Source organism: Lysinibacillus sp. FSL W8-0992 (genome assembly GCF_038008685.1).
Lineage (GTDB): Bacteria > Bacillota > Bacilli > Bacillales_A > Planococcaceae > Lysinibacillus.
The window spans coordinates 4,380,487-4,495,829 of record NZ_JBBOZQ010000001.1 but is presented as its reverse complement, the minus strand read 5'-3'; the positions used below and the strand labels follow the sequence as shown (position 1 = coordinate 4,495,829).

Annotated in this window: 104 protein-coding genes and 1 riboswitch (1 of these 105 running past the window's edge); of the genes, 83 read left to right on the top strand and 21 right to left on the bottom strand. The window is 36.3% G+C overall.

The features are described from left to right. Positions 1-265: 265 nt before the first annotated feature. The 21 genes from NSQ74_RS22365 to NSQ74_RS22265 all read left to right on the top strand — a co-directional run bounded on the left by NSQ74_RS22365 (position 266) and on the right by NSQ74_RS22265 (position 20,556). Positions 266-943 carry a response regulator transcription factor gene (locus tag NSQ74_RS22365; RefSeq protein ID WP_340826225.1) on the top strand — a complete coding sequence of 226 codons (678 nt, stop codon included), beginning with the start codon at positions 266-268 and terminating at the stop codon, positions 941-943. A 351-nt stretch (positions 944-1,294) separates the two neighbouring features. Beyond that, a complete protein-coding gene (locus tag NSQ74_RS22360; RefSeq protein ID WP_340826224.1) occupies positions 1,295-2,335 on the top strand; it encodes a siderophore ABC transporter substrate-binding protein in 1,041 nt (346 codons plus the stop codon). 19 nt (positions 2,336-2,354) lie between these two features. Beyond that, a complete protein-coding gene (locus NSQ74_RS22355) occupies positions 2,355-3,371 on the top strand; it encodes an ABC transporter permease (RefSeq protein WP_340826535.1) in 1,017 nt (338 codons plus the stop codon). Next, positions 3,368-4,432, top strand: a complete 1,065-nt coding sequence (locus NSQ74_RS22350; protein WP_340826223.1) for an iron chelate uptake ABC transporter family permease subunit — start codon at positions 3,368-3,370, stop codon at positions 4,430-4,432. Before NSQ74_RS22355 ends, NSQ74_RS22350 begins: the two co-directional genes overlap by 4 nt. Further along, positions 4,429-5,181: an iron ABC transporter ATP-binding protein gene (locus NSQ74_RS22345; protein WP_340826222.1), complete on the top strand. Its 753-nt coding sequence runs from the start codon at positions 4,429-4,431 to the stop codon at positions 5,179-5,181. Before NSQ74_RS22350 ends, NSQ74_RS22345 begins: the two co-directional genes overlap by 4 nt. A 598-nt stretch (positions 5,182-5,779) precedes the next feature. After that, a complete protein-coding gene (locus NSQ74_RS22340; RefSeq protein WP_340826221.1) occupies positions 5,780-6,352 on the top strand; it encodes a manganese efflux pump in 573 nt (190 codons plus the stop codon). A 273-nt stretch (positions 6,353-6,625) separates the two neighbouring features. Next, complete coding sequence (gene isdC / locus NSQ74_RS22335; RefSeq protein ID WP_340826220.1) at positions 6,626-7,225, top strand: heme uptake protein IsdC; 600 nt, start codon at positions 6,626-6,628, stop codon at positions 7,223-7,225. Further along, entirely contained in the window at positions 7,225-8,748 is a 1,524-nt protein-coding gene (locus NSQ74_RS22330) for an NEAT domain-containing protein (protein ID WP_340826219.1), read from the top strand. Before isdC ends, NSQ74_RS22330 begins: the two co-directional genes overlap by 1 nt. A gap of 84 nt (positions 8,749-8,832) precedes the next feature. Further along, entirely contained in the window at positions 8,833-10,083 is a 1,251-nt protein-coding gene (locus NSQ74_RS22325) for an NEAT domain-containing protein (protein ID WP_340826217.1), read from the top strand. Between the two features lie 11 nt (positions 10,084-10,094). Next, on the top strand, positions 10,095-11,012 hold the full coding sequence (gene isdE, locus NSQ74_RS22320) for a heme ABC transporter substrate-binding protein IsdE (protein WP_340826216.1): 918 nt from the start codon (positions 10,095-10,097) through the stop codon (positions 11,010-11,012). Between the two features lie 224 nt (positions 11,013-11,236). Beyond that, the gene (locus tag NSQ74_RS22315) at positions 11,237-12,202 is read left to right on the top strand and encodes a FecCD family ABC transporter permease (RefSeq protein WP_340826534.1); all 966 of its coding nucleotides are present in this window, start codon (positions 11,237-11,239) and stop codon (positions 12,200-12,202) included. 5 nt (positions 12,203-12,207) lie between these two features. Then, the gene (locus NSQ74_RS22310; RefSeq protein ID WP_340826215.1) at positions 12,208-12,978 is read left to right on the top strand and encodes an ABC transporter ATP-binding protein; all 771 of its coding nucleotides are present in this window, start codon (positions 12,208-12,210) and stop codon (positions 12,976-12,978) included. 12 nt (positions 12,979-12,990) lie between these two features. After that, the gene (gene srtB / locus NSQ74_RS22305) at positions 12,991-13,767 is read left to right on the top strand and encodes a class B sortase (protein ID WP_340826213.1); all 777 of its coding nucleotides are present in this window, start codon (positions 12,991-12,993) and stop codon (positions 13,765-13,767) included. 457 nt (positions 13,768-14,224) lie between these two features. Continuing rightward, positions 14,225-14,752 (top strand): YceI family protein, encoded by a 528-nt coding sequence (locus tag NSQ74_RS22300; RefSeq protein WP_340826211.1) that lies wholly within the window; start codon positions 14,225-14,227, stop codon positions 14,750-14,752. A 283-nt stretch (positions 14,753-15,035) separates the two neighbouring features. After that, entirely contained in the window at positions 15,036-15,962 is a 927-nt protein-coding gene (locus tag NSQ74_RS22295) for an NAD-dependent epimerase/dehydratase family protein (RefSeq protein ID WP_340826210.1), read from the top strand. A 235-nt stretch (positions 15,963-16,197) separates the two neighbouring features. Further along, positions 16,198-16,626 (top strand): MarR family winged helix-turn-helix transcriptional regulator, encoded by a 429-nt coding sequence (locus NSQ74_RS22290; protein ID WP_340826208.1) that lies wholly within the window; start codon positions 16,198-16,200, stop codon positions 16,624-16,626. 77 nt (positions 16,627-16,703) lie between these two features. Continuing rightward, positions 16,704-17,000, top strand: a complete 297-nt coding sequence (locus tag NSQ74_RS22285) for a putative quinol monooxygenase (RefSeq protein WP_340826206.1) — start codon at positions 16,704-16,706, stop codon at positions 16,998-17,000. 226 nt (positions 17,001-17,226) lie between these two features. Further along, positions 17,227-17,802, top strand: coding sequence for an RloB family protein (locus NSQ74_RS22280; RefSeq protein ID WP_173478046.1), 576 nt, complete (start codon positions 17,227-17,229; stop codon positions 17,800-17,802). 244 nt (positions 17,803-18,046) lie between these two features. Next, the gene (locus NSQ74_RS22275) at positions 18,047-18,817 is read left to right on the top strand and encodes an ABC transporter ATP-binding protein (protein WP_340826533.1); all 771 of its coding nucleotides are present in this window, start codon (positions 18,047-18,049) and stop codon (positions 18,815-18,817) included. Between the two features lie 15 nt (positions 18,818-18,832). Beyond that, a complete protein-coding gene (locus tag NSQ74_RS22270; protein WP_340826204.1) occupies positions 18,833-19,786 on the top strand; it encodes an ABC transporter substrate-binding protein in 954 nt (317 codons plus the stop codon). A 14-nt stretch (positions 19,787-19,800) separates the two neighbouring features. Beyond that, the gene (locus tag NSQ74_RS22265) at positions 19,801-20,556 is read left to right on the top strand and encodes an ABC transporter permease (RefSeq protein ID WP_340826202.1); all 756 of its coding nucleotides are present in this window, start codon (positions 19,801-19,803) and stop codon (positions 20,554-20,556) included. Positions 20,557-20,585: 29 nt separating this feature from the next. On the opposite strand, the gene NSQ74_RS22260 is transcribed toward NSQ74_RS22265, so the two are convergent. Continuing rightward, the gene (locus NSQ74_RS22260) at positions 20,586-21,026 is read right to left on the bottom strand and encodes a winged helix-turn-helix transcriptional regulator (RefSeq protein WP_173478043.1); all 441 of its coding nucleotides are present in this window, start codon (positions 21,024-21,026) and stop codon (positions 20,586-20,588) included. 125 nt (positions 21,027-21,151) lie between these two features. Here NSQ74_RS22260 and NSQ74_RS22255 point away from each other — a divergent pair, with 125 nt between their 5' ends. From NSQ74_RS22255 to ssuE, 6 genes are all read left to right on the top strand, one after another. Continuing rightward, positions 21,152-21,670, top strand: coding sequence for a DUF4242 domain-containing protein (locus NSQ74_RS22255; RefSeq protein WP_340826199.1), 519 nt, complete (start codon positions 21,152-21,154; stop codon positions 21,668-21,670). An 18-nt stretch (positions 21,671-21,688) separates the two neighbouring features. Beyond that, the gene (locus NSQ74_RS22250) at positions 21,689-22,744 is read left to right on the top strand and encodes an acyl-CoA dehydrogenase family protein (protein WP_340826197.1); all 1,056 of its coding nucleotides are present in this window, start codon (positions 21,689-21,691) and stop codon (positions 22,742-22,744) included. Positions 22,745-22,877: 133 nt separating this feature from the next. Then, positions 22,878-24,944 (top strand): catalase, encoded by a 2,067-nt coding sequence (locus NSQ74_RS22245; protein ID WP_340826195.1) that lies wholly within the window; start codon positions 22,878-22,880, stop codon positions 24,942-24,944. Positions 24,945-25,169: 225 nt separating this feature from the next. Further along, positions 25,170-26,366 carry a polysaccharide deacetylase family protein gene (locus NSQ74_RS22240; protein WP_340826193.1) on the top strand — a complete coding sequence of 399 codons (1,197 nt, stop codon included), beginning with the start codon at positions 25,170-25,172 and terminating at the stop codon, positions 26,364-26,366. 491 nt (positions 26,367-26,857) lie between these two features. Further along, entirely contained in the window at positions 26,858-28,195 is a 1,338-nt protein-coding gene (gene lpdA / locus NSQ74_RS22235; RefSeq protein ID WP_340826192.1) for a dihydrolipoyl dehydrogenase, read from the top strand. Between the two features lie 358 nt (positions 28,196-28,553). After that, positions 28,554-29,087, top strand: coding sequence for an NADPH-dependent FMN reductase (ssuE, locus tag NSQ74_RS22230; RefSeq protein ID WP_340826190.1), 534 nt, complete (start codon positions 28,554-28,556; stop codon positions 29,085-29,087). A gap of 46 nt (positions 29,088-29,133) precedes the next feature. Here the strand turns inward: ssuE and NSQ74_RS22225 are convergent, their stop codons facing one another. Continuing rightward, positions 29,134-29,298: a hypothetical protein gene (locus tag NSQ74_RS22225; protein WP_340826189.1), complete on the bottom strand. Its 165-nt coding sequence runs from the start codon at positions 29,296-29,298 to the stop codon at positions 29,134-29,136. A gap of 219 nt (positions 29,299-29,517) precedes the next feature. On the opposite strand from NSQ74_RS22225, the gene NSQ74_RS22220 reads away from it, so the two are divergent. Further along, entirely contained in the window at positions 29,518-30,906 is a 1,389-nt protein-coding gene (locus NSQ74_RS22220; RefSeq protein ID WP_340826188.1) for an aldehyde dehydrogenase, read from the top strand. Between the two features lie 24 nt (positions 30,907-30,930). On the opposite strand, the gene NSQ74_RS22215 is transcribed toward NSQ74_RS22220, so the two are convergent. Then, positions 30,931-32,535, bottom strand: coding sequence for a two-component system sensor histidine kinase NtrB (locus NSQ74_RS22215; protein ID WP_340826187.1), 1,605 nt, complete (start codon positions 32,533-32,535; stop codon positions 30,931-30,933). Positions 32,536-32,806: 271 nt separating this feature from the next. On the opposite strand from NSQ74_RS22215, the gene NSQ74_RS22210 reads away from it, so the two are divergent. From NSQ74_RS22210 to NSQ74_RS22180, 7 genes are all read left to right on the top strand, one after another. Next, on the top strand, positions 32,807-34,273 hold the full coding sequence (locus tag NSQ74_RS22210) for a UDP-N-acetylmuramoyl-L-alanyl-D-glutamate--2,6-diaminopimelate ligase (protein ID WP_340826186.1): 1,467 nt from the start codon (positions 32,807-32,809) through the stop codon (positions 34,271-34,273). Positions 34,274-34,562: 289 nt separating this feature from the next. Beyond that, positions 34,563-36,140 (top strand): peptide chain release factor 3, encoded by a 1,578-nt coding sequence (locus tag NSQ74_RS22205; RefSeq protein ID WP_340826184.1) that lies wholly within the window; start codon positions 34,563-34,565, stop codon positions 36,138-36,140. Between the two features lie 369 nt (positions 36,141-36,509). Next, a complete protein-coding gene (locus NSQ74_RS22200) occupies positions 36,510-39,563 on the top strand; it encodes an efflux RND transporter permease subunit (protein ID WP_340826183.1) in 3,054 nt (1,017 codons plus the stop codon). Between the two features lie 20 nt (positions 39,564-39,583). Continuing rightward, the gene (locus tag NSQ74_RS22195) at positions 39,584-40,669 is read left to right on the top strand and encodes an SDR family oxidoreductase (RefSeq protein ID WP_340826182.1); all 1,086 of its coding nucleotides are present in this window, start codon (positions 39,584-39,586) and stop codon (positions 40,667-40,669) included. 333 nt (positions 40,670-41,002) lie between these two features. Beyond that, positions 41,003-41,767, top strand: coding sequence for a TerC family protein (locus NSQ74_RS22190; RefSeq protein ID WP_340826181.1), 765 nt, complete (start codon positions 41,003-41,005; stop codon positions 41,765-41,767). Positions 41,768-42,037: 270 nt separating this feature from the next. After that, entirely contained in the window at positions 42,038-43,393 is a 1,356-nt protein-coding gene (locus NSQ74_RS22185; protein WP_340826180.1) for a TrkH family potassium uptake protein, read from the top strand. A 448-nt stretch (positions 43,394-43,841) separates the two neighbouring features. Next, positions 43,842-44,000 carry a hypothetical protein gene (locus tag NSQ74_RS22180; protein ID WP_340826179.1) on the top strand — a complete coding sequence of 53 codons (159 nt, stop codon included), beginning with the start codon at positions 43,842-43,844 and terminating at the stop codon, positions 43,998-44,000. A 690-nt stretch (positions 44,001-44,690) separates the two neighbouring features. Here NSQ74_RS22180 and NSQ74_RS22175 read toward each other — a convergent pair. Continuing rightward, positions 44,691-46,430 carry a B12-binding domain-containing radical SAM protein gene (locus tag NSQ74_RS22175; RefSeq protein ID WP_340826178.1) on the bottom strand — a complete coding sequence of 580 codons (1,740 nt, stop codon included), beginning with the start codon at positions 46,428-46,430 and terminating at the stop codon, positions 44,691-44,693. Positions 46,431-46,740: 310 nt separating this feature from the next. On the opposite strand from NSQ74_RS22175, the gene NSQ74_RS22170 reads away from it, so the two are divergent. Both NSQ74_RS22170 and NSQ74_RS22165 read left to right on the top strand, forming a co-directional pair. Continuing rightward, a complete protein-coding gene (locus NSQ74_RS22170; RefSeq protein WP_340826177.1) occupies positions 46,741-48,108 on the top strand; it encodes a PAS domain-containing sensor histidine kinase in 1,368 nt (455 codons plus the stop codon). 109 nt (positions 48,109-48,217) lie between these two features. Next, positions 48,218-48,667 carry a MarR family winged helix-turn-helix transcriptional regulator gene (locus NSQ74_RS22165; protein WP_340826176.1) on the top strand — a complete coding sequence of 150 codons (450 nt, stop codon included), beginning with the start codon at positions 48,218-48,220 and terminating at the stop codon, positions 48,665-48,667. A 224-nt stretch (positions 48,668-48,891) separates the two neighbouring features. On the opposite strand, the gene NSQ74_RS22160 is transcribed toward NSQ74_RS22165, so the two are convergent. The 3 genes from NSQ74_RS22160 to NSQ74_RS22150 form a co-directional block, all read right to left on the bottom strand. After that, positions 48,892-49,563 carry a hypothetical protein gene (locus tag NSQ74_RS22160; RefSeq protein ID WP_340826175.1) on the bottom strand — a complete coding sequence of 224 codons (672 nt, stop codon included), beginning with the start codon at positions 49,561-49,563 and terminating at the stop codon, positions 48,892-48,894. Between the two features lie 62 nt (positions 49,564-49,625). Further along, complete coding sequence (locus tag NSQ74_RS22155) at positions 49,626-50,243, bottom strand: CPBP family intramembrane glutamic endopeptidase (protein ID WP_340826173.1); 618 nt, start codon at positions 50,241-50,243, stop codon at positions 49,626-49,628. A gap of 80 nt (positions 50,244-50,323) precedes the next feature. Beyond that, positions 50,324-50,512, bottom strand: coding sequence for a YkvS family protein (locus NSQ74_RS22150; RefSeq protein ID WP_024362262.1), 189 nt, complete (start codon positions 50,510-50,512; stop codon positions 50,324-50,326). 126 nt (positions 50,513-50,638) lie between these two features. Here NSQ74_RS22150 and NSQ74_RS22145 point away from each other — a divergent pair, with 126 nt between their 5' ends. The 3 genes from NSQ74_RS22145 (at position 50,639) to NSQ74_RS22135 (ending at position 52,426) form a co-directional block, all read left to right on the top strand. Further along, a complete protein-coding gene (locus NSQ74_RS22145) occupies positions 50,639-50,827 on the top strand; it encodes a hypothetical protein (protein WP_340826169.1) in 189 nt (62 codons plus the stop codon). A gap of 94 nt (positions 50,828-50,921) precedes the next feature. After that, positions 50,922-51,116: an aspartyl-phosphate phosphatase Spo0E family protein gene (locus tag NSQ74_RS22140; protein WP_340826168.1), complete on the top strand. Its 195-nt coding sequence runs from the start codon at positions 50,922-50,924 to the stop codon at positions 51,114-51,116. Positions 51,117-51,559: 443 nt separating this feature from the next. Then, positions 51,560-52,426 (top strand): NAD(P)-dependent oxidoreductase, encoded by an 867-nt coding sequence (locus NSQ74_RS22135; RefSeq protein ID WP_340826167.1) that lies wholly within the window; start codon positions 51,560-51,562, stop codon positions 52,424-52,426. A 56-nt stretch (positions 52,427-52,482) separates the two neighbouring features. Here NSQ74_RS22135 and NSQ74_RS22130 read toward each other — a convergent pair whose 3' ends face one another. Together NSQ74_RS22130 and NSQ74_RS22125 are read right to left on the bottom strand one after the other, a co-directional pair. Continuing rightward, positions 52,483-52,770 carry a hypothetical protein gene (locus NSQ74_RS22130; protein ID WP_340826165.1) on the bottom strand — a complete coding sequence of 96 codons (288 nt, stop codon included), beginning with the start codon at positions 52,768-52,770 and terminating at the stop codon, positions 52,483-52,485. A gap of 20 nt (positions 52,771-52,790) precedes the next feature. Next, complete coding sequence (locus tag NSQ74_RS22125; protein ID WP_340826164.1) at positions 52,791-53,183, bottom strand: DoxX family protein; 393 nt, start codon at positions 53,181-53,183, stop codon at positions 52,791-52,793. 154 nt (positions 53,184-53,337) lie between these two features. On the opposite strand from NSQ74_RS22125, the gene NSQ74_RS22120 reads away from it, so the two are divergent. The 6 genes from NSQ74_RS22120 (at position 53,338) to NSQ74_RS22095 (ending at position 62,084) form a co-directional block, all read left to right on the top strand. Further along, positions 53,338-53,658 carry a winged helix-turn-helix transcriptional regulator gene (locus NSQ74_RS22120; protein ID WP_340826163.1) on the top strand — a complete coding sequence of 107 codons (321 nt, stop codon included), beginning with the start codon at positions 53,338-53,340 and terminating at the stop codon, positions 53,656-53,658. A 200-nt stretch (positions 53,659-53,858) separates the two neighbouring features. After that, the gene (locus NSQ74_RS22115; protein WP_340826161.1) at positions 53,859-55,181 is read left to right on the top strand and encodes an MFS transporter; all 1,323 of its coding nucleotides are present in this window, start codon (positions 53,859-53,861) and stop codon (positions 55,179-55,181) included. 69 nt (positions 55,182-55,250) lie between these two features. Then, the gene (locus tag NSQ74_RS22110) at positions 55,251-56,153 is read left to right on the top strand and encodes a chemotaxis protein (RefSeq protein WP_340826160.1); all 903 of its coding nucleotides are present in this window, start codon (positions 55,251-55,253) and stop codon (positions 56,151-56,153) included. Between the two features lie 164 nt (positions 56,154-56,317). Beyond that, the gene (locus tag NSQ74_RS22105; RefSeq protein WP_340826159.1) at positions 56,318-57,895 is read left to right on the top strand and encodes a Ppx/GppA family phosphatase; all 1,578 of its coding nucleotides are present in this window, start codon (positions 56,318-56,320) and stop codon (positions 57,893-57,895) included. Continuing rightward, the gene (locus NSQ74_RS22100; protein ID WP_340826158.1) at positions 57,861-60,017 is read left to right on the top strand and encodes an RNA degradosome polyphosphate kinase; all 2,157 of its coding nucleotides are present in this window, start codon (positions 57,861-57,863) and stop codon (positions 60,015-60,017) included. Before NSQ74_RS22105 ends, NSQ74_RS22100 begins: the two co-directional genes overlap by 35 nt. Positions 60,018-60,071: 54 nt before the next feature. Then, complete coding sequence (locus NSQ74_RS22095; protein ID WP_340826157.1) at positions 60,072-62,084, top strand: EAL domain-containing protein; 2,013 nt, start codon at positions 60,072-60,074, stop codon at positions 62,082-62,084. A 241-nt stretch (positions 62,085-62,325) separates the two neighbouring features. Here the strand turns inward: NSQ74_RS22095 and NSQ74_RS22090 are convergent, their stop codons facing one another. Then, positions 62,326-62,943 (bottom strand): TetR/AcrR family transcriptional regulator, encoded by a 618-nt coding sequence (locus NSQ74_RS22090; protein ID WP_340826155.1) that lies wholly within the window; start codon positions 62,941-62,943, stop codon positions 62,326-62,328. A gap of 233 nt (positions 62,944-63,176) precedes the next feature. Here NSQ74_RS22090 and NSQ74_RS22085 point away from each other — a divergent pair, with 233 nt between their 5' ends. The 11 genes from NSQ74_RS22085 (at position 63,177) to NSQ74_RS22035 (ending at position 73,226) form a co-directional block, all read left to right on the top strand. Beyond that, positions 63,177-64,070, top strand: a complete 894-nt coding sequence (locus NSQ74_RS22085; RefSeq protein ID WP_340826154.1) for an NAD(P)-dependent oxidoreductase — start codon at positions 63,177-63,179, stop codon at positions 64,068-64,070. A gap of 15 nt (positions 64,071-64,085) precedes the next feature. Continuing rightward, positions 64,086-65,606, top strand: a complete 1,521-nt coding sequence (locus NSQ74_RS22080) for a CoA-acylating methylmalonate-semialdehyde dehydrogenase (protein ID WP_340826153.1) — start codon at positions 64,086-64,088, stop codon at positions 65,604-65,606. A gap of 243 nt (positions 65,607-65,849) precedes the next feature. Continuing rightward, the gene (locus NSQ74_RS22075) at positions 65,850-67,166 is read left to right on the top strand and encodes a GntP family permease (RefSeq protein ID WP_340826152.1); all 1,317 of its coding nucleotides are present in this window, start codon (positions 65,850-65,852) and stop codon (positions 67,164-67,166) included. A gap of 15 nt (positions 67,167-67,181) precedes the next feature. After that, positions 67,182-67,943 carry a 3-hydroxybutyrate dehydrogenase gene (locus tag NSQ74_RS22070; RefSeq protein ID WP_340826532.1) on the top strand — a complete coding sequence of 254 codons (762 nt, stop codon included), beginning with the start codon at positions 67,182-67,184 and terminating at the stop codon, positions 67,941-67,943. Positions 67,944-67,960: 17 nt separating this feature from the next. Then, the gene (locus NSQ74_RS22065) at positions 67,961-69,145 is read left to right on the top strand and encodes an iron-containing alcohol dehydrogenase (protein WP_340826151.1); all 1,185 of its coding nucleotides are present in this window, start codon (positions 67,961-67,963) and stop codon (positions 69,143-69,145) included. 217 nt (positions 69,146-69,362) lie between these two features. Further along, on the top strand, positions 69,363-69,692 hold the full coding sequence (locus tag NSQ74_RS22060; protein WP_340826150.1) for a PadR family transcriptional regulator: 330 nt from the start codon (positions 69,363-69,365) through the stop codon (positions 69,690-69,692). A 2-nt stretch (positions 69,693-69,694) separates the two neighbouring features. Then, positions 69,695-70,099, top strand: coding sequence for a DUF1700 domain-containing protein (locus tag NSQ74_RS22055; RefSeq protein ID WP_340826148.1), 405 nt, complete (start codon positions 69,695-69,697; stop codon positions 70,097-70,099). A 334-nt stretch (positions 70,100-70,433) separates the two neighbouring features. After that, the gene (gene fadH, locus NSQ74_RS22050) at positions 70,434-71,201 is read left to right on the top strand and encodes a 2,4-dienoyl-CoA reductase (RefSeq protein WP_340826147.1); all 768 of its coding nucleotides are present in this window, start codon (positions 70,434-70,436) and stop codon (positions 71,199-71,201) included. A 158-nt stretch (positions 71,202-71,359) separates the two neighbouring features. Further along, the gene (locus NSQ74_RS22045) at positions 71,360-71,599 is read left to right on the top strand and encodes a short-chain dehydrogenase (RefSeq protein WP_340826146.1); all 240 of its coding nucleotides are present in this window, start codon (positions 71,360-71,362) and stop codon (positions 71,597-71,599) included. 461 nt (positions 71,600-72,060) lie between these two features. Beyond that, on the top strand, positions 72,061-72,939 hold the full coding sequence (locus tag NSQ74_RS22040) for a helix-turn-helix domain-containing protein (protein ID WP_340826144.1): 879 nt from the start codon (positions 72,061-72,063) through the stop codon (positions 72,937-72,939). 122 nt (positions 72,940-73,061) lie between these two features. Beyond that, positions 73,062-73,226 (top strand): hypothetical protein, encoded by a 165-nt coding sequence (locus NSQ74_RS22035; protein ID WP_340826143.1) that lies wholly within the window; start codon positions 73,062-73,064, stop codon positions 73,224-73,226. Between the two features lie 54 nt (positions 73,227-73,280). Here NSQ74_RS22035 and NSQ74_RS22030 read toward each other — a convergent pair whose 3' ends face one another. Then, complete coding sequence (locus NSQ74_RS22030; protein ID WP_340826141.1) at positions 73,281-74,114, bottom strand: alpha/beta fold hydrolase; 834 nt, start codon at positions 74,112-74,114, stop codon at positions 73,281-73,283. A 154-nt stretch (positions 74,115-74,268) separates the two neighbouring features. Between NSQ74_RS22030 and NSQ74_RS22025 the strand changes: the two genes are divergently transcribed. The 17 genes from NSQ74_RS22025 (at position 74,269) to NSQ74_RS21945 (ending at position 94,014) form a co-directional block, all read left to right on the top strand. Next, entirely contained in the window at positions 74,269-74,397 is a 129-nt protein-coding gene (locus NSQ74_RS22025; protein WP_340826140.1) for a hypothetical protein, read from the top strand. A gap of 93 nt (positions 74,398-74,490) precedes the next feature. Then, the gene (locus tag NSQ74_RS22020; protein WP_340826139.1) at positions 74,491-75,261 is read left to right on the top strand and encodes a hypothetical protein; all 771 of its coding nucleotides are present in this window, start codon (positions 74,491-74,493) and stop codon (positions 75,259-75,261) included. Next, entirely contained in the window at positions 75,258-76,475 is a 1,218-nt protein-coding gene (locus NSQ74_RS22015; protein WP_340826138.1) for a YcaO-like family protein, read from the top strand. Before NSQ74_RS22020 ends, NSQ74_RS22015 begins: the two co-directional genes overlap by 4 nt. A gap of 12 nt (positions 76,476-76,487) precedes the next feature. Further along, positions 76,488-77,192, top strand: coding sequence for a SagB/ThcOx family dehydrogenase (locus tag NSQ74_RS22010; protein ID WP_340826136.1), 705 nt, complete (start codon positions 76,488-76,490; stop codon positions 77,190-77,192). Then, the gene (locus tag NSQ74_RS22005) at positions 77,189-77,989 is read left to right on the top strand and encodes an arylamine N-acetyltransferase (protein WP_340826135.1); all 801 of its coding nucleotides are present in this window, start codon (positions 77,189-77,191) and stop codon (positions 77,987-77,989) included. The genes NSQ74_RS22010 and NSQ74_RS22005 overlap by 4 nt, the downstream gene beginning before the upstream one ends. A 120-nt stretch (positions 77,990-78,109) precedes the next feature. Further along, positions 78,110-78,754: a DUF2268 domain-containing putative Zn-dependent protease gene (locus tag NSQ74_RS22000; RefSeq protein ID WP_340826133.1), complete on the top strand. Its 645-nt coding sequence runs from the start codon at positions 78,110-78,112 to the stop codon at positions 78,752-78,754. An 11-nt stretch (positions 78,755-78,765) separates the two neighbouring features. Next, entirely contained in the window at positions 78,766-79,989 is a 1,224-nt protein-coding gene (locus NSQ74_RS21995) for an MFS transporter (protein ID WP_340826132.1), read from the top strand. Between the two features lie 349 nt (positions 79,990-80,338). After that, positions 80,339-80,782, top strand: coding sequence for a cyclic-di-AMP-binding protein CbpB (gene cbpB / locus NSQ74_RS21990; protein ID WP_340826130.1), 444 nt, complete (start codon positions 80,339-80,341; stop codon positions 80,780-80,782). Between the two features lie 67 nt (positions 80,783-80,849). Further along, positions 80,850-81,737: a LysR family transcriptional regulator gene (locus tag NSQ74_RS21985; RefSeq protein ID WP_340826530.1), complete on the top strand. Its 888-nt coding sequence runs from the start codon at positions 80,850-80,852 to the stop codon at positions 81,735-81,737. Between the two features lie 422 nt (positions 81,738-82,159). Further along, positions 82,160-84,550, top strand: coding sequence for a hypothetical protein (locus NSQ74_RS21980; protein ID WP_340826128.1), 2,391 nt, complete (start codon positions 82,160-82,162; stop codon positions 84,548-84,550). Continuing rightward, on the top strand, positions 84,550-85,485 hold the full coding sequence (locus NSQ74_RS21975; RefSeq protein ID WP_340826126.1) for an ABC transporter ATP-binding protein: 936 nt from the start codon (positions 84,550-84,552) through the stop codon (positions 85,483-85,485). Before NSQ74_RS21980 ends, NSQ74_RS21975 begins: the two co-directional genes overlap by 1 nt. After that, the gene (locus tag NSQ74_RS21970; RefSeq protein ID WP_340826125.1) at positions 85,482-86,327 is read left to right on the top strand and encodes an ABC transporter permease; all 846 of its coding nucleotides are present in this window, start codon (positions 85,482-85,484) and stop codon (positions 86,325-86,327) included. Before NSQ74_RS21975 ends, NSQ74_RS21970 begins: the two co-directional genes overlap by 4 nt. Positions 86,328-86,339: 12 nt before the next feature. Further along, complete coding sequence (locus tag NSQ74_RS21965) at positions 86,340-87,800, top strand: hypothetical protein (RefSeq protein WP_340826123.1); 1,461 nt, start codon at positions 86,340-86,342, stop codon at positions 87,798-87,800. An 11-nt stretch (positions 87,801-87,811) separates the two neighbouring features. Further along, positions 87,812-88,807: an AAA family ATPase gene (locus tag NSQ74_RS21960; RefSeq protein WP_340826121.1), complete on the top strand. Its 996-nt coding sequence runs from the start codon at positions 87,812-87,814 to the stop codon at positions 88,805-88,807. Further along, positions 88,804-89,676 carry a DUF58 domain-containing protein gene (locus tag NSQ74_RS21955; protein WP_340826120.1) on the top strand — a complete coding sequence of 291 codons (873 nt, stop codon included), beginning with the start codon at positions 88,804-88,806 and terminating at the stop codon, positions 89,674-89,676. Before NSQ74_RS21960 ends, NSQ74_RS21955 begins: the two co-directional genes overlap by 4 nt. Before the next feature lie 11 nt (positions 89,677-89,687). Next, entirely contained in the window at positions 89,688-91,433 is a 1,746-nt protein-coding gene (locus tag NSQ74_RS21950; protein ID WP_340826118.1) for a vWA domain-containing protein, read from the top strand. Continuing rightward, positions 91,417-94,014, top strand: a complete 2,598-nt coding sequence (locus tag NSQ74_RS21945) for a VWA domain-containing protein (protein WP_340826116.1) — start codon at positions 91,417-91,419, stop codon at positions 94,012-94,014. The genes NSQ74_RS21950 and NSQ74_RS21945 overlap by 17 nt, the downstream gene beginning before the upstream one ends. Before the next feature lie 59 nt (positions 94,015-94,073). Here NSQ74_RS21945 and thiW read toward each other — a convergent pair whose 3' ends face one another. The 7 genes from thiW to NSQ74_RS21910 all read right to left on the bottom strand — a co-directional run bounded on the left by thiW (position 94,074) and on the right by NSQ74_RS21910 (position 100,876). Further along, positions 94,074-94,565 (bottom strand): energy coupling factor transporter S component ThiW, encoded by a 492-nt coding sequence (gene thiW / locus NSQ74_RS21940; RefSeq protein ID WP_340826115.1) that lies wholly within the window; start codon positions 94,563-94,565, stop codon positions 94,074-94,076. A 220-nt stretch (positions 94,566-94,785) separates the two neighbouring features. After that, positions 94,786-94,893: riboswitch (TPP riboswitch) on the bottom strand. A gap of 55 nt (positions 94,894-94,948) precedes the next feature. Further along, positions 94,949-96,145 carry an MFS transporter gene (locus NSQ74_RS21935; RefSeq protein WP_340826113.1) on the bottom strand — a complete coding sequence of 399 codons (1,197 nt, stop codon included), beginning with the start codon at positions 96,143-96,145 and terminating at the stop codon, positions 94,949-94,951. A gap of 401 nt (positions 96,146-96,546) precedes the next feature. Continuing rightward, positions 96,547-97,620: an ABC transporter substrate-binding protein gene (locus NSQ74_RS21930; RefSeq protein WP_340826112.1), complete on the bottom strand. Its 1,074-nt coding sequence runs from the start codon at positions 97,618-97,620 to the stop codon at positions 96,547-96,549. After that, positions 97,617-98,414, bottom strand: a complete 798-nt coding sequence (locus NSQ74_RS21925) for an ABC transporter permease (RefSeq protein ID WP_340826109.1) — start codon at positions 98,412-98,414, stop codon at positions 97,617-97,619. The genes NSQ74_RS21930 and NSQ74_RS21925 overlap by 4 nt, the downstream gene beginning before the upstream one ends. Continuing rightward, positions 98,411-99,220, bottom strand: coding sequence for an ABC transporter permease (locus tag NSQ74_RS21920; protein ID WP_340826106.1), 810 nt, complete (start codon positions 99,218-99,220; stop codon positions 98,411-98,413). Before NSQ74_RS21920 ends, NSQ74_RS21925 begins: the two co-directional genes overlap by 4 nt. Next, entirely contained in the window at positions 99,210-100,316 is a 1,107-nt protein-coding gene (locus NSQ74_RS21915; protein ID WP_340826105.1) for an ABC transporter ATP-binding protein, read from the bottom strand. The genes NSQ74_RS21920 and NSQ74_RS21915 overlap by 11 nt, the downstream gene beginning before the upstream one ends. 17 nt (positions 100,317-100,333) lie before the next feature. After that, positions 100,334-100,876, bottom strand: a complete 543-nt coding sequence (locus NSQ74_RS21910) for a helix-turn-helix domain-containing protein (RefSeq protein ID WP_340826103.1) — start codon at positions 100,874-100,876, stop codon at positions 100,334-100,336. Between the two features lie 404 nt (positions 100,877-101,280). On the opposite strand from NSQ74_RS21910, the gene NSQ74_RS21905 reads away from it, so the two are divergent. From NSQ74_RS21905 to NSQ74_RS21875, 7 genes are all read left to right on the top strand, one after another. Then, complete coding sequence (locus NSQ74_RS21905; RefSeq protein ID WP_340826101.1) at positions 101,281-101,823, top strand: peroxiredoxin; 543 nt, start codon at positions 101,281-101,283, stop codon at positions 101,821-101,823. A gap of 234 nt (positions 101,824-102,057) precedes the next feature. Next, positions 102,058-102,510, top strand: coding sequence for a TlpA family protein disulfide reductase (locus NSQ74_RS21900; RefSeq protein ID WP_340826099.1), 453 nt, complete (start codon positions 102,058-102,060; stop codon positions 102,508-102,510). Between the two features lie 280 nt (positions 102,511-102,790). Continuing rightward, a complete protein-coding gene (locus NSQ74_RS21895; protein ID WP_024362220.1) occupies positions 102,791-103,453 on the top strand; it encodes a potassium channel family protein in 663 nt (220 codons plus the stop codon). Positions 103,454-103,619: 166 nt separating this feature from the next. Beyond that, positions 103,620-106,142 (top strand): bifunctional lysylphosphatidylglycerol flippase/synthetase MprF, encoded by a 2,523-nt coding sequence (gene mprF / locus NSQ74_RS21890; RefSeq protein WP_340826097.1) that lies wholly within the window; start codon positions 103,620-103,622, stop codon positions 106,140-106,142. A 182-nt stretch (positions 106,143-106,324) separates the two neighbouring features. After that, positions 106,325-106,891 carry a GNAT family N-acetyltransferase gene (locus NSQ74_RS21885; RefSeq protein WP_340826095.1) on the top strand — a complete coding sequence of 189 codons (567 nt, stop codon included), beginning with the start codon at positions 106,325-106,327 and terminating at the stop codon, positions 106,889-106,891. A 58-nt stretch (positions 106,892-106,949) separates the two neighbouring features. After that, complete coding sequence (locus tag NSQ74_RS21880; RefSeq protein ID WP_340826093.1) at positions 106,950-107,579, top strand: GNAT family N-acetyltransferase; 630 nt, start codon at positions 106,950-106,952, stop codon at positions 107,577-107,579. A gap of 9 nt (positions 107,580-107,588) precedes the next feature. Continuing rightward, positions 107,589-108,410, top strand: a complete 822-nt coding sequence (locus NSQ74_RS21875; RefSeq protein WP_340826092.1) for an alpha/beta fold hydrolase — start codon at positions 107,589-107,591, stop codon at positions 108,408-108,410. A 94-nt stretch (positions 108,411-108,504) separates the two neighbouring features. Here NSQ74_RS21875 and NSQ74_RS21870 read toward each other — a convergent pair whose 3' ends face one another. After that, entirely contained in the window at positions 108,505-111,594 is a 3,090-nt protein-coding gene (locus tag NSQ74_RS21870; RefSeq protein WP_340826090.1) for an efflux RND transporter permease subunit, read from the bottom strand. A 99-nt stretch (positions 111,595-111,693) separates the two neighbouring features. Between NSQ74_RS21870 and NSQ74_RS21865 the strand changes: the two genes are divergently transcribed. Further along, positions 111,694-112,527: a TetR/AcrR family transcriptional regulator gene (locus NSQ74_RS21865; RefSeq protein WP_340826087.1), complete on the top strand. Its 834-nt coding sequence runs from the start codon at positions 111,694-111,696 to the stop codon at positions 112,525-112,527. Positions 112,528-112,902: 375 nt separating this feature from the next. Here NSQ74_RS21865 and rnjA read toward each other — a convergent pair whose 3' ends face one another. Continuing rightward, positions 112,903-114,570, bottom strand: coding sequence for a ribonuclease J1 (gene rnjA, locus NSQ74_RS21860; RefSeq protein ID WP_340826085.1), 1,668 nt, complete (start codon positions 114,568-114,570; stop codon positions 112,903-112,905). Between the two features lie 5 nt (positions 114,571-114,575). Next, entirely contained in the window at positions 114,576-114,785 is a 210-nt protein-coding gene (locus tag NSQ74_RS21855) for a DNA-dependent RNA polymerase subunit epsilon (RefSeq protein WP_340826084.1), read from the bottom strand. Positions 114,786-115,219: 434 nt separating this feature from the next. Here NSQ74_RS21855 and NSQ74_RS21850 point away from each other — a divergent pair, with 434 nt between their 5' ends. Further along, positions 115,220-115,343, top strand: partial view of a Cof-type HAD-IIB family hydrolase gene (locus NSQ74_RS21850; RefSeq protein WP_340826082.1) — the beginning only. The gene runs 647 nt beyond the window's last position; only the first 124 of its 771 coding nucleotides appear in the window; it begins with the start codon at positions 115,220-115,222; its stop codon lies beyond the right edge, outside the window.

Genomic DNA, 115,343 nt, shown 5'->3' with positions numbered 1-115,343 from the left:
AATTATCACAAAATTGTATAACGTTTTTTATTTTGAATAAGGACTAATCACAAACATGGTGGAGCCTATTCAATGCTTAAATAGAAAAAAGCAATTTGTTGAAAATATCATTTATCTTTACTTTTTTATACACATTTATTGTAAATTTGCATAAACCTATCCTAATAAGTTGTTATAATAGTTTTTTAGAAATTTAAGATTTAATCATTCGATATGACTTTTTGTGATAAATTTATTTATGAAATGAAGTAGAGGTGAACGGTAGATGAAACAGGTGTTGGTACTAAAGAATGAACGCTCATTAGCAAAGAAAATCGTAAGCGGACTAAAACAAGAAGGCTATTTCATTTTAACACTTCATAATGAAAACAAAGGTTTAAATATAGTATATGAGCAAGATTGGGATATTATCGTATTGGATTGGGATTCGTTAAGTATATCTGGACCGGAAATTTGCAGACAAATACGGGCTGTAAAAACGACACCAATCATTATTGTGACCGACAATGTATCCGACAAGGATTGCATAGAAGGATTACAAGCAGGGGCAGATGATTATATAAGAAAACCATTTGTGAAAGAAGAATTAGTAGCAAGGATAAAAGTTATTTTAAGGAGAGGGGACGTTATCCAACCAAATGAGACTAATTTCTTCCGGTTTAAAGATCTCTTCGTTGATGCATCCCACAATATTGTGACAAAAAGTGGCGAAATACTCCCTCTTACTCAGCGCGAGTATGACCTCCTTATATTTTTAATCAAGAATAAAAATAAAATTTTGAGCCGTGAAATGCTTTTGAATCAGGTATGGGGATATGACGCAGCAGTCAGTCCAAATGTAGTGGATTTATATATTGGGTATTTAAGAAAAAAGCTAAAGTGTGAGAAGAAAGATAGATATATTCAAACATTACATGGTAGAGGCTATTCAATGATTGAATAATAAAGTGAAGATAATAGGTCAATCGAGAAAAAAAGAGTAAAAACAGTTTCAACCAGTTTTTACTCTTTTTTTGTTCTGTAAAATATATTGAAAATTCTGTTTATTAATTAAAAAGATATGAAAATTACATATTTTATTTTGCATCCAAGCTATGCTTGATGATCAAAAAGTAACTTAATATATCAACCTACAGCCTTCACAAGATTTTCACATAATTAATGACTATACTATACCACAGAACGTTCAAATGAAAATGATTATCAATGGCAATTGAGGTGGATAGTAATTACGATTCAATTCAATCTATAGATTTCATCATTTTCAAAAAAAATCATTATAAGGAGTATATGTATGAAAAAATCTATGTTTTTAAAATTAGTTGGTATTTTAGCAGTTTTGACTTTAATGTTAGTAGCTTGCTCAGATTCAAGTAATAAAACTGAAGAAACTAGTCAAGAGTCAAAGGCTAATGAAGATAATGGAAGTGAAGAGGTTACTAAACCTACGACGGTTGAAATCACTGATGCCCATGGAACTGTTACTGTTCCAGTAAACCCAAAGAATGTAGTTGCTTTGGATAATAGAACTTTTGAAACGTTAGCGGATTGGGATATTGAATTAGTAGCTGTTCCAAAGGATGTTATGCCTGCAGATTCACCATATGTAAAGGACGATTCAGTTCAAAATGTTGGAAATCACCGCGAACCAAATCTTGAAATTATAGCAGCTGCAAACCCTGAACTTGTAATTATCGGTCAAAGATTTGCTGGCTATTACGAAGATATTAAAAAATTAGTGCCAAATGCAGCAGTTATCGATCTTAATGTTGATGTTTCTGAGGAAGCTGCAACGCCTGGGGAAAATTTAGAAAATGGACTTAAAAATTCAACAATTGCTTTAGGACAAATTTTTGATAAAAATGAAGAAGCTAAACAATTGGTAGCTGATTTTGATAAAGTGATCGAAAATGCTAAATCTGCTTATAACGGAACAGATAAAGTTATGAGTGTTATCGTTGCTGGTGGGGATATTGGTTTTTCAGCTCCTCATTCTGGACGTGTTTGGGGACCAATGTATGAAATTTTCGGTTGGGCTCCAGCATTAGAAGTAACTGATTCTACTTCAGATCATAAAGGTGATGAAGTTTCTGTTGAAGCTATTGCACAAAGCAATCCTGATTGGCTTTTCGTATTAGATCGTGATGCTGCAACATCTGATGCGGGTGATTCAGTTCCTGCTAAGGATGTTCTTGCTAACTCACCTGCTCTTCAAAATACAACTGCTGTTTCTAAAGACCGAATTATTTATGCACCAGCAGATACTTATACAAATGAATCAATTCAGACTTATATAGAGTTATTTGAAAATCTTGCAAATACTTTAGCTAAGTAGTGCAAAGGAGTTTGGAATGGTGCCAAAAAATATAATTTCTAGGGTTGAGAATTTTTCTCAACCCCAGTTTTATAACTACAATAAGATATGGACAAAACCTTTTATATTAGCGATTATCGTTGTTATTATTTTAGGCATTATATCACTGTTTACTGGAGTTTATGATATACGTGGACAAGAGGATGGAATGGAGATGTTTTTCATAACTCGTGTTCCAAGAACTGCTGCATTAATGCTGACTGGAGCTGCAATGTCAATGGCAGGGCTCGTAATGCAACTGATTACACAGAATCGTTTTGTTGAACCTACTACAACAGGGACAATTGAATGGTCAGGTTTAGGGCTGCTTCTTGTTTATTTATTATTTCCTGCCCCGACTTTAGTTCTAAGAATGACTGGGGCAATCATTTTTTCTTTTATAGGAACAATGATTTTCTTTTTATTTTTAAGAAGAGTTAAACTTCGCTCGTCTTTAATTGTTCCGATTATTGGATTGATGCTTGGAGCGGTCATTTCTGCAGTATCCACTTTTATGGGACTCCTTTTTCAAATGACGCAAAGTATTGAAACTTGGTTTGTGGGTTCTTTTGCGCCCGTTCAGGTGGGAAGATATGAATATTTATGGCTAATTGTGATTGTTACGTTGCTTATTTTTATTTATGCAAATCGATTGACTTTAGCTGGACTAGGGGAAGACATAGCAACAAGCCTCGGTGTAAATTACAATAGGATTGTTCTTTTTGGAACTGCCCTTATTTCTGTTGCAGTTGGAATTGTTGCAGCTGTTATTGGTAACTTACCTTTCTTGGGTTTAATTGTCCCGAACATTGTTTCAATGTTTAGAGGTGATGATCTTAGGAGTAATTTGCCTTGGGTATGTGTGATAGGAATGGGGACTATAACTGCCTGTGACATAATTTCCCGAACAATAATAATGCCATTTGAAGTACCTGTTTCATTAATACTTGGAACAGTGGGGTCAGTCGTGTTTATTACTATTTTATTGAGACAAAGAAAACCTAGGAGGCTACGATGAACACATTGGATTATAGAAATAAAGAAAATGTCGATATCGATGCTAGCCTTCATAATGAAAATAGATCAGCTAGGGCTTTTCGTACTAAGAAGGAAGAAAGACGTTATTGGGTTTTGCTAATAACATTGATTGCGTTGGGCATCCTTTCTTCATATGGTCTTTTAGTTTATAACAATCCAGTTCCGATAGATTCGCCTTCTTTTATCCCAGTTGTTATGAGAAGGATTGTAGCGCTTGTTGCAATGATTATTGCTGCAGTTTGTCAGAGCTTGTCGACTGTCGCTTTCCAATCGATTACGAATAATAGGATAATAACTCCGTCGCTTTTAGGTTTCGAATCACTTTACTCAACAATTCAAACGAGTACAATATTTTTCTTCGGTGCTAGTGCATTGATAAATTTTACTGGAATCGGATCATTTTTATTTCAAGTTGTCGTTATGGTTGTGATGAGTTTGATACTTTATGGATGGTTACTTTCGGGTAAATATGGGAATTTGCAACTTATGCTTTTAGTTGGGATTATTATTGGTACTGGGTTAAATTCTGTGTCGACTTTCATGAGAAGACTACTTGCGCCTTCTGAATTTGATATTTTACAAGCAAGATTGTTTGGTTCTGTTAATAATGCAGATTCTGCATATTTTCCTATTGTAATTCCTATGGTAATAATTGTAGCAATATTACTTCTTGCTCATTCTAAAAACCTAAATATATTGTCACTAGGAAAAGATGTTTCTACTTCATTTGGAGTTAAATATCAATTTAATGTAATTTATACGCTTGTATTAGTAGCTATTTTGATGTCAATTTCAACAGCATTGATTGGACCGCTAACTTTCTATGGCTTTTTAGTAGCAACTTTGAGTTATCAGGCGGCATCAACTTATGATCATCGATATATTTTTCCAATGGCTCTTGCTATAGGATTTTTGATAATAACGAGTGCATACTTTTTGATGTATCATGTATTCCATGCTCAAGGTGTAGTTTCAGTTATTATTGAATTATTTGGTGGAATAATATTTTTAACTGTAGTTTTAAGGAAGAGGGCTTTATGATAAAAATTGATAATGTTAAAAAGTTCTATACTGATAAGGTGAAAATAGGACCTTTGGATATTGAAATACCAAAAGCAGGATTTACTTCTTTAATTGGACCAAATGGTGCTGGAAAGTCTACGACACTTTTAATGATTGGAAGACTCTTAGAGATGGAAGAAGGTCAAATCCAAGTGGCGAAAATGGATATTTCTGAAACCAAATCAAAAGACTTAGCAAAAATTTTGACTATATTACGGCAAGAAAATCATTTTGTAACTAGGCTTACTATTAGACAACTAGTTGGGTTTGGACGCTTTCCTTATTCAAAGGGGAGATTGACTAAAGAGGATGAGGTTATTATATCTAAATATATCGATTTTTTAGACTTAACGGATTTAGAGAATAGATATTTAGATGAGCTTTCTGGAGGTCAAAGACAAAGGGCATATGTAGCAATGGTTTTATGCCAAGAGACTGAATATGTACTTTTGGACGAGCCTCTGAACAACCTTGATGTTGCTCGTTCTGTTCAAATGATGGAGCATTTGAGACGTGCTGCTAATGAATTTGGAAGAACAATTCTGACTGTTATGCATGATATAAATTTTGCAGCCAAATATTCTGATAGTATTTGTGCTATGAAAGATGGACAAATTGCCGCTTTTGGAACAGTAGAAGAGGTTATGGACTCGAAAATTTTGACTGATATTTTTGAAACAAAAATAGAAATAATTGAAGGTCCTTATGGGCCAATCGCTGTTTATTAGCTTCAATACTTGCAAAGATTATAATAGCTGAAGCTGCTGTCTGTATTTTATAGGCTGCAGCTTTTTTAAAATGGGTAGTATTTCAACCTAGAAGAAGTAAACGAATACAACAGATGAACCATTTACTGTAGAAAATCATTTCATACAGTAGGTGGTTTTTTGCTTCGCGGAAAAAGCGTGTGCAATCGCGGAAAAAAGTGCTTGAATCGCGGAAAAAGCGTGTGCAATCGCGGAAAAAAGTGCTCGAATCGCGGAAAAACGGTGTACTATCGCGGAAAAAGGTATTCGAACCACAGAAAAAAGCACCAACCACAAAAAAGCTCCCCCCAATCGTATGGAAATCCCGTCCCTTACGGATTACATCGCATTCACGGATGAACGCCTATTTGAACAAAATTTGCGCCTCATATTATAGAAAATGGGTAAACGCATTAACTTGCTTCAGCAAAAGTCCTTCACTTCTATAAGTGAGGAATGCATGCCACAAATGCACTTAACGGTCCCGACAGATGCCACAAATTTTGAGAGGATCTTTTCGAGCAGGCTTGAAAAAATCCAGATGCAATTATGCCAAGGCCTTATTGACAGGAGGGAAATCATGCATTGGATAACCATCATTTTGATTGGTATAGCTGCCAATTTAGATAATCTAGGGATTGGCCTTGCCTATGGGGTTAAGCGAGTAAAGATACCGATTATATCGAACGCAGTCATTGCTATCATTTCAATGATTGTCACTTACGTGGCAGTGACGGCTGGTAGTACAGTAGTAGAGTATATTTCTCCACACACGGCCAATCTTTTAGGAAGTCTTTTGCTGTGTGCTATTGGGGTATATACATTATTCTCTAATCGTCTTTCCAAAAATGGCATCGCGAAAAATCCTGAAGTGTTTGATGAAGATAAAAATCATATTATTTCAATTAGAGAGGCAATGACACTTGGATTTGTTTTATCAGCGAACTGTTTTGCAGGCGGAATCGCTATTGGAGCAAACGGTATTTCAGCTATATGGACGGTCATCTCGATTGGAACCTTTTCTTTTATAACTGTGGGAGTGGGAATTCATTTTGGTGCCCTTCTTTCAAAAACATATATTGGCGTGTACTCCACAGCAATTTCAGGATGGTTACTAATCTTAATTGGGGTGTTTGAAGTTTTTGCTAAATAATAAAATCGAGGGATATTACTGATGTTTAACAGTAATATTCCTTTTTCATTGAGGTAAATTTGACATATTGAGGACGTTTTTGGATTGCTAGTTGACATAGTAAGGTATCAGAGATTATTCTTTGGTTATATAGTGTAATTGAGAATTATTTTCGTTTTCATTTTCATAATATTGCTTTCATGGAAATATTGAGAATATTATTCGTTTCAATTATAATGTTTAATGGAAAATAAATAAAAATTTTCCATAATTATTGAAGGAGGCGTGCAACACATGAAGAAAATAATGATGTTGGTCATGCTAGTTAGTATGGTTATTTTTAATTTAGCGTTACCACATGCATCTGCTCAAATGGCTGATGGCACATATTCTGTAAAATATCAGGTCAATAAACCGGATAGCAGCTCTGCGTCTATTGCGAATGATTATTTCGTAAAGCCAGCTAAGGTGACAGTAAAAGATGGTACAGCTACTGTGCAAATTACATTAAAGAATAGTGCTTGGATTACTAAATTCCAACCGCCAGGGGGAGCAACAGTTGTTAGCGAAGATAAAGCAGCTGATACACGTGTTGTACAATTCACTGTAAAAGACTTATCAAAACCAGTTGTAACATCTATGAAAATTGATATCGATGATATTAATTATCACCATGAATATAGCGTTTCACTAGTATTTGATGCAGCAGTATCAGGAAGTTCAGCAGCAACAACAACAGCAACAAATAATACGAAAACGTCAACAGCATCTGAAAGTCAAGTGTCTAATCCACAAACAAGCGATGCGATGCCTTATTTGTTATTAGTTGCATTTGCAGGATCAGCATTTTTACTTTATAGAACTAAATACAAAACAAAAATGGAGGGTCAATAATGACTAAAAAACGTCAATCTCGCGCAACAAAAATCGTACTCGCTTCATTATTAGCAGCATCACTTTCAGTTCCAACATTTGCATCAGCAAAGGTGGCTGATACAACAACGACAACTATATCTACAGACGTAAAAGTGGAAGCTACAGCTGAAACAAAAGAAGGGACAGTTGTAAAGTTCCAAACGTTTAAACCTGGTACAGAACAAGCAGGATACATGGATAAATATTTTGCTGGAACAGGCTTACTTGTTGAAAAAGATGGTACATACACAGTGAAACTAACGATCCCAGCTCAATTCGCTGCAATGATTCCTGGTTTCCAAGTAAAACAAGGCGATAAATATGTTGATGCGACAATTGAAAAGCAACAAGATGGTTCAAGCATCGTGTCATTCCCAGTAGATCCAAAGGTGAAAACAGCAGCAAAAGTACATGTAGTTGTTTCACAAGCTAACATGGATACATGGTATGACTTTGATTTCCAACCAGTTGCTACAGATGAAGTAGCAGAACCGACTGAGGAAGTAAAAGAAGAGCAACCTGTAAAAGAGGAACCAGTTGTTACTGACGATGAAGAAGATGTAGCGCTGTATGAAGGTACAGTAACTGTTTATAAAGATGGAACTAAAGAAGAATCCATCATGAAAAATTATATTAGTTCTACTGTAGTTGTTGGTGAAGCAGATGGCACATATGTTGTAGGTATGGTATTCCCTAAAGGTCAATATGTTCAATCATTTAAAGTAGACGGTAAAGACGCTGTATTAGAAGAAGAAGATAAAGAAACAAATGAACGTATTTATACTTTTGAAGTGAAAGATTTAAAAGCACTAACAAATGCACAGATTCATATTATCGTAGATGAGCCTGCAGCAGGAGTTAAATATGATTCAGTTCATACAGTTCAATTTAGCTTTAATGTAGACTTAGACAAACCAGTAACAGATACTGAAGAAACACCAATTGTTAACCCGTTTAAAGATATTGATAACAACGAAAATAAAGAAGCAATCTTAAATTTACTTGCTTATGATATTATTGTTGCGCAAGATAAATTCAATCCAAATAACAATTTAACACGTGCTCAATTTGCATTAATGATTGCACGTACTTTAGAGTTAGAACCTACTGAAGTTGCTGGTTTCCAAGATATTAAAGGCATCGAAGCAGAAAAAGCAATTAACGCTCTTGCTGAATATGGTATCGTAGAATCACGTGAAAAATTCAATCCAAATGGCATTTTAACACGTCAACAAGGTGCATTAATGATTTACCGTGCAATCCAAGCTGTCACTGAAGGCGACTTAAATGTTGAAATTTCATTACCTTATGCTGATGTAGCGACAATTGCGAATGATGAAGCGAAAGAAGCATTCTCATTACTTAACAAAGAAGGCATTATGACAGGTTCTGTTGCTAAAGATGGTAAAACATACATCAATGCAAACAAACCATTAACACGTGGTCAAATGGCGAAAATTTTAAATAACTCTTTACAATTTTTCTATGAGTTTGAAGAATAAGAATAATTAGTAAACAGCAACTTCCTTTCTCACTTTGATGAGGAAGGAAGTTACTGTTGCTTCTATAGAAATTGGGGGTATTTGATGAAAACATACAATAGAAAAGGAGTCTTTTTATTAGCTCTTATTAGCGCTATTATCTTGGTGTTTATCCCTCAATTGCCGTTACATGCACAAGCTGAAGTAGATAGGTCATTAGGAAATGGGAGCTATCAAGTTGAACTAAGTTTTTCATCCCTTGATGGAATAGAACAAAACAGATTTTTCAATGAAGAAGCAACACTCAACGTAAAGAATGGCAAATATACATTGTCTATGACAATTAATCATCCATATATTTTACAAGAGGTACATATTGAACAGACGGAAAAAACGTTTTCATCTATTTTGAAGTGGACTGAAAATTTAGTTCAGTTTGATGTAAAAGATTTAAAAGAGCCTATTATGATTAAAGGTCTTTTGGCTTCTGAGTCAGAAGAGGATAGTTTTCAATTTGCACAGGAACTTCGCATCATATTAAAAGCACCCATAGAAGAAAATGAACAAGGTACTATAATAGAAGAAACTACACCTGAAAAAGAATGGTCGATTGATTACATATTGTACGTTGATGGAAAAAAAGAGCAATCAATTATGAATACATATGTCAATCCAGTGGCCAAGATGATAAAAAAAGACGGCAAATACTATGCTCAGATGACCATTTTAAAATCTGCTTGGGTAACGGGGTTAACAGTAGATCAACGAGGGCAACAGGCAGAACCAACGCTTGTATCCGATGTGGAAAATGAGAGAATTGTCGAATTTGAAGTAGTTGATTTAGAAAGACCACTGCGCATGTGGGTACAGGTAGATATACCGGAGATTGCTTATCATCATCAATATTTTGTTGATTTACAATTTGATGAACAACAAGTGGCGAATATTTTAGAAAAGCCTATAGAAACGGAGCCTCCTAAGCAAGACATAAACGTGAAGCCTCCTGTCGTCAATAGTGACAAAATAGAGAAGCCATTAGAGAAAAAAACAGAGGAACCTATAACAAAATCCAACAGCATTTCATTGCCAAAAGTTCAACCTCCTTTCACAGCATTAGTGGAAGAACAGTTAGCTTTTGACCGTACACTTGATGCAAATGCTGAAGAAGTAGTAGAAGAAGAACCTACTGTAACTGAAGAAGAAAAGCAACCAAACATTGAGCAGGCTGAAAACAAAACGAATATAGATCAGCAACTTGCCCAGTTAGATAAAGTGAAAATTGTATTGTTAGTGCTGATTTGTATTTTATCGGGCTGGTTACTCGTTCGTCGCTTTAAAAATTCTAAAAATAACTAGGAGGTGACTATATGTGCAAAAAACAAAATAACTGGTTGGCTTTGATAGCGCTTATGACCGTATTTCTAATTGCTGGTTGTAGCGGTGGGAGCGATCAAGCAAAGAATGAAGCATCTACTAACAAAGAGGAAGTTACAGTAACAGCAAATACACCAAGTGAAAATCGGATTATTGCAGGTACAGTTGTTATAGCTGATATTTTAGATAAGCTAGAGCTTGATGCTATCGCAGTACCGGAAACTGAAAAAGAGTTAGCGAAACGCTTTGAAGGTTTACCTACAATAGGGAATGCTATGGAGCCTGATATGGAAATTGTTAAATCATTAACTCCTACGGATGTATTATCAGTGTCAACATTACAATACGATTTAGAAGATAAATTCGAACAATTAAAAATACCTGTGAATTTTTTAAATTTCCAAAGTGTTGATGCGATGTTAGCTGAAATTAAAACGTTAGGTGAGCGTTATGATCGTAAGGCTCAAGCCGAAGAATTATTAACGGGGCTACAGAAAAACATTGATGCCATACAAACTGTTGCTGCTAATAAAGAAGGACCTCGTGTTTTAATTTTACTTGGTATTCCAGGCAGTTACTTAGTAGCAACTGAAAATTCTTACGCTGGGGATCTTGTCAAACGTGCTGGAGGAATTAATGTGATGGAGGGGCAAGAAGCAGAGTACTTATCATCAAATACGGAGTACTTGCATAATAGCAATCCTGATATTATTTTACGTCTATCACACGGCATGCCCGATGAGGTTGTCAAAATGTTTGATGAAGAATTTAAAACAAATGATATTTGGAAGCACTTTGACGCAGTGAACAATGGTAAAGTGTATGATTTGGAAGAAGAATTATTTGGTACTACAGCTTCTTTACAAGCGCCACAGGCTTTAGGACAGTTGATGGAAATTTTTTATCGCTAATAAGTAAGTTGAAATTGTCGCTCGTATTGCAGGATAAACCTTGCCATAGAGCGCTTTTCTTATATTTCTTGTAGCACAAAGGATATTACATATTACTTTTCGTTTCAAAGCAACCGTAGTGAGCGAATCATGAAATGAAGTAAAGTCGAAGCAATCGCAACAATGGATGCGCATACTCTATGCAAAAATATTGTGCGGAATTTGATGAGAAAAAGGAATCCGATATGACTAAAAAAATAATAAGTTTTGCGATGGTAATATTGTTGTTGCTTGTTTCGATGGTTTACTCAGCAACGACAGGTAGTATTAAAATGGGCTTTTTTGAATTTATAGGGGCGTTGTTTGAAGAAGGGAATAGCCAGATGGAGGCAATACGTGATTTGCGATTTCCTCGTATTCTAGTCGCATTATTTGCTGGGGCTGCGCTTTCTGTTTCAGGCGTATTATTGCAATCAGTAATGCGTAATCCGCTAGCAGACGCGGGTGTGATTGGTATTTCATCAGGTGCAGCATTTGTACAATTATTTATTATTGCATTTTTTCCAGCATTATTTTTCATGACGCCGATATTGGCGTTTATAGGTGGGGCATTTGCTTGTGCGCTAGTGTTTGCCTTGTCTTGGAAATCGGGATTAAGTCCCCTAAAATTAATTTTAGTAGGGATTGCGATTAATGCGATGTTTACTGGTCTAACGGAAGCATTTTTAAGTTTGGGTGGCTCATTAAATACATCTGCTTCTAGTGTCGTCGGATCAAATTTAACGATGCGTACATGGAAAGATGTTTCGACCATTGCAACGTATGGAACGATAGGCTTGGTTGCAGCATTTGCGTTATATAGCTGGTGTAATCTTCTCGTTCTACAAGATAAAACGGCAAAGAGTCTTGGCTTTAACGTAGCACGTGCTCGTTTAATTATTGCAGCTGTTGCTGTATTATTATCAGCCGTGTCAGTTGTTGTAGCTGGCGTTATTTCATTTGTCGGCTTATTAGTCCCACATATTGCCCGACGTTTAGTTGGACACGATCATCGAGTACTAATACCGTTTACGGCATTAGCAGGAGCCTTATTAATTTTAGTTGCAGATACAATTGGTCGAACGGTCGTTGCACCAATTGAAATCCCTGCTTCAACTATTATGGCAATCATCGGTGGTCCGTTCTTAATATTCCTTTTACGAAAAGAGTGAAGAAAATGGAAATGCACGACATTATCGTCTCTCATGATAATACACGTAATCATTTAGATGGTGTCTCAACGAGAATACGAAAGGGCAAAATCACAACGATAATTGGTCCGAATGGCTGTGGAAAATCGACATTATTAAGTGTGATGTCTCGAAATAATATGCCGAAATCAGGTAATGTTTCTTTGGAAAACAAAGACTTAGTTCATTATAAGCAAAAAGAGTTTGCTAAAAAGCTAGCAATTGTTTATCAACAAAATGAAGTGCCAAAAGATTTAACGATTGAAAAGTTAGTAAGTTTTGGGCGTCTTCCGCATAATACAATGTTAAAACGTAATCATGAGGAAGATGAAAAAGCGATTGATTGGGCATTAGCATGTACAAACTTATTAGAAAAGCGAAAAAATGATTTAGAAGCGCTATCAGGCGGTGAACGACAACGAGTATGGATAGCGATGGCATTAGCACAGCAATCTGAAATTTTATGCTTAGACGAGCCGACTACGTACTTAGATATTTATTATCAAATGGAGTTATTGGAACTTGTAAAATCTTTGAATGAAGAACATGGCTTAACAATTGTTATGGTACTCCATGATATTAACCAAGCCATTCGTTACAGTGATCATATTATTTTGATGAAAGAAGGACAAATAATAGCTGAGGGCGCGCCACGTGACGTCATCACAAAGGAAGTTATTAAAGAAGTATATGGTGTTGAAGCAATCTTCAATGAAGATGAACAGCTCGGTCTTTATATGGTGCCTCTTGGTATTTAAGTTGGTGAAACGATGAAAAAATGGAAAACTAATCTATTAACAGTTTTATATTTGGCTATATTTTTATATGCTGGCTTTGCACTTGTAAAGTACGTCTACACGTACTATGAGTCATCAAAATCATTAAAAGAAGTACAAACGATTTATGCTGAAACGTTGGCAACGATTCAAAAAGAAGTAGTTGATGAAGAAATATCGGATGCTGAAATAAAATCAAAATATACGATAAGACCTCAATTTCATGATTTACTAGCTGTAAATGATCGCATTGTTGGTTGGATTTCTGTAGATAATACAAAGCTCAACAATCCAATTTTACATGCGGATAATAATGAATTTTATTTGAACCATAATTATAAAGATCGGGAAAGTCGTGCAGGCAGTGTTTTTATGGATTATCGTAATGACACGCTCGATATAAGTCGGAATACCATTTTGTACGGTCATGCCATGAAAGATGGGACAATGTTTGGTAGTTTGAAAAATTACTTGAATCAGGATTATGCCAATGCACATCCTACAATTTATTTGGATACATTATATGAAGGTTATGATGTTGAAGTATTTGCAGCTTATGAAACAACTATTGATTTTTATTATATTGAAACAGAATTTAAAACGGATGAGGAATTTATTCAGTTTATTGGAGAAGTTCAAAAGCGTTCTACAATTGATATGAATGTAGATGTAGGATCAGATGATAAAATTATTACACTTTCTACGTGCAAAGATTCCGTAATAAGTGATGACCATCGATTTGTTGTTCAAGGGAAATTAGTAAAGCGATAACAGATAGAAGCTCGTGAATCGCCGATAAGAGTCCGCCTATCGCCGGTAAGACATGAGAAATCGCCGATAAGAGTCAGCCTATCGCCGGTAAGACATGAGAAATCGCCGATAAGAGTTCGCCTATCGCCGGTAAGACATGAGAAATCGCCGGAAAACCTTTGGAAAATGTCCGCTGTAGCCTTGTCCATGGTGATAAATATTCATAGAAATTAGTAGGAGTTACGTCGAGAAATAATTTAAAATAAATTACTTGACGTAAATTAATTATTAATATATAGTAAGTTACATAAAGTAATTGATTACTTTTAGTAACGGAAAATTAAAAAAGAAGCTCTCGAAGTAACTACATATGTTTAGTCCATTTATTTTTGGGTAACATAATTAGTGTAGTTACTTCATATTTTAACATATATCTCGAATTCGAGATATAAAACAATTCAAATTGGAGGAATTTAAAATGGCAAAATGGAATATCGATTTAGGACACTCAGCAATTAACTTTCAAGTAAAACACATGATGGTATCAAAAGTAAAAGGTGTGTTTGATTCTTATTCAGCTGATATTGAAGCAGCAGATCTTGCAGATTTAACTACAGCAAACATTAGCATTACAATCGATGCAGCAAGCATTAACACACGTAGCGAAGATCGCGATAATCACTTAAAAGCAGGTGATTTCTTTGATACAGAAAATTACCCAAATATTACTTTTAAATCAACTAGCATTACAAAAAAATCAGGCGATGAATATGCATTAACTGGTGATTTAACAATTAAAGATGTTACGAAATCAGTTACATTTAATACTGAATTTAACGGTAAAGGTACTAACCCATGGGGTCAGGAAGTATATGGTTTCGAGGCAGAAACGACAATTAACCGTGAAGAGTTCGGTTTAACTTGGAATGCAGCTTTAGAAACTGGTGGAGTACTTGTAGGTAAAGATATTAAAATTTCAGTTGAACTAGAAGTAAACCCTGCTTAATATTGCTATCCAGTGTTGTAAAAAAATAAATAATATATTTGTTAAAATCCGCTCGTCTTTCGTGGCAACGTCTGAGTTGGGTCGCTAGTTACCGCTTGCGATTCACTCGTCCGCTTGCTTGAAAGTTTGAGTGGATTTTTATTATTATTTAATTAAAAATAGAATGTTTACTTCGATTTTACCTTTCGTTGATAGTCTGTTAAAATAATCCAATAATAAGTTCCTTGCATATTTTTAGCAATTAATGCATATAAAACATCATATTGTTTTTGGGGGCGATGGGATGAATGTATTAGTGACAGGTGGCTATGGGTTTATTGGCAGTGCAGTGGCGAGGCGATTTTTCGAGGAAGGCGCCAATATTTATATAATTGATAATTTAAGTACAGGACATCTCCGAAATATTGATTTTGAGCATAAATCTTACTTATTAAATGTTGAAGATGAGGTTTGTGAGCATTTCTTTAAAGAAGTGGCTTTTGATGTAGTAATTCATTGTGCAGCGCAAACGAGTGTTCAACTTTCGATACAGGAGCCAATGAAGGATATATTGACAAATATTGTAGGGCTAAGCCAAATGCTCTTTTATTCATCAAAATACAAGGTGAAACATTTTGTTTTCGCCTCTTCTGCTGCGGTGTATGGTAATAGCCACTATCCACCGCTTGAGGAAACAGATGTTAGTGAGCCTGTTTCGATGTATGGACTAAATAAAAGCATTGGTGAAACATATTGTGAAAAGTGGCAACGTGATTATCATTTGCCGACGCTAATTTACCGTTTTGCGAATGTTTTCGGTCCGAGACAACGTATGCAAGGGGAGGCCGCTGTCATCCCTAGTATGTTGAAAAGTAGTCTTGAAGGTAGACCTTTTACTATTTATGGCGACGGTGAACAGACGCGTGATTTCATCTACGTAGATGATATTGCAGATGCCATTTATGCTGGAGTAGAAGCTAGACTTCAAGGTATATACAATGTTTCAACGAATGAAGCATGGTCACTGCACCAAGTTATATTATTATTACAACATTTAAATCATCCATTAGAGATTCAATATGCCCCTGCAAGAGAAGGGGATATTGAGCATTCATTTTTAAATAATGAAAAGCTTGCCAATGCGATTGGATGGAAGCCGAAGAATTCTTTTGCAGAGGGCATCGAGCGAACTATTCAAGCACTACAGAAAGAGAAGATTGTAGAAATTTAATGATGGTAAACACAGAAGAGCTGTTCTGAAAATGAAGTCTACTAATCGGTTTATTCGGTCTGCGTTCGATTTTTTCGAGCACAGACCTTTTTGATTTCCTGATTTAGGTAAGTTGTCATTTGTTGCTGGATCGATAATTTTGTATTATATTAATTGACGGGTCAATGATTGAGCACTCAATGATTAGTTGACACTTCTATAAAGTTGACCACACAAATTATTAGGAGGGTTATTGATGCAATGTTCACTTTCAAATCATGAACAAATTTTACAGCTTCTTAAAGGGCTTAATAATCAAATTAGCCCTAAATTTGAACGATGTACAGGCATTAGCGCATCACGCTATGAATTGCTACACCAGCTTTATAAAACAGAAGAAATTAATCAATCTACCCTCCAAAAAGCAGTTAATATAGACAGTGGTGCCATTACTCGTCATTTAAAACAACTTGAGGCAAGCGGTATGGTGACAAGACGACGAAACCCCACCGATAATCGTGTAATATTTGTTCGACTGACTGATGAAGGTCGTAAACAAATTATCGGTTACAAAAAAGAAAAGGTTCGTTTCGTTAACCAAATGCTTCATGGTTTTAATCAAGAAGAATTAGAATCCTTATCTGTCATGCTAAATCGCATGCAAAACAACATTATCGATTATTGAATTTTTTGACCAATATACTGATTTGAAAATGAAGCATTTAGTTCAATAAATGAATTTAATTAAAAGGATGGGTAACTATGATTATTATTCACGCACACTTACAAGTAAAACCGGAGCAAGAGCAAGCATTCTTGGAAGAAGCAAAGATCCTTCTTTCAGCAACAAGAGCGGAAGAGGGTAACATTAGCTACGATTTGATGAAGTCTACTGAACACGATTGCCATTATACAATGGTTGAAATTTGGAAAGACGTAGAAGCTACTGCAATCCATAATACGAGTGAGCATTTTACTGCTTTTACTCAAAAAGCACTAACTTTTATGGCTGCACCAATGGATCTTAAAGTATTTAGTGGAGAACCTCTAAAAGCATAATTTGTAAAAAAGCAAACACCTCAAGGAGTTATTCTTGGGGTGTTTGTTTATGTTCATTTTCATCAAATGGATTTTATAGGCACGTACAAATGTTGTATTTAGCATGAGTCATAGTAGCTGCATACAATAAAAGAAAGGCGATTTTTTCTAGTGTACTCATTGCAATACCAGTTATAAATGAATACTTATCCAATCAATATTTACGTGGAGTGGAGGTATTTGACCAGTGAGCGTACATCAACATGGTAATCGGACAATACGTAAAACAATATTAATTTATTGTGAGGGAGAAACGGAGCGCATTTACTTTGAGCAATTGCGTATTTTAAAGCGCTCGAAAACAGTGAGCGTGAAAATAAAAAACGTTAAGCGCTCTGCGATCAAGCTAGCACAACACGCCTTCCGTGATTCCAGCTACCAATATTTTGATGAAGTATGGATTGTTTTTGATAAGGATGATTTAACAGATAAACAGCTAGACGAAGTAAATATGTTCTGTGAGGAAAAAAATATTCACATCGCTTATTCGAATGAGGCATTTGAATTGTGGCTATTACTACATTTTGAAGAAGTAGATGTATCTGAAAAATATCCACGTGCTGTTTTAAACAACAAGATGGAGGAGCATTTAGGGGTAACACGCTATTTTCGTCATAAGGCAGACGAGTCTATTATTGCTCCGATTGCACTACTACATGAGGTAGCCATTAAAAATTGCGCGGAAATGATGTCCCTACGAACGACAGAAAATCGTGATAATCCTTATTGCAATATACATGACATGATTCAATACATATTCTAAATCTGGTGGATGTCTTGTTCAGCTAACGTAAGAGAAAGGTGAAGCATTATTTAAGTACAGGCGATGAATAGTTTGCAGGTTTTTTATTTAAAAATAGAAAACCTGTTTTTTTATGCGAATTGTCGGAATACAAATATATTTCTTAAAATTAGGTTGAAATTTTAAACTGAGTATAATAAAATAACTTAAAACATATTAAACCTAGTAAAATTATAAGATTAAAGTGTGAGGTGACAATTGCATGATGACAGCACCGTTAATTTCTATACAACAAGTTAGTAAAACATTTGCTGAGCAGACAGTACTTCATGAAATTTCATTGGATATTCAAAAGGGAGAGATTATTGCCATATTAGGAAAGAGTGGTTGTGGCAAAAGTACATTGTTAAATTTAATTGGGGGTTTTGAGCAGCCATCTAGTGGACAAGTATTGTTAGAAAACCAAGTTGTTTCTAGAGCAAGTAAACGTTGTATTATGCTCATGCAAAATTACGGATTACTTCCTTGGCGTTCTGTGCAAAAAAATGTAGAGCTCGCATTAGAGGGAGAGACTTTAACGAAGAGTGAACGACAGCAACGTGCGCATTATTATTTGAAGCTTGTTGGCTTAGAAAATCGATTAAGCGCATTACCTAGTGAATTATCGGGCGGTATGCAACAGCGTGTTGCCATTGCACGCGCATTAGCGATTCGTCCAGAGGTAATTTTAATGGACGAACCATTTGCAGCACTTGATACCTTTACACGTTATTACTTACAGGACGAGCTACTTGCTATTCAAAAAAAGGAGCAAACAACTATTTTATTGGTGACCCATGATATAGACGAGGCTATTTATTTAGCTGACCGCATTTTTATTATGAGTCCAAATCCCGGACGCGTCCATCGTGAATTACATATTCGTAGTACGAAACCACGCGATCGTTCAGATTCGGAATTCCAGCATTTTCGTGAGATTATTTTCAATGAATTTCAGTTTGCGCATCCGCAAGATACGATTGAATACAACATTTAAAATGGGGGGAAAACGATGAACAAGAAGGTAGGCATATTTTTACTAGCGTTGATACTATTGCTGACACTTGCGGCATGTGGAACGGATGAAAAAGAGGCAGTATCCCAAACAGAAGGCAATAAAAGGGTAGTGAAAATTGGGTATTTACCAATTACGCATGCTGCACCACTTTACATGCAAACAGATAGAGAATACGAAGGTTATGCCATTGAGCTTGTGAAATTTGGTTCATGGCCCGAACTAATGGATGCTTTAAATACAGGGAAAATTGATGGTGCATCAGTGCTTATTCAATTAGCGATGAAGGCAAAAGAACAAGGAATTGACTTAAAGGCAGTAGCTTTAGGACATCGAGATGGCAATGTTTTAGTGGCAGCCCCTACGATAGAAAATGTGGAGGATTTGAAAGGGCAAAGCTTTGCGATTCCAAATAAATATTCTACACACAATATTTTGTTATATCGGATGTTACAAAATGCGGGCTTAAATTATGAAGACGTAAATGTCGTAGAGCTACCACCAGCAGAAATGCCAGCTGCCCTTGCAGAAGGTCGCATTGCAGGATATGTAGTAGCAGAACCTTTCGGTGCTATTTCTGTAGCACTTGAAAAGGGTAAAGTGTTATTCCAATCAGAGGAAATTTGGCCGGATTCAATTGACTGTGGACTAGTCCTTCGTCATGATTTTATCGAAAAAAATAAAAATATTGCAAAACAATTCGTCAAAGATTATGCGGCTGCTGGTGAGCTCATGAATGCAGAGGGAGACCATGCACATGATGTTGTTGCTAAATATATTAAAGTTGATAAGGATGTTTTAGATTTATCGTTAAATTGGATTTCGTATCATAACTTGAAAATTGAAGCGGATGCGTATGCCATTTTAAGAGATTCATTAATAGAGATGGGCTTGTCAGAGAACCCACCATCATATGAGGAATTTGTTGATACGACATTATTGGAAGAATAGTAGGGTGCATATGTATGAAAAAAATAGGACCAATTTTACTTGGATTTGTGTTATTAATAGGCGTTTGGCAAGTAGTAAAGATTATTGGTGATCATGATGCAGCATTATTTCCTCCACCATTAGATGTTTTTACGGCATTACTGGATACTATCAAAGATGGCTCCATATTCGAGCATATACAAATTAGTTTGTTTCGCTTTTTTAGCGGTTATTTATTAGCGGTTGTTGTCGCTGTAATTGTCGGATTAGTTGTCGGGAGATTGGTGAAAGTTTGGGCTGTGCTAGATCCGATTGTACAAATTTTACGTCCTGTATCACCGATTGCCTGGTCGCCTTTTATCGTACTATGGTTTGGCATTGGCAATATGCCAGCCATTGTCATAATATTTATTGCAGCCTTTTTCCCCGTGTTATTATCCACAGTGACTGCAGTGAAAAAAGTTGATGCTACTTATTTACGAATCGCAGCCAATTTTGAAATGTCGCAGTTTAACCTATTGCGTAAAATTGTTTTTCCAGCTGCTTTTCCTATGATTGCAAACGGGTTGCATATGGCATTAGGAAGTGCCTGGATATTCTTAGTTGCTGGAGAAATGGTGGGGGCGCAATCAGGATTAGGCTTTTTAATAGTCGATGCTAGAAATTCACTTAGTTTAGATTTAGTTATGGCGGCCATTATTGTTATTGGCGTACTCGGTTTGTTGCTCGACAAGGTCATTCGCTATTTTGAAGGCTGGGTTGCGAAAATTTGGGGCGGACAAGGAGCTTAGAGTGGGCAAAAAAGAGCTAGCCCAATAAATTATTGGTTAGCTCCGTTTTGAATGGCACGTATTTGAATCGTATCGCTACGCTCACCGGTGTTTTTTGAATAGTAACCAATTTCTACTCGGTCACCTGAATGCGCATCAACAATTTCTTTATAGCAAGGGTCCAAATATTCGCTGCCCCATAAAATCATTGCATTAAATACAGATTCTAATGCCTTTCCTGATTCAGTTAATGAATAGGCATAACGCGGTGGATGTGCAGAGTAAAGAGTGGAAGCAACTAAACCTGCTTCTTCTAAAGATTTTAAACGTGCAGACAATAAATTTGCTGAAAGACCTGGCAAATTTAATTTAATGTCATTAAAGTTCGATTGACCGATTAATAGTTCATGTAAGATGAGCAATGTCCAACGATCACCGATAATGTTCAATGTTTGTGCAATATTGCATGGTAAGTCATATCGTGTTTTCATAGTGTTCCCTCCATGCAGTAGTGTAGCACAAATCATAATTTTTAGTAAATTCAGTTGTTTTTATTAAGTAAGTATAATAAAATAACTCACATAAAGAAAAAACAAACTATTCGGAGGTATTTACTATGAGTTTATTTTTGGTAGAATCAACAGTTAGTGAAGTAACGAACAAAGAGCAATTTGCAGCATTAGTAGAGCGTGTAGGACAAGAGCAGGATGTAACTGTTATCGAAGTACAAGTCGCAAAGGATTTTAGTCGTGCGTACTTTATCGTGGAGGCAAATGAAGAATCTCAAGTAACAACTGCACTAGCAGCTCAAAACATTCAAACAGATTTAGTAAAAGAAGTTCGCCTAGTTGGGAAAGAGCTGGATGAAGTTAAAACAAATCAAGAAGTTGTGAACTATTTAGTAGAGTGGGAAATTCCAGCAGAAATTACAATGGATCAATATTTAGCACGTAAAAAGAAAAACTCCGTTCACTATGAAGAAGTACCAGAAGTACATTTTTCTCGCACATATGTATGTGAAGATATGACAAAGTGCCTGTGCTTCTATGACGCACCAGACGAAGCAGCTGTAAAACGTGCTCGTGAGGCAGTGCAAACACCAATTACGTCTTTAACTGAATTAGCTGATAAGTAAAGGATAGGAGTGGAAACCATGGCAGTAGATGCAGTAGCTTTACAAACGTTAATTGAAGAAAAATTAAAACCGTTCGTAAAAAAGATTGATGAGGAAGCTTATTACGCGGAGGATTTTTTATTGGAGCTCGGCAAGGCTGGGTTTTTTGCTTCAACACAAAAAGATGAACAAACAACGCTATTAGATGAGCTAACGATTGTACAAGAGACAGCGAAAGTTTGTATGACAACTGCATTTTGCCTATGGTGCCACCTTGCCGCTTTAACTTACTTACGTAAAACGAATAATATGCAATTACGTGAAAATATTTTACCATTACTAGAACGTGGAGAAGTACTTGGTGCGACAGGTTTATCGAATCCGATGAAGTTTTATGCTGGACTAGAGAAGCTTCATTTATCAGCTGAGCGTGTGGACGGTGGCTATGTCGTAAATGGAGTGTTACCCGCTGTTTCAAACTTAGCAGCGAATCACTGGTTCGGGGCGATTGCCCATAACGGTGAGCAGGAAGTGATGGTATTCGTTAATACAGACAATGAGAACATTACACTAAAGGAAAAAATCCACTTTTTAGGTGTCAACGGCAGTGCGACCTATACATGTAAGTTTGACAACGTGTTTGTTGCTGATAACTATATCATTGCACAAGATGCAAGCACATTTGTAGATACTATTCGCCCGATATTTGTACTGTATCAAATCCCGCTAGGTTTTGGTGTTGTAGACTCAGCCATTGAAGGGATAGAAAAAGTTAAAGCTAAGCAAAATGGTTGTAATGAATATTTGCAAGTTCAAGCGGATGAACTAACAGAAAATCTACACTCATTACAAGAAAAACTTCAAGCACTAATTCAATCTGGCGAAGTAAATTTACAAGCAATTTGTCAGCTTCGTTTACAAGTCGTTTATAATACATTGGCTGCAGTGCAGGCCAACATGCTCCATAATGGCTCAGCGGGTTATATTGCAGGAAGTACACCATCACGTAAGCTACGCGAGGCCTACTTCTTTGCTAATTTAACACCGACAGTTAGACAGCTTGAGAAGATGACGGCAACAGCGAAAGCGAAATAGAGAATGAAGAAACCTTGACTGGCGTTATTGAGTCAAGGTTCTTTTTTATGAATGGACTCAACCATTCATGTTTATTTCAGAAAAACATACAGTGTATATAGAGCGTAATTAGTGCAAAAGGAAAGGGGATCGCGTGGATAAGTCTAAATCAAATCAGGGCAAGGATTTGACTGAGAATGCGAAGGATCAACAACTAGAGACATTTCGCGTTAATAATGATGGGAAAAAGATGACGACCAATCAGGGGCTGAAGGTTTCCAATGATGAAGATTCATTGAAAGCTGGCGTTCGTGGACCAACCATTATGGAGGATTTTCATTTTCGGGAAAAAATGACGCATTTTGACCATGAGCGGATTCCTGAACGAGTTGTACATGCTAGAGGATTTGCCGCGCACGGAGAGTTTGAACTATATGAGTCGATGAAAGAGTATACGAGAGCAAATTTTTTACAGGAGCCTGGGAAAAAGACGCCTGTATTTGTTAGATTTTCTACAGTCGTAGGGAGCTTAGGCTCAATGGATACGGCTCGTGATGTACGTGGGTTTGCAACAAAATTTTACACTGAAGAGGGCAATTATGATTTAGTCGGCAACAATATCCCAGTGTTTTTTATTCAGGATGCTATTAAGTTTCCCGATTTAATTCATGCTGTAAAGCCTGAGCCTCATAATGATATGCCACAAGCGGCTTCTGCACACGATACGTTTTGGGATTTTGTTGCAAATAATCAGGAAATAGCACATATGATTATGTGGCATATGTCTGATCGAACGATTCCTAGAAGTTTTCGGATGATGGAAGGCTTCGGTGTGCATACGTTCCGTTTTGTAAATGACAAAGGTAGATCCAGATTCGTGAAATTTCATTGGAAGCCAGTGTTAGGTGTTCACTCTCTAGTATGGGATGAAGCGCAAATTATTGGGGGCAAGGATTCCGATTTTCAACGGCGAGATTTATGGGAATCAATTGAAATTGGGGATTTTCCAGAGTATGAGCTTGGTGTCCAGATGATCGAGCCCGAGGAAGAATTTAGATTTGATTTTGATATTTTAGATGCAACAAAACTATGGCCAGAAGAGCTAGTACCTGTCAAAAGAATCGGAAAAATGACATTGAATCGCAATGTGGATAATGTTTTTGCTGAAACCGAGCAAGTCGCTTTTCACCCTGGAAATGTTGTGCCGGGCATTGATTTTACAAATGATCCGCTGCTACAAGGTCGCTTATTTTCATATATTGATACACAACTTCTTCGTCTAGGCGGACCAAACTTTGCTGAGATTCCTATTAATAGGCCTGTTTGCCCGATTCATAATAACCAACGAAATGGATTCAGTCGACAAACGATTAATATGGGAAAAGTTAGCTATCATAAAAATTCGCTTGCGGGCAATACTCCTTCAACATCAACTGCAAAAGAAGGAGGATTTGTGCATTATGAAGAAAAGGTTGAGGGACGTATTACAAGGGCTCGAAGTAAGTCCTTTAATGACCATTTCTCACAAGCTCGACTATTTTGGAATAGTATGTCGCCACCTGAAAAGCAGCATATCATTGACGCCTTTAGCTTCGAGGTAGGAAAGGTAAAAAGTAAATACGTTCGCCAGCAAGTCGTTGATATGTTTGTCCGTGTTGATAAAGAGATGGCTACAATAGTTGCTGATAATATTGGCGTTAATCGACCTACAGGTGAGCAATCAAACGTTACTATATCATCACCTGCACTAAGTCAGGCAAATACTGTGAAATTGCCACAGACACTTAAAGTGGGGGTATTAATAGGTGATGGATTTGATGCCAATGAGGTTGGAGAAGTACTGAAGTTTTTAACAAGGAACGGTGTTCGATATAGCATCATTTCTGACAGACTCGGTGTTGTGAAGGGCACTAATGGTGTACAGTTAACAGCGAGTGATACATTTATTACGACCGATGCGGTGCTATTTGATTCCTTATATGTTGTCGGAGTTCGAGCTGACAATCAAGCAAAGTTTAACACCTATATTGTCAATTATATTAATGAGGCGTACAGACATTTTAAACCAATTGGTATTGCTTCAACAGGAACAACGTTTTTCAATATGTCGAATGCAAACGTAGGGCCAGGCATTATTTTAGCAACTGGAAATGCTGGATTTGCCAAAAAATTTGTAGATGCCATTGCCCAGCAACGCTTTTGGCAGCGCAATATTTATTAATGATTTCATTTCTATCGGCGCTATCATTGGGTTTAGCGGCGATAAAAGTGGGTTTACCAGCGCTAGGGAGTATCCTTTGGGCGATATGATTAAGTTTATCGGCGATAGAGAGTATCCAATGCTCTATTAATAAAGAGACTGTTCTATACGAACAGTCTCTTTCAGTCTGTCATTATTTCGTATATACTTGTATGTGGACTATAGTTTGGGAAAGGGACCAATATTATGAAATATATAAGGAAAATACTATTATTTGTTGTACTTGTTTGCTTCTTTATCGCAATGTCAGATCAGGCAATGGCAGCAAAGACAACAAAATTTTATGAATATAGTAATGCCAAAGGTGTTACGGTCATTAACTATCATTCATTTGGTGAGTATAAGGAAATAGCTAATATAAATATTACTGAAAAGCTATTTCGGGAACAGTTGAAGATGCTTAAGGACAATGGCTATTCAACACTTACGGAAGAGCAGCTAATCGCATATTTACAAGGGCACGGTCGCATTCCTGAGAAATCTGTATTTTTAACGATAGATGATGGCTATGAAAGTGTATATAAAATTGCTTACCCTATATTAAAAGAAATGGGCATGCAGGCGACATTGTTTGTTATCGTAAATGATGTGGAGACAGGTGCTAGAAAAAATGTACCAATGTTGAACTGGCAACAAATAAAGGAAATGTCCGATTCTGGTATTATGCATATCGGCAACCATACATATGATTTACATTGGCGAGGGAGCAATGATAAGTCAAAACACGAGGCAATGATACTTAATCAGAAGAAAAATGGGGAGCCCCTTACAAATGAGGAGCGACTTCAATACATTCAAGAGGATATTACAAAAGCACATCAATTAATTGAAAAATATACAGGGATAGCGCCTAAATCCTTTGCGTATCCATATGGTGTTTATGATCGAATAGCCGAGCAGGCTATTAAAAAGGCGGGTTACACGATCGATTACTCTACACAGGGTGGCTATAATTTATTTGGACAAGGAACCGTTCATATTAAACGAATTGATTCTAGCAATCGAGTGTCAGCCCATGATTTAAAAAAGATTTTAGAAAAAAACAATACACATGCGGAGCAACAATATCGACAACGGGATATTCAAGTAGAAGCACAAGTTACATCAAATAAAGTGATAGTAAAAGCTTGGTTGAAAAGTGATATGAATAAAGGACCACTGCAAGCTAAAGAGACGCGGTTTGAACTTTATAAAATGGTGAATGGTGAGCGTCAGCTACAACGTGAATTTGGCAGTTACCGAGTGGCGGCAAGTACGAATGCAAGAGTGATGTCAACAGAAGAAAATATAGCAAATTACGAAGCAGGAGGCTATTCCGTTAAAACGATTATTAGTAAACAAGACGGAAGTAAAGAAGTTTTCTGGATTAATTTTAATAAATAATAAAAAACCGCTATGCATCGCGGGAATATTGTGATGTTCCGCGGAAATCGGGCTTCGTTTCGCGGGAATTTAGTGTTGTTCCGCGGAAATCTCGCTTCGTTTCGCGGAAATCCCGCTTCAATTCGCGGAAATATTGTGATGTTCCGCGGGATCCCGCATCATTTCGCGGGAATATAGTGTTGTTCCGCGGAAATCGGGCTTCGTTTCGCGGAAATATTGTGATGTACCGCGGAAATCCCGTTTCGTTTCGCGGGAATATAGTGATGTTTCGCGGAAATCCGGCTTCGTTCCGCGGAAATCTCGCTTCATCCCGCGGAATTACTTTGCTTCAAATAAATCCCGCTATACGCCCATATCCACCTAGTACTACTAGAAGTCTCTCATGTGAGAGGCTTTTTTCATTAAGTGAATTTCAGCGTCGTATCTTAAGGAGGATATGTCATTGCATTGAAATTTTGTAAATGTTAAGGTGGTAAATGAGGTGAATAGACGTGGAACAATTTGATATCGCTATTATTGGCGCAGGTCCAGGAGGATATGTGGCAGCAATTCATGCAGCTAAAAGTGGTATGAAAGTAGCTTTGGTAGAACGTGATAAAGTGGGGGGAGCTTGCTATAATGTTGGCTGTATTCCTTCGAAAATTTTGTTAGAGCACAGTAAATTAGTGCAAGAAATACAACGTGGCAACGATTGGGGGATTGAAACGCCAGTCGTTAATGTAAACTTCCCTCGTTTAATGCAGCGTAAAAATACAATCGTTCAAGAGCTTTTAGAAAATATAGAACAGTACATTGCGAGCAATCATATTACATTTTACCGCGGAGAGGCGTCGGTTGCTGCCGATTTAACGGTAACGGTCGGTCAAGAAATTTTTGCAGCGAAAGATATTATTTTAGCAACTGGTAGTAAGCCATTTGTGCCGCCATTTAAAGGGCTAGAAAATTCATCATATTATACAACGGATACATTTTTTGATATGAGGGAACTTCCACAACAGCTAACGATTATTGGTGGAGGAGTCATTGCCGTAGAAATGGCATTTAGCTTAGCACCACTTGGAACAAAAGTTACGATGTTGAATCATAGTGAAGATATTTTACAAACGGAAGAACCAGATGCACGACCGATTATTCGGGAGAAAATGAGAAATATCGGTATCGAACTTGTGACAAACTTTCAATTTGAGCAATTTAATGGCAATGAAATTCATACATCTAAAGGAATCTATACATACGAAAACTTATTATTTGCAACGGGACGTCGTCCAAATACGGAAATTGCACAACAGCTAGAGCTTGATTTTGATGGTCGTTTAATAGCGGTAAATAAGCATTATGAAACGAGTCATCCACATATTTACGCAATAGGTGACTTAGTGGGAGGCTATCAGTTAGCACATGCTGCTAGTGCGGAAGGTATTTATGTTGTGGATTATATTTTGGGGGCTAAACGAGCGTTGGTTGACCAAGCACTTATTCCGCGTTGTGTTTACACCCATCCTGAAATTGCAACGTTTGGTTTGTTAGAAGATCAAGTTCATCAAGCGTATACGGTGACAAAAATGCCAATTAATACAAATCCAAAGGCGTTGATGGAAGGAAATGTGGAAGGTTTTGTAAAGCTTGTTGTAACGCAGGAGGAAGGGCATATTTTAGGGGCATGTGTTGTTGCTGATGGTGCTACAGAAATACTCAATGCTATTTTAGCGACGAAAAATGCCGGTGGTACTGTAAATGAATTAGCAAATATGATTTTTCCTCACCCTACAGTATCAGAGCATATTGGAGATGCTGCAAAAGCGGTATTCGGTAAAGCGATTCATCAATAAAATAAATGGAGAGAAGGTTGTTCACATATTGTTGTGGCAACCTTTTTGTATTCAAATATAAATTCCATTAAAGCTTATTGACTTTATCTAATATTATGTTAAATTAAGTTTATAAGATTACTTGGTATTAGACGATATACGCTGACTAGACATCTAGAGGCTTCTATTTTTCACAACGGCTTAGTTGTTGACTGTAAATATAGAAGCCTCTTTTTGTGTCAACGGGAGAAATTAACGCCAGTAATAAATGACCACTTTGGTAATGATGACAAAATAAATATTTCTTAATTTATCGAGAATGCCTACTACTTCGAGATGGGGTAGTAAATTATTTAATAAAATAAAGGGAGTGAGCGAGATGACAAAAGTAGTGATTATTAATGGCAGTAATACGAGGTATTCGCGTGTGACGGCGATTCAGGAGAAGGTCGAGTGTTTTTTCTCAGCTCAAAGTACAACAATACACACAATTCACGTACATGAACTGCCAGCTGCTGCGTTAATAACTGCAAACTTTGCAAGTGAAGACATTAAAGCAGAAAATCAAAAGGTGGAGGAAGCAGATATTGTTGTCATTTTAACACCTATATATAAAGCATCTTACTCAGGAATATTAAAAACCTACTTAGATTTATTGCCACAAAAAGCGTTAGCAGGTAAAAAGATTTTACCTATAGCAGTAGGTGGCTCTATTGGGCATTTACTTGCGTTAGAATATGCTCTAAAACCAGTATTGGCTGTATTAGGGGCAACAGATATTGCCCATTCCGTTTATATTATCGACAAGCAAATTATACGTTTAGAGGACGGCAGCTTTGCTATTGAGGAGGAAGCTATTAATCGTCTAGAGATTGAACTTAAAAAAATACAGCACACAGTAGCTGTGAACTAACATAAAAGCGCATCATAGGAAATAGCCACCTATGATGCGCTTTTTATTAATTTACTTCAGGTTCCTCCAATAAAGTGTCTTTCTCCGACTGCATTGTAGAAAGATATAAAAAAGCCTCATCTTGCAATAACGATAATTTTTCTTCACATATCCCGTGCGATAATGCTCCTGAAAAAATGGATTCCCACCAAGTTCCTGTTGTCGTTGTCATTCTCTACGCCCCCGTTTCGATTCGATATGTAATTGTATATTTCCCTAGTTTCTCAAAAAAAAACATGGCATCATTAGTTACTATTTCTGTTTTTTTACATCATCCCCTATTTCAGAAGGAGGATTTTTATCCTTCAATGTTGTATCGTATAGACAAAGATAGTTTGTTTCAAAAAAGACAAAACTATGTATCGCAATTTTAAAAAAGGGGTGTTTATTTATGAATTTTACGCCACAAGATGTTGAAAATATGATTACAGAGCAGCGACAATTTTATTTTTCTCGCGCTACAAAAGATGTAAAATTTCGAAAAAATCAATTATTGAACTTAAAGAAAAGTATTTTAAAGTATGAAAAGGATATTTTGAATGCATTGTTTTTAGACTTAAGAAAAAGTGAGTTCGAAGCATATGCAACAGAAATTGGCATTGTCCTTGATAGTATTTCTTATATGGCGAAAAATTTAGAGGAATGGGTGAAGCCTGAAACGGCTAAAACGCCAATTCACCTTCAAATGGGGAAAAGTTTTATTGTTCGAGAGCCGTATGGTGTGACGTTAATTATTGGGCCATTTAATTACCCATTTCAGCTTGTGATGGAGCCTTTAATTGGTGCAATTATTGGTGGAAATACAGCGATTGTAAAGCCATCTGAAACGTCTGTGCATACAGCAAATATTGTGAAAAAAATTATTGAAGAGACATTCGATCCTTCCTATATACGTGTTGTAGAAGGTGAAAAAGAAGAAGTAACCGCACTTATTCATGCTTCGTTTGATTATATATTTTTTACAGGAAGTGTAGCGGTCGGTAAAATAGTGGCGAAAGCGGCAGCTGAACGGTTAACTCCGATAGCACTCGAACTTGGTGGTAAAAGCCCAGCAATAGTCGACCAAACGGCCAATTTAGAAGTTGCTGCAAAACGAATAGCTTGGGGAAAATTCACAAATACTGGTCAAACGTGTGTAGCTCCAGACTATTTACTTGTCCATAAAGACGTTTATGATCGATTTATGAAATTGTTAAAGGACACTGTCCGTTCTTTCTACGGTAAAAATGCGATAAAAAGCCCGGATTACGGTCGTATTGTAAATGTAAGACAGTTTGATCGTCTGCAAAAAATTTTAATTGAGGAGCGGGACACAATTACATATGGAGGGCGAACAGATCGTGATGATTTATATATTGAGCCTACCATAATTGAATATGTGAAGTGGTCAAGTCCTTCAATGCAAGATGAGCTATTTGGACCGATTTTACCAGTAATGGTATATGATGATTTACGACTTGCCATACATCAAATTCGTCAATTGCCTAAACCTTTAGCTGCTTATTTTTTCTCTGAACATGAAAAAGCCATTCAATACTTTTTAGAGGAGCTACCTTTTGGTGGTGGCTGTATAAATGATACGGTAACACATGTAGGTAATCAGCATTTGCCATTTGGTGGGGTTGGTCCTTCAGGGATTAATGCCTATCATGGAAAGGCAAGCTTTGATAATTTTACACATCCAAAATCGATATTAAAAAAATCTTCAAAGCTCGAAACAAATATTCTTTTCCCGCCATATAAACAAAAGGTTAAACTTATTCGTACTATTATGAAGTAATGCTGAGGGAGGTGTCTTGTACGTTTAGACACCTCCAACCTCATTGTTTTCTGCTGGCGGTAGTTTTATTTTTATAGTTGAACCACAGTTTAACTTGCTTTCAATAGCAATTGTGCCGCCATGTTCCTGAATAATCTTGTTTGTTATGAGCATACCAAGGCCTGTTCCTGTTGATTTGGTCGTATAAAAAGGTTCAAAAATACGCTTAATTAGTGCCTCGGACATTCCAACACCATTATCTGTAATTGTCACCATAATTAATCCTTCCGCATCTTTAGCAATGAAAATAATAATTTCTCCTTCAGTTGTACGTGCTTCAATTGCTTCAATGGCATTTTTAATAATATTAATGAATACCTGTTTTAACTGATTTTCATTAGCTAAAATTTGGTTATCTTCGCTGACGATATGTAGTGAAAAGGTAATGTTATGTTTTTGAAATTCGAGATGAAATAGTTGACTAATACTGTTAATCACGTCGTCAATCGATACGACTTTTAATTGTTCAACATGAGGCTTGGACAGCACTAAAAATTCACCAATAATTAAGTTAATTCGTTCGATTTCAGATTGAATTATTTCGGTATATGCATAGCAGGTTGAATCTTTTTCCGTACTCATCATTTGAACAAAACCGGATATAACGGCCATAGGATTACGGATTTCATGTGCTACCCCAGCTGCTATTTCGCCTGCCATTTTTAGCTTTTCTGATTGTAGTAAAAGTAGTTCATTTTCCTTTTTATAAGAAATATCGCGTGAAATAGCAGAAATAGCTATCATTTTGTTTGTGCGATCATAGATAGGTGAGAGTGAAATTTCGACATCGAAAACAGTACCATCTTTACGCATATCTTGTGTTTCTAACAGTTTAAAGCTTTTTCCTTCTAATAAACTTGCATAGCGCTGTTCAGCTTCCAAAACATTTTCTGGAGGGACAAGAGGGATGCTCTTGCCAACAATTTCTGCACTTGTCCAACCATATACTTCCTCAAAAGCAGGATTTACATCAATGACGCGATTATCTAAACTAAAAACCGCAATACAATCATTTGCATGTTGGAAAAACAAATGCAAATATGCTTCTTGCGAAAGCAATTCTTGTTTTTTCTGTAAGTTCATCTCATTTAGTCGATACCAAAAATGTTGTAAATGGCGAGATTGAATCCAACCTACAATAGTAAGTAACAATACAACAAAAATAAATGTTTCGAAGTAGCGTGGATGGACAATAAATTCACTGGAAATGCGGTGAAAATAAGAAAGAGCTATAATTTCCAGCAAAGAAACAATACTAATTAAAGTATTCAATTTTATCGATTGGTAAATAGTTATTAATAATATATAGAAAATAAAGCAAATAAAACTAGTTAAGGAAATGCTGAGAATATTAAGATAAACAATGGCAATATTGCCTGAAATAATTATTACCCATTGCATTGCAATTGGTTTAATTTTTAAAATTTTACCAGCTAGTAGAGGTAGAAATATTATTAACAACACACCGATCAGTACTTCGAGGTTACTATAGAGATCTAACATAATGAGCACTCCATAGGCAAAAATAGCTGTCACATAAAATAGCAAGATAATCTCATTGCGCATACGTAATAATTCCAATTGTTGCATATTTAGCACCTCAATTTTTAATCGATATTCCCATCATACATGATTCATTGTTGTCGATAAATGCCGATTTTTGATAAGATAGGAAAAATCCAACTTAATTTTTAAAATGGTAGCGTTTTCATTTAAAAAACGTTTCGTGAGGCATTTCATTTCTAGGCGAATAAGTAGTAAAATAAATTCATTAGGTAAGTGGGGGTATTCAGATTGTCTTTTTTTGTCGAAAAACAAGAAATGATGAAATGAATGTTGAGATTGATTGGAGGACTATGAAATGTATGCAGAGGAATTGTTAAGTGCATTACCTTTGAAAAAAATAATTGGCGTGTTACCGGATCAAGTGACGGATATCGTTATCGATTCTCGAAGTGTGCAACCGAACAGCATGTTTGTATGTATTAAAGGTTACACAGTGGATGGCCATGATTATGCGCAAAGAGCTGTTGAAGGTGGTGCAACTATTGTTGTCACAGAACGAGAACTACCATTAGCAGATGCGATTGCACAAGTTGTTGTGAAGGATACAGATCGTGCAGTTGGTTTGTTAGCTGCTAAGTTTTTTGATTACCCTTCAAAAGATATGACAATGATTGGTGTAACAGGGACGAATGGTAAAACATCTGTAACAGGTATTATTCAAAATATCATGCACGGTATGGGCGAGAAATCTGCATTAACAGGAACAATTGGTTTTAATTTAAATGGTATTTTATATGAATCGGCAAATACTACAAGTGATGCATTATCGACGCAACAAATGATTTTCCGTGCAAAAATGGAAGGCTGCCGTTTAATGACAATGGAGGTTTCTTCACATGGATTAGCACTTGGTCGTTTAGCTGGTGTTGATTATGATGTTGCAATTTTTACGAATCTTACTCATGATCATCTTGATTTCCATGGTACGATGGAGGAATATGGGAATGCAAAAGGCTTATTATTCTCTCAACTTGGACAAGACTTAGAAAAAAATAAACTAGTTGTGCTCAATGCAGATGATGCTTGGTCAGAACGCTATGCAGCAATGACACCGTTCCCAGTATGGACTTATGGATTAAACGATGAGACAGCTGATTTCCGTGCCATTAATTGTGAGTACCATGATTACATGACTTCATTTGATGTAGTTATGCCTGAAGGAATATTTCCTGTGAAAATGCATTTGCTTGGTGAATTCAATATTTATAATGTTCTTGCTGCAATGGTTGCATTTTATGGCAGAGGCTATTCAATGGACGCAATTATTGAACAAATAGAGCAATTACCACCAGTAAAAGGACGTATGGAAAAAGTTTGCTCAGATTTGCCAGTGCAAATTTTTGTCGATTATGCGCATACACCAGATGCTATTGAAAAGGCGATTGCCGCAGCTACGCCATATAAAAAAGGTAAGCTTATTTTCTTAGTTGGTACAGGTGGTAATCGTGATAAATCTAAGCGCCCTGCAATGGCTGAAAAAGCATCTGCAGCTGATTATGTAATTTTAACGACAGATGACCCGCGCTATGAAGATTACGATAGTATTACAGGTGATCTTGCTAAAGGTATGCTGCATAAAAACTATGCCTGTATTGGAGACCGTGCAGAAGCAGTCCGTCATGCAATAGAGATAGCTGAACCAGGCGATATGATTATTTTTGCTGGTAAAGGACATGAAGATTATCAAATTATTGAAAATACGAAATATCCACATAGTGATGCGGAAATTGCTATAAAGGCAGGACATTTAAAATTTGTCTAAATTAATTTGTGTCACAACCTTTTATGCGATGAAGGGGAACAGCTAGTGCAAGAAGATATTTCTTCCGACAAGCCCTTCCTTGCAAGTCAGCGTAGTGGAGGCTTCTACGCTCGCACAAAATGTAAACGTATTGTATATGTTTTAATGAATAAAATATTACTTATTGACAGTCTGAACCCTTTTAGTAGTGACTAAAGGGTTTTCTTTTTGGTGAATTCATGTAAAAAGGTTGTACGAAGGGCTAGACTTCTTTTATTATTAGTAGGTATGAAAAAAGGAGAATGAAGAGATGACTTCAAATTTAGAAAAAGATATATTAGCACGACGTACGTTCGCTATTATCAGCCACCCGGATGCTGGGAAAACGACGATTACGGAAAAGCTTTTACTTTTTGGCGGAGCGATTCGTGACGCAGGTACAGTAAAAGGTAAAAAATCAGGGAAATTTGCAACATCGGACTGGATGGAAATTGAAAAACAACGTGGTATTTCGGTAACATCTTCTGTTATGCAGTTTGATTATAGTGGTTCGCGCGTTAATATTTTAGATACACCAGGACACCAAGATTTCTCTGAGGATACGTATCGTACATTAATGGCAGTAGATAGTGCTGTCATGGTTGTAGATGCTGCTAAAGGGATTGAGGCACAAACATTAAAACTATTTAAAGTTTGTAAAATGCGCGGTATTCCGATTTTTACATTTATCAATAAATTAGACCGTCAAGGGAAAGAGCCACTTGAACTAATCGAAGAGCTTGAAGAAGTGCTTGGTATTCAAGCCTACCCAATGAACTGGCCAATCGGTATGGGGAAAGAATTCCTTGGTATTTATGACCGTTATAACAAACGTATTGAGCAATTCCGTACTGATGAGGGCGAACGTTTCCTACCAATCGATGAGAATGGTGAGTTAGCAGTTGACAATCCAATGAAAGTCACTTCATATTACTCACAAGCGATGGATGACATTATGCTACTTAATGAAGCAGGAAATGCCTATTCAGAAGAAAAAATCCGCCGCGGTGAATTAACACCTGTGTTCTTCGGTTCTGCTTTAACAAACTTTGGGGTACAAACATTCCTTGAAACGTATTTAAAATTTGCTCCAACACCTCAACCTCGTATTACAGAAGATGAGCAGTTCATTGACCCTGTTGAGCATCCAGAGTTTTCGGGCTTTATTTTCAAAATTCAAGCCAATATGAACCCTGCACACCGTGACCGTATTGCCTTTGTACGTATCGTATCTGGTAAATTTGAGCGCGGTATGAATATGACGCTATCTCGTACAGGTAAATCTTTTAAAGTGACACAGTCTACACAGTTTTTAGCTGACGACCGTGAAACAGTTGATGTAGCGGTGGCTGGAGATATTATTGGATTATATGATACAGGCACATATCAAATTGGTGACACTGTCGTAGGTGGCAAGAAAACGTTCCAATTTGAAAAATTACCGCAGTTCACACCAGAGCTATTTGTTCGCGTGACAGCGAAAAACGTAATGAAATCGAAGCAATTCCATAAAGGGATTTTACAATTGGTGCAAGAGGGTGCCATTCAATATTACAAAACACTTCATACAGAAGAAGTTATTTTAGGTGCAGTTGGTCAATTACAATTTGAAGTATTTGAGCACCGCATGAAAAATGAATACAATGTTGAAGTAAGAATGGAACCAATTGGTTCAAAAATGGCACGTTGGATTGAAAATGAAGAAGATGTAAAAGAATCGATGTCTTCAAGTCGTTCAATGCTTGTAAAAGACCGCTTTGACAATCTTGTTTTCCTATTTGAAAATGAATTTGCTATGCGTTGGTTCTCAGATAAAAACGAAAACATCAAATTATATAGCCTTCTATAAAAAGAAACACGAATCGACATTTCATCGATTCGTGTTTTTTTACAAGGAAAATAAGCGATTGGTGTAGAATGTATACAATATAAGGAAATGTTTAATCATTATGAGTACTGGCATCATTGCGCTACAGGCGGACGCTTTCCGCGGGCAAGCACCGAGCCGCTTCCCTCGCTACGCTCATTCCAGGGTCTCGGTTTGCTTGCTTTTCCCGCAGGAGTCGCCGCCTTCCGCTCCATTGAAATATTTTATTTCTCAAAAAAACAATGATGAAAATGCGAATTATGAAATTTTTTCAATATAATGTATTAATTTATAAAAAATCCCCCTTTTCGGCTATCATAGGAAAGAAGAGAAAGAAAAGGAGTATATACAATGAACATTAGTAACTTTTCGATTAAAAGGCCTGTTTTTACACTTGTTTCGATGCTACTAATAATTATTTTAGGTGGCGTCTCATTGTTAAAAATTCCAATCACTTTAATTCCCGAATTAAATCCACCAATTGGTGTCGTTGTTACCTCCTATCCTGGTGCGAGCTCAACGGAAGTAAATGAAAAGGTAACGAAACCTTTAGAGGCGACATTGGCCACCTTGCCAGGCATTAAAAAACTTCAATCTACTTCTCAGGAAGGTTCAAATTTAATTGTGCTAGAGTTTAATTGGACAACGGATATTGACGAGGTTCAACTCGATATTTTACAGCGAATCGATATGACACCGCTACCGAATGATGCACAAAAGCCAAGTTTTTTAAAATTTGACCCGTCACAATTTCCAATCATTCAGCTTTCTTTACGTGCAGAAAATGATCAGGTGGACGTGCGTATATTAGCGGAATCATTAGAAAAAGAGCTTCGTCGCACTAATGGAGTAGCGAGTGTAAACGTATCCGGCAAGCTGGTAGAAGAAGTACAAGTAACATTGGATGAATCGAAATTAATTGCAAAAGGCTTAACCCAAGCTGATATTATTCAAATTATTCAAACGAATAATGTGTCACTGCCTGGAGAACCTGTATTAACTGCTGATGGCAAAATGTTGACGACACGTATTGTTAGTACGTTAACAAAACCAGAAGATATTGCGGATTTAATTGTCTCCGTCAATCCGATAGATGGTAAAACACTAACGGTAGGAGATGTAGCGACCGTCGAGCGCGCGGAGCAAAAATCTTTAACAGAAACGCGTGCTAATGACCATCCAGCTGTATTAATGTCTGTTTTGCAAGAGTCTGGGGCAAATACTGCTGAAGTATCAAAAGCGTTCCAACAATCTTTACATGACTTACTAGCACAGGAACAATATAAAGGTGTAGTAGCAGACATATTAGTAGATCAAGGTAATTACGTGAATTTAGCGATAAGTAACATAGGTTCTTCATTACTATTAGGTGGCTTATTTGCAATGCTTGTGCTATTTATGTTTTTACGAGGTGTGAAAAGCCCAATTATCATTGGTATTGCTATACCATATTCAGTCATCGTCACATTTGTATTAATGTATTTTGCTCACTTTACTCTCAATATTATGACATTAGGCGCGCTAGCATTAGGCATTGGGATGCTCGTTGATAATGCAATTGTAGTAATTGAAAATGTGGAACGGCATTTAGGGCTTGGTAAGAACCCAATAGAAGCAGCAATGCAAGGCACTAAGGAAGTGGCGTTAGCCATAACAGCATCTACATTGACAACAATTGCTGTGTTCATTCCAGTAATGTTTATAGAAGGTTTAATCGGGCAAATCTTTACGGAATTTGCACTTACGATTTCATTCAGCTTAATTGCCTCGCTATTAGTAGCATTAACAGTTGTACCAATGTTGGCAAGTCGTCTGTTAAAAATGAAAGACAAAAATATAAATGAAATTCGAAAAGCATCGTCCTTTTATAAGCACTATAATGCATCTGTTGTTTGGGTATTAAAGCATCGTTTATTGGTCATTTTTTCGGCTGTTATCCTCTTTAGTTTATCGGTGTTTGGCTTATCGAGAATTGGTACGGAATTTTTACCAGCAACAGATGAAGGTTTTGCTTCTATTAGTGTAGATCTTGATAGAGGGGCTGCAGTAACTAAAACGGAACAGGTTGTCGCAGCAATAGAGGAGCGTTTAAAAAAAGAGCAAGATGTTGACGTCTATGTTAGCCTAATTGGCGGTACGCAGCAGTCGCAATCACGTGGACAAACAACTGCAAATCGAGCGGAAATTTATGTGAAGCTAGTACCACTTGCAGATCGTAAGCGCTCAATTTTTGAATTTGTAGAAGAGGTAGAAAAGGATTTAAACAATGAGCTAGGCGAGCAAGCTGAAATTACATTTAACGTTTCTACATCGTCAGGTTCATCTCCAAATACATTGACATTCCGATTAACCGATTCAAATGAACAACGTTTACAAGAGTCAGTTGAAAAAGTACAGCAAGAGCTCAAGCGCATTAACGTTGTCACAAATGTAATGACAGATTTAGATAATACAGTGCAAGAAATTCAAATTGAAGTAGACCGTGAAAAAGCTAAGGATTACGGCTTTTTACCGGCACAAATAGCCCAAACGGTTAATCAAATGACAAAGGGACAGCTGACAACTCAAATGATTGCTGATGATGGAGCTGTGTTATCGGTGTATACAGGCTTTGGACAAGCATTTAATGAAAGTGTCGAGTCCTTAAAGACAATGGAGATTCGTTCTCCTGCAGGTCTATTTGTTACGCTTGATGAAATTGCAAACGTATCTATACAAGAAGGGCCAGTATCCATTAGACGTTCTGATCAGGCTGCCGCAGTTGCATTTTTCATTGATTATACAGCGAAGGAGTCACTAGGTGGTATTTCAAAGGAGGTCGATAAGGCTCTTGAAAAAGCTAATTTACCTTCTGAAACGCAAGTTGTTTTTAGTGGCGATCGAGAGCTTTATGATAGTGCAATTGATGACATGCTTTTAGCCGTTGCTTTAGCTGTAGTGCTTGTTTATATTGTAATGGCAGCGCAGTTTGAGTCATTTAAATATCCTTTCGTTATTATGTTTACGGTACCACTTATGATTATTGGTGTTACGATTGCAATGTTTGCAACAAAGACACTACTTGGTGTGACAACTGTTATTGGTATTTTGGTTCTCGTGGGCATTGTTGTGAATAACGGTATTGTACTTGTCGATTATATAAATCAGCAAAAGATGAATGGCATGAAGTCATATGATGCGATTTTACTTGCTACACAAGATCGACTGCGTCCAATATTAATGACAGCATTAACGACAATATTAGGTTTGCTACCATTAGCACTTAGTATTGGTGAAGGTACTGAGATGAACCAGCCTATGGGCATTGTTGTAATTGGAGGGCTTATTACTTCGACTTTGCTGACATTATATATAGTGCCAGCTGTTTATAGCTTAATGGATAAAGAAACTAGAAAATTGCCTTAAGTACAAGGGGGAAATGAGATATGGGTGTTCATTTTTTTACGGGTTTTCCAGGATTCATTTCAAGTCAATTAATACGAGAGCTATTTCAAAAAAATAAAACGCAAAAGGTTATCGCAATAGTGCTAGCAGGGGAATTACCAAAAGCAACTGTTGAAAAAGGCAAGATAGAAGTAGACTATCCTCATTGTACGATACAGATTGTCGAAGGGGACATTACACTACCTAATTTAGGGATGACAAATCAAGTAGTACAGGAATTACTGCCACAAATTGAAGTGTTTTGGCATTTAGCAGCTATTTATGATTTAGCGGTTCCTAGAGATATCGCATGGAAGGTCAACGTACATGGAACAGCGATGGTAAATGATTTTGTACGTACACTTCCAAATTTAAAGCGGTATATGTATTTTAGTACAGCATATGTTGCTGGGCTGCGTGAAGGGATTTTACGTGAAAATGAATTAGTCCGACCGCCTGCTTTTAAAAACTATTATGAGGAAACAAAATATGAGGCAGAGCATCGTGTAGAAGATTTAAAGTCGGAGATACCTATAACGATTATTAGACCAGGAATTGTGCGTGGACATTCAGAGACTGGGGAAACGATTAAATTTGATGGACCATATTTCTTTTTAAATATGGTGGATAAATTAAAACGTTTACCGTTTATACCTTATATAGGGCTGTCGAGCTCAGCTATCAATGTTGTGCCGATTGATTATATTATAAATGCCACAACTTATATAGTAGATGAGAAAAGCGCAGAAGGCAAAACGCTACATTTAACAGATCCGAACCCACATCCTGTACAAGAGGTATATCGCACAATGGTAAAGTTATTAACGGATCATTATCCTAAAGGACGTTTTCCTTTGTCGTTTGCAAAAAAATCGTTAAAAATACCTTTCATTCGAAAGTTGCTAGGTGTCGAGCAAGAATCTTTAGATTATTTAACTTGGAATGCTGTCTTTGATACAGCAGAAGCGGTTGCTATTTTACAAAAAGGAAATATTACATGTCCTGATTTTATACAAACAATGCCGAAGATGGTGGATTTTTATCTAGCACATAAAGACGATAAAAACTATCATATTCAAATTAAATAATGATGGATTTCTTTGTCAGCTTTAAATGATAGTGCTATAATAAACGAACAAAAGAAATATCCTTAGACATTTTGTTAAAGGGGAGTAGCTAGCAGATGCGAGCGATGCATCTGATTTCACATTCGTCAAGACATGGTATTTACCATCGGGTGTGATAGCAAATGTTGTTGCTTTGATAAAGGTGCAATGCCGATACCTGTAATGAGAGAAGTGACAAATACAAATTTGCTTAGCAAGACCTTTGCCTTCTTTCAGGCAGGGGTCTTTTCTTTTGCATTTGACTAGTAAATGATCGCAATTTTGGGTATACAGAGTTTAAAGGAGGAACAGAGGATGGAAGCAATATTATTACAATATGGCTGGGTACTGATTGTACTAGTTGTATTAGAAGGATTACTAGCAGCAGACAACGCAGTTGTAATGGCTGTTATGGTGAAACACTTACCGCATGACCTACAAAAAAAGGCACTTTTTTACGGATTATTTGGAGCATTAATATTCCGATTCTCTGCGCTCTTTGTTATTACAGTATTAGTTAATTACTGGCAAATTCAGGCGGTTGGAGCAGCCTACCTATTATTTATGTCAGCGAAAAATATTTATGACTTGAGAAAAGGTAAAGATGAGGAAGAAGAAAATGATGAGACAGCCGTGAAAAAGGGATCTGGCTTTTGGATGACTGTCTTAAAAGTTGAGGTTGCCGATATAGCATTTGCGATTGATTCAATGCTTGCTGCGGTTGCTATTGCTGTGACGCTTCCACACTTAGGTAATTTTGATATTGGTGGCATTAATGGTGGACAATTTATTATTATGCTATTAGGTGGCTTTATCGGTGTTATAATGATGCGTTTTGCCGCGCAATGGTTTGTGAAAGTTTTAAACGACTATCCTTCACTTGAAACTGCTGCATTTTTAATTGTTGGCTGGGTTGGGGTAAAACTTGTTGTTTTAACATTAGCTCATGAAAAAGTGGGTATATTACCTAAAGAATTCCCTCATTCAACAGGCTGGGAATTAACATTCTGGATTGTGTTAATTGGTATCGCATTTGTCGGTTATTTAGTAGGAGTACGTAATAAAAAACAAACAAAATAACTGCTTGGAATTTTTTGTGAATATATAATGAAATTATTTTTAAATCCGCGTTGCTTTCTGCGGGCAAGGCACGAGCGTATCGCTCGCAACACTAACTGAGTCATGTGCGCTTGCTTTTCCCAGCGAAAGTGTATGCGGATTTTTGCTTTATTTCGAATAAATAGCTCAAGGTGATAGTTTTATCCTGTTTAAAACAGCCTCTTTCTTTTTTTATAGATTTTTTCTATACTAATATCTATCTTGGCATCATGAGTGGAAGGAGTTGATGAGGTGCCTTGGAAAAAATCATCTAATAAATTAATCACACCGTTTCAGGCACTAGTGTCTTATTATTTCATAGCAATAGCAATTTCCTTCCTATTGTTACGACTTCCCGGCGTTCATCAAGCGGGAGTAAAAGTGTCATTATTAGATAGCTTATTTACTGCAGTAAGTGCTGTAAGTGTAACCGGCTTAACAACGTTTAATATTTCAGAGACGTATACAACATTTGGGCTCGTCATGGTACTTGTTATTTTACAGCTCGGCGCGATTGGTATTATGTCACTGGGTACTTTTGTTTGGTTGCTTGTAGGGAAAAAAATTGGGATGCGTGAACGTCAGCTAATTATGATCGATCATAATCAGTATAATTTATCTGGTGTTGTCCAATTAATTCGAGAAATATTGAAAATTTTAATTGGCATAGAATTAGCAGGAGCTATTATTTTAACTGCGCATTTTACGAATTATTTCGATACATTTGAACAAGCGCTTATTCATGGTGTCTTTGCTTCTATATCAGCTACTACTAACGGTGGTTTTGATATTACTGGGATGAGTTTACTGCCATTTCATAATGATTATTTTGTTCAATTAATAACAATGGTGTTGATTGTGCTAGGAGCAATTGGCTTCCCGGTGCTAGTTGAGATAAAAACATTTTTACTTAATCGGCATGCTAATTTCCGTTTTAGCTTATTTACAAAAATAACGACAACTACTTATGCAATTTTATTTGTTGTAGGAGCGCTCGTTATTTTACTGCTCGAGTCTTTCCATTCATTTAAAGGGATGCCTTGGCATGAAGCGATCTTTTCCGCAATGTTCCATTCCATATCTACACGTTCAGCAGGACTTACAACATATGATGTAACATCCTTCAGTGAGGCGACAGATATTTTTATGAGCTTTTTAATGTTCATTGGTTCTTCTCCAAGCTCCGTTGGGGGCGGGATACGGACGACGACCTTCGCTATTGCGATATTATTTTTAATTACGTTTGCAAGGGGTAGAGAAGATATCCAAATTTTTGGACGTGAAATCCATTTAATCGATGTCTTCCGTGCGTTTGTCGTTATTTTAGTAGCTTGTTTTATGGTGTTAATGGCTACAATCATTTTACTAATTACAGAGCCACATGCGACACTTATACAAATCATTTTTGAAATTACATCTGCGTTCGGAACATGTGGAATGTCTTTAGGGATTACCTCAGATTTATCGGTCGTAGGTAAAATCATCATTATTATATTAATGTTCATAGGGCGAGTTGGTTTAATTTCCTTCCTGTATTCACTTGGTGGAGGCGGAAGAGGTAAAAAATCTAAATTCCATTACCCTAAAGAACGAGTTATTATTGGCTAAACATTTAGAAGCATAGATATAGAGGGTTTTAAGGGGGCAAATTATTCATTTGCCCCCTTTAAAATTGGAGTCAAATAATTTTATTTGCATAGGCATGGTGAGTCTTGTCCTAATATTCCATGTACATTTGCGTTACGGGTCGTACGGGAGCTTAAACCAAGATTGGGGGCGGAAAGCACCACCTGTAGTGGAAGTCAACAGTAGTGATCTAATGCTATACGCTGGTCGACAGTCAGAGGCAAACCTACGCTAATGGAAGAAAATACAATAGCAACATTTCTAAAAAAAAGTTTAGCTGGGTAAGTGTGCGGGTACATCTTATTAAGAGTGGAGAAAGAAAAATTACCACCTTGTACTAGAACTGAGGGACATCTAATACAGCTTTTTGAAAAGGATAGAAGCGGCGGTGAACCCAGTTACGAAAAAGAATCAAAAGGAGAACTTAACAATGACACTTACAAGCACAGCTAAACAAGAATTAAAGGACTTATTAAAAGAGACACATAAACGAGGTATTATGAAAATAGATCATAGTGATCGAGTAAGCAGTATGACAGATGGTGAAGCATTAGGTTTGCTCATTTCGGTAGTAAAACGTACTTTGTAATATTAAACAGAGCAAAATAGCTCCATGACACCTTGGCTTCTTTGTTCATTGTATTTAAGTTGCTATATTCAATTAGGAGAGGGAGTACTTTCACTGCAATATTATTTTTAAATTAGACAATAAAAGTGATTCTCCTTTATGACTTTCTTCTATTATATTGTATTTAATATTTTATATAAAAGAAGATGCTGGCAATTTTTCAGATAGAAGACCATGAAGTATGTTCATTTGCTTAACGAAAAATATAAAGAATACGAAACGATAATTCAATTTATTAGCTAAGAAATGATAGGTTATTTTAGGATATCTGACTGTTTTTTTGTGCAATTTAAAAGAATAAATATAGGTTTAGAAATCATTTAGAATAAGCATTTATTAGTCATACAGCAAATATGTTGAAGATATATCTAAAAATTTAGAAAATTTAACAAAATATTTCCTGATTAAAAATGTTGCTTATTGGGTAATAAGTTTTGGTTGCTCATAACTATATTTTAAGTAATTTGAACTAATAGTTTTAATGTGATTGTGAATCCATTACTAGCATTAAAAGTTAGTGGCAGTCGATAGAATTTGTAATTGCTTCGTAATACGAAGAATAGGGGATTAGTTAAAAAATCGAATTATTTTAGTTTCAAAAATAAAAAAACGCTATTCATTGAATAATTTCATGTGAATAGCGCTTTTTTATTAAACTGAATGGATTGTTGCAAAATACGGTTCTTGGCCGTGTCGGAAGTAGGTTAAAAGATAGCCGTTTTTTTGTACAATTTTGCCATTTGAGAAATTTTGATAATCCAAGTTATGTGGAATGATAAGTGTATGCTTGAACAGTTCTTTTTCAGTTAAATTCAAGTTGGCAAATTCATCTCCTGCAAGGTTAGGATTTTCACGTAGAGCTGTGTAAAGTGCCTTTTGTTGAACTTCAGTTGGGCGATCTTTCCACCATAATTTACGTGGTTGGAATTGCTGTGCCTTTAAATAATCAAGCTGCATTAAGCTTTGGATAATTTGTAAATTAGCACCTTCCACAGTTTCTAAAAACTCAAGTAAACGGCGGAACAAATCTTCTAGCTGATGACCAATACGAGACCAGCCCTTAGTCTCCCAGTAAGTTCCAAAGTTTTGGAAGAAATCAAATGGTGTCTCAAATACTTCTGTTACTAAATATTCGATTGTATGGTCCATCCGGTGAGCATTCCAATATTTCTCAAGTACATCTTCTGCATGTTTAATACGGACAATATCATCGAAGGTTAATACATTATTCGAAAAGATTTCATAAGGAGATAAATCTACATAGGTATAGCCAAACTTTTCAGCCTCCAAACGAAGACCTGTACCACGCAATAGCTTTAAGAAGCCTAGCTGTAATTCCTCAGGGCGCATAGCAAAAACATCATTAAATGTTTGTCGGAAGCTACTATAATCCTCTTCTGGTAGACCAGCAATTAAATCTAAATGTTGATCTATTTTTCCACCATTTTTGACCATTGTTACTGTACGCGTTAATTTTTCAAAGTTTTGACGACGTTGTACAAGTGTGTTTGTTAAATCGTTTGTAGATTGAACACCAATTTCAAAACGGAAAAGTCCTTTTGGGGCATTATCATTTAAAAATTGAATGACCTCGGGACGCATTATATCAGCAGTAATTTCAAACTGGAAGACTACGCCTGGCTTATGCTCATCTATTAAAAATTGAAACATTTCCATCGCATAGCTACGGCTAATATTAAATGTACGATCGACAAATTTAATAGTTCGCGCACCATTATTCATTAGATAACGAATATCTTCTTTTATACTTTCTCTATTGAAATAGCGTACGCCTACTTCAATAGAAGATAAGCAAAATTGACAGCTAAAAGGACAGCCTCGGCTTGTCTCAATATATTGAATTCGCTTGCTTAGATGTGGAAGGTCTTCTTCAAAACGAAAAGGACTCGGTAATTCTCGTAAGTCAATTTTAGGTGCTTGCGCGTGAATTCGAACTTTACCGTCCTCTAAGTAACAAATGCCTGGAACATCTTCTAAAGGTATTTCTCCATGCAAATGGCGTAGTAACTGCTTAAATGAAGTTTCCCCTTCGCCCATGACAATGAAATCAACTTCTTCAATTCGACGTAACCAATGATGGACATCGTATGATACTTCAGGTCCTCCCAGCAAAATTTTAACATTTGGACAAACTGTTTTTAACATTTTAATAACGTGTATTGTTTCTTCAATATTCCAAATATAGCAACTGAATCCTACGATATCGGGGTTTTTTTGAAATAAATCTGATACAATATTAAATGCAGGGTCTTTAATTGTGTATTCTGCAATTACTGGATTGTATTCAGGTAAAGCAGCACATTTTAAATAACGCAATGCTAAATTTGTGTGGATATACTTTGCGTTTAAAGTAGTTAAAATAGTATTCATGCATTAATCTTCCTTTCAACTTCTAATTGTAACAGTCAAGTAGCTGACAAACAATATAATCCTTTAGACCTATTTATTTTGTGAACGGTTCGTGAAATAATTTTAAATACTTAAATTTACTAAATTTTGTAATAATAGAATCGTACAGTCATAAAGTATAGTAAAGGCTCAAAATTCGAATGAGAGGTTTTTTACTCTTTTGAAAGGTTCGGTGAGAAAGTTGAAGCAAAATGATATAAATCAATGTTTTGGAAATCTTATGAAAAGTACTTCGTCACCAACACTTATTCTTAATAAATCAGGGAAAATTTTGAATTGTAATGAGGCAGCTATTAAACTTTTTAATCTTAATTCATCATTTAAAGGTTATATAACAATGGACGAGCCATCCAATATTAAATGGGCTAAGTTCGTTAAGGAACTACAATGTGAGTTAAGATCAGAAGAAATATTTAATATTCGTAAAAATAACAATGATCTAGAAATGATGTCCTTTAAATGTTTCTATGATCCAAACACAGAAGAAATAGTCGCACAGCTATCCACTATCAATAATGACAGAGCAATTGAATTGTATGTTAGTAAGGAACAGGAAAGATCACAATCCTTCAGTGCATATGATCATTTACCCTATGCTGTTATTGTGAGTGACGCGAGTGGGATTATTCTTGGTTTAAATAAATATGCAGAAATGTATTTAAAAATAGAAAAATCGCAGCTTCTTCATAAAGCGCATCAACATATATTTGATTCATTTACAATGAAGAATGGACAAATTACAACATATTTATCCAAATTGATGGGCGAAAAACATGCCATTATTCATGTCGTAGATGAAACACAAGTAAGTAGAACGTGCTATTACGAAATTTCAAGTGTTTTCGACGAATATAACAATATTATCGTCACTGTTATTAATGATGAAACTGAGAAAAAGCAGTTGCAGCATAAAGTAGAGCATCAGGAAGCATTGAATGTAGTTGGTCAAATGGCGGCAAGTATTGCACACGAGATTCGTAATCCATTAACTTCTTTAAAAGGCTTTACAGAGCTTTTAAAGCTGAATGCGGATGAGGAATCACGCATGTATTTATCTGTTATCGATAGTGAGTTACAACGGATGGAGCAAATTTTGTCTGAATTATTAGTATTGTCCAAGCCAACAAGTATGAAGGTAGAATTAATCGAATTAGATCATATTGTAAAACAAGTGATCGAATTTATGTTACCTGATGCCTTGATGAAAAAAATTATGATTCAATATATACCTTCAGCTACGGGAGTATTTATTGGTGGCAATGAAAATCGTTTAAAGCAAGTATTTATGAACCTAATTAAAAATGCGATGGAAGCTATGCATAATGGTGGCACAATTACGGTTGAAATGAATGTGATTGATTGTACGATTGTAGAGTTAATGATTAAAGATGAAGGCAGTGGAATGGATAGTAAAACAATCCAAAATCTATTCCAACCTTTTTATACGACGAAATCAACTGGGACAGGACTAGGCCTTGCTTTCGTGAAAAAGGTAATCGAAGAGCATGAAGGTGTAATAGGTGTTCAAAGTGAAGTGCAGAAGGGGACATGCTTCCATATGCAATTTCCAGTTTACACATTCAATCAGTTGGACCCGTTAGATGTTTCAGCGAAGGATTCTGCGTATTTAGTAACCTAAATACAGTGAAAATTATTTCAATAGTGCGCTATTATTGAATGCTTTTGACAATGCTTTTCAAAAGTCGCTATAATGACATGTATAAAGAGCGAATTGAGAGGACTAGGCTATGACGTCAGAAGAAGATTTAAAGCAAACTTTAAAATTATATATAGTATTATCCCGTGCCCATAAAGCAATAAATGAGATGACCAACCATTTTTTTCAAGAGAATGGTGTGAATCCTACTGAATTTGCAGTTTTAGAACTCCTTTATCATAAAGGGAGACAACCATTACAGCAAATCGGCAATAAAATATTACTTGCCAGTGGGTCTATTACGTATGTAATTGATAAGCTTGAAAAAAGAGGCTATCTTTTACGGGTTTCCTGTCCATCAGACCGTCGCGTTACCTATGCAGAAATTACCGCGGAAGGTGAAGCGTTTATGGGCGAATTATTTCCAAAGCATGAACAACATTTACATGAATTGATGAGTGCATTATCAGTCGAGGAAAAAGATCAAACGATAGGCTTATTAAAAAAATTAGGGCTATCAATTAAAGATTTGTCTTATTAAAAAGAGTTGTCTCAAATGGATTTTGAGGCGATTCTTTTTTCTATGCCTAAATATAGGATTTTAAAAAGGAACTTAACGTTGTTTTTGGTAAGGAATCGAATATAATAGCTATTTTTGCCTTTTAGGAAGCTTATTTAAGGGATTAACAATGCCACCCTATGTTTTTTGTTGGTGAATAAAAAAAGGCCTTAGAATGAATTCTAAGGCCTTTTAAACATTTGGTATTATTTTTTAGAAATAGTAGCTGCCATAGCAAGCATTGCAGCAGTTAAATCTTGTTCATCATTATCATGAATTGTTAATTTTGTAATGAGTCCATCTTTTTCAAATACTACGCCAATTACTTTTTCAGTATCAAAGTCTACAACATAGCCCTCAATATTTTTAATATCCTTAAATGCAGAAAGTTCTTCAGCCGATAATGCTACTGGTCCTCCAACTGCATTCATGTAGTCTTGCATAGATGTTTTAACTGCATCATAGCTTGTTTCAGAAGCATTTGTTGTTTCAATACGCATAAATACTTCATCATCAGCATTTGATACTAACATGTCTTTTCCTGGTTCTTCTTGAGAAAGAGTGAATTCAGGTAGTTGTTGGAATTTATAGCCCTGATCAACACTATCAGATTCAGTTGCTGTTTCCTTTTTGTCGACGCCTTTTTGAACGTATTTCACTTCTTGTTCTGGTTTAGCTTGTGTGTCTGTAGTTGCATCATTTGATGTAGGCGTTTCTTGCTTGTCATCGCCTGCAGTTTCATTCTCAGATGGTTGTTGTGAGTTCGCTGGTTCATTTTGTTCAGCATCTGATTGTTCTGTCTTATCCGAGGTATTACACCCCACGACAATAACAGCTGTTAGTAATAATGCAAGCATTGAAAATAATTTTTTTTGCATGAAAAGCCCTCCTTTTCTATATTAAACGCTAATAAAAGATAAAATGTTTCCAATTTTTTTTGTTATGATGTTAAAGGTAACACTAAAAACAATAGTAGAACAAAAACAACATGGGCCACAATAACTAAAGGCATACTCTTGCGCCATTCATAAATAAAGCCCCAAATTAGGCTTGTTACAAGAGCTGCGATTATACCTAGCTTAAAACCACTAAATGCAATCGAGATGGCACATAAAATTGCTGTTACAACAACTGCTAAGACAGGGCGCATAAAACGCTTCAATTGCTGTTGTACGTAGCCACGCCAAAATAGCTCTTCGCCAATGGCGACAATAAACACAAGTAAAATATAGTGCCAAATATTTTGTGGACCGTAAACAGTTAAAAACTTTTTCACTGTTACTACTAGCTGATCATTTATATATGGAGCGAGCCAATAACCAAAACGTATAATGCCATATGTGATTGTACCGTATCCTATGCCGAAAATTAGAAATTTCCAAGTAGGTAATTGATCTTCAATTGTACCTGAAAGAATAGCAATAGCTATACATACGAGCAGTGTAAATGCATATAGGTACCAAAATACAGCTGGATTAGCAAATGTGAAAGCAAGCATGCCATAAACGAATAATAAAGAAAGGAGAAGTATTATTGTTTGTTTCGAATTTGTTTGCATAATTCGACCTCCATACTTTAATTTTACCAAAAAAATAGTCCCTTATCATCTATTAAGATAAAAAGGGACTATTCAGAATATTAAGCTTCACTTGCATATAAGATTTTGTAACGTTTATGGTTGACGACCGTTTTCTCTTCAATTTCAAGGGAATCAAAATTCTCCATATATGTTAGATCAACGATCACCGAATTTTCATTTACTTTTTCAACAATACCTTGCAAACCATTTTTAAACTCGATAATATTTCCAACTTCAGCTATTTTCACAGACAGTCAGCTCCTTCATCGACTAATAATATACAGTTTGCATGAAAAAAAGGAAAACGTAAAGCTTTTTTTGAATAATTCATAATTTAATACACAAAATAAGGAAAGAGAAGGGAATAGAAAAAAATGGATCAATATGAAAATATGCTTAAACAATTACAGGAAGGAGAAATACAAAGTATCGAAATTACTAAAGATCAATTTTATGAGTTTCGTGAAGTACTAGTGAAACACCCCTTATTTAAACATTTTAGAGGTGAAGCAAAGCAAAATGGGATTATAATATACACTTATTTGGAAATTCCTAGAAGTTAATTTTGTCGAACATTGTCGTAACTTAATGCTGTAAGAAATGAAATATAAATGTATAATAATGGTATGATTATTTGTATGTTGGAGGGTTGTATGAATGGTCAATCTACTCTTGAAACAAATGGAACAAACTCGTGAGATGATGATTCGCTCTGGTGTTGAAAACGGGTTACAGAATGCAAAAACCATTCAACTGAGTCGCAGATTAGATCAGTTAATGAATACTTATTATAGACAGACAACATTGGAAGAAGAAGAAGATCAAGATGATTTGTTTCAGTATTCAGAGTAAAACTTTTTAGATTAGATGTTTAAAAATGCATTTACTGGGGAATAGTTAATATGAACACAGCAACATTCTCATTTCCCCCTTTAGAGCAGTGATTCCCATCACCTGCTCTCTTTTTTTTTGCTTATTCGGTATATATGCCATACATAATAAAGTTAGTACAAGTATTAAGAAGAATTTGAATTATTGAACTGATTCAACTACACTAAAAACACATCATAAGCTAAGCAAAAATTCTTTAAAGCGTAACTAATTTACAATGAGCGTAAGGAATAAATTGATTAGTTTTACTAAGTGAGTTAGTTTCATTCAATCGTGCGGAAGGCGGCTATTCCAACAAGAAGAGAAGCTTAGCGTGGGAAGTGGCTCGGTACTTGCCTGAAAAAGCGTCCGTCTATAGTGTAATGATGCGAATAAAATTGATTCAAGTAAAGGAGTTATTACATATGGGAAAAGAGCGTATTGCATTTATCGGTACAGGTGTTATGGGTGCTAGCATTATCAAACACTTATTGGAAAATGGCCATGAGGTGACAGTTTATACTCGCACAAAAGAAAAAGCAGAGCCGTTAATGGCATTAGGGGCTAGTTGGGCTAGTTCTCCAGCTGAAGCTTTTAAAGATAAGGATATAGCGCTAACGATGGTTGGTTATCCAACTGATGTTGAGGAAGTTTATTTTGGTGAACATGGTCTATTCAAAACTGCCCATGCTGGTAATATTGTTATCGATATGACTACATCTGAGCCAACTTTAGCGAAGAAGATTTATACACATGCTCAAACACTAGGAGTGGAAGCATTGGATGCCCCTGTTTCTGGTGGAGATGTTGGTGCTCAGAATGGCACATTGTCGATTATGGTTGGTGGGAACGAACATGCATTTAATCAAGTTGCACCAGTATTACAACAATTTGGTGCAAATATAGTTTACCAAGGTGAAGCAGGTGCAGGACAGCATGCAAAAATGTGTAATCAAATCGTTATTGCATCTGGGATGATTGGTGTATGTGAGTCGCTAGCATATGGCTTAAAGGCGGGCCTAGATTTAGCTACTGTTTTAAAATCTATTTCTTCAGGTGCTGCTGGTTCGTGGTCTTTAAGTAATTTAGCACCACGTATGATGAAGGAAGATTTTGCCCCAGGTTTTTATATTAAACATTTCGTAAAGGATATGAAAATTGCTTTAGATGAATCACAAAAAATGGGAATTTCTCTACCAGGGCTATCATTAGCTTATGAAATGTATGAAAAGCTAATTGCAGAAGGCTACGGTGACAACGGTACACAGGCTCTTCTAAAGTATTATCAATAGACAATTATAATTGAATTCATAGAAGCAAAAGAAGAAAAGTGTTAGATTGACTGCCATCAATCTAACACTTTTTTGCATGCCGTTTTGTTTGAGTGCCTGGCACTACCCTCCGACAATAAACTTAGTGAAATCGCCAGTAAAGATCCGAGAATCGCCCGTAAAGCAGGAGAAATCGCCAGTAAAGGTCCGAGAATCGCCCGTAAAGCAGGAGAAATCGCCAGTAAAGATCCGAGAATCGCCCGTAAAGCAGGAGAAATCGCCAGTAAAGGTCTGAGAATCGCCCGCAAAGCAGGAGAAATCGCCACAAAAGATCCGTAAATCGCCCGTAAACGTTTGAAAAGCATCCTCCATCGCAGACGATTCTCTACTCTTTACTAAAAAGTTGAGAATCTAAGGAGAAGCTAGATGCTCCTGCAAGAGCAAAGTAGAGTGCTATAGCACCTAATGCTAGGTCAAGCTCATAACCAGCCAGTCCATCCGCTCCGATAAAACCAATGCTAAGCTTTGCTGTAAAGATAGCAACAATCATTGTAATTGTCAGTAAAGTACCAAAAATTCTTGTTGCTAAGCCTAAAATAAGAGCAGCTCCGCCAACTAATTCAATAACCGCAACGATATATGCCATAAAACCTGGTATACCTAGACTATCAAAGAAGTCAGCAGTGTAGCTGATTCCGCCTTGGAATTTTTGGAAACCGTGCACCGTAAAAATAATGCCGAGAACGACACGTAAAATAGTTGAACCAATGTTTTGCATAATGTAATTACTCCTTTTTCTTTAACTTACATTTCGTAACTTAGTTTATTTTTAAAAACAACTTTTGTCAAGTAACTAAGTTGATTTTAAGAACTGATTTTTAAAAAGTGATATAATCTTTTAATAAGAACTAGTAATAATGGAGGGGAGTAAATTGAATCAAAAAAATATTTGTCCACGATTTGAAAAGGCACTTATGCTATTGAATCATCGTTGGAATACTTTGCTTATTTATCAGCTACTTGACGGTCCACAACGATTTTCAACCATTAAAAATCAGTTGAATATTAGTAGTCGTGTGTTAACAGAGCGACTAAAGGAGTTAGAGATCGAAGAAATTGTTTTACGTACCGTGATTCCTTCTACACCAGTCGTTATTGAATATGAGCTTACAGAAAAAGGATATGCAATCACACCCGTGCTAAAAGCAATAGAACAATGGTCTAATAAATGGGTAACTATTACTGAGGAATAATAAAAAGATATTCAAGCGAGGGGCTTGAATATCTTTTTTTATTCTTTGTAAAATGGTTGGTAACGGATTAACCAATTTATGGCCATTTAGCAGTTGTATTTGTTATATTGTAAATAATATTAATTTTTATTAAACAAAAGGTATTTTTTAATACAGATAGGAATTAATTTAATATTATAAGAAGGAAAAGGAGGGATTTAATGAATCAGAGGCAAGCAGGGGAAGCTCAGCATCGCAGTCAGCTAGCACTCTATTTATCATTGCCGATACTATCATGGGCGTTTTACGATTTTGCTAATACGATATTTTCTTCAAATATTAATACAGTTTTTTTCCCATTTTATATGGACGAAGTTTTAGGTACGAATGAAGTCATGCAACAAGTAGCTAGTACATTTATTTCGTATGCCAATGCATTAGCAAGCTTTTTTCTAGTAGTTTTTTCACCGCTTTTTGGGGTATGGATAGATCAAACAGGCTATAAAAAACGATTCATTGTCTGGTTTGCATTGATTTCGATTATATTTACCTTTATGATGGGTGTTTTTGCAAATTTAGAGACAACAACAAATTATTCAGGTGTACCTCTCAGTTTATTTTTAGTTGTTGCAAGCTTTGTCATTGCGAAATTTTTCTTTAATTCGAGTCTCGTATTCTATGATTCAATGATGGGCGACCTTGGGACAAAAGAAGAAATGCCCCTAATTTCTGGTTATGGTGTAGCGATTGGTTACTTAGGTACTATTTTGGGGCTTCTTGTTTATTTATATGTAGGAAACAGTGATTTCCACCGTGCATTTATACCAACAGCGATTTTGTATTTATTATTTTCATTGCCATTATTTTTTATTAATAAAGATACTCCAATACCAAAAGAACAGCGTAAAACGACGAAGTTTTTTGAAGGTTACAAGGAAATTATTAGTACATTTAAAGATATGAAGCAATATAAAGCGATTTTTACATTTATGATTGCGTATTTCTTTTTAAATGATGCAATTGCCACAACAATTGCAATGATGGCTGTTTACGCAACTACTATTGTAGGATTTTCTTCAGGTCAATTTATTATTCTATATTTAGTTTCCACCGTATCAACAATTATTGGCTCACTCGCATTCGGCTATATTACGAAAGCCATTGGTGCTAAGCGGGCTATTACTATTGTAGCGGTGTTAATGATTATCGCCTTAACCTTTGCTGTTTTTGCGACAGAACAGTGGATGTTTTGGATTGCTGGCAGTATGTTTGGTATTTCACTAGGCTCTATGTGGGTTACATCAAGAACATATATTATTGAGCTATCACCAGATGATAAGCGAGGGCAGTTTTTCGGACTATTTGCTTTTTCTGGTAAAGTTTCATCGATAATCGGACCAGCTGTATATGGAACGGTTACATTATGGATGAAAGATTACGGTACATTAGCAAGTCGCGTAGCATTATCAACATTAATTTTGATGACGGTTATTGGTCTATTGGTTCATCTAAAAGTTAATGATAAAAATGGAAATACCAGATAGGAGAATTGTATCGCCTATGATACAATTGAATTATTATTTGATGTTGAAATAGAAAGGAGCGGGGTTGCTTTGGAACATAAAGGCATATTATTAGAAAGTGGCACAAATGAGCTAGAAATCGTTGAATTTGAAGTAGCTAACAATAAATTCGGTATTAATGTTATTAAAGTAAAAGAAATTATTCAACCGATTCCAGTAACATTTATTCCACACGCGCACCCGCATGTTGAGGGAATTATTCAATTAAGAGGCGAGGTACTCCCAGTAGTAGATATGCTACGAGTACTAGGGATACAAAGTGCAGAACGTAATCCACAACAAAAATATATTGTTGCTGAGTTTAATAAACAACGAGTTGTTTTTCATGTAGATAACGTAACACAAATCCACCGTATTTCATGGAATCAAATCGAAAAACCTTCAGATATGTATCAGGGGGGTACTTCGCAAGTTATCGGTGTTATTAAGCAAAATGAACAAATGATTTTATTACTAGATTTCGAGAAAATTATGGTTGATATTAACCCTGATTCGGGTATTAGTGTAGAGTCAGTAAAAAAACTTGGTAAACGTGAACGCTCTGAAAAACGCATTTTAATTGCTGAGGATTCACCGTTATTACGTAAGTTATTATTTGATACGATGAAGGAAGCCGGTTATGAGAATGTTGAGTTCTTTGAAAATGGCCGTGACGCTTATGAATACTTAGAAGCATTGGCGAAAAGTGGAAGCAATGTAACAGAGCACATTCAATTAGTAGTTACTGACATTGAGATGCCACAAATGGATGGTCACCATCTTACACGCAAAATTAAAGAGCATCCTGATTTACAAAAGCTACCGGTCATTATTTTCTCTAGTTTAATTACAGATGATCTTCGCCATAAAGGCGATCAAGTAGGGGCAGAGGACCAAATTAGTAAACCCGAAATTGCAGAGCTTATTTTACGCGTCGATCAACTTATTCTATAAAGCTAGCGAAAAGGAACTTCACAATTATAATAATTGGTATCCTGAAATGTTAATAAAAAATGAAAGTCGGATACCTTTTAGGTTCCGACTTTTTTTGTATAAATGACGGTGCTATTAACACAAAATAATTAGACTACCGATTGTTCTATAAAGGAAGTGATTATTTGAATGAATTGAAAACAGCTATCATTGATATTGGTTCGAATACGATTCGTTTAGTGCTGTATCAGTATGATAATGAAGAGGGGCTTAGAGAGCTAGGTAATATTAAAACGGTTGCACGGTTACGTACATATTTGCAACCCTCAGGTGACATGTCAGAAGAAGGTATTCAAGTACTAACGGAAACATTATTAACATTTAAAGCAATGCTTGATGATTTTGAAATTGTAGATGTGAAAGCTGCTGCAACAGCTGCAATTCGTCAAGCAACGAATCGAGAACAAATTATAGCTTTAATGAAAGAGAGAACCGGCATACAAATAGAGCTTTTGTCTGAGGAGGAAGAGGCGTATTTCGGTTATGTTGCTGTAGCGCATTCAATTGGAACACTTTCTGCCGTGACCATCGATATTGGTGGGGGAAGTACAGAAATAACACTATTTAAAAATAAAGAACTAATTGAATCCTTTAGCTTTCCTTTTGGAACGGTGTCGTTAAAGCAACGATTCGTAAAAGGTGACATTATGAATAGTAGTGAGAAGAAAGAATTGATTGCCTTTGTGAAAGAGCAGTTTAAATCACTTCCTTGGATTCAACAAGTAGGATTACCAATTATTGCGATTGGAGGCAGTGCAAGAAATATTGCGCAAGTTCATCAGCAACGGCATCAATATCCTATTGCAAGTGTGCATGGCTACGAAATATCTAAAGAGGATTTGGATCAGCTCAGTTTGTTTTTAGGTAACTTAAGCTTCCAAGAATTAAAACATTTAGATGGTTTATCGACAGACCGCGCTGATATTATTGTACCTGCTTTAGAGGTGTTTCGCGTGCTTATGGACATTGTCGGTAGTGAAGTGTTCCAGCTAACGAAAAAAGGTTTACGAGAAGGGCTTATTATCCACCGTATTTTGCAAAAAGATGCAAATGCCTTTGATAAATATAATGTTTTTGAGGGAAACGCTAGAAGGTTAGCTAGGCAGTACGGACGCTCTGAGGCAGAAGTTGATTATTTAATGCACCTAGCAGATCAATTATACCGTGAGTGTTGTCATTTAAAATTTTTACAATTTGACGAGACCGATTTGCAATTGTTGAGGAAGGCAGCAAAGATATTTAATATCGGGGAATATATTGAGTTAAGCTCCGCCAGCCAACATACCTTTTATTTAGTTGCCAATCAATCAATTGATGGCTTAAACCATAAGGAAAGACTAAAACTTGCACTTTTAGCATCGTATAAAAATAAAGATTATTTTTACCGATTTGCTGCTCCTTTTATAGAATGGATGAGTCGTGAAGAACATCGTAAAATACGTGATTTTGGTGCATTATTAAAATTTGTCTATGCGTTAAATGTATCGAAAAGAAATATTGTACATGCTATTGAAATGCAACCTAAGGATAATTTTGTCCAGCTAAACATTTACGTTAAAAAAAATGCGGCTGCCGAAAAATATCAAGCTAATCGGCATAAAAAACATCTAGAACGTGCTCTAAAGACACCAATTAAAGTAAATTTTATTGAAGAAGGGTGGAACCAAGATGACAACGGAAGTAACGAACAATCGCTTACATGAAGAAGATTTTTCAGAAGCACATAGCCGTTTGCTCGAAGAAATTGCAAAGCCTCAATATTATAATAATCGTGAATTAAGCTGGTTGGCATTTAATGAGCGTGTTTTAGAAGAAGCAGAGGATGTCAATAATCCTCTGCTAGAACGTTTGAAGTTTTTAGCGATATTTAGCTCCAATTTAGATGAATTTTTTATGGTGCGCGTAGCAGGACTTCAGGACCAAGTACGTGCTGGTTTTCATAAAGCTGAAAATAAATCAGGCTTAACACCAAAAGAGCAATTGGCAAAAATTGCTGAGCGTACGCAAGCTTTAGTACGTCGACAAACGGAAGTATATAGACATTTAATTTATGATTTATTGCCCCAGCATAATGTACATATTGCGGACATGAAGGATTTAAATAGTACGCAAAAAGCATTTATAAATGAAATGTTTGCTGAGACAATTTTCCCTGTACTAACACCTGTGGCAGTAGATGCTTATCGACCATTTCCAACATTGCTAGGGAAAACTTTAAATTTACTTGTACTATTAGAACAAGATGAAACAGATTTTGAAAGCCGTGAAAGGGTTGCGATAGTGCAAGTGCCATCTGTTTTGGATCGCTATATTAAAGTCCCTTGTGCTGAGGGCGAAACGGTCATCGTACTACTCGAGGATGTGATTGTTGCTCATATTGAAAAGCTTTTCTATGGGTACAGTGTTAAATCTGCACAGGCTTTCCGTCTAACACGTAATGCGGATTTAACGATTCATGAAGAAGGCGCACGCGATTTACTCGTTGAAATTGAAAAAGAACTAAAAAAACGCAAATGGGGAGTCGGTAGTCGACTCGAAGTACGTGTCGGAGAAATGAATGAAGAAGTCCTAGCTTATTTACTAGATGAATTTGAAATCGAGGAGACCGATGTTTTTCATATTGATGGCCCATTAGATTTAACATTTATGTTTTCGTTTGTGAAAGGTATTTCTGTAGGACGAGAACATTTAGAGTATGAAAGCTTTATCCCACAGCCACCTTTAGATTTACAATCAGATGAAAATATTTTTGAAAAAGCGTTACTACAGGACATTTTTTTCCATCATCCATATGAGTCATTTGCACCGATAGTAGACTTTATTTCAGAGGCTGCTGTAAATCCAAATGTATTAGCAATAAAGCAAACATTGTATCGAGTTAGTGGCAATTCCCCAATTATACAAGCATTAAAACTTGCGGCTGAAAATGGCAAGCAAGTGACTGTTTTAGTAGAGCTCAAAGCCCGTTTTGATGAAGAAAATAATGTGCATTGGGCGAAGCAACTGGAACAAGCAGGTTGTCTTGTTATATACGGTATGAATAATTTAAAAACTCACTCTAAAATAACGTTAGTCGTGAGTCGTCGAAATGGGAAAATTGAACGTTTTGTACATCTCGGAACAGGAAATTATAATGATGCAACGGCTAAAATTTATACGGACATGGGCATCATAACATCTGATAAGGAATTTGGTATTGATGCAACAAACTTCTTTAATTATTTAAGTGGCTATACGGAAAAACCTACTTTTAATCATTTAGTCGTTGCACCATTTGATATTCGTGATGAATTTATCCGTTTAATGGATGAAGAAATTAGTTGTCATAAGAAATACGGTAATGGGTTTATTCGAGCTAAAATGAATTCATTAACGGATAAGGATTTAATGATGAAGCTTTACGAAGCCTCTATTGCTGGTGTAAAAGTAGAGCTTATTATTCGCGGTATTTGCTGCATACGGCCAGGCATACCAGGTATTAGTGACAATATCACCGTCACAAGTATTGTTGGTCGATTCCTTGAACATTCACGTATTTATTGGTTCCATCATAATGGTGAAAACAAAGTTTACTTGTCATCCGCAGATATGATGACAAGAAATATGATAAAACGAGTTGAAATTCTTTTCCCTGTCTATTCAATTGAAGCAAAAGCCCGTATTATGGATATTATGAACAAACAACTTGAGGATACTGCAAAGGCTCGTATTCAAGATTCCAATGGAAAATATCATTATAAAGAGTTTGATCGAAGCGAAGACCCTATTAATAGTCAGGAAATTTTCTTAAAGGATGCTCTAAAGCCTACGCTAGATGAAGAATAAATAACGAGCGTACTAGACGACTTAGAGTAAACACGCTACCTAGAGAGGGATATAATGAAAAAATATAGAGAAAATGTAGCGCAATTCGCAAACTATCGACAGATGGCACTGCTTAATCCGTTTGATGCAGTTATATGCTTGAAAAAAGCTGATAATGGGGAATTTGAAATTGTTCACTATAACGATAAACTCCCATTAGCTATAGTGTTGCACGATGTGAAAGCAACGAAAGCAGACCGATTCTTTACTAAGCAATGTTGGCAGCAATTATTGAAAATTGTACAACAAGAATTTAACATTGCACGTAAGATTGAGCTTTATTCAGAGACTGAGCAAATGCAAAAATCGTTTGCTGTAAGTGTACAGCAATTGGAAGCATCACTTATAGCTGTTATTTTACGTGAGGAACAGAATGATACGAAGCCTTATTTGCAATTCGTTGAACAACATGTGTGTCCTGTGCTAACGACTGATTTACAAGGTCGTATTATTCATCAAAACGTTGCTGCTACGTCTGTATTGTCGAGGGAACATCACAGTCTTATAGGACTTGATATTTTTTCATTATTGGAGTGCAACTATGTAAACGAAGTACAATTATTATTTGCTAAAACGATTGAAGGCGCTACATTGGATATGGCTAAATGTTTATTTAAGCGCAATTTACTAAGTAGCGAACCATTTTATTTGCGTATACATCCAACTTATTTTAATGGAGAAATAATAGGGGTACATTTTTTTGTAAAAGACCCGAAATCGTTTAAGAGTGATCACAGTGCTTTTTATTATTTAGCCTTAAAGGACGAATTGACAGGTATTTGGAATCGTAGAGCGTTTAAAGAGCATTGGCAACAGCATTTGAGCGATAAACAAAGTGAAAATCAGCAGGCAACAATTATTTTAGTAGATATAGATCGCTTTAAAAAATTTAATGAGTCCCTTGGTGAAAGTAAGGGTGATGAACTAATGCGGATGTTTATTCATAGACTTCGTGAACTTTGTTACTCAACATGCTCACTTTATCGTTATAATAGCGACGAATTTATTTTTCTTTTAAAGGATGCAACAATCGATAAAATAGAGCAATTAGCTAATTCAATATTAGACTCGTTGAAACAGCCCTTTATGATTGATGAACAGGAGTATTTTATCAGTGTTTCAATTGGTATTTCCTTAAGTCCCGCTGACGGTAAGGATATAGAAACTCTTGTGAGAAAGGCCGATCAAGCTTTATTTTCAGCGAAGGAGCACGGACGTTCACATTACCGCTATTATCGGGATGATATGACTAATGTGTTTCCAAATGAGGCATTGATGGAGGCCCATTTACGTCGTGCCATTGAGTTTAATGAGCTAAGTATACATCTACAGCCACAAATGAATTTAAATGATAATAGCATTAATAGCTTTGAAGCGTTATTGCGGTGGAATAATCGTAAATTTGGTTTTGTATCCCCAGCGCAATTTATACCTATTGCCGAGGCGACAGGCTTAATTGTTGAAATTGGTGATTGGATTATTAATGAGGTTTGTCGCTATCAAAAGGAATGGAATGTGAAGGGCTATCGACCAGTCAGAATCGCTATCAACATATCTCCAAAACAATTTAGAAAAGAAAACTTCGCGCGGAAGATTAAAGCAACATTGAAAAAATATAATGTCGCACCACAATTAATTGAAGTAGAAATTACAGAAAGCTCAATGACCAATGTCCATGAAACATATTCAATTTTAACGGAACTGAAGCAGCTAGGAGTTTATGTTTCGGTCGATGATTTTGGCACTGGCTATTCATCACTTAGCTACTTGAAACGCTATCCAATCGATATTATAAAAATCGACCAATCGTTTATTGCTGATATTGAAAAGGATGATAAAAATGAGGCGATTATTAAAGCCATTATTTCGATGTCCCATAATTTAGGACTTGAAGTAATTGCTGAAGGCATTGAAGAGCCATCACAAGTAGCATTCTTGAAACGTCATCGTTGTCAAAAAGGGCAGGGCTATTTATACAATAAACCTTTACCCGTTGAAACGATTGTTGCACAATATTTTGTCGGGTAATTGATAGCACATTGCCGTTGATTTCCGCTATGGGCGGGCGCTTTCCGCGGGCACGTCGTAAGCCGCAACCCTCGCTAATGCGCGGTTTGTTGCGTTTTACGTTTTGTGCTGTTCACGCAGCAGTTGCCCACTCTTCGCTCCAATCAACTAATTAAAAAATAGTGAGCAAGAACTTCCATATACTTTCTGTCAACACTCTGAGCACCTCGACAATATCGAGGTGCTCTTATTGTAATTTTTGCTATTTTGTAGGATGAACCTTCATGCCATTTAGAACAACTGCTGTAAAGTGTGCCATTTCTGAAACTAAATCAAATTCCTCGTTATGAATTAACCAATCATAAACATTCGCGCGCATGCAGCGCTGAATAATTTGTTGCATTTGTTTCGCTTGTAAACCGTTATCAAATTCTCCTTGCTGAACGCCCTCTTCAATATAAGTATTGATAATTTGGAAGATTTTACGTTGAGGGCTAATTAAATAATGGTTTTGTTCAACTTGATTGGTCATTGCGGCAGAATATACTGTTCGCAATAAATCTTTTCCAACAACATTTGTTAAATAAAGCATTTGCTCCTTATAAAGCGCGAGAATTTTGTCACTTGCCGATAATGTTTGATCAATATTTTTTTCGACTGTACTATAAAAACTATCAAGCTCCTCGAATTTTTCCAAAATAACATCATATTTGGATGGGAAATGTGTATAGAAAGTCCCCTTTGATACGTTACATGCTTTCGTAATTTGTTCAACAGACACATGCTCATATCCATGTTTATTAAATAAATCTAATGAAGTTTTGAGTAGTTTTTCCCGAGTTTCTAATGCCTTTTTTTGGCGAGTAGTTAACGAATTCATGCCCTTCTGCCTCCGTAATTAAAATATCCTATAATAATGACCATAAAATTTATTCAGAAAATATAAAATTTTTTGATTGACGTGCTATATTAAGTTTGTTTATGATTTAAGTGACCGAAGTCAGTGACCGCGGTCATCAAGAGTATCTCGTTATTAATGTTACGATAAAAACGTAAAGTTTGCTAGTGTATCAGCGCTTATTAACGCAATTCACAGGAAATGGGGGGACTCGAATGAAAGAGAAATTAGGTTTTATCGGCCTAGGCAATATGGGTTTACCAATGTCGATTAACTTACTTCGCGCAGGTTATGAAGTGTACGGTTTTGACACGAATACAAAAGCAATGGAGCAATTTATTGCAGAAGGTGGTATGGGTGTAACAACTGCACAAGAACTTGTAAAGCAAAGTGATGTCATTATGACAAGCTTACCAACACCGCAAATAGTTGAACATGTCTTTACATCAGAAGAAGGGATTTTACAAAATGCTAAGCAAGAAAGCTTGCTGATAGATTTTAGTACAGTAAATCCTGAGCTAAATGATGTGCTACATAAGAAGGCGCAATCATTGGGCTTACGTTATCTAGGAGCTCCTGTAAGTGGTGGAGTTATTGGTGCAATCAATGCAACTCTAACAATTATGGTAGGTGGAGAAGAAAAAGATTATCAAAGTGGAGCTGAAATTTTCGGAATAGTTGGAAAAAACGTCTATCATCTTGGTGCATCACCTAGTATCGGTACACGTATTAAATTACTCAACAATTTAATGATTGGTTTTTACACACAGGCGGTAGCTGAAACGATTGTCCTTGGAGAAAATATGGGGATACCAGCTAATACACTTTACGAAGTATTAAGTAATAGCTATGGACAAAGTCGTATTTACGAACGCAATTACTTAGAATATATGAAAAATGAAAATTATGAGCCTGGTTTTTCTACAAATCTATTACTAAAAGATTTAAGGCTAGCTAAAAATATGGCTGATGAAGCAGGTGTGCCTCTTCGGATAGGGGAACAGCTAGTGAATCTTTACAATGATATATCAGCAGAGGGCTATGGTGAAAACGATATGTCGGCAGCTTATTTAAGTCTGAAGGAAAAATGCATTATTAAACAACATTAAAGGAGGAAAATAGTTATGACAACAGCGCAAGAAGTGAAAACTTTAACACATTTTATCGGTGGAGAAATGATTGAGGGGCAAAGTGGTCGGTACGGTTCGGTTTATAATCCTACAACAGGTGACATCATCGCAAAAGTTCCACTAGCAACAGTAGAAGAGACACGGGAGGCAATTGCTAAAGCACAGGCAGCATTTCCTAAATGGCGTGATACATCAGTATCCAAACGTGCGGAGGTCGTATTAAAATTCCGTAATTTAGTGACAGATAATATGGAAGAATTATTACAAATTATTTGTACGGAAAGTGGTAAAACGATTGAAGATGCAAGAGGTGAAATTACACGAGGGCTAGAGTCGGTTGATTTAGCAATTGGTGCTCCCCATCTAGTAAAAGGAGAGTACTCTGTAAACGTTGGCGGGCAAATTAATGCCTATTCGGCTAAGTATCCTTTAGGTGTTGTAGCGGCAATCTCTCCATTTAATTTTCCAATTATGGTGCCGTTAGCACAAACGAGTATGGCTATTGCTGTAGGGAACGCCGTTGTATTAAAAGCATCGGAGAGAGTACCAATGACAGCGTTATATGTGAGTGAGCTATGGAAAAAGGCTGGGTTGCCAGATGGTATTTGGACAGTAGTGAATGGCGATAAAGATGCAGTAAATGAACTTTTAGAAAACCCAATTGTGCAAGCGATTTCATTTGTTGGTTCAACACCGGTTGCTAAATACATTTATGAAACAGGTTCAAAATATGGTAAACGTGTCACTGCTTTAGGCGGAGGAAAAAATAATATGGTCGTAATGCCTGATGCAGACCTTGAGCAAGTTGCAAATGCATTTATCGGTGCAGCATATGGAGCAGCATCACAACGTTGTATGGCAATTTCTACAATAATGCCTGTTGGTAAAGAAACAGCAGATCGTCTAGTAGCAATATTAAAAGAAAAAATTACAGCATTAAAAGTAGGCGCTTATACAGATAAGGATACAGACTTTGGTCCAGTTATATCACAGCAATCTAAAGAAGCAATTCTTGCTGCAATTGATAAAGGGGAATCAGAAGGGGCAACTGTTGTTTGTGATGGTCGTGAGCTAGCTATTGTAAACGAATCAAAAGGATTTTTTGTAGGTCCTACATTATTAGATCATGTAAAACCAGGTATGGAAATATATGAGCAAGAAGTATTTGGACCTGCCCGCAATGTCGTACGCGTGGATTCATTAGAAGAGGCAATCGAGCTTATTAACGAGCATGAGCTTGGCAATGGAGTTACGATCTTTACAAATGATGGGCTTGCAGCTCGGAAATTTACAACAGAGATTGATGTAGGAATGGTAGGTGTGAATGTACCAATTCCAATTCCTGTTGGTTACCATAACTTTGCTGGATTTAAAGGCTCACGTTTTGGTGAGGGGCATATGTTTGGACCAGATCAGGCACGTTTCTTTACAAAGACTAAAACAATTTCTGAACGCTGGATGACAAGTAATGCTTCATCGGCATCTACATTTGCATTCCCAAGTAATAACGATTAATGGATAGAGCTGTATCACTTGAGTTAATTTCATAAATAGTATTAAAAGGAAAATAACGAATTTCAATGGAACAAAAGGTGGTGACTCCAGCGGGAAGAACAAGCGAACGAACAACTCGAGACTAAAGCGTAGTGAGGGAATCTGTTCAATGCTTGCCCGCGGAAAGCTTCACCTATTGCGTAAAAATACGAATAATATTGGATGTAACATAGCACTTTCTATAAAAAGATAGGTGGGATGTGGATGTTAGCGTATATTGGACTTTTTGGAAGTTTAGCACTTTTAGTCTATTTAACAATGAGAGGTGTCAATTTACTTATTTCAGCACCATTAACAGCTTTAATAGCGGCTGTAACGAATGGTCTAGCTTTCTTCCCACAAACTGCAAATGACAATCAAGCTAATTTCTTAACGAGTTATATGAATGGATTTACTGGCTTCGTTGGTTCTTGGTATTTAATGTTCATGGCAGGTGCAATCTTTGGAAAGGTAATGGAAGATACAGGTGCAGCAGATAGTGTTTCCAAATGGATTGTTGAAAAAATTGGCGTGAAATATGCTACTTTTGCTGTGGTGGCTGCAGCAGCAGTTTTAACGTATGGTGGTGTCTCGGTATTTATTGTAGCTTTCTCTGTTTATCCGATGGCTATTAGTTTATTTAAGCAAGCGAATTTCCCGCGTCGTTTTATTCCTGCGGCACTTGGTTTGGGATCTGTGACTTTTACGATGACATCAGCAGGCTCACCAGAGATTCAGAACTGGATTCCGATTGAATACTTACATACGACACCATATGCAGGATGGGAAGTTAGTATTGTGGTCGCAGTATTTATGGCGGTGGGTGGCGCACTATGGTTGAACTGGATGATTAAACGTGCAGTGAAAAAGGGTGAAGTGTTTATTGAACGTTCAACGGATCCAGTAGTTGACGAAACACGTAAGCTACCTAGCCCTATTTTAAGCTTAGTGCCATTATTAGTAGTTTTACTGATTTCGTTTATTTTCCATGACTCACTTGGCACGTCGGCTTTAATCGTTGCGCTAACGAGCGGTTGTATTATGGCATATTTAGTAAGTTATAAGTATTCAAAATCTGTTAGTGCGACACTCGCAGCAGGTGCGATGGGTGCTGTTGTAGCTATTGCTAATACGGCTGCAGTAGTAGGCTTTGGGGGTGTTGTAAAAGCTACACCATCATTCGTTGCAACTGTAGATTTAATGACCAATATTCCTGGAAATCCATTAATTGGCGGTGCTATTGCTATCGCTGTTATTGCAGGTTTAACAGGGTCAGCATCAGGTGGGCAAACGATTGCGATGCCATTACTTGCTCCTCATTATATTGACATGGGAGTAAATACGGAAGCATTACACCGAACAATCGCGATTGCTTCTGGCTCGCTTGATTCATTGCCACATGGCGGCTATGTTGTGACGACGATAAATTCTGTATGTAATGAAAAACATAAGGATGCCTATTTGCCTTTCGGGGCATTGACAGTCATTATACCAATTATTGGTACAGTTATTGCGATTATATTATTCTCAATTGGAATGTAGGAGGGAAACGAAGTGATTGATGGCAAAACAGTATTTATTACTGGCGCTGCACGTGGAATTGGTCTGTCAATTGCTCAAGCTTTTGCTGAGCAAGGGGCGAATGTTGTTATTTCGGATATGAATGAGCAACGCTTAGCTGAAGCGGTAGAACAAAATCCACTATTAACAGCTTATACATGTGATGTTACAGATGAACAAGCAATTGGCGATGCGATTGCCTTCACCGTTGAGAAATTTAACACAATTGATATTTTAATTAATAATGCAGGATTCCAACATGTTTCTTACATCGAGGATTTTCCGACTGAAATATTTGAACAAATGCAAAAAGTAATGCTTGTTGCACCATTTGTCACAATGAAATATGCATTACCTCATATGAAGAAAAATAAATTTGGACGCATTATTAATATGGCATCAATAAACGGCGTTATTGGTTTTGCTGGTAAAGCAGGATACAATGCCGCAAAACATGGGCTAATCGGGTTAACCAAAGTCGCAGCACTTGAAGTGGCCAATGATGGTATTACTGTTAATGCTATATGTCCAGGATATGTGGATACGGAATTAGTCCGTAATCAGTTTACAGATTTAGCAAAGACACGGGGTATCCAAGTAGAAGAAGTACTGGAGCAGGTTTTATACCCTCTTGTCCCTCAAAAGCGCTTGTTAGACGTTTCAGAGATTACAGGACTTGCACTCTATTTAGCTAGTGATGTAGCAAAAGGCTTAACAGGTCAGGCGATTGTATTAGATGGCGGTTATACTGCTCAATAATGGAGGAGAGATGCGTTATGATTCAAACAAAAACAACCTTCACTGTAAATTCTCCAGGGACAATTATTTATGGAAGAGATGCTTTCGAAGAGGTTGGTCTATATGCTAAAAAACTAGGTACGAAGGCACTAATCGTTAGCGATCCAATAATGGATAGCTTAGGGTTTGTCAATCAGTGTAAGTCATTATTGACAGTCAATGGTTTGGAAGCGGTTTCGTATTTAGGGGTAACAACTGAGCCAGTGGATACGTATGTAGCAGAAGGTCTTGAAATTTTGCTATCTGCGCAATGTGATGTCATCATTTCTGTCGGTGGGGGAAGTTGCATTGATACAGCTAAAGCGATTGCTGTTGTAGCAACAAACGGTGGATACATTGGTGATTACATGAAAATGGCGAAAATCGCTGAGCAAGCGCCTATTCCACATATAGCAGTCCCGACTACAGCAGGCACAGGCTCAGAAGCTACAGATGCTACCGTTATTACCAACACGACTAATGATGTAAAAATGATGATAAAACAACAAGCTTTTATGCCACCAGTTGCAATTGTCGACCCAATGTTAACGATAACTTCTCCACCAGCCATCACAGCTGCGACTGGCATTGATGCATTAAGCCATGCTATTGAAAGCTATTTATCACGTTTAGCACATCCATATTCAAATGTATTAGCATTATCGGCGATGGATTTAATTATTAATAATTTGTTAAAAGTTTATGAGCATGGTGATGACATCGATGCGCGAGAGGCGATGTCTCTAGGCTCCATGCAAGCAGGACTATCGTTTTCCAATGCATCAGTAGCTTTAGTGCATGGTATGTCACGTCCTATAGGTGCACTCTTCCATGTGCCTCATGGAATTTCAAATGCGATGCTGCTACCAGCGGTATTAGACTTTACTAAGGATGCATGTGTGGATCGCTTAGCAGACATAGGACAATTTTTTAATAAGGATGGAAAAAATGGAACACAAGAAGAGCTAGCAAATTTAGTAATTGAATCAATAAAAAAACTGTGTAAAAAGATGAACATTGGCAATTTACAGCAATGGGGAATTGAGGAGGATGCATTTTTTGCGGCAATTCCAAAAATGGCAACCGATGCAATTGCAAGTGGTAGTCCAGGAAATAACCCTAAAGTGCCAACGCACGACGAGTTAATGGCGCTTTACAAAATTGCTTATTATTATGAGTTTTAAACAATTAAGTCTGAGTGTCTTCCTTTATGTAATAGAGGAAGGCACTTTTTATTTGAAATTTTGTGTTGAAAAATAAAAAGGAGTTGATATTACATAAAATTAGACGTCATATTGTGGCATTTATAATGCACTGTTCCTTACACAAATAAAAAATGATATGTATTAATTATACATATATGTAATTGATACATATGTATTGGTAAAATATAATTACCTTATGGACAACAAAAATAATAATACGCAATATCTTAAGGGTTTATTTGAAATTGCTATTTTAATGATGCTACAGAAAAAAACGATGTATGGCTATGAATTGACTAAAGAATTGAAAGAGAGCAAGTGTTTTTCTATTTCTGATGGCTCAATTTATCCAATATTAAAACGTTTGACGGCGAATGATTATGTTGATGTATTTTCAGAAGAATACGAAGGAAGAATTAGAAAGTATTACCGTATCACAGATTTAGGAAAGGCATTAGTAGAAAATCGACTGAAGGAGTTAGAATCAATATTAAAATATTTTGAAGAAATTAAGGGGATGGATTAGAAGTGGATAATCGGAAGATAAATGAATATATACGTCAACTGGAATTTGAGTTGGAGCCATTACCAAAAAAGGATAGAGATCATCATATCGTGGAAGTAAAAGACCATTTATTGCAATCAGTAAATGATGGTAAATCCGTAGAACAGGTATTAAAAAGTTTTCTCCCAGCCAATGAATTAGCGAAAGAAATTAAAGCTGAGTTTCAACAATTGTATAGTGCATCCTTCTCTGAAAATAGGTATCAAATTAAACAAAAGAGTAGCAAAAAAGTATGGATTACAGTAATAGTTTTAATAGGGATAATCTTTATTGCTATATTTTTAGCAATTGCAGTATTTATAGGAAGTTTATCAGGTAACCCTACTGACACTAATGGAATAGTTGAGTATGAAGAAATCGGAAATTAACAATTTTAAAAAAATATTTAACATTTGATTGGAGTGAAAGGCGGTAACTCAAGCAGGAAAGCAGGAAAGCACAATATGTAAGCCGCAACAAACTTCAAACTAGCGAGGGTTGCGCCTTACGCGTATACACGCATCGAAAATCAACGGCAGTAATCATCTAATAATTAATATTAAAGGCGTCAAGTGCACTTATTGACGTTTTTTTTTTCACTACTCTGAATCATGCACTTCTATAAAAAAGAGTTTTGTAGAATTAATATGACATTTTCGAGAAAATATAGTAAAATAAAATGAATGAGTATTCATTTTTTTGAAAAACGAAGGGGGAAGCAGAATGTTGCAGGGGAAAACGATTATTATTACAGGTGGTTCAAGTGGTATGGGGCTTTATATGGCAAAGCAATTCGTTTCAGAAGGCGCAAATGTTGTTATAGTAGGTCGTAATGAAGAGCGATTAGCAGAAGCTAAAAAGTTTATATTAGAAGCAGGAAAAACAATTGAAACATTCCAAATGGATGTTCGTATACCAGAGCAGGCAGAGGCGATGGTCACGTTTGCTGTTGGAAAATTTGGCCAAGTTGATGGACTAGTGAATAATGCAGCTGGTAACTTTATCGTTCGTGCAGAGGATTTGACGCCTAATGGTTGGAAATCAGTAGTTGATATTGTATTAAATGGTACGTTCTTTTGCTCTTCTGCCATCGGCAAATATTGGATTAAAAATAAAATCAACGGTTCAATTATCAATATGGTGGCGACCTATGCTTGGAATGCAGGCGCTGGTGTAATACATTCATCTGCTGCAAAAGCAGGCGTATTATCAATGACAAGAACTTTAGCGGTCGAATGGGGGAAACGTTATGGAATTCGTGTAAATGCGATTGCACCAGGTCCAATTGAACGTACTGGTGGTGCAGCTAAACTATGGGAATCAGAGGCAGCTGCTGCTATGACAATTGATTCTGTACCACTTGGACGAATTGGTACACCAGAGGAAGTAGCCGATCTTGCAACATTTATGATGTCTGATAAGGCGCGTTATATGAATGGTGAATGTGTCACATTGGATGGAGGACAGTGGCTAAATCAATCCCCTTTTTAACTTGCTTCAGCAAAAGAATGAATGTCGTTGAATCCAGTTAAAAGGACTTGCCGATGTCACAGCTTTTAAGTGAGGCTTTTGAGCAGTCTCGAAAAAAATCATTGCATAATGAAGAGCTGTATTGATGCATACTAAGGGCAAAGAAAGGAGTTTTGTCTATGGGTATGTGGTTAATACCAGCTCTAATTGCAATTACAATCATTGCGGCTATATCCTTTGTGGCGACAATGCGAATTGCAAAGATGACTTCCGAGCGGAAATCGGAAAAAGATACGCCGATTTCAGGGACAGTCGAAGAATTTGCAACAATGCTGAATCCAATTGTTTGGGTGTATATTGTTTTTTTACTGTTTTTAGGGATTATGATTTTTTACTACTGGAGTAAGATAGGATATTAAACGGCTTTAAACGAAGTATCACTATTGCATTGGTCAATGTGATACTTCTTTTTTAATAAAAAATTTCGTCTAAAGCTAAGCTGTTAAATATTATTTTTCCATAAAATTACGAATTTATAAGGTGTTTTTTATTAACTTTAATTTATAATATCTAGTTTCTAATTTGTGCTTAGCTCAAACATTTTGAGTGACAGCACTTTTTTCTTTTCAACAGTAAATTTTGAAAGGAGCGACATTTAGTTTAAATAATGCTCCTTGTCTTTGCACGGAATAATTTTAGGTGCTTTAATTGAGTTATGGACATATTACTTTTTTATTATTAGAATAGTTATAATGATAAGGAGTTTATATTATAAAGTAATAGCAAACTTCTTCAAATATATGCACCATGTGGGCTCTCATAGAAAAAGAAGTGATTACGTAAGTATAAGAACTATATACTGTAGAAGAAAAGGAGAATTATGTTAGAACTTATTTCAAGTAAATTAAAAGAAGCACGTAAAGATAGAGGAATTACACAAGCGGAGCTAGCAGATGGAATTTGTACGCAAGCGATGATAAGTAATTTTGAAAAAGGTGAAAGTGTACCATCTAGTGTAGTGTTATTTAAAATTGCTCAAAAATTAAAGTTAGATATTAACTACTTCTTCGGACAAAATTCATTGAAAACACATCAAGATGATAATGAGGAAACAAAAAAATTAATAAGAAAACTAATAAGAAATCGTGATTATCAAGCTATAAATTATATAGTAAAAACGGAAAAAGAAAAGGCGAATTTTAGCAGTAATGAAGATAAACAGTTTTTACTATGGCATGAGGGCATATGTGATTTTTATTTAAATAAAGATAGTGTTAACGCTATAAATATATTAAACAGCGCTTTAAAATTAACCGGTAAGGAAAATTATACAGAGCAGACTATTAGTATAAATAATAGTATTGCGATTATTTATTTTGAAGTACAGCAGTATGAAAATTCTTTAGAAATCTTCCAAAAGTGTAAATCAGAATACGATTTAAGTAATTTAAAAGATAGTGTGCTGAAGATTAGAATTTTATATGGTCTATCTAAAACTTTAGTAGCTTTAAAAAGAGAAGAAGAAGCTATTTTAGAATGTAAGAAGGCAATTAAAATATGCGTTACAGAAGAGTCACTGTATTTATTGGGAGAGCTTTACTTCCAAATAGGTAGGAATTTAGTTATTTTAGATAGGGTAAAGGAATCAGAACAATATTTTGAGAAAGCGCAACATATTTTCGAAATTGAGGGAAATTATGAATTCCTTGATGTGATAGAAAAAGTAAAATTAGATTATTTTACTGAAAAACGACAATGATATGGGATTCCTGATTGCATTGCAGCTGTCGGGAATTTTTTATTAAAGTAAATATTTATATAAAAATACTTATTGAAAAAATCAAAATATTTATGTATAATATTTCAAAAGGAGGGTAATATATGAAGAAAATAATAACGCAATTTTTAGTAGTATCTACTCTTTTCGTAACTTTTATTAGTGGACCAACAACAAAACCAACAGCAATGGTGGACAGTCCTAAAAATATTGAAGTAGTCAATATTATAGAAGTTCTAGATATACCTGATTTACCAAGTCAACACTAATCCTATGATGAACAAGAAGCTATTCCTCCTATATGTGGGGAATAGCTTTTTTCTTTATTTAGTCGACTTAACAAAATTATTAAATGCCTCTTCTTCTTCGACAAATGGATTATGACTACTTTTATCAAATATCGTTAAGCTAGAATTGTTAATTGCCGTGGCGATTTCTTCAGAAAAAACTAAAGGACATTGTGTATCAAACCTTCCGCAATAAATAAAAGAAGGGCTATATATTTCTTTTAAGCTATCAGTAATATCATAGTTTTTTAGTTCCGTAGATATAAAATAATCTAATCTTTTGTTTACTGCCTTTCCACTATTAGGTCGAGACATTATGTTATCGTAATCTTCTTTTTTATAAATGGACATTAGATTCCATTCTTTATTTAACGCTCTTCGTTCTGCTAAAGTTTTAGATGGATCTTTAAGAAGTTTTAAAATTTCTAATAACCTTGGATTATTAGGATTACTTTTACAATATATGCTATCTGGATGCGACATATATTTTGACGATGCGGACAAACCACCTACTATAATTTTTTGTAAAGAATTTGGCTTCATTATCGCATAAATTAAACCCAACATACCTCCAGCAGAATGACCAGCAAAGCTCCACTGTGACAAGCCTAGTGATATTCTGATTGCTTCCAAATCTTTAACACTAGTCATAAAACTATAGTCATCAGTTAATGTTGAATCGCTAGAGTTTCCACAGCCTCTTAAATTAATTAAATAGACAGTATAGTGTTTAGTAAAAGGAGCTGCGAATATATTGCCCTTACTATTAAACTCCGTATATTGATGCGTTATACAAATTGGTTCACCATTTCCCATTTTAAAATACTCAAAGTGTCCTCGAGGGGTTTCAATCATATATTGTGTCCACATAGGGTGCCTCCAATTGTTTTTATTTATTATAACACTATTACAATAAGTTTATTTATAAAGTGCACATAAAAATAAGTAATTTTATAATTCAATAAATATATTTATTGTAAAAATATTAAAAATTAGTATAATTATATACAAGGAGGTGTTAAATATGAAATTAACAATTAAAAGTGTAGATGTTCAATCATTAAACACAAAAACTAAAAAAGATTCACAACAATTACTACAAGCTGGTTGCTGTTGTGGAGGTGGAAGTGAAGCTCGTCCATTAAAAAAATAAGAGCAAATATTTTCGTACCATCTAGATATAAAAATTTAAAAAAGTAGCGAATTTTTAAATTTGCTACTTTTTTGTAACTTTGAGGTGATAAATATGTATATTCAATCAAACGGGGAACTACAACGTTTATCTGAAAAGCTAATATTTATTAATGATCGAGTAGGTTATGAGATAGATGGAGAAGGTGTAACAAATTTTAATCAGTTATTTCCTTATTTAACAGGTACAATTCCTTTGACAAAAATAAGTGAATTAATCCATATGGAAGAACATGAATTATTAAATAATATAAGTGATTTAGAGAAAGTTGGAATTGTTTCGATTAATGATGCACCATTGCTGAAAGTGAGCATAGTTTCTGGAAGTTTAAATAGTGAAAAGTTACAGCGAATTTTTGACATTCCTACTTTAAATCAAATTATAACTTTTACTAATTTAGAAAATATCTCATTAGAAAACACAGACATTGTAATAGCACTTGATAATGATGGTAGTAGTTTTTTTTCACAGGTACATAAACGTTTAAGAGCTATTGAAGTCCCGTGGTTAAAATATTCCTTTAGCTATTCTAAACTTTTTATGGGACCGATTTTCTTTCCTGATGGAGGTCCTTGTTACAATTGCTTCCAAAAACGCCTTAGTAGAGCGGAGGAAGAGCCTATAAAAAATAAAAGTTTAGGCAATTTAGAAGCTTTTTTAGCGCCTTTTATTGAAAAAGAATTATTAAAGTACTGTAGAGCTAAAACGCCAACACTATGCTTTAATACTGAAATCGTTTTTGACGCTGAGGAACTTGAAATTAAAAAATATCCTGTATATCAAATGCCTGACTGTGAGTTTTGTAGGGGTGAGGTTAGTTTATGAGTAATCAAATAATAATAGAGGATACTTTAAGAGCAAGCTTTATTTCAACATTAAACGAAATTTACCCTTTGCCAGGGTCACCTAGGTTATTTCGCTATTTAGCAGTAATTAATGGTGATAATCATTATATAAGTAGTGGCTCTGGCTTTTCAATAAGTAGGGAGCATGCTAAGTCTGCTGCAATTGGAGAAAGTGTTGAGAGGTATTGTGCTAATCAGTTTAATATGAAAGACATTTATATCGGAAAATATGCAGATATTAGTCATCAGGCACTTAATCCTACAATTATTACTCGATATACAGATGAACAATATAAGAATAATACGATGTACAAAGAAGTCGACGTTAACGAACTGAGAGCATGGGTTGAGGCAAAAGATGTAGTAGATAATAAAAAAATATTAGTCCCATTTGAACTGATTTTTCTAACTAGCCCTCCTAGTCATTTGCCATTACGGGATTTAATTTCTACTGGATTAGCTTGTGGCCAAACTTTAGAGAAAGCAATTTTAAGTGGTTTTAATGAATGTATTGAAAGAGATGCATTTGTAAAATTTTGGTTAATTGGTTGCGTACGAGGAGAAATTGATTTAAATACGGTTCACAACGAATATGTAAAAAGACTATTGGAGCTTGCTGAAAATAGCAATCTACAATTGAGGGTGTATGATATTAGCACTGATTTGGAAGTGCCTACAATATTAACTGTTGTAAAAGTTACAGGGAATGCTGGATTTTACTTAGGGTGTGCTAGCTCACTCGAATACTTGCATGCAATTAGAAAGTCAATTGAAGAAGGGTTAGGAGGATTTTCGATTTATTATGAGTTGATAAATCACTATAAAGAGCCTATTCCTAAAAAGCTTGATCATACATCTACTTTAGATGATCATCCACTATATTATTTAGCTGGCAATAATGATGAAATTTTATTGCAGCTCCTTCCTAATTCTATACCTAAAATTGCCGTAGAAGACCGTAGTGTGCAATTTACTGACGCAGTTGAAAGGATTACTCGTCTAGGTCATAAAATATATTATAGTGAAATTACAACTGAAGATGTAAAACAAATGGGGTTATCTGTTGTAAGAGTGATAATACCCACTTTGTGTTTTCTCTCAATTAATGATCCACTACTCAATTGCCCAAGGTTACAAGAAACGGCTTCTAAATTAGGTAGAAAAATAAATACAGAACCACACCCATTTCCATAAGGAGGGCTTTATTTGAGAGATTCATATATTTACGAGTTTTATCATAATAATTCAAAAAACTATCTTTCGCAAATTTTAAATGCTCCGGGGAAAAGTTTTAACATAGATAGTGATGGCAAACTATATCCACTTAGTCATAAAAATTATTGCGATGTGTCGAATGTTAACGGTACTATAACAAGTTCCTTTAGAAGTTATGAAAAAGTGGATTTAACAATGGATGTACTTTTACAAATATTAAAAAAGAGCTACTTTTTAGAGAAAAAGGGGGAAGAAATTAAATCTTTAACCCCCTCAGCTGGTGGATTGTATCCAATTGAAATGTATGTGCTAACATCTACTAGCCATTATTTAAAAGGAACATATCATTACCTTAGATCAGAAGCAAAACTTAATTATATACGTGATGCAATAGCGTTTGATTCATTTCTACCTATTAATAATAGTTTTGTTTATAGCGCTCCATTTGTCATAGTAATGACGGCAAGAATGGAAGACATAATTAATAAATACGGAGCAAGAGGGTATAGATACGCCCTTCTTGAAGCAGGTCACATCGGTCAAAATATTTCGAGGGCAATTATGGATAATCCAGATTTAGGTTGTTGTGCTATTGGTGGCTTTTATGATGACAAATTACATAGTGCACTTAATCTACCATTAGATGAAGTGCCACTATATTTATATTGTATTGGTCAAAAGGGGGAGTTTACATGATGGCATATAGAGAATATTTAAGATTATTGAGCATTGATGACTCTATGCTCTTACATTTACCACGTTTTGACTTGCTTTCGCGAATTATCTTAAATCATCAGTTAGCTATACCATTCGATACAGTTAGAAAATCTCAAGATTATAACGCTAAAAAAATATTAAAAGAGAATTACGTAGATGTTAATCAATATATCCAATCTGTTTCTCAAAATGGTTATGGTGGGACATGCTTTCATCTCACGTGGGGTCTTTATAATCTGTTACATTCACTTAATTATGAAGTGAAAATAATTAAATTAGAGGAACTACATTTTGCGTTAGTTGTCAGCTACGATACGGAAGAGTTTTACGTTGATGTTGGTTTTTGGGCGCCATTATTTAAGCCTTTCCCATTAAGAGAAAATTGGATAGTAACAAATCACGTGCATTCTGTTGAATGGAGGTATATGCCTGAAAATGAAAGCGGCACCCTTCTGTGTGGCGGAGAACCCGCAAAAAGGTGGGATGGTAGCTTCCTAAGTGTTCATGATTTTTGGCGTGAATGGGAAAATTCGATGAATGAAGATAATACCTTTCTTCAAAATTTATATATTAATAAATGGAAAGATGAAGATACTTTTTTATTTCTAGTTAACAATAGCTATAAGGAGTTTTATAAAGGGAAAAAAATTAAAGATGTCCAATATGACTATACAAATACAGTTGAATTAAAAAACATACTTGTCAGTAATTTTAATGTGGATGGGGACGATTATATTTATTTATTGGACCAACATTATAAAAGCAAGATGAGGTGAGTAGCTATAGTTAATGTAATTAATTTAATTGATAAACCTATCGATCAAGTAAAAGAAAAACTTGTTATATTTAGCTCAGCTTTAGATATCAATCAATTAATACAAACTGGTTTTAGTCAAATGATGCATGATAAAAAGGAAAACTTATACGATAATATCGAACATGAAGTGGCGACTTATATAAAGTCAGCTAGTAATCAATTAATGGAAGTTCCTACGAATGTGTTTCTTCTGCCGTTAATTACGACGGATGTATTTTATTTAGAAAAAATGAACGGAATTTTAGCACATACAGATGGGACCTCAAATATTTTTATATATTTAAATGTTGATAAAAGGGTGGATTCAAAATTTATTCAAAGTATTTCCTTCCATGAATACCAGCATGTTGTTCGCAATACAATCGTCAAAAAGAAAGAACCAAAAACTTTACTAGATGTAATGATAGATGAGGGTTGTTCAGAATTATTTGTGGAAGATGCTCTTGGTAAAGACTATGTTGGGGAATGGGCAACGTCGTTAAGTAACAATGAAATAAATCTGTATCTAGAACGTTTTAAGCATAAGCTTTCTTTAACGAAAGCGGATGATATTCAAAAATTTATGTATGGTAATACGTTAGAATACCCATTGTGGTTAGGTTATTCGATGGGATATTTCATTGTTAATAACTTTAGGAAGAAAGAGCCACAAATAAAATTCGAACATTTAATACGACTTAATCCTTATCAAATTTATTATAACGCTACTAGTATAGATAGGTGATTAACATTAAAATGAATACAATTTCGTATATATGGAGAAAGTATCCAGATTTTAAAAGATTACAAATGTCCTCAATTTTTACTGGATTAGGATCATGGATTTCGTTTATAGGGATGCTTGTGCTATTAGATAAAATAACACAAAATGGGATACAGTTAGGATTATTATGGTCAATAAGTGGACTTGCACCTATTCTATTTAGCTTATTTACTGGCGTTTTTGTAGATAGGGTGAATATTAGGAAGTTAATAGTTTTTGCTGATTTTTTAAATGCAATATTATTTCTAGTTTATATATTTATTCCACAATTCGATATGAACATATCTTGGGTATTATTTTTTGTTATTCGATTCATAATTGGAATATCAAATTCGTTCTCTTCTATCGCCTCTCAAAAAGTAGTGAAAAATATCGTCAATGGAGAAGATTTAGTTATTGCTAACTCTTTAAGCTATACGATTACAAGTGTTATAAGACTTACAGGAGCCTCAATCGGGGGACTAGTGATTTCGTTTTTTCCTCTAGAGATAGCATGGATTATCGCCTCATTCCTATATTTAATATCAGCAGTTAATATTTATTTATGTAACTGGAAGCATAGTGAGAAAATAAAATCAGAAAAGAATTTTAAAGAAGAATTTATAACGGGTTTAAAAGCTGTTCAGCAAAATAAATTAGTGGGGATCGTATTAATTTCTGCATTAACAATGGGAATAATTATTGGAACCTTTAATTTAATGCTTCAGCAATATGTTACGAATATATATAAAATGCAAAATTATGGGATTAGCATGTTGTATTGCGCTGAAGGTTTAATTGCAATTATTGTTGGGTATAAAATAGCTCAGAAGAAATTTATGCTAAGCAATAAAATTAAATACAGCTTTATTTATGGATTGATTGGATTAGGATGGATACTTTTCGGTTTTACTAATGGTATATATGAAGGCATACTTGCACTAATTATCTTTTCAATCGGCGCAGCTATATTAGCCCCATTTGAAAGATACATTATGCAGACACAGGTTCCAGAAGCATTACAGGGGAGAGTCTTTGGCTTGTGGAATACCGTTACATTGGCTGCAATACAAATTGGTGCGTTATTTACTGGAATCATTATAGAAGGCTTAGGTATCAGATTTGTCCCAATCATAAGTGGTACTCTTGAAATACTAACAGGTATCGTATTTTTTATTATTTTTAGTGCCAGGCACACAAACAATTCTGACAATTAAAAGTAACGGCAACAAAATGTCCTTTCCATATGCGAATACATTGTATAAAGCTGAGGATGAATTTTGTATATGGAAAGAGTATTAAAACGAATCAAAGATATTTTAGCATTACATACATAAATAGATATTACAGTGAAGATGCATTATCTATGTAAATGAGGAGAATATAAAAATATTCCTCCTAATATGCTTTGAACAGAAGAAGGTGTTAATGGGAAATGCCCATAATATGCATTGTTTATAAAAAACTCTTCTTGACCTTGTCGTGGTCATATTCGGAAACATTGTGATATGATAAAAGAGAAGGATCCTGTTCTGCAAAGCAAGGACAGAAAAGGAGAAGAATTTCATGATTTCAACTAACAGCAAAGACTTATTAGCAATGCCAATTAGTGATTTTATTATTTCATCCGAAAAGGTCGCGCATGTACAAATTGGTAATAGTGCTGAGCATGCACTCCTTGTTCTAACACGTACGGGGTACTCATCAATACCTGTATTAGATATGAAATATCGACTTCAAGGTTTACTGAGCATGAAAATGATTACCGAATCCATTCTAGGTCTCGAACATATTGAATATGAAAAATTACCAGATATTAAAGTCGATACAATAATGGAGAAAAATATAGCCGTATTAAAGATGACGGATACATTCCAACGCGCTTTAGATTTGGTTATTAACCATGCATTTTTATGTGTTATAGATGAAGATGGTACATTTACAGGAATTTTAACAAGACGCGTTATTTTAAAGCAGTTGAAAAAATATATCTATCAAAAAGAAAAGTAGTGTAAGAGGGAGCTCAGATGAAAATCATGAGGTCCCCCTTTACTTGTATTGGAGGTTTAGGTAATTGATGGCAACAGAAGCGGAAATTTTGAAAGTTTTAGCTGAGGAACGCAATATGCGTAAGGCAGCGGAGCGGTTGTTTTTATCGCAGCCTGCACTTTCACAACGGTTGCAATCGATTGAAAAAGATTGGGGTGCACAGCTTTTTATTCGTTCACAAAAAGGACTAACAGCAACACCTGCAGGGGAGCACGTCATTGCCTATGCAACAGACATGCTTACTAAAAAAGAAGAAATCTTTGAAATGATTCAATCCTTAACGACAAAAGTTAATGGGACACTAAAAATTGCTTGTGCTTCGATTGTAGGGCAAAACTGGTTGCCCCAAATATTAAAGGACTTTGTGACAAAATATCCAGAAGCTAAAATATCACTTATGACTGGCTGGAGTTCAGAAATTGTCAAAGCTTTATATGAAGGAGAGGCTCATGTCGGAATTGTGCGTGGTCAGGTCGATTGGAAAGGAGAAAAGATTCATCTTTTCCGAGATACACTGTACTTAGTCGACCAAGAATTAAAAACGATTGAAGATGTGTTAACGACTGATCGCCCATTTATTCAATTCAAAAGTGATTCGAATTATTACCAGGAAATACAGCAATGGTGGCAACAGCATTTTGCTTCAAATCCAAGAAGACAAATTTTAGTGGACCAAATTGAAATATGTAAGCAGATGGCGTTAAATGGCATAGGTTATGCTATCTTACCGTCAATCACATTAAATGAGCATGATAATATTAATAAAATCGCACTAACAAACGATGAAAAAGAATTCGGTTTAACGCGAGATACATGGTTAATTGGCTATGAGTCTTCTTTTGAATTACGACAAGTTGAGGCATTTGTAGAAGTCGTGCAAGATCATGCGCGATGTCTGTTTGACTATACAAAGTAAATATCCCGATGCTAAAAGAGGCTGGGACAAAAGAGAAAAAGTGTTAGATTGACTGCCGTCAAACTAACACTTTTTTGCTGTGCTTATTATAAAGGAGAACATACATATTCTTTCATTTGGCATAGATAAAATTCAATTAGTTGATGGTAGCGGAGGCGGTGACTCCTGATGGAACGCACGCAGCGTAAGAAGCGGGCATTCCGCGCGTTAGCGAGCGTTGCGGCTTACGGTGTGCCGCGGAAAGCAACCGCCATAGCGGACTACAACGGGTAGCAAAAATAGGCCCAGCCTCTATTTATATTTCTCCCTAAATCTTAAGAGTTTATGAATATTCATGAAGATATCATAAGAAATGGAACAAAATGCCCGATAAAACGTATAATTATGTAATCATCTAAAAGTAAGAAAAAGGGGTTGAGCTTTTGAAAAAAATAAATATTACAGTACTAATACTATTATTAATGCTTGTTGTAGGTTATGCTCTGCCTGTCTCCGAGGCGAGCGCAGCACCTACTTTAGAGGTACAAGCTAAGGCAGGGATTTCAGGAAAGGCTAAATATCAATCAGTTACACCATTGCAAGTAACGGTAAAAAATAATGGTGCTGACTTTTCGGGAGATATGGCCATTAATACCTTTAATTCTTATCAGGCTGCATCAGCACTAGTCGTTCCAATCGATATAGCAGCTGGTGAAGAAAAAACATTTACATTATATTTAGACAGCTTAGCTGACTACGGATATTCCGATGCCGATTTATTTGCCTTTTATGAGGGCGATATTGAAAAAGGAAAAAAGGTCGCTTATAAAGGAACAAAACGTTTGCAGGCTAATTTTTTAGAAGCAAATTCAACATTTATTTATACGCTAACAGATAAAAGTGACCGATTATCGGCATATTTGCGATTATCACAATTTGTACCATCAAATAGTGTTGAAATTTTTAATTTAAATCAACTAAAGGATTATACATTACCTGAAGTTGCACAAGGCTTTGAGATGGCGAATATCATTGCAGTAGATGAGATAGCCATTGCTGATTTATCACCTAAACAACAGGAAGCATTATTAAAATGGGTACAAGATGGCGGTACATTATTACTTGGAGGCGCTGAGCAAATCAATGCAACAGCGGGCGTTTTTAAAGACTATTTACCACTTTCATTATCCCAACAAATGACAAGTGTCTCAGCAGATAGCTTAACAAAATTATCTGGAGGCGGTATTTTCACACAAGCAATACCGGTATATTCAGCAACAGAAAACGAAGGAAGTGTCCCAGTATTAAAGGACAATAATATTATTCTAGCAGCTAAGAAACAGGTTGGTAGTGGAGAAATTGTGCAAACAACGTTTTCATTAGGAGATCAGCCTTTAGCATCGATGGATGGTTATGCGGCATTAACGGCGAAAATGCTAGATATTCAAACAATGTCTCAACAAACAACGATGCAAGGTCAATCAACGATGGATCAGCTTTCTTATGAGCTAGGTAGTATTAATGAGTTATTCCCATCATTTGAAGTGTCTGTTACTTATATGCTCATCGTCATTATTCTTTATATTTTAGTAATTGGTCCAATCCTTTACTTTGTTCTAAAGAAAATGGATAAACGTGAGCATGCTTGGTGGGTAGTTCCTGCTATTTCTGTTGTCCTATCGATTGCGCTATTTATTTTTGGTGCAAAAGATCGTATTGTACAGCCACAAGTACAACAATCGGCATTTTTTAAAGTAAATGAAGATAGTAGCGTAAATGGCTATTATGTTGAATCGATTTTAACAAATCGAAGTGGTAATTTTGTTGTGAATGCAGATAAGGCTACGACTGCACTAGCATTCCGTAATAACTATAATCTCTCCGGTGCAGCGGGTTCATTACATGAATCATCGTATATTAAGGAGCACGCAAATGGTTCGACATTAACATTACGTGATTTAAGCTATTGGTCTGTACAATCTTTTGGAGGAAAAACTGCAGCTCAAAATATTGGCAAAATGGATGTTGATATTACATTAAAAGACGAAAAGCTTTCAGGAACAGTTAAAAATAACTTCCCGTTTGCTCTAAAGGATGTCACTGTAATATCGGGCACGAAAGAAGTGAAGCTTGGTGATATTGAACCAAATGCCACACTAACGGTGGATAAAGAAATGAAAACAACGGTTCTTCAAAAGCCTTCAAACTTTAATAATTATAATTATGATAATCCAAAGTCGAAGGAAGAGGTTGACCCAATACGTATTGAACGCATGAAATCTCAGGCACTTCAATTAGTAGAAAATGAAAAACAACCAGTCATTACAGCTTGGGCAGAGCAAGCGATTGTTGGCGTAGAACTTGAAACAAGCGTCAAGATGTCGCCTATTTCTTATTTTGTACAGCCATTCGATGGAAAAGTTGAAATGTCCGGTCCATTTACAATGAAACGCAACAACTTTTCATATAATTTGAACCCACAATCATCAAATGCCTTTTTTGATAAAATAGATGAACAGTTGAATACTTGGTACTTGTCAGACGGCTTATACGAATTATCGATAGAGATGCCAGACAATTTTATGAGCTTCGTTCAATCTTTAAATGAGCTCACAATTTCTAATAAAGATGTTAAACGTATGCAGCTTTCGATTTGGAATAATACAACGAATGCCTATGAGCCATTAGTGGATACAAAGCAGGTGTTTACAAAAGATATTACTCAGTATTTCAATGAAAAGGGTGAACTGCTTTTGGAAATTAAATTTGGACCAGATCAAACTGGAGAGCAGACAAAATTACCTGAAATAGAGCTGAAAGGAGTGGCGAAGTAATGATTGAGATTCGTGATTTAACAAAAAAGTATGGCTCCTTCATAGCACTAGATCATTTAAATCTATCATTGGAGGAAGGGGTAGTGTTTGGTTTTGTAGGTGCCAATGGTGCTGGGAAATCGACAACATTTTCGATTTTAGCAACATTGCTTTCCCCAACTTCAGGCGATGCATTGATTAACGGAAAAAGTGTCATTAAGGAACCAAAAGAAGTGCGTAAACAAATAGGCTATATGCCAGATTTCTTCGGTGTATACGACCAACTAAAGGTAGATGAATATTTAGACTTTTATGGTGCGAGCTATGGCATTGGAACGCAGGACCGTAAAGTGCTGATACCACAGTTACTAGAGCTCGTTAATTTAACTAATAAACGTTTTGAATATGTAGATTTACTATCAAGAGGAATGAAGCAGCGTCTATGTTTAGCAAGAGCCCTCATCCATGATCCAAAGGTATTAATCTTGGATGAACCTGCTTCAGGATTAGATCCACGTGCGCGAGTAGAAATGCGTGATATTTTACGCAATTTAAAATCCATGGGAAAAACCATTTTAATTTCCTCGCATATTTTGCCAGAGCTAGCTGAAATGTGCGATGAAATTGGCGTTATTGATAATGGTAAACTGATTGCCCATGGCAATGTTGCTACTATTCAAGCTCAGTTACAAGGGGAAAAGCGCATTGTCATTAAGGTTTCGGATTGTTTAAATGAAGTACGTGCATTTTTGGAAGAAGATCCACTTATTTCTTCAATAGATGTGATGGACAATCGATTGGAAATTGCCTTTAATTACCGTGGAACGGACAGTGAACAAATCATGTTACTGAAAAAGGCAATGCTTGCGGATTTACCAATTTATGCATTGAGTGAAGAAGAAAAAGATTTAGAGGATGTCTTTATGGCGATTACGAAGGGAGCGGACAATCAATGATGGAAAGGTTTTATAACCCTGTACTTGTAAAAGAATTGAAGTTACGCTTCCGTTCTTTTAAAAGCTTTTCAGGTTTAATGTTTTATCTAGCAGTGATTTGTATTTTTATCGCAGGCTTTTTACTGCTGACGACTGAATTTACCGGCAAAGGCTTCTTCAGACCCGACACAAGCTTTATGATGTTTGCAGTACTGACAATTTTACAAATGGCACTCGTTCTTTTCATTACACCGAGTTTAACTGCTGGGGCAATTAGTAGTGAACGAGAAAAGCAAACGTTAAATATTTTACTAACAACTACACAAAGCTCAACACAAATTATCATTGGTAAATTATTGTCATCCGTAGCGTTTTTAGTATTAATGTTAATCGCAGGGCTACCGTTGTACAGTTTAGTATTTTTATTTGGTGGGGTATCACCTTCACAACTTATTTCAATCTTTTTATTTTACTTATTAACAGTTGTTGCAATTGGCAGTATTGGTGTTATGTTTTCAACTATTACGAAGAAAACAATTGTCGCAATGATAGCTACGTACGGTTCAATCATTTTTTTAGGTGGAATTACGGCGTTTTTCTTCTTCCTATCGATGGCATTCCATCAAATGGGCAATACGATTGCAACAAGTTCTTCATTTATGACATATTTTTGGGCATCTATTAATCCAGGTGCTTTAATGCTTACACTTATTTCTCCATCTATGGGAGACGCGTTAACCGAGCTTAGCGGAGTGAAGTTCCCAGTATGGATTACCTATTTAGTAGTTTATATTTTAATTATCGTGTTAAGTTTATCGATTGCGATTAAAAAATTACGTGCCAATATGAAGAGTAATCGATGAGGAGGAAACAGCATGGAGCGTCGACAGCAATTACGAAAATTTATTCAGCGTGCAAAAAACAGTTTAACATTTGAGAAAAGTCTACCAATTGCACAGTACGGGTTGTTTTTAGCATTGCTTTCGAGTGCTTTGCTCGTCCTTGTATCAAGATTGTTTGTTTGGCCATATTATCGTCAAATTGCGCTTGCTACCTTTATTATTGGCATACTTGCTACAGTTGTTTTAATGTGGTGGCGACGTGTTAAAGAGAAGGAAGCATTGCATGCGTTGGATTATTACTTCGCTCATAATGAATTAGTAACAGCATTGTCATTTAAAGATGACAAAGATCCACTCGTGCAATCTTTACTTGCAAAAGCTGTCCAAAAGTCGGAAAATGCCTTTGCTGAATTTAAAGCTCGAAAGAAAAATTTGTTTCGAACTCAAGCCTTCGTCGGCCTTTTTGTGACAGCTGTCGTATTAGCAGTACTTTATATGTTCCCAGCGGCAACACAAATTGAAGCGATTGAAGTTGAAAAAGAAAAGGCTGTTATTGAGGACATTAAAAAAGAAGTTGCCAAGTTAGAGAAAAAAGCAGAGACAAAAGAAGTGAAAGAGCAGTTAAAGGAATTACAAAATACATTAAAAGAAACACAAACTGCCGAAGAAGCATTACGTGAAGTTGTGAAAAAGCAGAAGGAATTAGCTCTAAAAGAACAGCAATTAAAAGATAAGCAGACTGCGAGTAAAGAAGGTGCTGCAGACAATAACAATGACGCTTTATCAAAAGAGGAAATCGCACAGTTGAAAGAGCTTGCTCAGATGCAGCAACAGCTTACACAAAGTGCGAATACAACGCAAACTGCGATGAGCAATTTAGGGAAACCAGCAAGCAATACATTACAAAATGCTATTGCTAGTGCTAATAGTACAAATAATAACAAGCAGAGCAATTCAAACTCGAATCAACATTCTTCAGGTAACGCACAGCCGAGCAGTCAACAAGGGCAATCGGGACAGCAAGGACAAAATAATTCCCAAAATGGTTCCCAGCAAGCAACAGGCAACGGGCAATCACAAGGCAACCAGCAAGGCCAAGGCCAAGGACAGGGCCAAGGACAAGGACAAGGACAAGGACAAGGACAAGGACAGGGTCAAGGGCAAGGTCAAGGTCAAGGTCAAGGTCAAGGAAGTGGCTCAGGTTCTGGTTTAGGAAATGGTGCGGGGAGCGGTCAAGGCAGCCGAAACTTATTAACTACACCTAGAATTGGTGGATCTAATGAAACGACTGTCGATGGCGGGCAATTAGGCGACGGTTCGCATGTATCTGAGCAACAAGGAAATGGACCGATTACGAAAGGTTCTATCCGACCGTATGAAGAAGTAATTGGCTCATATAAAGACAGCTATTTAGAAAGCTCAGAGCGTTTACAATTGCCGAAAGATTTACAACAAGTCGTGCAATCATATTTCACGACTATTGAGCAGCAGTAGGAGGAGAAAACATGGCATTTACAGAACAACAGTATGTCGAAATGGGTACGAAATTACAACAAGTAAAAGATGAAATTCATCGTTTTATTGTTGGACAAGAAGAAGCAATTGATTACACATTATATGCAGTCCTTGCAGACGGTCATGCGCTGTTAGAAGGGCTTCCTGGATTAGGGAAAACGATGCTCATTCGTACAATCTCTGAAGTGCTCGATTTATCTTTTTCACGTATTCAATTCACGCCGGATTTAATGCCTGCTGATATTACAGGAACAAGCATGATTGAGCGCACAGCAGATGGCAGACAGCAGTTTGCATTCCAGCCAGGGCCAATTTTTAGTCAAATGGTATTGGCAGATGAAATTAACCGCGCAACACCAAAAACGCAAAGTGCCTTGCTTGAAGCAATGGGGGAAAAAACGGTTACGATTTTAGGGGATACGAAGAAAATGGCAAAACCATTTTTTGTCCTAGCTACACAAAACCCAATTGAAATGGAAGGTACATATCCGTTGCCTGAGGCGCAAATGGACCGTTTCCTTTGTAAAATTCTCGTTCCATATCCAGAGAAAAGTGAGCTTATGGAAATTATGAAGCGGACAACAGGTGCGCAGGAAGTAAGCTTACAAAAAGTTTTGGATACAGATGGACTAATTATGGCGCAGCAAATGGTTAAGGAAGTGATGATTGCTGATGAGATGCTTGAGTTTGCAGCAGATCTTGTTGTGGCAACACACCCTGAAAGCGCAGATACTATCGATGAAGTAAGGCACTATGTTATGTATGGCAGTGGACCTCGTGGCTTGCAAAGCTTAATTAAGTTAGCGAAAGCTAGAGCTTTAATGAGTGGACGCTTTCATGTGTCTGTTGGGGATATTAAGTCAGTGGCGAAGCCCGTATTACGTCACCGAATGCTGCTGAATTATGAAGGGGAGGCTTCAGGTAAAACAGCAGATGATGTGATAGACGTTATTTTAGAAAAAGTACAGCAAGGCGTAAGTCGATGACAAAAAACATATTGCCCGAAGATTGGTTAGCGAAAATAAGTCGTTTCCAAGTGGCGACTGCCTCCAAAATGCGCGGCCAGCATAAAGGCTCGCATCGTTCGCAGCGCTTCGGGGCATCCCTTGATTTCTCTGATTTCCGCGAATATCATTTAGGTGATGATGTGCGACAAGTAGATTGGAACGTCTATGCAAGAACCGATAAATATTTTATTAAACGTTTTTTAGATGAGCAAGAAATGAGAGTGCATATTTTATTAGATGCAACAAAATCAATGGGCGATCAAGCAAAATGGACGTTTGCGCGGCAAATCGTTGCTTCACTTGGATTAATGGTACTTGGGCGTGATGACCGTTTATCGTTTGCTTATGTGCAGGATGACGTGAAGCCACCGTTTCGTCGTAAAGGTGCAATGTATCGTCGTGCCTTTTTGCAAGTTGTAACAGAAATTGAACAAGCAACTTATACAGCAGGCTTTGCACAGGGAGCATTAAAGGCTTTACCAAAGGATAGTACTGTGCTATTCATCGTGACTGATGGGCTTGAACCTATTGAGGAATGGGAGCAGTTATTGAAAAGATTACCCCGTTTTGCAGGAGATGTCCGCATTTTACAAATCGTTACTGAGGAGGAGCTATCCCCTCATTATGCAGGAGATGTGCGTTTACTCGACCGTGAAACAGGGCGTGATGTAAATGTCACGATGTCATCAAAAGTACTAAATACGTATGAGGCAAGACGTCGCCTTCACGAAGAAGAGTTTGAAACCATTTGCCGTCGCTTTGGCGTGCGTAAACTGCAACTCAAGGTGGAGGACGGGTTGCAACATGCAATCTTTCAGCAATTATTAAAAGCACATTGGATTAGGTGAGGTGAGCCGTTTTGGGCTTTAGTCAAATTATTTTTAGCTGGACGGCCATCATCCCGGTCATTGTCCTGCTCTATTATTTCTTCCGAAAAAAATATACCGATCAACCGGTGTCCTCAACACTTTTTTGGTCTGAAATTATGCAAGAAACTCGGGTTTCTCCATATTTAAAGCATTTACAAAAAAATGCGTTGCTCTATTTGCAATTGCTAGCATTGCTCCTATTAGTGCTAGCACTGATGAATCCGTATGTGAAAAAAAGCACTATTGCGGGTGCGCAGACGATTTTTATCGTTGATACGTCCGCTACAATGCTAGCCGGTAAAGAGCAATCTACATTTGATGCACATAAAAAAGAAATGCAATCATTAGTGAAGCAACTTGACGGACGACCTGTTACATTAATAACAACGGGCAATACGCCACAAGCAGTACTACAGCAGGAAACTAATGTGAAAAATATTGAAAAAGCGATTCAAGATTTACATGTAACGTATGAAACTGCGCAAATGAATAAGGCGCTTGACGTCGCACAAGCGTTTGTTGGTGATACGCAAACATCGATTTACGTCTTTACAGATTCACTCGATAAAAAACAATTGCCAATGGAGAAAGATTCAGTGAAATGGCTCGTATATGGTGCTGAAAAGGGATTAACAAATGTTGCAATTACACGCTTTGCGGCAACGACAGACGGTAAATCTACGATGGCGTTAGTACAACTACAAAACGATACCGACCAGAAGCATGAGCTGACAATTACACTTCAAAATAATCAAGGTGAAGTGATAATGGACGAGAAAATATCTTTATCAGCGAATGAAGCTACGACTAAAACATTTAAAGATTTACCTTTAATGGATACTATAACAGCGAACATTGATGTGAAAGATGATTATGCAGTGGATAATACACAATCGGTTGTGCTTCAAACTGCAACAGCGAATATCGTTGTCGACCAAAGCATGCATCAACTTATTCAAAAGGGCTTTCAATCTATTAATAATAATGTAAAGATTGTACCGTCATTACAACTAGCGGATAACCAAAATGCTACCATCGTAACAAATCAAACGTCATTACTTCAAAAAATACAAAGACCGTTAGTATTAATTGGACGTGATGATGTAGAAAAAAAGGAAATTAATGGTGAGGTAAAAACAACGAGCGATGCTTTATTTGCATTTAGTGAGTTAAATGATATTTATGTAAGTGCTCTGTATCCTGCTTTTGATGGCTATAAAACAATTGCCACAGTAGGTGATAAACCATTTATTCAACGATCACCACAAGGGGATATTATCGTTCTAGCTGATATTGCAGATACGGATTGGCCATTATATCCTTCGTTCCCGTTATTTTTATGGAGTGCGGAACAACAATTATCTGAATCAGTAGGATCTCTTGGCATTTTCGCACCAAATGAGCAACGTTCAGTTGCGTTAGCACAAGGAGATTGGAGTGTCTATTCTCAGGACGATGAATTTTTATCGTCAATCACTAACGGTTTATTAACTGCACCGATGCAGCCAGGTATTTACATGGCTCGCTCAAGTAGTGAAGAAAAACGTCTTATCGTGCAACTACAGGCACCTGAACGTGTGATAGAAGAAGGGACGAGCTATACGCTTGGAGAGCTTCAGCAAAATGGCAAAGAAGAAGTATCAAAGGCTTCATTTGTCCCTTGGTTAATACTCATTATTTTATGTTTGCTTGTAGCAGAGTGGGAGGTGCAACGACGTCGTGGATTTACGAATTGATACGCCATTAGCCTTATTGTTATTAGTGCCATTGTTTATGTACTTTGGGTGGACTTATTGGCAAGAGCGTATGCGCCTGAAAAAAAGTCATCTTGTTGTAATGAGCATTCGTGTAATAGCAATCGGTTGTTTGGTCTTTGCACTCGCAGCGCCCTATATTTTATTACCAGTAAAGGACGAGCAAGTATTATATTTAGTTGACCGTTCTGCTTCGATGAATAACACAGAAGCGGAAATGACTAGTTTTATAGAGGAAAGTTTGAAATCGAAAAAGGATGAACAACTTGCAGGGATTTACTCTTTTTCATCAACTCTCCAAACAGAAGCGATTTTATCGAAATCATTAAAGGAAGTTCCCAAATTTACTGAAGTCAAAGGAACAGACCAAACGAATATTGAGCAAAGTCTTCAACTTGCTACAGGTATTGTCGATCCTAAAAAGGCAACAAGACTTGTTTTACTAACAGATGCCAATGAGACACAAGGGAGCGCACTAGATTTTGCAACGAAGCTAAAGGGCTCCAATATTAGTGTAGATGTCATTCCATTTCATCAAAGTGTGACGAATGATGTGTCGCTAAAAAGCTTTGTCACACCACAAGTAGCTTACGTAGGTGAACAGCAGCAGCTTGTTACGGAAGTAAATGCTACAGCTGCAGGACAAGGTGAACTATTACTGTACGAAAATGACAAACTCATTCATCGCGAGTCTGTAGAACTTGCACAAGGTTCAAATGTTTTCACATATAAACATACGGCAACTGCAGAGGGGCTTGTAAAATATGAGGCACACGTGCAAGTTGGACAAGATGCTATTTTTGAAAATAATAAATTAACAAGTATTACAATGGTGCAAAGTGAGCCACATTTACTCATTGTTAATGGCTACGATACGACATCACCAATTGCTGCAGCGCTAGGGGCGAATTCAATCTCCTATGATGTGATAGATGCAGCAAGCTTACCAAATGAACTTTCTAGCTATTTGCAATATAACGCTATAATTTTTGATAATGTACCTGGACACTTAGTCGGTGAAGCGAAGATGGGCGTTATTGAGCAGGCAGTCAAAAACTTTGGTGTTGGCTTTACAATGGTCGGCGGTGAAAATAGCTTCGGCTTGGGTGGCTATTTTAAAACGCCGATTGAAACATTATTACCTGTTGAGATGGAGATAAAGGGTAAAGAGCAATTGCCATCGCTAGGACTTGTCATCGTACTTGACCGTTCAGGAAGTATGTATGGCTCAAAATTAGAGCTAGCGAAAGAAGCGGCCGCACGATCAGTTGAAATGTTACGCGATGAGGATACGCTTGGGTTTATTGCCTTTGATGATCGACCTTGGGAAATCATTGAAACTGGACCGCTTGGTAATAAAGAGGAAGCAGTCGATACGATTTTATCGGTAACTCCAGGTGGTGGTACGGAAATATATAGTTCACTTGCAGCGGCATATGATAGTTTGGCAGATTTAAAATTGCAGAGGAAGCATATTATTTTATTAACTGATGGACAGTCGCAATCAGGCAATTATGAGGATTTAATTGAAAATGGTAAGGAACAAGGGATTACACTTTCTACAGTGGCGATTGGACAAGATGCAGATGGCAACTTACTACAGTCATTAAGTGAAATGGGTAGTGGTCGTTTCTATGATGTCATTGATGAACAAACAATTCCTTCAATTTTATCACGTGAGACAGCAATGATTTCCCGTACTTATATAGAAGACAATCCATTTTACCCTACAATTTATAATGCAGCTGGATGGAATGCACTCTTTGCAAATGGTGTGCCACAAATGAATGCATATATTGGTACGACAGCGAAGCAGGGAGCTGCTGTGATTGCCGAAAGCGAGAAGGAAGACCCTGTATTGGCTCAATGGCAATATGGACTTGGTAAAACTTTCGCTTTCACATCAGATTCGACAGGGAAATGGGCTGGTGACTGGGCAAGATGGCAAGGATGGGGATCATTTTGGCAAACAATTATTTCGCAAATGCTACCAAGTTATAATGATGTAGCCTATGATGTACGTCTTGATACAGATGGCTCATTTATCATTACGGACCCGACAAATGAAGCTGCCTTTTTAGATATTGTCGCTGTTGATGAATCTGGCGAGGAGCTTGATTTGCAGCTTGAAACGATTTCTGCTTCGCAAGTACGTGCAGTTGTCCAAGCTAAACCAGGGTTGATTTTTTTCCGTATTGCTGACGAAGAACAGGCGATTTACCAGGCTGGACTAAGCGTACCGTACAGTGCAGAATATGAATTACGTCCTGTGAATGATACACTTGTCGAGCAACTAACGAAGCAAACTGGTGGCTCTGTCTTGAAAGAACCGCAAGATGTGTTCCGTAAGTTCACTAACAAAGGAGCAGAGCGCCAAAATATTGCAACATGGTTATTATTAACGGGGATGCTATTATTCTTCGTAGATATTACGATTCGACGCTTTGGCTGGAGCTTCATAACAAGGCATAAACAAAAAGAAAAGTCTGTAGAAGAAGCAACTGTACAGTCGGAAGACACGAACGTTGCACAGTTATTAAAAGGGATGAAAAAACGCTCTTAATTTAAAAAACGATGGCACATTGCTAAAAGCGTGTGCTATCGTTTTTTTTATAAACATAGCTACTTCGTAATAAGAAGATGCGATGCGGTTTTCTTTAGACTGCTAGCAATCATAATACCAAGAAATGCCCCAATTAAACTAGATGTAAAAAATGCAGGCATAAAAAATAATGCTCCTACGGACGTTCCCATTAATAACTGCGCATATGGTACAGCGACTAATGAGGCAAGGATACCAGTGCCAAATACTTCACCTACACCAGCTAGCCAGTTGTTGCGACTGTATTTATAAGCAAAGGCTGCACATGCCGCACCGATGACGCTACCAGGAATCGCTAAAAGAGAGCCTGTGCCTGTTAAGATACGAATCAATGATGTAACTATAGCAACGACGATGGAAGGCATAGGACCTAATAGAATGGCACAGATGACGTTGATCGCATGTTGTACAGGATAAGCACGTGCAATGCCAGTTGGAATGGAGACAAAAATAGAGCCTGCTACTGCAATAGCTACTAATAAAGCCATCGTAGTTAGTTTTCGAATAGACATGATAGATACTCCTTTTAGTTTTGTGCGATGAATCGCCGAAAGAACCCAGTGAACCGCCGGTAAAATGTGAGAAATCGCCGATAGAACTTCCGAAATCGCCGATTAAACCGGACAAATCGCCGGTAGACCTCGCAAAATCGCCGATAGCACTGTCTAATGAATACAAAAAAGCCGCTTCCTTGTCACGAAAGGAAGCGGCCTTGCATTTTAAATTACACGAAAGCAAGCGTCGCCACTTCCCTCCGCTAGTGTGAACTAGATCAGGTTCAAAGGGTCCGTATATGAGCATATACGTCTCAGCCTTGTAAAGACTCCCCTAGTGGTGTTAAACGATTTAATTTTTCGATAATAAATGTACCATATTACAAATAATTGTCAATGGACTAATTTATATCAGGCTGCATAAGATGCGGCGCCTTTTTCAATGTCCAAATAAGCGCTAGTAAGAAGCATGTCATTAAAATAATTGCCCCAAATATATACGGACTGTTCATATTCCAATCGAATAAAAGACCCGCAAGTGCAGGACCAATCATATTTCCAAGGCTCATATAGGCATTGGTAAGTCCAGCGGCTAAACCTTGTTCATTGCCAGCAAGTTTAGAAATCAGTGTGTTGACGGCTGGGCGAATCAGTGTTGTTGCCGTTGAGAAAATCGTTGCGACAACTAAAATAAGTGCGAAGCCAGAAACAAATAATATTAGGAAAATAGCTACAGCAGCAATAAATAAATTGACTAATACAACTTTCATTTCCCCATAGCGTTTAAAGAGTGGTGTTATGATGAACATTTGCACAACAACACCAAATGCGCCACCGACAGTTAAAATGATCGCAATATCGGTAGGTGTGTAGTTAAATTTGTCTGTCACAAATAATGATAATGTCGTTTGGAAATTGGCGATGCCGAACGAGAACACTAGCATAATAACCAACATAACAAAGTATGGCATTTGGACTGAACGTGCCATCTGCCTCACGAGATTGTCTTGCTTTTGTGCTTTCTGAGCTGCACTTGGTTTTGTAGAAGGTAATAACAACAATGAAAGGATAGAGGCAATAATAGCAGCTCCTCCGGCCATAAAAAATGGGAAATGCAAACTAACTTTAGATAGGAATCCACCAATACCTGGTCCAATCATAAAACCAAGAGACATAGCGGCACCTAACATGCCCATTCCTTTACCTCGTTCTTCATACGTTGTGATATCTGCTACAAACGCCATAATTGGAGGTGCTACAAAGGCAGAACCTAAACCTCCTAAGAATCGAGCAACAAAAAGCATCCATACGTCTGTAGATAGCCCGAACGAAATTTGCCCAATACCAGTTACAATCAGACCAAAAATAATCAAATTTTTTCGACCATATCGATCCGAAAGATTCCCAGCAATTGGAGAAAAAATGAATTGTGCAAAGGCGAACGTTGCAATTAACATGCCAAGAACTTGTCCTGCTGCACCAAATATATGTAAGTACTTTGGCATAACAGGAATAATAATTCCGATACTCCCCATTGCGATAAACATATTAAACATTAAAATATACAAAGCCGCCTTGTTAGACTTCTGCTGGGTCATCGAATACCCCCCTTTTTTCTATTGAAACATTACTCCAGTCTATCATAAAGAAATATTGCTTGGCTATTGGATTATAGTCGTAGATGAATGACCTGGTGATTGGAACAGAGATATTGTTTTTTCCTATGAATAATACCGCTGATTTCCGCTACGGTCGGTCGCTTTCTGCGGGTATACTGTAAGCTGCAACCCTCGCTGGCGCGCGGCCTTTTGCGGCTTACGTGTTGTGCGTTCCCGCAGGAGTCGCCGCCCTCCGCTCCAATTAACTGAACATATCGGAAGTGAAATTCTCTATTAGAACTATCAAAAGAAAAAATGACAAAAGACACCAAGTATTTGAACTTTTGATGCCTTTTGTCGACTCTTTGAGAGAGAAAAATATTGTTTTTTCTCTTTAGTATTTATCGAATACTCATTTTAAATTCTAAAAACAATTCATTGTATTTGCCTAAATATTCTGGACCAAGGTTTTTATATACTTCTAATTTTTTGCGTTGCTCCTCGGAAGGGTAGAAGCGCTCATCAGTTACAACTTCTTTATCCATTAAGTTCATCGCTGCAATATTAGGTGTAGAATAGCCTACATAATCAGCATTTTGAGCACCAGATTCCGCTTTCAACATAAAGTTAATAAAAGCATGTGCACCATCAACATTTTTTGAAGTTTTCGGGATAACCATATTGTCAAACCATAAGTTTGAGCCTTCTTCTGGAACAGCAAAGTCTAAGTCTTCATTTTCAAATAACATATCTGCTGCTTGACCAGACCATGTGAGAGCGACAGCCGCTTCGTTATTAATCATTAAAGGTGTAATTTCATCACCGATGATTGCTTTAACGTTTGGTGCGAGTGTAATTAGTTTATTTGTAGCCTGACGTAACTCATGGTCATCTAACGAGTTAAGGGAATGACCAAGACTATTTAAGCCCATGCCAATAACTTCACGTGCACCATCTACTAAAAAGACTTTACGTTTTAACGATGGGTCCCATAAATCTTCCCAAGAAGAGAAATCTAAGTCACCGACCAAATCTGGATTATAGACAATACCTACTGTGCCCCAGAAATAAGGAACAGAGTATTCATTGTTATCATCAAATGGTAAATCGAGAAAATACGGATCGATATTTTTAAAATTAGGTATTTTCGTTTTATCTAACGGAAGTAGTAAGTTTTCTTCCTTCATTTTTTCAATCATATATTCAGACGGCACTGCAATATCGTAAGCCGTACCACCTTGTTTAATTTTCGTCATCATTGCCTCATTGGAGTCAAATGTTTCGTAAATAACATGGATACCCGTTTCTTTTTCGAATTGCTTTAGCAAATCAGGGTCGATATATTCTCCCCAGTTAAAAATCGTTAATGTATCTTTACCACTTTTACCACCGTTCGCACTCATTGCGTCAGCAGCGTACATTAAAAGGGCGGAAACGACAAGAATAGCGATAGTAGCTTGAATTAAAGATTTCATTGTTGTCCCCCCGTTCTTTTACTTGTACGGCTTGTAAAGAAATAATAGCCGACTACAACTAATATAGTTACGAAGAATACTAAACCAGAAATTGCGTTAACCGTTAAAGAAATACCTGCACGAGCCATCGAGTAAATTTCAACAGATAATGTACTAAAGCCATTTCCTGTTACGAAAAATGTTACGGCAAAGTCATCCAATGAATAAGTTAAAGCGAGAAAGAAACCTGCAAAAATACCAGGTTGGATATACGGTAAAATAACGCGCATCATGACATCTTTTTTTGAAGCGCCAAGATCTAAAGCTGCATCAATTAACGACTTATTCATCTCTAGCAATTTCGGTAAAACCATAAGTACTACAATAGGAACACTAAACGCTACATGGGCTAATAATACCGAAGCAAAGCCTAGTTTAATGCCAACCATTGTAAATAATATTAAAAAGCTTGCGCCGATAATAACATCTGGACTAACGATTAACACATTATTTAAAGAAAGTAGGGTATTGCGCATTTTCGAATCTTTTACCGTAACAATACCAATTGCTCCTAATGTGCCAATAATTGTCGAGATAAGGGCAGAAAGCAGTGCAACAATTACCGTATTAATTAAAATAACGAGTAGTCTTGAATCCTCGAAAACTGCCTTGTAATGGTCCAATGTAAAGGATTGGAAGTTAGTCATGGAATCCCCACTATTGAATGAGTAAAAGACTAAGTAAAATATAGGTGCATACAGGACGATAAAAACAATCGCTAAATACACTTTTGCAGATGTTGAGAGTTTGCTCATCGTACGCGACCTCCTTTATCCTTTTGACCTGTAATAAGCATAATAATCACCATGAATAAAATTAAAAATACGGCAATCGTTGAACCCATGCCCCAGTTTTGCGTCACAAGGAATTGCTGTTCAATTGCTGTACCCAGAGTAATGACACGATTCCCTGCAATTAAGCGAGTAATCATGAATAGTGATAAAGCTGGAATAAATACAACTTGAATCCCTGATTTAACGCCATCCATCGTCAATGGTAATACGACGCGACGGAACGTTGTAAAAGCAGATGCACCTAGGTCGCGGGCTGCGTATATAAGCGTTGGATTTAGACGATCCAATGAGTTGAAAATTGGTAAAATCATAAATGGTATAAAAATATAAACAGATACAAAGACAAAGCTAATATCTGTGAATAGCATTTGCTTCGGATCAAAGCCGAATACTTCAATCGCTGCGTTAATCGGACCATATAAACCAAAAATCCCTATAAATGCGTATGTTTTTAACAATAAATTAATCCAAGACGGAATAATAATGAGCAACAGCCATAGCTGCTTGTGCTTTGTTTTTGTTAAAAAATAAGCTGTTGGGTATGAAATAAGCAGTGTAAAGAATGTTATTAAAAACGCATACCAAAACGAACTAAGTGTCATTTTTAAATAGACAGAAGAGAAAAATGATTTGTAGTTATTAAGCGTAAAATTGCCATGTAAATCTAGTAGGGAGTAGTAAACAACGAGAGCAATCGGCGCAATAACAAAAAGTGCAATCCATAAAACATATGGAAATAACGCTGATTTCGAAGTTTTAGTTTGCATCTTCGTCATCTCCATAGGATTCTAGACGTTTATCGAACTCTTCCTCAGTTTCATTTAAGCGCATTACATGAATGGCTTCTGGATCAAAGTCTAATCCTATTTCTGCCCCTACTTCAGCTTTTTTCAATGAATGTACAAGCCACTCATTACCTGCCTTGTCATATGTGGAAAGCTCATAATGTACACCACGGAATAATTGTGTATCTACCTTAACAATTAATTTTCCTTTGTCGACTGTTGTAATTTCTAAATCCTCTGGACGAATGACAATATCGATTTTCTCATTTGGTTTCATCCCTTGGTCAACACACTCAAACACTTTACCAGCAAATTCAACTGTAAAATCTTCTATCATAACACCGTTAACAATGTTTGATTCTCCGATAAAGTCGGCAACAAAACGGTTAATTGGTTCATCATAAATATCTACTGGTGTACCTGATTGTTGAATTTGACCTTCACTCAGTACAAATATTTCATCACTCATGGCTAGAGCTTCCTCTTGGTCATGTGTAACAAATACAAAAGTTTTACCAAGTCTTTGTTGTAATTCACGTAGTTCATACTGCATTTCAGTACGAAGTTTTAAGTCTAGTGCAGAAAGAGGCTCATCAAGTAAAATTACCTCTGGATCATTCACAATGGCACGAGCGATTGCCACTCGTTGACGTTGCCCACCTGACATTTCAGAAATTTCACGATTGCCGTAACCTGCTAAATTGACAAATTTAAGCGCTTCTGACACACGTTCTTTAATGTTGCTTTCAGGAAGCTTTTTAATGCGTAGTCCAAATGCCACGTTTTCAAAAACGTTTAAATGTGGAAATAACGCATAATCTTGAAATACTGTGTTAACTTGGCGTTCATTTGCTGGAACAGTATTAATTTTTTTATCGTGGAAGAATACATCACCTGTAGTAGGCTCTGTGAAACCAGCTATGATACGTAAAATAGTTGTTTTACCGCAACCAGAAGGACCAAGTAACGTATAAAACTTACCTTTTTCAAGCTCTAAGTTAATATTTTGTAGGACGACTGTACCGTCACTATATGATTTTGAAACATTTTCAAAGCGGATAATTGAATTTGTTGTCATTGAAGCGCCTCCTTAAGCTATAAATAAGAATCAGTTGCGACGAGTAAAATTTTCGTCTCATCGTCATGTGCATTAAAAATTTGATGATGATCGGATGCGTCAAAATAGAGCGCATTACCTTCACTAGCTATATATTGTTCATTCCCTAAAACGAGACGAATACGCCCTTTGACAATATAAATAAACGTTTCTGATAGAGATGGTTCGAATTGTTTAAATTCTCCATCAGCAGCAAGTGTCAAAAAGATGGGCTCCATTTCTTTCTCATTTGAGGTAGGAATGAGCCATTGAATTTCATATTTTTTTTCTTCATCTGTATAGGTCGATTGATCTTCCTCAGTGTAGACAACTTTTTGTTCTGGTGCATCATCATCAAAAAATTCCTTAGGCGTCGATCCTAAAACTTCTAATAATGAAAAAAGCGTTTCAATAGAAGGCGAATTCAAATCTCGCTCCAGTTGTGAAATATAGCCTTTACTTAAATCAGTACGTTCTCCAAGCTCTTCTTGGGTAAGACCTTTTTTCAAACGAAGTGCTTTAATTTTTCCTCCAATTTGCATCCTTTCCCTCCTAGAAGAAGTTTAGCAATCATAAACTTTTAGAAAATGAAGTTTACTTTAACGAAACTTTTAGTTTACTAAAAACATTACTATTATACATAATAATAAAAAATTTGCAATCGTTTTAGATGAAAAAAAGTACAAGAAATTTATAGAAAAAATGCATATAAATTTTCGTGCATATTTTTGGATTTTTCCAGAATAAATTTGCGGAAATTAGCAAATAACTAATGTGTAGACATGATTATTTTTTGGGTATTTGACAAATATTTGTCAATGCATATGCGACGATTAGCGTGGCGAAGTGAACTTCGTTGAAAAACTGTGCTTTCTTTGCTATCGTAGAAGACGGTTCGCATGTGCGAATAGAATATAAAACTACATATTATTCGGAGGGATTTATAATGGCAGAACGCATGGTAGGTAAACAAGCCCCAGATTTCACAATGGAAGCAGTACTTGCAGACAAATCTTTTGGTAATGTATCTTTAGAAGAAATTAAAGCACAAGACAAATGGACTGTATTATTCTTCTACCCAATGGACTTCACTTTTGTATGTCCAACAGAAATTACTGCAATGAGCGATCGTTATGACGAGTTTGAAGACTTAGATGCAGAAGTAATCGGTGTATCAACTGATACAATCCACACACACTTAGCTTGGATTAACACAGATCGCACTCAAAACGGGCTTGGCGATTTAAAATATCCATTAGCAGCAGATACTAACCATGCTATTTCGAAAGAATATGGTGTTTTAATTGAAGAAGAAGGTATCGCACTACGTGGCTTATTTATTATTAATCCAGAAGGCGAACTAAAATATCAAACAGTATTTGATAATAACATTGGCCGTGATGTAGATGAAACTTTACGTGTACTACAAGCTTTACAAACTGGTGGTCTTTGCCCAGCAAACTGGCGCCCAGGTCAAGCAACACTTTAATTTGATTTAGCAAAAGTCCACTACCTATATAAGTACGGGATGAATGTTAGCTAATTCAGTGGGGGTTCACCCCAACTGAATGAAGCGGATGTCACAGATTTTATGAGGTGATTTTCGAGCGTGCTCGAAAAAAATCTGGACGCAATTACGCCAAGACGTGATTGATGCATAAAATAAATAATGGGTCCCCACGATACGCTTGTGGGGATATTTTTTTCTAGGGAGGATTTTTTTATGAAACTTCGTGAACAAATGCCTGAACTTGTAGGCGCAACAACGTGGTTAAATGGTGAAGTAACAAAAGCAGAGCTAGTTGGCGAAAAACCAACATTAATCCACTTCTGGTCAGTTAGCTGTCATTTATGTAAAGAAGCAATGCCAGATGTGAATAATTTCCGTGATCAATATAAAGATGAACTAAATGTTATCGCAGTGCATATGCCTCGTTCTGAAGCAGATACTGATTTAGAGACAATTAAAGCTGTTGCGGCAGAGCATGATATTACGCAACCAATTTTTGTTGATAGTGAAATGAAGCTAACAGATGCATTTGAAAATCAATACGTTCCAGCGTACTTTGTTTTCGATAAAGATGGTCAGCTTCGTCATATGCAAGCTGGTGGAAGTGGCATGAAGATGCTAGAAAAGCGTGTAAATCGAGTTCTTGATGAAATGCGTAACGCATAATTTTAATATTTGAAAGACGAGGATGTTCAAATCCTCGTCTTTTTTTATCTTGCTGTAACAGACCTTCTAGTATGTAGGAACTGGCGAATGGTAAGAGGGCTTTTCGAGCAAGTTCAAAAAAAGTTAAGCTGAGGCGTAAATAATTAGTAGTTGTATGATAGAATGTCGAAAGTTATAGATAGAATATATAAAATGGGGAATCGTATCCTGTTTTGACGATACATATGAGTAAATATAAGTTAAAATAAAGTAATTGTAGTTTTCGGAGGGATTTTTAATGATGAAAAAAGAATTTGCTGTCATTGGACTTGGACGTTTTGGGGGAAGCATTGTTCGTGAACTAATGAGTCAAGGAGCGCAAGTTATGGCGATAGATCATTCATCTGAACGGGTGGATGAATTTGCTGCGATTGCTACTCAGGCCGTTATTGCAGATTCAACAGATGAATCGGTATTAAATTCACTAGGCATTCGTAATTTTGAACATGTTATTGTCGCGATAGGCGAAGATATTCAGGCTAGTATTTTAACGACAATTATTTTAAAAGAAATAGGTGTTCAGCAAATTACAGTAAAGGCTCAAAATGACTATCATGAAAAAGTGTTAAGAAAAATTGGGGCAGACTTTGTTGTGCATCCTGAGCGTGATATGGGTATTCGTATTGCCAATAATATGCTGTCTAATACGGTACTCGATTATTTAGAGCTTTCAGATGAACACTCAATCATGGAGCTAAAAGCAAATGATGCCATTGCAGGCTACTCGATTATGGATTTAGATATTCGAGCAAAATATGGCATTAACATTGTAGGGATAAAGCGAGGATCGGATATTATTGTATCCCCACAAGCGAGTGACAAAATCTTACTTGGGGATATTATGCTTCTTATAGGTGCAGATGTAGATATAAATCGTTTTGTGAAAAAAGCGATGAAAGAATAAATGGGTGCCAGGCACTCAAACAATTTCACATTGTGCTGTGCGAAAACATCCGCCTGCATCCGAAATCAACGGCAGTTATATTTAATATGCACAATCCCTAAAAGGGTATTAAGAAGTTTGTTCGAATTTTAAACTTTTAAGAAAGCTTGGGGAGTAGGTTTAGCACATGTTCAAAATAAGGAAAGAACCATTAATGCGGTTTCTGAAAATTTTATTTCCAGTCATACTGTTAGCGATAGCTATTTATGAAATTCAGCAATCGCTAAGAGGCGTAGATGTTAATTTACTTCGGAATGAAGTTAGTCAATTACAAATATGGGAACTGTTATTGATTTTTTTCATCGCATTTTGTGCGATTACTCCGATGATTTTTTACGATGTCATTTTAGCTAAACTACTAGGAATAAAAATGAACAAGCGCACTTTGCTGAACAATTCATTTATCGTCAATACATTTTCTAACCTCATTGGCTTTGGTGGTTTAGTAGGCGTTTTTCTACGAAATTATTTTTATTCAAAATATAAAGAGGATCGAGAAGGCTTGTTGAAGAACATTGCCTCCGTTACTCTTTTTTATTTAACAGGAATCTCTTTGTTAGCCTGGCTAATGTATGTATTCTTTTGGGACTTCCCGTTACTAAAAGAAACTCGGTGGCTTTCAATTGCCGTAATTCTTGTCAGCTTATATGTTCCAGCCTTTATTGGGATGCACCTTATTCGCTATAAAAAAGGTAGTTCTTTATCAATAAAAGTATCTCTTCAATTAATAATTACTTCAGTAGCAGAATGGCTTGCAGTTTTTTTCGTTATTTGGCTGCTAACGTTAATCTTGCATATACCTATTGAGTTATCGACCCTTATACCGATATTTTTAATTGCCTCATGTGCTGGCATAATTAGTATGATACCTGGAGGGGTTGGCTCATTCGACCTCGTATTTTTATGGGGGACGCAAAGTGTTGGAATCGGTGAAGAAAAAGTACTTTTTTTATTAATTTTGTACCGTGTTGGCTACTTCGTATTACCATTTTTAGTATCCGTACTATTATTTATTAAAGACTATTGGGAACGCTGGAATCGATCTTGGGATGACTTACCAAATGTTATTTTTCAAAAAATTAGTCATATGTTGTTAACGATTTTAGTATTTATCTCAGGCATTGTGTTATTGCTATCGGCATCGGTGCCTGGCGTTTTAAGTCGGCTAAAAATAGCTCAGGAGTTTTTATCATCACCAATTATGAATATCTCCCATCAATTGACTGTGGCAGCAGCCTTTATCCTTTTAGGATTGTGTAGGGGAATTAAATATAAAGTGAAAAAAGCTTATCAACTTGCAATCATCGTGCTTAGTAGCTCGGCTATATTCTCGATCATTAAAGGCTTTGATTATGAAGAAGCGATCTTTTTACTAATTGTCGCAGTGTTGCTCATGGCATCGAAAAAACAATTTTATCGAGAAAGTTATGTCCTCACATGGGGCGTCATCCTATTTGACCTTGCTGCCGTTCTTTTTATTACTGCAATGTATTTATTAATTGGATATGTCAACTTACCTACTGCAAAAATTCATATTCCAGCAGCGTTACAATATTACATCCTTACCGACTATCGGGATTTATTTTTTAGTGCAATTATTGGTATCCTCATTGCGTGTGTCATTTTTTACTTTGGCTATTTTACGCGCGGAACGAAAAAAATGGAAAAGCTTCTATCAAGAGAGCACGAAGATAAAATTAAAAACCACTTAATGGAATATAAAGGGACTGAGTTTTCTCATTTAATATTTTTACATGACAAATTCATATATTGGAATGAAAAGAATACAGTGTTATTTGCGTATCAAATATTTGCAGATAAAATTGTTGTGTTAGGAGATCCAGTAGGGCAAGAAAGTGATTTTTTATCAGCTATTCAAGAGTTTTTGGAATTGGCAGATAAACATGGATATACACCTGTTTTTTATGAGATAAACAACAATATTTTCCCTTCTTTACATGAGCATGGCTATAGCTTTTTTAAACTTGGTGAGGAAGCATTTGTTGATTTAGATAAATTTACGTTTACTGGTAAAGAAATGAAGAGTAGTAGGGCGGTAAAAAATAAGTTTGAACGAGAGAACTATGCGGTTGCATTATTAAGCCCGCCATATTCACAGGAACTCATGAATGAATTGGAAGAGGTATCAAGTAAATGGCTACAAGGAAGAGCTGAAAAGGGATTTTCTCTTGGCTTTTTCGATGAAAACTATTTGAGTAAGTCAAACATTGCTGTTTTAAGAGGCGCAGAAGGTGTGATAGGCTTTGCTAGCATTATGCCAATGTATGACAATGACGAAAGAATTTCAGTCGATCTCATGCGTTTCAAGCCAGGTGCACCGTCTGGAACGATGGATTTCATTTTTTTATCGCTGTTTGAATGGGCGAAAAAACAAGGTTATCGAGTGTTCAATATGGGGATGTCGCCACTATCAAATGTTGGGCAATCGAGATATTCTTTCTTAAGTGAAAAAATTGCAGCACAAATATTTTTACATGGACATTTCTTCTATCATTTCAAAGGATTAAGAAATTTTAAATTAAAATATGCTGATTTTTGGGAACCTAAGTATGTGGCATATCGCAAAAAATCTTCATTACCATTTACAATGGCACAAGTAACGCTATTAATCGGTCGAAAAAGAAAATAAGTGAATTTTAAATTGCAAGTAAGACATACTATAAATGGTAATGTGCTATAATTTTCCTAATTACAATGGAAGGAATGATGAATATGAAACAGATACGGAATGTGATTGAGAAGTAGCATAGAGAGGATATGCCACTTTTCAAGCAATTAAAAAAAGAAATGAAAATTGAAAAGAGGCTGCTTATGTACACAGATCAAGAATTAAACATTCGTCCTATCATTGAGTCTGATTTAGAGCGCATATGGGAGCTTATTTATAAAGACGAGCAACCAGAATGGAAAAAATGGGATGCTCCCTATTTCCCGCATCAAGCTAAACCATTGCATGATTTTATGTTAATGTCACAGCAATTTATTAATCAAAAAAACTTTTGGGCAATTGAGGTTGATGGCGTTATTTGTGGCGTAATCTCATATTATTGGGAGCATGAGCCTTCTAAGTGGTTAGAAATGGGTATTGTTTTTCATGAGTCTCATAATTGGGGCAAAGGACTTGGCACTAGAGCAATGACACTTTGGATTGATCACTTATTTTCTACGATGCCACTTGTTCGCGTTGGATTTACGACATGGTCAGGAAATAAACGGATGATTCGCGTCGGAGAGAAATTAGGGATGCAATTGGAAGCGAAAATTCGCAAAGTGCGTTTGTATGAGGGTGTCTATTATGATTCCATACGTATGGGCATGTTAAGAGAAGAGTGGGAAGCTAGAAAAGAATGCTTAAAGGAGCTTTCAACAACTAAATAACAAGCTAGTCATTAGGAAATAAGATAGACTTAGTAATTTTGAAAAAAGGTTTTAGCCTGTGTTCGATATTGTATCGGACGCAGGCCTTTTATTTTCTTTGAGAGGATTAAAACAAATTAATGTAAAATTGTGTTTGATTTCCTATTATAGCTTTGTCATAATAAAGAAAATTAAAATAGCGAGGCATGTTATGTTAATTACGGAAAATTGTATCATCCAGTCTATAAAGCCAAACCATGTTGAAGATATTTATTCATTGTATTGTAATGAGGATGTGAGAGCTTTTTTAGGAGGGGTACCGGAAAAAAGCTACATCTATTCTTCCTTTGACAGAATGCTACAAGCACCTTTGCCTAATTCATATTTTTATATTTCATTAAAAAACAAAAATGAGTTTATTGGTTTAGTGTCGATTGATGAATATCATGAAAAAACGACATATGAGCTGAGCTATCAATTTCTACCACAATATTGGGGCAAGGGTTATGCATTTGAAGTATTATTAGCCATCATCCATTATGGATTTTTCAGCCTAAATTTATCAAAAATAGTAGCGGAAACGCAAACCGCAAATGTTGCCTCCTGTCGTGTACTAGAAAAGTTAGGTATGCAAAAAGTAAAGGTTTTAGAAAGGTTTGGTCATGAGCAAGCCGTCTTTCAGTTATTGAAAACGATAGAAAAAGAATAGGGGTAGCCAATGAGAAATTATATACAATACAATGCCAATCAGCATAACGAGGTTATTATTGCGATTCCAGCTCTTGGGGAACGGAAAGAAATGTATGCTGCATTGGCCAAAGCATTGCCAGAAGTGCATATTGTAGCAATTGATTTACCTGGGCATAATGGGCTGCTAGACAATGATTTTTCGTTTAAAACATATACTAAGAACATTAAAGAAACGATGGATGCGTTAAAAATTACAAAAGCTCATTTTGTAGGAAATTCAATAGGCGCCTGGATCATTCAAAATTTTTATACAAACTATCGTAATTCAGTAAAGTCGTTAACATTATTAGACGGTGGCCATTATTTTCATGGACAATATCATCTTGATGATGAAATGGAGATAAAATTGCCTATTATTGAAAGCTACGAAGATTTACAAGAGGCGATAAATGAAGAAATAAAGAGCATGGGCATAGCAACAGCTGAACATCGGCAATATTTGTACGAATATTTTATTGGGAATTTTGTGAAAGAGGAAAATATCTACCGTCACCATAGTAAGGAAGAAGCTATAAATTATTTGGCGAAAGCAGTTGACCAGCACGATTATTGCATAGAAACGGAAACTCCTTTGCCAGTTTTATTACTGTTAGCAGATCATCAACAAGACGAATTGTTACATAGGAAATTAACTAATTTTCACGAAAGACAACCAACGGCAAAAATAATAAAAGTTCCTAATGGATTTCATTTTTTACCACTAACGAATCCACAAGAGGTTGCTGGATGGATTCGTAATACGGTACTTTCGGGGCGTAACCCCCAAATGGACCTTAAAGCCTCTACGTGAAAAGGGAGCTTCTAGATCAGAAATCAAAGGTTACGAAGACGATAAAAAAAGGGCACTCCATTATGGGGTGCCCTTTTAGCATTGCGACTATTAATTAATTTTCTTCCATATCTTTACGGTTTTTCTTTAACATTTTTGATAGCATTTCATACACAATTGGTACGACTACTAATGTTAATAATGTTGAAGATAATAAACCACCGATTACTGTAATTGCAAGGTCTTTCGAAATTAATCCGCTACCACCATTACCAAGTGCCATTGGAATCATCGCGCCAATCGTTGCAATTGCAGTCATTAAAATTGGACGTAGACGCGTTGCACCTGCTTCTAAAATTGCTTCACGCATACCCAGTCCATCTCGTTCCATATGGATAATGCGGTCGACAAGTACGATGGCATTCGTTACAACAATACCTATTAGCATCAATAGACCCATCATAACTGAAACAGAAATCGTTTGATTCGTTACATATAAGCCAACAAATGCACCGATTACCGCAAACGGTAATGAGAAGAGGATAGCAAATGGCGCTAAACCTTCACCAAACGTTACGACAAGAATAAAGTAAACGATGGCAATTGCTGCTAACATAGCAATTCCAAGTTGTGTGAATGTTTCTTGCATATCTGCTGCTACACCGGATACGCCTGTTGTCACACCTTTAGGTAAGTCTAACTTATCGATTTTTTTATCAGCTGCAGAAGTTGCTTTTGAAATATCATCACCAATAATTGTGGCAGATACTGTTGCGAAGTATTCACCTTTTGAGCGTGATAATGAATTAAGCGTTGTGCCTTCTTCAACATCTACTAATTCACCGATTGTCATCGTTGTGCCTAAAGCTGTTTTAATTTCTGTTTTTAAAATATCATCGATTGATAAGGCTGCTTTCTTTGCATCGCGTTGGACAATGACGTTAATATCTTCACCGTCACGTTCAACTGTTGTTAACACTTCTTGTGAAGCCGTAGAATTTAAAGCCATAACGATTTGAGCAGTCGTTAAACCGTATTGTAAAACATTTTTTTGCTCTACTTTTAAAACATGCTCTACATAAGGGTCTTCATAATCAGATTTAACATCCTCTAAGCCCTTAACATCATTTAATGTACCTTCAACGTCTTTTACAGCGCTACGAAGATTATCTAAGTTTTCACTGTATAATGTGTAGCTAACTTCATTTGAAGACATAGACATTGATGTGAAGTTTTGGCTTTTCCATTCACCTGATTGGTCAATGTTAAATACATAGTTTTCCACTTCTTCACGAGCTGCAGGGAAGTCTTCCATTTCAGGATCAAAGATTAGGTACATTAATGCACCACCAGCTCCGCCACCCATCATCATTGTTGCAGGATCTGCGTTTGTAGCATCTGTTATAGAAACTTGTAAAATATCAATATCTTTACGTTTCATTAATTCTTTTTCGACTGTTGCAACATTTGCTTCTGTTTCATCATTTAACTCACCAGTACCAGGTGTATATGTTAAATACATTACCTTTTCCTCTTGAGATCCCATGAAACTAAAGCCGATTAATGGTGTTAGGGCAAGTGAGCCAACAAGCATTAAAATCGCAATCGTAGAAGTGATAATTTTATGATTTAACGCTTTTTCTAATACACCTCTGTACCAAGTAGCTAGTTTACCAACTTCTTGATGTTGGCTTTCCTTTTTCTCTCCATAGATTTTTTTACGGAATAAGAAATGAGATAATGCTGGTACAATTGTAATCGCTACTAATAATGACGCGCCTAAAGCAAATGTCATTGTTAATGCGAATGGCATGAATAATTCACCGACCATACCGCCTACAAACATAAGTGGGGCAAATACCGCAACTGTAACTAATGTAGAAGACAGGATAGGTTTAAACATTTCAATTGTCGCTTCACGAATAAGTGCGCGACCCGTTAATTTTTCTTGTTTCAAATGGATGCGTCGATAAATATTTTCTACTACGACAATGGAGTCATCAATAACGCGCCCAATGGCAACGGTGATTGCACCAAGTGTCATAATATTTAACGTAATATCCATCCAGTTCAATAATAGTAAAGCCATGAAAACAGATACTGGAATAGAAATTATTGAAATAATTGTTGATTTGAAATCGCGTAAGAATAGTAAAATAATTAAAACAGCTATTGCGCCACCGAATACTGCTTTTTCAATCATTGTGAAGACTGAATCTTCAATTGGAGCACCTTGGTCAAGTGAGATATCCACTTTTAAGCCGTCAATTCTTTTTTCTTCATCTTTAATAAGGTCTTTTACAGCATTTACGACAGTTACAGTATTTGCATCTTGACCTTTTACAATTTGAATCGCAATGGCATCTTTACCATTTGTGCGTGAAACAGATTGTACTTTACCTTCAACTTCAATCGTTGCAATATCACCTAAACGAACGAAAGGAGAAGGTTGTGTTGCTGAAGGTGTGACTGGTATTAATAAATCTTTTAATTCATCAACAGATTTAACTTTACCATCTACGGAAACTGCTTGTTCTCCAACAGTAAATTGATATAAACCAAGCGATAATGACATATCACTTGCTTGGATCATTTGCTTGACGGTATCCTCTGTTAAGCCGAGAGCAGCCATTTTTTCTTCGTCATATTTAAACGAAACTTGTTCAATATGTTGACCAGTAATTGTTGCAGAAGCAACACCGTCAATTTTTTCGATTTTAGGAAGTAATAAATCTTCTACTGTTGATGTTAGTTCAACTATATCTTCCTTAGAACTACTTACTGATAATGCGACAACAGGCATCATGTTCATACTTATTGCCATAATTGTAGGTTCTTGTGCACCCTCAGGGAGTTTCACATTATCTAAAGCTGATTCTAACTGGCGTTTTTTCTCATCCATATCGATGCCGTAGTCATATTCAACTTGAACTTGTGCAATGTTGGATGAAGAAGTAGAATAAACTGCCTTAACATCCTCTAAACTTTCGATTGATTTTTCAAATGGAATGGAAAGTTCATTCATGACTTGTTCAGGCGTTGCACCTGGATAAACGCCCATTACAATTAAATATGGAATCGATATATCAGGGATTGATTCCATTTTCATTCTTGTACCTGAATAAATACCTGAGACAGTGATGATAATTGTTAATAACCACACTGCCAATTTGTTCTTCAATACAAAATTAACTAAACCTTTCACCTTCACACCTACCCTTTATTGACTTACTAGATTCAATTATTTATAATAATGACTAATCGGTCATTTGTCAATGAAATGCATTAGGAGAGATTTGAAAATATGTCAAAAAAGCAACTGATTATGGAGAAAGCATTAGAGCTGTTTTCTGAACAAGGCTTTGAAGCAACATCTGTACAGCAAATTACAGAGCGCTGTGGGATTTCTAAAGGGGCATTTTATTTGTCTTTTAAAACAAAAGATGAACTTCTTTTTTCAATGGTTGACTACTACCTACAGCAATTTATAGCTGATATTGACCAAGTAGTCAGAAGCACGAACAAAAAAGATGTCGTGTTGGTAGATTTTTATAAAGGTATTTTTCAAACGTTTAAAAAACATTCAGCTTCTTCACGTGTGTTCTTTAATGAAAAGGTATTTCTTACAAAAAAAGAGCTGTTTTATAAAGTGAGTGCCTATGAAGCGGATATGTCGAAGTTTATCGTCCAAATGCTTGAACAACTTTATCGAGAAGAGCTGCAAGAGACAAAATATGATGTGATGTATTGCGTAAAAGGATTTGTGAAAGGCTATGCCGAGCTGTTTATGTTCTCAAATTTGCCGCTTGATTTAGATCAATTGGCAAAATCATTAGCGGAAAAGACAGATATTATTGCACGTCATACGACAATCCCTTTTATTACCGAGGAACTCGCTCAAATTGTAGCAAGACCTTGTGCAGAGGAAGTTACACAACAATCGCTTTTGCAGTTAATCGAACAAAACATCCAGAACATAGAGCCATCTATTGAACGTGAATCATTGGAGCTGTTAAAAAATCAAGTAGAGCACCAAACATACAGTAAACCGATTATAAAAGGACTAATTGAAAACATCCGCCTACAGCCAGGGTGTCAATGGATCGCATATGTATTAGAGAAATATTTCCAATTTTAAACATTGAAATAGAATTGTTCACAAGTAAGTTATAGTGGACGATTCTATTTTTTTGAAATTGTATTCAAAAGGATGTTTCATTTCGAAAGGGGGAAAGGAATCGTGTTGTTATTACTATATACGTAATTTGTTATAGGAGGTTTCAATATTTTAGAAATTTATTAAATCAAATTTAAACTGAAACGAAAAAAGCTAAGTCACGTAAAAAATATTGCTGGTGAATTTGTGTATTCTAAATTTAAGGAGGTACTACATCTTACAAAATTAAAGTGGGGAGCTTAGTCTTTCAAACTCTATAATTTTATGCAAATAAAATAGAATGTATATACATAAAAAAAGCTACGCAAATAATGCGTAGCTTCTTAATTTAAAAGATTATACTTCCATAATAATCGGTAAAATCATCGGACGACGTTTAGTTTTCTCAAATAAGTAAGGTCCTAAAACATCAGTAATTTCATTTTTAAGCTCAGTCCATTGCGGCGTTTTGCTTTGAATTGTTTCGTTAAGATGACGGTTCAGCATTTTTTGTGCTTCATTAATCATTGTACCTGATTCACGCATATAGACGAAGCCACGTGAAATAATATCAGGACCTGAAACAATTTTTTGGTTTTCCATATCTACGCTCACTACAACTATTACTAAACCTTCTTCAGAAAGTATACGGCGATCGCGTAGTACAATATTGCCAATATCTCCAATACCGTTACCATCAATATAGACATCACCAGAAGGGATGCGACCTGCAACATGTGCTTCATTTGCACTTAATGCCAGGACATCACCATTTTCCATAACGAAAGTATTTTCAAGTGGAACATCACAATCTTCTGCTAAATGCGTATGCATTTTTAACATACGGAATTCACCGTGGATAGGCATAAAGAATTTTGGCTTCATTAGTCGTAGCATTAGCTTTTGTTCTTCTTGCGATCCGTGACCTGATGTATGGATATTATTTAATGCACCGTGAATTACTTCAGCGCCAGCACGGAAAAGTAAATTAATGATTTTATTTACGCTAACCGTATTACCTGGTACAGGTGAAGACGAGAAGATAACAGTGTCGCCAGGCTGGATTTGAATTTGACGGTGTGTACCATTGGCAATACGAGATAGTGCTGCCATTGGTTCACCTTGCGAGCCTGTACATAAAATCATCACTTCGTTGGCAGGTAAACGGTTAATGCTTTGGGCATCAATGAATGTATCTTTTGGTGCGTTGATGTAGCCAAGTTCACGGCCGATTGTAATGGCATTATCCATAGATCGACCAAATACAGCGATTTTTCGTCCGTATTTAATGGCAGCATCTGTTGCTTGCTGTAAGCGGTGAATATTTGATGCGAACGTTGCAAAAATAATACGACTATCAACCTTGCGGAAGATTTCGTCAATACTTTTCCCAACTGTACGTTCAGACATCGTGAAATTTGGTTTTTCAGCATTCGTACTATCAGATAGTAAGCACAGCACGCCGTCACGACCTATTTCAGCCATTTTTGTTAAGTTTGCTGGCTCGCCTACTGGCGTAAAGTCGAATTTAAAGTCACCTGTATGCACGATATTGCCAGGAGGTGTTTTTACGACGATACCATAAGCATCTGGAATACTATGCGTTGTTCTAAAGAAGCTTACAGATGTTTTTCTAAATTTAATAACATCATCTTCTTTAATTTCGATTAGTTTAGTTGTACGTAGTAAACCATGTTCTTCAAGTTTGTTGCGCAATAAGCCAAGTGCAAGCTTACCACCATAAACAGGAACATTCACTTGACGTAGTAAATAAGGGATACCACCAATATGGTCTTCGTGTCCGTGCGTAATAAATAACCCTTTAATTTTATCGACGTTTCGTACTAAATACGTGTAATCAGGAATAACATAGTCAATTCCGAGTAAATCGTCTTCTGGAAATTTTATTCCGGCGTCAATTAAGATGATTTCATCTTGAAATTGAACGCCGTAAGTGTTTTTGCCGATTTCGCCCAGTCCGCCGAGCGCGAAAACAGCTGCTTGGTCATTTTTAACAAACTTCATGTTTGTTAAATTTCCTCCAAGATGAAGTTCGGACTTGCTTGTTCGTAGTCTAAATAGTTACCTTCAAGCAGTTGAATGAACTCAATGTTGTAATGACGGTCTTGTAACTTTTGACGTACTTCACGTTCTGAAGCAGCTTCAAGGTATAGACTTTTAGTGTTTTCGCGAACTGGAATCTCATTTGCTTTTTCTTGATAATAAACTTTGTAAATCATAGTTTGCTCTCCTTTAATTGCGTACATTATTATTGCAGATTTGGCTATTTCCACACACGTACTACAAGAAAAAACCGCGAATTTCTAGTATACTTCAAACTAATAAAGAAATGAGCGTTTGAATTTCTTGTATCTCAATACTTTAATCTTGCACTTTTCATAAAGGCAATGAGACAGTGGTTGCGCATAGACAAATAAATGCATTTCCTTTATATTATCACGCGGCTACTTTAAAATAAAGAAAAGCCCTTCAAATAATGAAGGGCAAATGTTAGGCAATTGATTTTTTTCCGAGTACGCCGCGAAGTTGCTTCAACAATTTTTGCTTTAGTTTCTTCAGCATGGCACATCACTCCTTAGGATCATTATAATTAAAAACGATACCTGTGTAAAGTATTTTGCCTTTGCAACAACAAAAAGAAAGGAATTATAAAATGAATAAAATTTTATTTTTTGATGTAGATGGAACACTTTATAACAGTGAAAAAATATTGCCAGCTTCAGCAAAGGAAGCGTTATTAGAAGCACGTCGTAAAGGCTATGAGATTGCAATTGCCA

Bases quoted from the DNA above. Each gene is read 5' to 3' on its own strand.
- NSQ74_RS22190 (WP_340826181.1), top strand. From the start codon at position 41,003: ATGGAAGCAATATTATTACAATATGGCTGGGTACTGATTGTACTAGTT.
- NSQ74_RS22130 (WP_340826165.1), bottom strand. From the start codon at position 52,770: ATGCTTTTCAAACGTTTACGGGCGATTTACGGATCTTTTGTGGCGATT.
- NSQ74_RS21910 (WP_340826103.1), bottom strand. From the start codon at position 100,876: ATGCAAATTGGAGGAAAAATTAAAGCACTTCGTTTGAAAAAAGGTCTT.
- NSQ74_RS22135 (WP_340826167.1), top strand. From the start codon at position 51,560: ATGGGAAAAGAGCGTATTGCATTTATCGGTACAGGTGTTATGGGTGCT.
- NSQ74_RS22285 (WP_340826206.1), top strand. From the start codon at position 16,704: ATGATTATTATTCACGCACACTTACAAGTAAAACCGGAGCAAGAGCAA.
- NSQ74_RS21935 (WP_340826113.1), bottom strand. From the start codon at position 96,145: ATGACCCAGCAGAAGTCTAACAAGGCGGCTTTGTATATTTTAATGTTT.
- NSQ74_RS22225 (WP_340826189.1), bottom strand. From the start codon at position 29,298: ATGACAACGACAACAGGAACTTGGTGGGAATCCATTTTTTCAGGAGCA.
- NSQ74_RS22080 (WP_340826153.1), top strand. From the start codon at position 64,086: ATGACAACAGCGCAAGAAGTGAAAACTTTAACACATTTTATCGGTGGA.
- NSQ74_RS22140 (WP_340826168.1), top strand. From the start codon at position 50,922: ATGGTCAATCTACTCTTGAAACAAATGGAACAAACTCGTGAGATGATG.
- NSQ74_RS21905 (WP_340826101.1), top strand. From the start codon at position 101,281: ATGGCAGAACGCATGGTAGGTAAACAAGCCCCAGATTTCACAATGGAA.
- NSQ74_RS22165 (WP_340826176.1), top strand. From the start codon at position 48,218: ATGACGTCAGAAGAAGATTTAAAGCAAACTTTAAAATTATATATAGTA.
- srtB (WP_340826213.1), top strand. From the start codon at position 12,991: ATGAAAAAATGGAAAACTAATCTATTAACAGTTTTATATTTGGCTATA.
- NSQ74_RS22065 (WP_340826151.1), top strand. From the start codon at position 67,961: ATGATTCAAACAAAAACAACCTTCACTGTAAATTCTCCAGGGACAATT.
- NSQ74_RS22220 (WP_340826188.1), top strand. From the start codon at position 29,518: ATGAATTTTACGCCACAAGATGTTGAAAATATGATTACAGAGCAGCGA.
- NSQ74_RS22250 (WP_340826197.1), top strand. From the start codon at position 21,689: ATGGCAGTAGATGCAGTAGCTTTACAAACGTTAATTGAAGAAAAATTA.
- NSQ74_RS22275 (WP_340826533.1), top strand. From the start codon at position 18,047: ATGACAGCACCGTTAATTTCTATACAACAAGTTAGTAAAACATTTGCT.
- NSQ74_RS22215 (WP_340826187.1), bottom strand. From the start codon at position 32,535: ATGCAACAATTGGAATTATTACGTATGCGCAATGAGATTATCTTGCTA.
- NSQ74_RS22000 (WP_340826133.1), top strand. From the start codon at position 78,110: ATGATGCATGATAAAAAGGAAAACTTATACGATAATATCGAACATGAA.
- NSQ74_RS22255 (WP_340826199.1), top strand. From the start codon at position 21,152: ATGAGTTTATTTTTGGTAGAATCAACAGTTAGTGAAGTAACGAACAAA.
- rnjA (WP_340826085.1), bottom strand. From the start codon at position 114,570: ATGAAGTTTGTTAAAAATGACCAAGCAGCTGTTTTCGCGCTCGGCGGA.
- NSQ74_RS22340 (WP_340826221.1), top strand. From the start codon at position 5,780: ATGCATTGGATAACCATCATTTTGATTGGTATAGCTGCCAATTTAGAT.
- NSQ74_RS21875 (WP_340826092.1), top strand. From the start codon at position 107,589: ATGAGAAATTATATACAATACAATGCCAATCAGCATAACGAGGTTATT.
- NSQ74_RS21960 (WP_340826121.1), top strand. From the start codon at position 87,812: ATGGCATTTACAGAACAACAGTATGTCGAAATGGGTACGAAATTACAA.
- NSQ74_RS21930 (WP_340826112.1), bottom strand. From the start codon at position 97,620: ATGAAATCTTTAATTCAAGCTACTATCGCTATTCTTGTCGTTTCCGCC.
- NSQ74_RS22075 (WP_340826152.1), top strand. From the start codon at position 65,850: ATGTTAGCGTATATTGGACTTTTTGGAAGTTTAGCACTTTTAGTCTAT.
- isdE (WP_340826216.1), top strand. From the start codon at position 10,095: ATGTGCAAAAAACAAAATAACTGGTTGGCTTTGATAGCGCTTATGACC.
- thiW (WP_340826115.1), bottom strand. From the start codon at position 94,565: ATGTCTATTCGAAAACTAACTACGATGGCTTTATTAGTAGCTATTGCA.
- NSQ74_RS22365 (WP_340826225.1), top strand. From the start codon at position 266: ATGAAACAGGTGTTGGTACTAAAGAATGAACGCTCATTAGCAAAGAAA.
- NSQ74_RS22040 (WP_340826144.1), top strand. From the start codon at position 72,061: ATGTTAGAACTTATTTCAAGTAAATTAAAAGAAGCACGTAAAGATAGA.
- NSQ74_RS21865 (WP_340826087.1), top strand. From the start codon at position 111,694: ATGTCAAAAAAGCAACTGATTATGGAGAAAGCATTAGAGCTGTTTTCT.
- NSQ74_RS21975 (WP_340826126.1), top strand. From the start codon at position 84,550: ATGATTGAGATTCGTGATTTAACAAAAAAGTATGGCTCCTTCATAGCA.
- NSQ74_RS22155 (WP_340826173.1), bottom strand. From the start codon at position 50,243: ATGCAAACAAATTCGAAACAAACAATAATACTTCTCCTTTCTTTATTA.
- NSQ74_RS22310 (WP_340826215.1), top strand. From the start codon at position 12,208: ATGGAAATGCACGACATTATCGTCTCTCATGATAATACACGTAATCAT.
- NSQ74_RS22060 (WP_340826150.1), top strand. From the start codon at position 69,363: ATGGACAACAAAAATAATAATACGCAATATCTTAAGGGTTTATTTGAA.
- NSQ74_RS22020 (WP_340826139.1), top strand. From the start codon at position 74,491: ATGTATATTCAATCAAACGGGGAACTACAACGTTTATCTGAAAAGCTA.
- NSQ74_RS22195 (WP_340826182.1), top strand. From the start codon at position 39,584: ATGGGTGTTCATTTTTTTACGGGTTTTCCAGGATTCATTTCAAGTCAA.
- NSQ74_RS22300 (WP_340826211.1), top strand. From the start codon at position 14,225: ATGGCAAAATGGAATATCGATTTAGGACACTCAGCAATTAACTTTCAA.
- NSQ74_RS22095 (WP_340826157.1), top strand. From the start codon at position 60,072: ATGAAAAAATATAGAGAAAATGTAGCGCAATTCGCAAACTATCGACAG.
- NSQ74_RS21920 (WP_340826106.1), bottom strand. From the start codon at position 99,220: ATGCAAACTAAAACTTCGAAATCAGCGTTATTTCCATATGTTTTATGG.
- NSQ74_RS21985 (WP_340826530.1), top strand. From the start codon at position 80,850: ATGGCAACAGAAGCGGAAATTTTGAAAGTTTTAGCTGAGGAACGCAAT.
- NSQ74_RS21855 (WP_340826084.1), bottom strand. From the start codon at position 114,785: ATGATTTACAAAGTTTATTATCAAGAAAAAGCAAATGAGATTCCAGTT.
- NSQ74_RS22360 (WP_340826224.1), top strand. From the start codon at position 1,295: ATGAAAAAATCTATGTTTTTAAAATTAGTTGGTATTTTAGCAGTTTTG.
- NSQ74_RS22330 (WP_340826219.1), top strand. From the start codon at position 7,225: ATGACTAAAAAACGTCAATCTCGCGCAACAAAAATCGTACTCGCTTCA.
- NSQ74_RS22260 (WP_173478043.1), bottom strand. From the start codon at position 21,026: ATGAAAACACGATATGACTTACCATGCAATATTGCACAAACATTGAAC.
- NSQ74_RS21955 (WP_340826120.1), top strand. From the start codon at position 88,804: ATGACAAAAAACATATTGCCCGAAGATTGGTTAGCGAAAATAAGTCGT.
- NSQ74_RS21970 (WP_340826125.1), top strand. From the start codon at position 85,482: ATGATGGAAAGGTTTTATAACCCTGTACTTGTAAAAGAATTGAAGTTA.
- NSQ74_RS22090 (WP_340826155.1), bottom strand. From the start codon at position 62,943: ATGAATTCGTTAACTACTCGCCAAAAAAAGGCATTAGAAACTCGGGAA.
- NSQ74_RS22100 (WP_340826158.1), top strand. From the start codon at position 57,861: ATGACAACGGAAGTAACGAACAATCGCTTACATGAAGAAGATTTTTCA.
- NSQ74_RS22350 (WP_340826223.1), top strand. From the start codon at position 3,368: ATGAACACATTGGATTATAGAAATAAAGAAAATGTCGATATCGATGCT.
- NSQ74_RS22240 (WP_340826193.1), top strand. From the start codon at position 25,170: ATGAAATATATAAGGAAAATACTATTATTTGTTGTACTTGTTTGCTTC.
- NSQ74_RS22015 (WP_340826138.1), top strand. From the start codon at position 75,258: ATGAGTAATCAAATAATAATAGAGGATACTTTAAGAGCAAGCTTTATT.
- NSQ74_RS22005 (WP_340826135.1), top strand. From the start codon at position 77,189: ATGATGGCATATAGAGAATATTTAAGATTATTGAGCATTGATGACTCT.
- NSQ74_RS21925 (WP_340826109.1), bottom strand. From the start codon at position 98,414: ATGAGCAAACTCTCAACATCTGCAAAAGTGTATTTAGCGATTGTTTTT.
- NSQ74_RS22085 (WP_340826154.1), top strand. From the start codon at position 63,177: ATGAAAGAGAAATTAGGTTTTATCGGCCTAGGCAATATGGGTTTACCA.
- NSQ74_RS22345 (WP_340826222.1), top strand. From the start codon at position 4,429: ATGATAAAAATTGATAATGTTAAAAAGTTCTATACTGATAAGGTGAAA.
- NSQ74_RS22175 (WP_340826178.1), bottom strand. From the start codon at position 46,430: ATGAATACTATTTTAACTACTTTAAACGCAAAGTATATCCACACAAAT.
- NSQ74_RS22025 (WP_340826140.1), top strand. From the start codon at position 74,269: ATGAAATTAACAATTAAAAGTGTAGATGTTCAATCATTAAACACAAAA.
- NSQ74_RS22270 (WP_340826204.1), top strand. From the start codon at position 18,833: ATGAACAAGAAGGTAGGCATATTTTTACTAGCGTTGATACTATTGCTG.
- NSQ74_RS21900 (WP_340826099.1), top strand. From the start codon at position 102,058: ATGAAACTTCGTGAACAAATGCCTGAACTTGTAGGCGCAACAACGTGG.
- NSQ74_RS22290 (WP_340826208.1), top strand. From the start codon at position 16,198: ATGCAATGTTCACTTTCAAATCATGAACAAATTTTACAGCTTCTTAAA.
- NSQ74_RS22210 (WP_340826186.1), top strand. From the start codon at position 32,807: ATGTATGCAGAGGAATTGTTAAGTGCATTACCTTTGAAAAAAATAATT.
- NSQ74_RS21895 (WP_024362220.1), top strand. From the start codon at position 102,791: ATGAAAAAAGAATTTGCTGTCATTGGACTTGGACGTTTTGGGGGAAGC.
- fadH (WP_340826147.1), top strand. From the start codon at position 70,434: ATGTTGCAGGGGAAAACGATTATTATTACAGGTGGTTCAAGTGGTATG.
- NSQ74_RS21995 (WP_340826132.1), top strand. From the start codon at position 78,766: ATGAATACAATTTCGTATATATGGAGAAAGTATCCAGATTTTAAAAGA.
- cbpB (WP_340826130.1), top strand. From the start codon at position 80,339: ATGATTTCAACTAACAGCAAAGACTTATTAGCAATGCCAATTAGTGAT.
- isdC (WP_340826220.1), top strand. From the start codon at position 6,626: ATGAAGAAAATAATGATGTTGGTCATGCTAGTTAGTATGGTTATTTTT.
- NSQ74_RS22205 (WP_340826184.1), top strand. From the start codon at position 34,563: ATGACTTCAAATTTAGAAAAAGATATATTAGCACGACGTACGTTCGCT.
- NSQ74_RS22295 (WP_340826210.1), top strand. From the start codon at position 15,036: ATGAATGTATTAGTGACAGGTGGCTATGGGTTTATTGGCAGTGCAGTG.
- NSQ74_RS21885 (WP_340826095.1), top strand. From the start codon at position 106,325: ATGTACACAGATCAAGAATTAAACATTCGTCCTATCATTGAGTCTGAT.
- NSQ74_RS22125 (WP_340826164.1), bottom strand. From the start codon at position 53,183: ATGCAAAACATTGGTTCAACTATTTTACGTGTCGTTCTCGGCATTATT.
- NSQ74_RS22115 (WP_340826161.1), top strand. From the start codon at position 53,859: ATGAATCAGAGGCAAGCAGGGGAAGCTCAGCATCGCAGTCAGCTAGCA.
- NSQ74_RS21915 (WP_340826105.1), bottom strand. From the start codon at position 100,316: ATGACAACAAATTCAATTATCCGCTTTGAAAATGTTTCAAAATCATAT.
- NSQ74_RS22145 (WP_340826169.1), top strand. From the start codon at position 50,639: ATGGATCAATATGAAAATATGCTTAAACAATTACAGGAAGGAGAAATA.
- NSQ74_RS22180 (WP_340826179.1), top strand. From the start codon at position 43,842: ATGACACTTACAAGCACAGCTAAACAAGAATTAAAGGACTTATTAAAA.
- NSQ74_RS22315 (WP_340826534.1), top strand. From the start codon at position 11,237: ATGACTAAAAAAATAATAAGTTTTGCGATGGTAATATTGTTGTTGCTT.
- NSQ74_RS22325 (WP_340826217.1), top strand. From the start codon at position 8,833: ATGAAAACATACAATAGAAAAGGAGTCTTTTTATTAGCTCTTATTAGC.
- NSQ74_RS22265 (WP_340826202.1), top strand. From the start codon at position 19,801: ATGAAAAAAATAGGACCAATTTTACTTGGATTTGTGTTATTAATAGGC.
- NSQ74_RS22045 (WP_340826146.1), top strand. From the start codon at position 71,360: ATGGGTATGTGGTTAATACCAGCTCTAATTGCAATTACAATCATTGCG.
- NSQ74_RS22035 (WP_340826143.1), top strand. From the start codon at position 73,062: ATGAAGAAAATAATAACGCAATTTTTAGTAGTATCTACTCTTTTCGTA.
- NSQ74_RS21965 (WP_340826123.1), top strand. From the start codon at position 86,340: ATGGAGCGTCGACAGCAATTACGAAAATTTATTCAGCGTGCAAAAAAC.
- mprF (WP_340826097.1), top strand. From the start codon at position 103,620: ATGTTCAAAATAAGGAAAGAACCATTAATGCGGTTTCTGAAAATTTTA.
- ssuE (WP_340826190.1), top strand. From the start codon at position 28,554: ATGACAAAAGTAGTGATTATTAATGGCAGTAATACGAGGTATTCGCGT.
- NSQ74_RS22030 (WP_340826141.1), bottom strand. From the start codon at position 74,114: ATGTGGACACAATATATGATTGAAACCCCTCGAGGACACTTTGAGTAT.
- NSQ74_RS22160 (WP_340826175.1), bottom strand. From the start codon at position 49,563: ATGCAAAAAAAATTATTTTCAATGCTTGCATTATTACTAACAGCTGTT.
- NSQ74_RS22200 (WP_340826183.1), top strand. From the start codon at position 36,510: ATGAACATTAGTAACTTTTCGATTAAAAGGCCTGTTTTTACACTTGTT.